This is a genomic window from Actinosynnema sp. NPDC002837 (genome assembly GCF_040295345.1).
GTDB lineage: Bacteria > Actinomycetota > Actinomycetes > Mycobacteriales > Pseudonocardiaceae > Actinosynnema.
Window position 1 is genome coordinate 1 of record NZ_JBEOVG010000032.1, and the last position, 84,850, is coordinate 84,850.

Consider the following 84,850-nt stretch of genomic DNA (forward strand, 5'->3'; position numbering starts at 1 on the left):
AAACGCTCGGCTGGGACACCCCAGCCGAGCGTTTGGCTAAGCTCCTGACCTAAGCCAGTTGATCAGTTGTGTTGCGACGACCCCTGGAATCCGCCGAACCGCCGGAGGGGGCCGGTCGCCCGGGGTCAGCCGGGCAGCGCGGGCAACTCGCCGAGCTGGTCCGGCGCGGGCGGGGTGATGTCGATCGGCTTGCCCCAGTCGCGGTAGTGCGCGACCACCTGCACCGGCTCACCGCCCTCGACCGGCGTGCGCGCCTCCGTCTTCACCGGCAGGTCCTGGTCGTCCACCCACAGCTTCAGCACCGACGCCCGCCCGTCCACCGCCACGTGCGCGGTGTAGCGGACGGTCTGCCTGCCGGACACCGACTCCTCGGCCGTCTCCACGATCCGCGCTCCCTCGGGCAGCGCCTTGCGGATGTCGGCGGTGTCGCGGATGTGCACGGCGACGTCCGCCATCGCGCGGGCCAGCGCGTTGGTCGGGTCGTCCGGGTCGATCTTGAGCCACGGCTTGTCCGGCCGCGGCGCCTGGCCCTGCGGGATCCGCACGAAGATGCCGTCCGGCACCATCACGTACGCGACCTCCTCGGCGTCCGCGATGGAGATCCGGCACGACGCGGCGAAGTCGTCGGTGCGCAACCCGCAACTGCCCTTGCCGTTGGTCGCGAGGTCCAGGTCGACGGTGACCGAACCCCTGCCCTCGGCGGCCACCCGGTTCGCCTCGGCCAGCGCCTGCGGCGTGTCGAACGTCCTCATCGTCGACGACGGGTCGTCGGCGCACGCGGTGAGCGCGGCGGAGACCAAGGCGGCGAATCCCGCCGCGGCGACACGGTTCTTGCGCATGCTCCTCCTCGGACCAGAATGGGGAAATCGACTTTCCCGACCACTCTAACCGCACTCGGAAGCACTCGAACCGATCAATTCACGGCTGTTGCGGAAAGCAGAATTCGAAATTCGACTTTTGTCAGGGAGGTGACAATCACGGCCGTCTTCGCACCGACGCGAGCAGGTTCCGGGCGACCTCGCGCAGCTTGGTGTTGTGCTGCTGTGACTCGGCCACCAGCCGGCCGAACGCCTCCTCGGCGTCCACCCCGTGCGCGGCCATCAGCACGCCCTTGGCCTGGTCGATCTCGGCACGCGACTCCAGCGCGCGCTGGAGGTGCTCGACCAGCCGGCGGGACCGCTCGTAGCGGCGGAACCCGGTGATCGTGGTGGACGCGGCGGTGACGAACAACCGCAACAACGCCTCGTCGAACGGGTCGAACGCCCGCTCCTCGGAGCTGTAGAGGTTCAGCGAGCCGAGCACGTCGTCCTCGACCATGATCGGCGCGGACAGGTAGGCCCGCACGCCCGCGCCCTCGGCGGCGACGGCGAACTCGGGCCACTTGGCCCGGCCGTCCGCCACGGTGGCCCGCACCGGCCGCTGGGTCCTGGACGCCTCCAGGCACGGTCCGTCACCGGCCGCGTACTGGTCGGCGTCGATGGCGAGGACCTTGTCGTCGGTCGCCGCCAGCGTGGACGCGCCGTCGGCGTCGATCACCGTCACGCTGGCGTTCTCCGCGTCCGGGATGACCCGCGAGGCGGATTCGGCCAGCTGCTGGAGGGCTTCCTGCAGGGTCTGGCCGTCGGCCAGCACGCCCGCAAGCTCTTCCAACGCCTCGCTGGCCTCGTCCAGCAGGACCGCGGGCACGTGCTCGTCAATGCTCACAGCCACTTGTTTACACCTCAACGGCCATAATCGCCCCAACCAAAGGGGGTGGACGGGTGCGCGTGCTGCTCGTCGAGGACGACGACGGGGTCGCGGACGCCTTGGTGGAGGCGCTGGAGGCCAACGACCACCGGCCGAGCAGGGTGGCGCGCGGCTCGGACGCGCTCCTGGTCCACCGCGACTTCGACCTGCTGCTGCTCGACCTCGGGCTGCCCGACACCGACGGGCTGGAGGTGCTGCGCAAGATCCGCAAGGTGTCGCCGGTGCCCGTGCTGGTGCTCACCGCGCGCGGCGACGAGCGGTCGATCGTGCGCGGTCTCCGGCTCGGCGCCGACGACTACCTGGTGAAACCGGTCCGCCTCGGTGAGCTGCTGGCCCGGATGGACGCGGTCGCGCGGCGCAGCGCGGCGCTCACCGGGCCGAAGGACCGCACGGTGCGGGTCGGTGACGTGGAGATCGACCTGGAGGGCAGGCGGGTGGTGGTGGGCGACGCGGAGGTGTCGTTGACCACCAAGGAGTTCGACGTGCTGGCCGCGTTGGCCAGCCGCGCGGGCACGGCGGTCAGCCGCCAGCAGCTCATGGACGAGGTGTGGGGTGACGCGTACCTGGCCGTGTCGCGGGCGTTGGACGTGCACCTGGCCGGGCTGCGGGCCAAGCTGGGTCGTCCCGGCCTGCTGACCACCATCCGCGGCTTCGGCTACCGGCTGGCCGTCGGCGGGGCCGAAGAGCAGACGGGGACGTGAATGCGCCGCCGACTGCTGCTGGTGCTGCTGTTGTTCTCCGCCGCCGCGGTGGCCGCGTTCGCCGTGCCGCTGCTGTCGTCCACGGCCGCCGAGCGCACGCAGCGGTTCGTGCTGACGCGCACCGGTGACCTGGACCGGTTCGCCGCGCTCGCCCAGCAGGCCGAGACCACCCGCGACAAGGCCGCGTTGGAGGACGAGGTCGCCGCGTACGTCGAGCTGTACGGCGATCCGGTGGTGGTCGTCGACGCACGCAGGCAGCCGGTCGCCCAGGCCGGCCTGACGTCGGACGACCCCGCGTTGGCCCGGGTGCTGGACGCCGCGCTGCGCAACCAGCCCGCGTCGTCCGTGCCGACGCTGAAGCCCTGGTCGTCGGGGCACGTGGTGTTCGCCCGGCCCGTCGGCACGGGCACCAGGGTGGCCGGGGCGGTGGTGCTGCGGGCGTCGGTGGACCGCGCGGCGGCGGACGTGACCACGCGGTGGCTGCTGGTCCTCGGTGGGGCGCTGGCAGCGGCCGTCGTCTCGGTCCTGCTGGTGCTGGCCGTCACGCGGTGGCTGCTCAAGCCGCTGGCCGAGCTGGCGACCGGCGTCCGGGCGGTGGCCGCGGGCGAGCGGCGGGCGCACGTGGCGAGCAGCAGCGGACCGCCGGAGGTGCGGGAGCTGTCGGAGTCGTTCAACCGGATGTCCGACGCCGTGACCGAGGCCGCCGACCAGCAGCGACGGCTGATCGCGGACGCCTCGCACCAGTTGCGCAACCCGATGGCGGCGTTGCGGCTGCGCATGGACACGTTGAGCGGCCAGGTCAAGCCGGAGGGCGTGCGCGCGTACACGGCTGGCGTGGCCGAGATCGAACGGCTGGAGTCGCTGCTGGACGGCCTGCTGGCGTTGGCGTCGGCGGAGAGCGCGGCGACCGAGGTCGCGGCCGGCGGGCGTGAGCCGGAGCTGGCCGACGTGGGCGCGGTGGCCGTGGACCGGGCCGGGTTCTGGCAGGTGCCGCTGCCGCGGACGCCCGCGTTGCCGGTGCTGGTGCGGTGCCCGGAGTCGGACCTGGCGCAGGTGCTGGATGTGCTGCTGGACAACGCGGTCAAGTACGGCGGCGCGGTGCGGGTGTCGCTCGGCGCGGACCGCGCGGCGGGCGTCGGCTGGGTCGAGGTGCACGACGACGGACCCGGGTTGAGCGAGGAGGAGCTGGCGTTGGCCACCTCGAGGTTCTGGCGCGGGCGGTCCGGGCGGCCGGGCACGGGGCTCGGCCTGGCGATCGCGGACCAGCTGGTCAAGGCGCGGCAGGGCGTGCTGCGGCTGTCGTCGGCGGACGGGTTCACCGCCCGGGTCGCGCTGCCGTTGGAGCCGGCGCTGTGAACCGGCGGGTGTTCCTGCTCGGGCTGCTGGCCGCCGGGTGCACGGGCGGGGCGCCGTCGGGTGAGCTGGCCATCGCCGCCGGTGAGCGCGGCGGGATGTACTTCGACTTCGCGACGCTGCTCGCGGAGCAGTTGCCGGACCTGCGGGGCCGGGCGTTGGAGACCGAGGGCAGCCTGGCGAACCTCGTGCTGCTGGCGTCGGGCGAGGCGCAGGTCGCGCTGGCCCTGGCCGACTCCGCGCTCGTGGCCGACCCGGGGCTGGAGCTGCGCGCGTTGGGCCGGGTCTACGAGAACTACCTGCAGCTGGTCGTGCGCGTGGACGATCCCGCGCGGGCGCCCGCCGACCTGGCCGGGCGGACGATCTCCCTGGGCGCGGAGGGTTCCGGCGCGTCGCTGTCCGGTGAGCGGATGCTCGTCGCGCTCGGCCTGCGCGACTCCGTGCGGGTGGAGCACCACAGGCTGGGTGACGCGGCGCAGGCGTTGGCGGACCGGCGGATCGACGCGCTGCTGTGGTCGGGCGGCGTGCCGACGCCGACGTTGGACGGCCTGCCCGGCATCCGCCTGCTGCCGTTGGCCGAGCTGGTGCCCGAGCTGCGCGCGGCGCACGGTTCGGTGTACGAGCAGGTGCCGGTGCCGGTCGGCGTGTACGGCGCGACCCGCGAGGTGCCGACGATCGGGGTGGCGAACCTGCTGGTGTGCCGGGCGTCGTTGCCGGACGACGTGGCCGCCGCCGTCACCCGCACCCTGGTCTCCCGCGCCGCCGCCCTGGTGCCGCGCCAGACGCTGGGCACCCAGTTCCTGGACGTCCGCAGCCTGATCGGCACCGCCGGCCTCCCCCTGCACCCCGGCGCCGCCGCCACCTACCGCAGCCTCCACGGCTGACCGCGCCCGCGCGAACGCAGGACCCTCGCGGGGGTCAGGAGTTGGCGGTGTAGGCGTGGCGCAGGTGGGTCAGGGTGTCGTCGTCGATGTCGTCGGCGCTGCAGATGCCGAGCCGCAGGGTGATGGTGTCGTTGCCGACCGGGCCCGCGGGCTCCAGGCGGCCGGTCGGCTCGTGGCCCGCGAGGCGCAGGCCGAGGTCGACCCGCGTCCGGGTGGTCGCCTGCACGATCGCGAACGTCCGGCGCGGCGACACCAGCGCCACGTACGTCTTGCGCGCCTGCACCCGCATCGGACCCAGCAACGCCGCCTCGGCCAGCAGCCGGTCGAGGATCGGCCGCAGCTCGGGCCGGTCGGCGTACTGGGCGTCCACCAGCTCGTCCGACGACGCGCTCAACAGCTCCGGGTAGCCGAACCGCTCCATCACCAGCAGCATCTGCGGGTACCCCGTCACGCCCTGCTCGCGCAGCCAAACCCGCAGGTCACACTCGTTGTCGAGACCGGACGACAAGACCCGCCGGTTCCACTCCGGCACGCCCTCGCCGGTGCCGCGGCGCAGCAGCGCCACGGACCAGTCGACCATCTCCCGCCAGTTCTCCGCCACCACCACGGGCGACATACTGCCCGCTCACGGCAGACGTTGCCCGAAGAGCAGCGCACCCGCCACGGCGATCATCCCCAGCACGGTGCCCAGCGCCACCCACGGCCGCGACGCGTCGGCCTGCTTCTTCTCGTAACCGATCTGCTCGCCCAGCGTGTCGTACACCCGGCGCAGCTCCTCGGCGCTCGCGGCCTTGAAGAACTCGCCGCCGGACAGCTTCGCGATCTCCTTCATCGAGTCGTCGTCCACCGGCACCTCCTGCCGCCGGCCCTCGATCTCGACCACGCCCTCCTCGGTGCCGAACGAGATCGTGGAGATCGGGACGCCCGCCGTCTTCGCGTCCTCGGCCGCGTCGAACGCGTCACGCGTGCCGACCGTCTCCTTGCCGTCCGTCATCAGCACGACCCGGGCGGGCGGTGGCCCGTCCGCGCCGCCGACGACCTTGCCGAACGAGTCGATCGCCGCCAGCGCCGCCACGATCGCGTCACCGGTCGCGGTCGACTGGGCCAGCTTCAGCCCGTCGATGCTCTGCGTGACCGCCGCGCGGTCGGTGGTCGGCGCGACCAGCACGGTGGCCGAACCGGCGAACGAGATCAGCCCCAGGTTGATGCCCGGCGTGAGCCCGTCGGCGAACGACTTGGCGGCCACCTGCGCGGCCTCCAACCGGGACGGCTGCACGTCGGTGGCCTTCATCGACAGCGACGTGTCGATCACCAGCATCACGGTCGCGCGGTTGCGCGGCACCTTCTGCTCGGCGGTGGGCCCGGCCAGCGCCACGGTCAGCGCGATGAACGCGACCATCAGCAACGCCACCGGCACGTGCTTGTACCAGCCCTGGCGCTTGGGGACGACCTTCTCCAGCATCGACAGGTTGGCGAACCGCAGCATCCGCTTGCGCAGCACGCGTTGCAGCACCACGTAGAACGCGGCGAGCGCCACCACGCCCACCAGCAGCACGAACCACCACGGCGCGGTGAAACCCGACAGGCTCATCAGGCCACCCCTCCCGACCAGCGGCGCTTGCGCGCGACGACGAACCGCACGGTGTCGGCGATCCAGTCCGAGTCGGTGCGCAGCACCAGGTGACCCGCTCCGGCGCGACGCAGGCCCGCGGCCACCTCGGCGCGGTGCTCGGCCGCCGCCGCGGCGAACTCCCGGCGCAGCAGCGGCGACGCGACGACCTCGCGCTGCCTGCCCGACTCCGGGTCGGCCAGCACGACCCGGCCCACCTCGGGCAGGTCGATGTCACGGGGGTCGATCACCTCGATGGCCACCAGGTCGTGCCGGGCGGACAACGCGCGCAGGGGGCGCTGCCACTCCGTGCCGCCGAGGAAGTCCGAGATCACCACGACCAGGCCGCGCCGCCGCGGCGGGCGGCGCAGCTGCTCCACCACGTCGGCCAGCGAGCCGCGGGTGCCCTCGGGCGCGCGGGGCGTCTCGGCGACCTTGCGGATCAGGCCGCGCGAGTGCGCCAGCCCGCCGCGCGCGGGCACCCGGACGAGGTTCTCGCCGGTGGCGACCAGGGCGCCGATCCGGTTGCCGCCGCCGCGGGTCAGGTGCGCCACCGCGGCCGTCGCGGCGACCACCAGGTCGCGCTTCTCGCACGCCGCCGTGCCGAAGTCGAGGCTCGGCGACAGGTCGACCGCGAGCCACGTCTCCAGCTCGCGGTCGGCGACGGTCTCGCGGATGTGCGGCACGGTGGTGCGGGCGGTGACCGCCCAGTCCATCCGCCGCACGTCGTCACCGGGCTGGTAGGGCCGCGCCTCGCCGGGCTCGGAGCCCGGTCCCGGCACGAGGCCGAGGTGGTTGCCCTGGAGCAGCCCGTCGAGCCGGCGGCGGACCTCCAGTTCGAGCGTGCGCAGCGCCGCTTCCATCCGACCGCCGTGCAGCACCGGCGGCGCCCAGCCGGGCCGGTCGGCGCCCTGCGGGTTCGGCTCGGTCACGGCCTGCCCGCGGGCTGCGGCGTCTGCGGACGTGCGGAGACCTGCGGCAGCGGCACGGTCTGGAGCACGCGGGTGATGATGTGGTCCAGCGGGACGCCGTCGGCCAGCGCGTCGTAGGACAGCACCAGGCGGTGCCGCAGCACGTCCGGCACCACGTCCACGACGTCCTGCGGCAGCACGTAGTCGCGCCCGCGCACCAGCGCCAGGGCGCGGGCGGCGGCGATGATGCCGAGGCTGGCGCGCGGCGAGGCGCCGTAGGCGACCCACCCGGCCACGTCGGTGAGCTGGTGCTCCTTGGGCGCGCGGGTCGCGATGACCAGCCGCACCACGTAGTCGACCAGCGCGTGGTGCACGAAGACCCGGGAGGCCACGCCCTGCAGGCGGACCAGCTCGTCCGGGCCGAGCACCTGGCTGGGCACCGGCGGCTCGACGCCCATCCGGTAGACGATCTCCCGCTCCTCCTCGGCCGTCGGGTACTCGACCTGGATCTTGAACAGGAACCGGTCGCGCTGCGCCTCGGGCAGGGGGTAGACGCCCTCGTTCTCGATCGGGTTCTGGGTGGCCAGGACCAGGAACGGGGTGGGCATCGGGAACGTCTTGCCGCCGATGGACACGTGCCGCTCGGCCATCACCTCGAGCATCGCCGACTGCACCTTGGCGGGCGCGCGGTTGATCTCGTCGGCGAGGACGAAGTTGGCGACCACGGGGCCGAGCTCGACGTCGAAGCTCTCGCTGCCCTGGCGGTAGATGCGGGTGCCGAGGATGTCGGCGGGCACCAGGTCGGGGGTGAACTGGACGCGGGAGAACGAGCCGCCGACGACGTTCGCGAACGTCTCGACGGCCAGCGTCTTGGCCACGCCGGGCACGCCTTCCAGCAGCAGGTGGCCCTTGGCCAGCAGGCCGACGAGCATCCGCTCGACCAGCCGGTCCTGACCGACGATCACCCGCTTGACCTCGAACACGGTGCGTTCGAGCAACTGGGCGTCACGAGCCGGCGTGTGGGACGCCTCGGCGGCGGGCTCGGACAAAGGTCCTCCTCGACAGGGTTGTACGACTGTGCCCCAGTCTCCCCTGCCGACGGTGTGGCTCTTGTGAAGGGGTCCGGCCCGGGAAACGGGCAGCGATGCAGCTCACGCCCATTTCACCCGATCTTGGTCACCCGTCAGGGTTCGAGATCACCAGGGGTGTCGACGTCGCGCGCCTCACCCGGCTCGGCGGCAACGGGCACCGGGTCCAGCGGCCCGAGGACCGAGCGCATCGAGACGTCGCGCGGGTCGGCGGGCACGGCTCGGCGCAACGACCCGGTGCGCCACGCCCCGGCTAGCCACTGCGACCGCCCCTCCTCGTCCACGAGGACCGCACCGGTGTCGCCGACGGCCGCGAGCAGCCGGTCCACAGTGGACCGGGTGATGCCCGGCTGGTCCACCGCGAGCACCACCACCAGGTCCGTGGCGACGTGCGCGAGCCCGGCGGCCAGCCCCGCCACCGGTCCGCCACCGGGCGGGTCCTCCCGCGCCCACGTCACGCCGGGCACGTCGTCCTTGCGCGGGCCGACGACGACCCTCCGCCGGGCGAGCGCGACCGCGTCGAGCACGTGGGCGAGCAACGTGCGCCCGTCGACCACGACCGACGCCTTGTCCACGCCGCCCAGCCTGCTGCCCCGACCACCCGCGAGAACCACCGCCGTCCAGGACGCCACGGGCCAACGGTAGCCGCTAGACGGGCTCGCCCAGCGCGTCCTCGTCGGCGGTGAAGAGCATCCACAGCAGCGCCGCCACCACGAGGGCGCTCGTCACGAACACGGGGAACACCAGGTCGAACGCGGACGTGCCCTGCGGCGCGGCCATCCCGGGGTCGACGTCGACGTTCACCGCGGCCATGCCGGTGTAGTGCATGCCGGTGACCGCCACGCCCATGGTCAGCCCGGCCGCGACGCGCGCCGACGCCGTCCGCACGACCAGGGTGAACCAGAACGCGGCGGTCGCCGCCACCACCGCGATCAGGAACGACAGCGCGACCAGCGGCCGGTCGTAGGAGATCTCGCCGCGGAACCGGATGGCGGACATGCCCAGGTAGTGCATGCCCGCCACGCCGAGCCCGGCCAGGGCGCCCGCGACGAGCAGCCGCATCCGGGTGAACCGGACCAGCGTGACCAGCGACAGCCCGGCGCCGACCACCCCGATCGCCACCACGGCGGACAACGCGGTCAGCGGCACCGAGTACTTGATCGCGGCGCCGGGCACGTCGAAGCCGAGCATGGCGATGAAGTGCATGAGCCAGATGGCGACACCCCCGATGGCGAACGCCCCGAACACGGTCCAGCGCGCCTTGGCGGCACGGCCCGGCTCCGCTTGGGCGCGCGCCATGCAGGCGAGGCCGATGAGCGAGCCGATCACGGAGACGACGTAGGCGAGGACGAGGGTGGAGAGGCCGTCGGAGAAGTGCTGCATCGAGTCGTGGTCCACGCCCATTACTAACTCACCGTGATCACGTTCACCAGAACGGCCCAGGTGAATTCATTCATTCGCAATCCAAGTAGCCCATTTCTCTACTCAGCGTAGTCACGAGCTGGGCTGAACGGCCCAGGTACAGCGCCGCGCGGGTGAGCCGGTGGTCGAGCGGGCCTCAGCCACCGGCACGACGGCCCACCACCCGGTTGCGGCCCGCGTCCTTGGCCTGCAGCACGGCCACGCTGGCCTCCTCCACCGCGTCGGTCACGGACGCGCCCGGCACGACCTCCACCGCGCCGATCGACACCGTCACCACGCCGCCGGTGTTGCCCCGGTGCTCCAGCCCCAGCCGCTGCACCGCCTGCCTGATCCGCTCGCCGGACGCCAGCGCGCCCTCCAGCCGCGTGCCCGGCAGCAGCACGGTGAACTCCTCGCCCCCGTACCGGTACGCGCGATCACCCGCGCGGGTGGTCCGGTCGATCGCCTCGGCGACCTTGCGCAGCGTCTCGTGCCCGGCCAGGTAGCGGTAGAGCGTGTTGTAGCTGTGGAAGCGGTCGATGTCGACCAGCAGCAGGCTGTACGGCTCGCCGGCGCGGTTGCGGCGGGCGTGGTCCACGTCGAACGTCGCCGGGTTCGGCAGGCCCGTGCGCTGGTCGATGGTCGCCGCCTCGGCCAGCGCCCGGTTCTCCGCGTGCAGCTCCTCCAGCCGTTCGGCGAGCCGGTCGACCTGGTGCTTGCGCGCCAGCGCCCAGTCCTCCAGGTCCTGGTCGTAGACGGCGACGCCGACCGGGCCGGTCGTCTTCGCCCGGTACATCGCCAGGTCCGCCTGGTGCAGCAGGTCCTCCGCGCCGTGACCCGGCCGCACGAACGTGATGCCCGCCGACACCGACACCCGGATCACGCCCTCGTCCAACGTCACCGGCGTGGCGATGACGGCCAGGATCTCCTGCGCCGCGGCGATCGCCTGCTGCTCGTCCAGCTCGTCGAGCAGCACGACGAACTCGTCGCCGCCGAGCCTGGCCGCCGTGCCGCGACCGGCCACCACCGCGGCCAGCCGGGACGCGACCAGCCGCAGCACGTGGTCGCCGGCCGCGTGCCCGTGGCGGTCGTTGACGTCCTTGAACTGGTCGAGGTCGAGGAACACCAGCACCGGCCCCGGCGCGCCGCGCACGGCCTGCTCCAGCCGCGGCAGGAACCCGGTGCGGTTCACCAGGCCCGTCAGCGCGTCGGTGTTGAGCCTGCTGCCCAGCTCGTCGGCCGTCTCCGCCCAGCCCGTGACGTCGAGCGCGACGACCACCAGGCCGCGCACGTCCGGGTCCTCGCTCAGGTCGCGGGCGATCAGGTCGACCCGGCGGTGCACGGACCCCTCCACCGGCACCGCGCACGTCAGCCGCGACGCGCCCGCGCGGCCCGCCGCCTGGAGGAACGTGCCGACCGCCGCCGCGTCGCCGTCGGCCACCAGGTCGGGCAGCAGGCCGGACGCGGCGCCGAACAGCCGCCGGGCGGCCGGGGACGCCCACCGGACGCCCAGGTCGCCCGGGTCCACCACCAGCACCGCGGCGTCGGCCCGGTCGAGCACCGCCTGGTGGAAGCCGCCGTTCATCGCGACGCGCTGAGGAACCGCAGCAGGGCGCGGTCGAACTCGGCCGGCCGGTCGAGGTTCACCAGGTGGGCGGCGCCCTCGACGACGACCTCCTCCGCGCGCGGCGCGGAGGCGAGCACGAGATCGGCCACCGACCGGATGTCCGACGAGTCGAGGTCGCCGACGACGACGAGCGTCCGCGCGGTGAGCTCGTCCAGCCGGTCCACGGCGTGCACCTCGTCCGGCGCGGTCGTGAACACGCCGCTCGACACGGCTCGGACGGTCAGGGCGCGGCACAGCTCCCGCACCTCCGGGTCGACCTCGTCCGGCGACCGGTGCGGACCGTCGACCCACATCCGCAGCAGGCACTCCGCGACCTCGTCGACCGTCGTGGCCGCCCGGATCCGCGCGAGCTGGTCGAGGACGAACGGGTCCTCGAACTTCATCCCGCTCACGCCCGGCCCGACCAGCACCAGGTCGGCCACCCGGTCGGGGTGGGTGACCGCGAAGTCGATCGCGGTCCGGGCGCCGAGCGACAGGCCGACCAGCGTGGGCCGGTCGAGGCCCAGCACGTCCAGCAGGTCCTTCAGGTCCTCGTGGTGCGAGTAGGGGCCGGTCACCGGCGACGACTCGCCGTGGCCCCTCGCGTCGTACCGGACCACGGTGTGGTCCCGCGCCAGCAGGTCGAACTGGCGGTCCCACGTGGCGCACCCGAGCCCGCCGGCGTGCAGCAGCACGACCGGCGGTCCTTCGCCACGTCTGTGATAGGTCAATTCGCCGTCGTCGAGAATCAAGCGGCCGGCCGTCATGGTCCCCCCTGGACTTGACTTCCTCCCTAGACCACTGACGCTACCGAATCCGGGCCGCGCATTCGGGTGATCAGGAGCATTTCTCCGCATATCGGGGGTCCCCATTCCCGGATCACCCCGAATAGGGGATCATATCCACCCGTAGTCCACAGTGGACAGGCCAACTGAGACGGATCCGGTAATCCCGTGGACAGCCGCTCGCGATCATGCCTAGCCTCACCGCCGTCCATCCTCACGTGTGCGAAGAGGTGCATTGCATGCCCGTCCGGATCACGGCCGCCCAGCGGCCGATCACGCCGACCTTTCCCCTGGACGTGAGGAAGACCGGAAGTGGACATACCCCGTGGTTTCACCATCCGTGAAAGCACCCACCGCATCCACAACCCCCTGGACGACGCCAAGTTGGCCGTCCTCGGCCGGGCGCTGCGCCCGGAACCGGGGTCGCGGGTGCTCGACCTCGCCTGCGGTTCGGGCGAGATGCTGTGCACCTGGGCCCGTGACCACGGGCTGACCGGCACGGGCGTCGACCTCAGCCCGACGTTCCTCGCCTCGGCGAAAGCCCGGGCGGTCGAGCTGGGCGTGGCCGACCGGCTGGAGTTCGTGCACGGCGACGCGTCGGGCCACGTCGCGGACGAGCCGGTGGACATCGCCGCGTGCGTCGGCGCGACGTGGATCGGCGACGGCGTGCCCGGCACGGTGGAGCTGTTGCGGCGCAGCCTGCGCCCCGGCGGCCTGCTGCTGATCGGGCACCCGTTCTGGCGGCTCGACCCGCCCGACCAGGCCGCCGTGGAAGGCAGCCACGCGAGCAGCCGGGACGACTTCCTCCCGCTGCCCGAACTGCTGGCGCAGTTCGGCGCGTTGGGCTGCGACGTGGTCGAGATGGTGCTGGCCGACCAGGACAGCTGGGACCGCTACGTCGCCGCGCAGTGGCTCAACACCCGCCGCTGGCTGGACGAGAACCCGGACGACGAGCTGGCGCCCGTGATGCGCGCCGAGCTCGCCACCGGGCCGGCCCGGTACGCGCGCTACCAGCGCGAGTACCTGGGCTGGGGCGTGTTCGCCTTGATGGACCGCTGACGCGGAGCGCGGGCCCCGGCTCACCGGGGTCCGCGCCATCATGGGCGCATGGACGATCGACGACTGCTCGTCGCAGTGGTGTCCGCGCCGGCCGTCGCGGACCGGTTGCGCGCGCTGGACGTGACCGGGCTGGTGACCGTGGCCGACTCGTTCGCGCCCGCCGCGCTGGTGGTGAGCGCGGTCCGTGATGCGCGGGCGGACGTCGTGGTGGACGGTCCCGACGGGGTGGACGCGGTGTGGTCCGAGCGGATCGCGCCGTTCGCGCGGCGGTTCGCCGGCATCGACCCGCCGCCGCGCACACCGCCCGTGCTGGAGGAGCACGACCCGCTGCTGCCCGTCACCGCGCGCCGCCTGCTCGACCGGCTGCGCGCGCACCTCGCCGAGCCGTCGTGGAGCTACGAGCACATCGGCTCGACCGCCGTGCCGGGCTTGCGCGCCAAGCGGTTCGTCGACCTCCAGCTCGGCGTGACCGCGTTGCCCGACCCCGACGGGCTCGACCGCGCGATGGCCGCGGTGGGCTTCCGCGCGGCCCGAGGCACCCGCCCCGACTCCCCCGGCGTGACCCACGACTGGCACACCGACCCGGAAGTGCCGGCGGAGCTGTACCGGAAACGGCTCTACGTCCGACCCGACCCGGCGGAGACCGCGATCCTGCACGTGCGGCAGCTGGGCAACCCGTGGCACCGGCGGACGATCGACTTCCGCGACCGGCTGCGCGCCGACCCGGCCGTGCGAAAAGCGTACGAGGTCGCGAAACTCCGTGCGGCGCAAGCGCACGCCGGAGACGACGACTACGACGACTACACCCGCGCCAAATCGGATTTCTTCCGCTCGACCAGGTGAATTCCCTCAAGCCGTACGGCCGACTCGCCGATGGGGCGGTGCTCGATCGAGCAAGATCCCCCACGCGTGCAGGAGGAGTTCGGCATGGCTCTGCGCGACCGCGTCCGCGATGTCGTGGACGGCAGGCGCTTCCAGCGGACGGTCATCGCGGTGATCGTGGTCAACGCGGTCACCCTCGGCTGCGAGACGTCGACGGCACTGGTCGCCGCCTACGGCGACGTGTTCGCCGTGCTGGACCGCACCGCCCTGGCGATCTTCGTCCTGGAACTGGCCGCGCGGCTGTACGCGCAGGGCCCCCGGTTCTTCCGCGACCCGTGGAACGTCTTCGACTTCGTGGTCGTCGGCGTCTCCCTGCTGCCCGCGGCCGGTCCGCTGTCGGTGATCCGGGCCCTGCGCATCCTGCGCGCGTTGCGCCTGGTCGCGATGGTGCCGAGCATGCGCCGCGTGGTGACCGCGCTGGTGAGGTCCGTCCCCGGCCTGCTGTCGCTGACCGGGCTGCTGGTGCTGCTGCTGTACGTCGGCAGCGTGGTCGCCGTCAACCTGTTCCGCGCCGGCGGCGATCCCCGGTTCGGCGACCTCGGCGCGACCGTCCTGACGCTGTTCCAGCTCACCACCGGCGACGGCTGGTCGGACGTGATGCGCGACCTGATGGTCACCCAGCCGCTGGCCTGGATCTTCTTCGTGGTCTACCTGCTGGTCGGCACCTTCACCATGCTGAACCTGTTCATCGCGGTCGTGTGCAGCGCGATGGAGTCCGAGGCCTCACCGCGACCGGGCGCGTCCGACGACGTGCTGCTGGCGGAGGTCAGGGCGCTGCGCGAGGAGGTCCGCGCGCTGCGACTGGAACCCGTCGGCGACCCGCGTTGACCGGGGTTCCCGGCCGACCGGCGTCGACCGGGAACCGCCGGTGACGGCTACAGCAGGCGCGTGGCGTACGGCATGATCCCGCCGTACCGGACCGGGGCGACGCGGACGTGCGAGCCGGAGTACGGCGCCTCGACCATCATGCCGTCGCCGAGGTAGAGCGCGACGTGGGTGCCGCCGCCCGGTCCCCAGAACAGCATGTCGCCGCGCCGCGCCTGGGCGAGCGGCACCTTGCGGCCTGCGTTGTACTGGTAACCGCTGTAGTGCGGCAGGTAGACGCCGACGCCCGCGAACGCGTACATCATCAGCCCGGAGCAGTCGAAGCCGACGGTGTAGTAGTCGCCGTGCGCGTCGCCGACGCCGCCGTCCCGGATGCCGACGGTCGGGCCGTCGTAGTTGCCGCCGCCCCACGAGTACCGCACGCCGAGCTGCTGCAGCGCGCGGGCGACGACGGTCTCCACACCGTGGCCGCTCGGCGCCGCCACCGTCGGCGGGCGTGGCGCCTGGGGCGCGGACGCGGCGAGGGCGGCCAGGCGTGCGGCTTCCTCGTCCTCGCGGCGCTTGTCCACCAACCACCGGTCGTACCGGTCGCGCTGGTCCTCCAGCCCTTCGACCGCGGCCAGCGCCTGGTCCAGCTCGCCCTCCACGCGGGCCTTGTCGTCCTGGATGCTCCGCGCGGCGGCGGCCTGGCCCTGCTGCGCCTGCACGGCGGTGGCCTGCGCCGCGTCGGCGTCCCGCTTGGCCTGGTCCGCGGCGGCCTGCTTCCGGTCCGCCAGGTCGAGCGCGGCACGCGCGGCGGAGTCCTTGTTCGCCTGCTCGGCGCGGGTGCGCTCGACGTCGTCCAGCGCGTCGAGGCTCGACTCGCTCACGGCCTGGAGCAGTTGCGCGCGCGACAGCAGGTCCTGCGGGCTGGTCGCGCCGAAGTAGGCCGAGACGGAGCCGACCAGGCTGCCCTGCTCGAAGCTGGCGGCGGCGAACTCGTCCAGCCGCACGCGGGCGTCCTCGACGGCCCGGGCGGCGGCGTCGGCCTCGACCCGCGCCGCGTCGGCGTCGCGGCGCGCCCGGTCCGCCTCGCCCTGGGCGGTGTCCAGGTCGACCCGCGCCTTGTTGGCCAGTTCCAACTTGAACGCGACCTCGTCGGTGAGGTCGCGCAGGCGGGCCTCGGCGTCGGTGAGCCGACCGGTCAGCTCACCGACGTGGGCCGCCTTGGCGTCGGCCTGCTGCCGGCCGGCGCTGATCTCGGCGTCGCTGGGGTTGGGGGGCGGCGCCGGCGCGCCGTGCGCCGTGCCGCCCAGCCCCAGCGCGGTGGTCAACGCGATCGCGATCGGGATCGCCCATCGAGTCACGACTGCCGCCTCCCCGCGCACTCGGCCGATCGGCATTACGCCGAACGGCGCCATGCAGGCCGACTCTGCCACTCGTGCCTCACTGCTTCCAATCGACCCGGCGTGAACTTCAGCCACACGGGTCACAGCAGACGCGGGGAACCACCCTCAGCAGGGTGACTCGATCACGGTCAGTTGACCTTGCGGTCGAGGTCGGCCCAGTACGGCTCGCGCAGCTTGAACTTCTGCACCTTGCCGGTGGCGGTGCGCGGGATGGCGTCGCGGAACTCGACCGACGTCGGCGCCTTGTAGCCGGCGAGCCGGGCCTTGCAGTGCGCGATCAGCTCCGCCTCCGTCACCTCGGCGCCCTCGGCCCGCACGACCAGCGCCTTGATCGTCTCGCCCCACTTGTCGTGCGGCACCCCGATGACCGCCGCCTCGGCCACCGCCGGGTGGGCGAACAGGGCGTCCTCCACCTCGATGGACGACACGTTCTCGCCGCCGGTGATGATCACGTCCTTCTTGCGGTCGGAGATCGTCAGGTGGCCCTCGTCGTCCAGCTCGCCGCCGTCGCCGGTGTGGAACCAGCCGTCCTCCAACGCCTGGGCGCTGGCCTCGGGGTTCTCCCAGTAGCCCGCCATGACGACGTTCCCGCGGGCCAGCACCTCGCCGGTGTCGGACACCTTCAGCCGCACGCCGAGCCCCGGCGCGCCGGCCCGGGACAGCTTGCGCGCCCGTTCCGCCGGCGGCAGCTCGTCGTCGGCAGGTCGGGTGCGGTTGAAGGTCAGCAGCGGTGACGTCTCGGTCAGGCCGTAGAGCTGCAGGAACTCCCAGCCGAGCTCCTCGCCGACGCGGGCGATGGTGCGGCTGGGCGGCGGCGCGCCGGCGCAGATGACGCGGACCCGGTCGCGGCCGGGGACCTCGCCGTCCCAGTCCTGCGCGGCGTCCAGCACGGCGTTCCACACGGCGGGCGCCCCGCACATCAGGGTGACGCCGTGGTCGCGGACCCGGTTGAGGATCTCCGTGCCGTCGACCTTGCGCAGCACGACCTGCGGCACGCCGAGCCCGGCCAGGCCGTAGGGCATGCCCCAGCCGTTGCAGTGGAACATCGGGAGGACGTGCATGTACACGTCCCGCTCCCAGACGCGGGCGTGCATGGCGAACGTGACGGCGTTGATCCAGATGTTGCGGTGGGTCATCTGGACGCCCTTGGGCCGGGCGGTCGTGCCGGAGGTGTAGTTGATCGTGGCGGTGGCGTCCTCGTCCGGCTCGCGCCAGGGTCGCGGCTCGGTGTCGAAGCGCATCAGCTCGGTCTCGGTCTGCTCGCCGAGCACGAAGCGGTGCCGCGCGGTGACGCCGTCCAGCTCCAGTTCGGGGTCGACGAGCAGCGCGGACGCGCCGCTGTGCTCGACGATGTAGGACACCTCGTCGGGCCGCAGCCGGAAGTTCACCGGCACCGCGATGCGGCCGGTGGCGGGCACCGCGTGCAGCAGTTCGAGCAGCCGGGCCGAGTTGTGGCTGACCACGGCGACCCGCTCGCCCTCGCCGAGGCCGAGCGCGTCGAACCCGGCCTGCCAGGCGCGGACGCGGGTGGCGAACTCGCCGTAGGTCGACCTCGGCACGGGTGCGGCGGGCTGGACGGGCTCGTCGACGGAGGCCGTGGTGTCGGCGAAGACCTGCTCCGCCCGGTGGAGGAAATCGGCGACAGTCAGGGGTACGCGCATACGAGGTGACCTTATTTACCCGCCACCGCCCCGGCTACCTCCACGTCACCCGGTCGTCAGCACGAACCTCCGGTTCACCGGCTGCACCGGGCGGGGGTGGTCGGCGTGCGTGCGGACGAAGGCGCGCAGGGCCGGGTCCTCCACCTGGACCGGCCGGTCCATCACGACCCAGCTGACGATCTCGTCGAACTCGCCCGTGGTCAGCGAGCCCTCGTAGCGGTGGAAGCCGCCGCCCGGGAAGAGCGCCGGCAGGTCGATGCCGCTGGGCGGCTTCCCCTCCGACGGGCCCGGCTCGCCGAGGTCGACGAACACCGCCACCACGCACGCCCGCAGCGCCTCGTCCGCCCTCAGGTGCACGGCGTGCATCTCCGCGCCGCGCGCCCGGCCGCGCACCCAGTGCTCGCTCGGCCGGTGGAAGTGGAGGTTGTCGAGCCGGAACTCCTGCCCGCCCAAGCACACCAGGTGCTCGCCCCTCGGCCGGAACCGCCAACCGTGGCCCTCTTCCCGGGCGCTGAACTGGTCGGCCCGCCAGCGCACGTCCACCTCGTCGACCAGCCCTGGCACCACCACCGCGTCACGGAGGTTGATCGGTGACTGTTGACTCCCCATGCGGTCACCCTTGCACCGCACTGCGCTCACGTACGGGTGGTTGACCGCCACGATCGGGTGCTTCACCAGGTGCTGGGGTCGCCCCACGTGCGGATCGGGCCGGTCGCCACCACGGGCACGGCGGCCAGTTCCGGCAGCGCCGACGCGGCCGGCTCGCGCACCACCGCCGCCGCCAGCGCGTCGTACGGCGTCGGGTCCAGCGCGCAGATCACCACCGACGCGCCCGCCTTCGCCGCCAGCGGCACCAACCCCGCGGCCGGCTCGACCACGAGCGACGTCCCGGCCACCAGCATCACGTCGCAGTCCAGCACGGCCATCCGCGCCGCGCGCAGCACGTCGCCGGGCACGGGCTCGCCGAACGCGACCGCCGCCGGCCGCAGGACCCCGCCGCACGCGGTGCAGCCCGGCGGGACCTCGCCGCCGCGAACCCGCGCCAGCGCGTCGCCCATCGCGCTGACCGCCCCGCATGAGACGCACACCACACGTGCCATCGAGCCGTGCAGCTCGATCACCGCGGACCCTGCCCGCTGGTGCAGGCCGTCGACGTTCTGCGTCAGCAGCGACCGCACCCGCCCGGCCCGCTGCAACCCGGCCAGCGCGCGGTGCGCGGCGTTCGGCTCGGCCGTCCACATCGGATCGTCCAGCCAGGATTCCCACGCCTCCCGCCGCACGCGCGCCGACGTCAGGAACGCCGACGCGTCGAACCGGAACCGCACGACCCCCGACTCCAGCGACACGCCCGCGCCGGTGAGCGCGGTGATGCGCCGCGCGAAGGCCATCACGTCCCGTGCACTCATGTCACCACCGTCCCACACGCCTGCGAGCATGTGGTCGTGCGCGGAACACGTCGGGGGAGCCGACCATGAGACGAGTGTCGGGGGAGCCGACGATCAGACGCTGGACGGGCGCGGTGCTCGGAGTTATCGGTTTGGTCACGGCCGTGACGGGCTTCTTCCTGCCCTGGCTGCGCTCCGGCACGGTCACGCGGACCAGTTACGAGGTGGTCGCTCTGCGTGGTTTCGCCGGGTTGAACGGTGTGCCGGGCGAGATCGTGCGCGGCGTGTGGGTGGCACTCACCCCGTTGGCGGTGTGCTGCGTGGTGCTTTGGGCGGTGCGTTTTCACCGGATCGCGGCATGGCTCGCACTAGTGTTTGGCACGATTGCGGGAACGGTGGCGGCACTTGCCGCCGTCCAAGGGGGCAACGAGGCGGCACTGGTCGGGATCAGCCTGACCGGACCGGTGGCCACCCTCGGTGGTGCTGTGCTGGGGATCGCCGGGGCGATCACCGTGCTCACCGCGAAATCCCGCACAGCGATCAGCACTCCAGGAGGAGCACCGTGACGTACCCAGGTGGCGGCGGAGGCGAATGGCCACCGCAGAACAACCCGTACGGCCAGCCGCAGCAGGGGGGCTACCAGCAGGGGCCGCAGCAGGGCGGCTACCCCCAGCAGGGTGGTTACCCGCAGCAGGGCGGCTACCCGCAGACCGGGCCTCAGCCGCAGCAGGGCTTCCCCCAGCAGGGCTTCCCGCAGACGGGCCCGCAGGGCTTCCAGCAGCCGGGTTACCAGCAGGAGTTCGGCCAGCCCTACGGCCAGGGCCCGTCCGGCTTCTCGGGTGGCGAGCCGCCGAAGAAGAAGCGCACCGGCCTGGTCGTCACCGCCGTCGTGGCCGTCCTCGCGCTGGCCGCCGGCACCGTCGCCACGGTGTGGGCGCTGCGCAGCTCCGACGACGTGGCCGCCGGCTCCGAGAGCCCGTCCACCGCGGCGAACAACCTGCTCAGCGCGCTGGGCAGCGGTGACGTCCTGGGCATCATGAACGGCCTGGCGCCCGCCGAGGCGAAGCTGAGCAAGGACTACACCGAGGCCACGATCAGCGAGGCCAAGCGGCTGGAGATCCTGAAGAAGGACGCGGACCCGAACAAGCTCAGCGGCGTCCAGATCAAGAGCGAGGGCATCAAGTTCGACGACGCCGCCGCGGAGAAGGTCAACGACCGCCTGACGATCAACAAGGTGGTCGAGGGCAAGATCACGATCACCTCGGACGTCAAGCAGATCCCGTTGACCGACAAGCTGGTCGACGCGCTCGGCGCGCAGCTGGACAAGGCCGGCACCGAGACCGACACGATCGACTTCGCCAAGGAGAAGGCCGACCGCGACGGCAAGCCGATCGGCATCGCCACCATCAAGGTCGGCGACGAGTGGTACCCGAGCCTCTTCTACACCATCGCGAACGCCGCGCTGGAGCAGGAGGACCTGAAGTGGCCCGCCCAGGGCATCGCGCCGGCCGGCGCAGGCTCGGCGAACGACGCCGCGAAGCAGATGGTCGAGAAGGCGCTCGACGGCGACGTCAAGGGCGTGATCGCGCTGCTGCCGCCGGACGAGATGGGCGTGCTGCAGGACGTCGGCCCGGTCATCCTGGACCAGATGGGCAAGACCTCCGCCTCGGGCGCGAAGCTGATCGAGCTGGAGACGGACTCGAAGGACGTCTCCGGCGGCAAGCTGCTCACGATCCGCAAGCTGGTGGTCGAGGCCGAGGGCGAGACCGTCGAGGTCAGCCGGGACGGTGACTGCTACAGCGCCACCGTCCAGGGCCAGACGCAGCGGCTGTGCGCGGACGAGATCACGCAGCTGGTCGAGCAGCAGGGCGGGCGGAACATCCCGTCGGCCGCGATCGACGTGATCGCCCGGATCGGCGCGCAGGTGCTGAAGGACGGCGTCGGCGTGGTCGCCACCGAGGTCGACGGCAAGTGGTACGTCAGCCCGTTCCGCACGTACAGCGAGCTGTTCCTGACGCTGATGCGCGGCCTGGAGCCGAAGGACATCGACGAGCTGATCAAGGCGATCAAGTAAGTCGCACCGCACCGGAACGCTCCGCAGGGGTCCCCGCCAAGGGGCCCCTGCTTTTTTATCCGGCACGGACAACCGGGCGTCGAGCAGGTGAACCAGGCCGACCGCGCCGAGCTGCGACGACACAACCCGCTCCCGACCACCCACAACGGTCGGTTGTACGCCCATAGGCTCGAGCCGTGGACACGGAAGCGCTGCGGTCGTTCGTGCGGGCGGCCGAGCTCGGGCAGTTGGGGCACGCCGCCGCGGAGCTGGGGGTCACGCAGCAGGCGGTCTCCAAGCGGGTTGCCTCGTTGGAGCGCGAGCTCGGGGTCAGCCTGTTCACCCGCACCGCCCGCGGGGTCGAGTTGACGCTCGACGGGCAGGCGTTCCTCCCCCACGCCCGGACCGTCGTCGCCGGCGTCGACCGCGCGGTCACGGCGGTCCGGCCCGGTTCCCGGGCACTCCGGGTCGACGTCCTCGGGCTGCGCAGCGCGCAGGCGGTCGTCCTGCACGACTACTGGCGCTCGCGTCCCGGCACCAACCTCGACGTGGTGACCCTCAGGGTCGACGACCCGCGCCTGGCGGTCGCCGCGGTCGAGTCGGGCGAGGTGGACGCCTCGTTCCGCGCGGTCACCGAGCGGGCCGCGCTGCCGCGCGAAGTGCGGATGGTCCACGCGTTCGACTCGCCGCTGGAACTCCTCGTCGGCCCGAGGCACCCCCTCGCCGCCGCGCGCAGCCTCACCCCGACCCGGCTGCGCGAGCACCGGATCTGGGTGCCGGGCATCGCGCCGCGCAGCGAGTGGGCGGTGTTCTACGACGAGCTCACCACCGACTTCGACCTCCGCGTCGACGCGGCGGGCCCGAACTTCGGCAACGAGGTGCTCCAGGACACCCTCGCGGACTCCGCGGAGGTGGCGACCCTCGTCGGCGCGCGCGACCGGTACACCTGGCCGACGCACTACGACCTGCGCCGCATCCCGATCGTCGAGCCGACGATCGCCTACCCGCTCTCCCTCCTGCTGCCGGCCGCGAATCCCCACCCGGGACTCCGGCCGGTCATCGACCACCTCCACCGCCTGCCCACGCCGCCCGGGCCCGTCTGGCGCCCGTCGTGGGCACTGGCGGCACCCCGCACGGCACCACGATGAGGAAGCGACCAGCCATGCGCGACGACCGCCTCGTGCGCATCCACAGCGCCGAGTTCCGGGCGATGTCCGAGCGGGTCCTGCGGGCCACCGAGCTCACCTCCCGCCTCAACGTGCTGCCGTTCGAGGACGAGGCGGGCAAGGCGGAGCTGTTCGCCGCGATCCTCGGCCGGCCGCTGCCGGACGGGGTCACCATCCACCCGCCCTTCTACACCGACCACGGCCTTCGCCTGGAGCTCGCCGGACGCGTGTTCATCAACCAGAACTGCACGTTCCTGGACTACGCCGGCATCCGGCTCGGCGAGCGCGTGATGGTCGGGCCGAAGGCCACGTTCATCACCGTCGGCCACCCGGTCGACCCCGAGGAGCGACGGGGGTGGCTCAGCGGCGGGCCCATCGACGTGGCGGAGAACGTGTGGATCGGCGCCGGCGCGACGATCCTGCCCGGCGTCACGATCGGGCGCGACGCCGTGATCGCCGCCGGCGCGGTCGTGGCCGACGACGTGCCGCCGGCGAGCCTGGTGACCGGCGCGAAGGCCGCGGTCCGCCGGCGGTGGTGACGACCGGCCGGCCACGACCGCTAGCCGCGACGGGGACCCACCGCGGAGCCGAGCCAGGTCGCGGCGGCCACGAACAGCACCGCGACCACGCCCGAGAGCGCCAGCGCGGACGGGACGCCGTCGTCGTGCGACAGCGCCCACAGCACGTTGCCGACCGGCGGGGTGCGGCCGAACAGGAACACCAGCACGACCAGCGCCGTCGCGGCGAGGACCGACCAGCCGGCCTGCGTGATCACCGGGCGGCTGCACAGCACGCCGACGCCCACGCCGACCAGCGCGCACACCGCCAACCCGGCGAAACCCTGCGCGACCGTGCCGAGCGGGTACGGGCGGGGTTGCGTCAGGACCGGGGCCACCGCGGCGACCAGGGCCACGCCCAGCGCCCCGAGCACGGCCAACGCGGTCACGGCGGCCTGCGCGCGGGCCCAGCCCCCCGCGGTCACCACGGTCATCGTCCGCCGCACGGGGTCCTCCGCGGTCGCGACGACCACGGTCAGCCACACCGACACCGGGTAGACCAGCACGCACGTGCCGGCGTACGCGGGCAGCGGCGGGCCGGCGTCGGAGGCGTAGAGCATCCCGAGCACGGCCACGAGCAGCAGCAACGGCGGCAGCCAGCGCTGCGTGCGCAGCACGTCGACCAGCAGGTACCGCACCAGCGCCGTCACGACCGCACGCTCCGCACCGAGCAGCCGAGCCGCAGCGCCTCGGCCAGCACGCCGTCGCTGAACCCGGCCCGCACCTCGACCCGCGCGCCGTCGCCGACCCCGTGCGCCGCGAACACCCCTTCCAGCGCGCTGATCTGCGCCAACGCCTCCCCCACCCGGTCGAGCTCGATCACCACGCCACCGGGTCGTACCGCGCCGAGCACCACCTCGCGGGCGCCCGGCAGGTCGTGCCCGTGGTGGTCGGTCAGCACGACGGCGGCCCGCGACGAGGTCACCAGCTCGCCGAGCACCGCGCCCGCGGCGGCGTCCAGCCCGGACCACGGCTCGTCGAGCACCAGCAGGTCGGTCGCGTGCAACGCCTGCGCGACCGCGACCTTCTGCGTGTTGCCCTTGGACAGGGTGGCCATCGGCGCGTCCGGGTCGCCGACGAACCCCAGCGCCTCCACCAGTTCCCACCGCACCGGCACGCCGCGCACGGCGGCGAGGTGGCGCAGGTAGTCGCGGGCGGACAGCTTCACCCCGGTCGGGAACCGCTCCGGGGCGTACCCGACCGACGCGCCGCGGCTCACCCGGCCGGTCGTCGGCGCGGTCACGCCCGCCGCGACGCGCAGCAGCGTCGACTTGCCGGCGCCGTTGCCGCCGCGCAGCACCACCACTTCACCCGGCCGCACGGCGAGCGTGACGTCGCGCAACACCCACGGGCCGCGGCCGTAGCGCTTGCCGATTCGATCAAGACGCACCACGGGTGTGATGATGCCCCGATCAAGGTAGGGCCGGGTTGAAGCGGAATACAGGACACGCGTACTGTTTGGGGTGAGAGGGCATCGCACCCGCGGGTGCGGGAGACTCGGCAGTAGTTCCCCTACCGACTTTGCGCGTCACCAGATGGAGTTTCACGTGACTGCACCAGCGAGCAAGGACAGCTTCGGCGCCCGCGGCACGCTCACCGTCGGCGACGCCTCGTACGAGGTGTTCCGGCTGAGCGCGGTCGACGGCGCCGAGCGCCTGCCGTACAGCTTGAAGATCCTGCTGGAGAACCTCCTGCGGACCGAGGACGGCGTGAACATCACCGCCGACCACGTGCGTGCGCTGGGCAGCTGGGATCCCTCGGCCGAGCCGGACACCGAGATCCAGTTCACGCCCGCCCGCGTGGTGATGCAGGACTTCACCGGCGTGCCGTGCGTGGTCGACCTGGCCACCATGCGCGAGGCCGTCACCCAGCTGGGCGGCGACCCGACGAAGGTCAACCCGCTGGCCCCCGCCGAGCTGGTCATCGACCACTCGGTGATCGCCGACATCTTCGGCCGGCCGGACGCGTTCGAGCTGAACGTGGACCTGGAGTACCAGCGCAACAAGGAGCGCTACCAGTTCCTGCGCTGGGGCCAGACCGCGTTCGACGAGTTCAAGGTCGTCCCGCCGGGCACCGGCATCGTGCACCAGGTCAACATCGAGCACCTGGCCCGCGTGGTGATGGTCCGCGGCGGCCAGGCCTACCCGGACACGCTGGTCGGCACCGACAGCCACACCACCATGGTCAACGGCATCGGCGTGCTCGGCTGGGGCGTCGGCGGCATCGAGGCCGAGGCGGCCATGCTCGGCCAGCCGGTCTCCATGCTGATCCCGCGCGTGGTCGGCTTCAAGCTGCACGGCGAGCTGCCCGCCGGCGCGACCGCGACCGACCTGGTGCTCACGATCACCGAGATGCTGCGCAAGCAGGGCGTGGTCGGCAAGTTCGTCGAGTTCTACGGCTCGGGCGTCGGTGCGGTGCCGCTGGCCAACCGCGCCACCATCGGCAACATGAGCCCGGAGTTCGGCTCGACCTGCGCGATCTTCCCGATCGACGGCGAGACCATCGACTACCTGAAGCTGACCGGCCGTTCCGCCGAGCAGCTGGCGCTGGTCGAGGCCTACGCCAAGGAGCAGGGCCTGTGGCACGACCCGGCCGCCGAGCCGGTGTACTCCGAGACGCTGGAGCTGGACCTGTCGACGGTCGTGCCGTCGATCGCGGGCCCGAAGCGCCCGCAGGACCGCATCGAGCTGACCGACGCCAAGGAGGCGTTCCGGCAGGCGCTCGGCTCCTACGTCGCGCACACCGACGGCGTGGAGAACTCGCCGGTCGACGAGGCGTCCGAGGAGTCGTTCCCGGCCAGCGACTCGCCCGCGCTGAGCAACGGTGACGCGGGCGGCAAGCCGCACGTGTTCCAGTCCGCCGCCGAGGGCGCGGAGGGCCGGCCGTCCAAGCCGGTCAAGGTCACGCTGGACGGCGCGGAGTTCGAGCTGGACCACGGCGCGGTGGCGATCGCCGCGATCACGTCGTGCACCAACACGTCGAACCCGTCGGTGATGCTCGGCGCGGCGCTGCTGGCGAAGAAGGCCGTGGAGAAGGGCCTGGAGCGCAAGCCGTGGGTCAAGACGACCCTCGCGCCGGGCTCCAAGGTCGTCATGGACTACTACGAGCGCGCCGGGCTGCTGCCGTACCTGGAGAAGCTGGGCTTCCACCTGGTCGGCTACGGCTGCACCACGTGCATCGGCAACTCGGGCCCGCTGCAGGACGAGATCTCGGCGGGCATCAACCAGGGCGACCTGGCCGCGGTGTCGGTGCTGTCGGGCAACCGGAACTTCGAGGGCCGGATCAACCCGGACATCAAGATGAACTACCTCGCGTCCCCGCCGCTGGTGGTGGCGTACGCGCTGGCCGGTTCGATGGACAAGGACATCACCACCGAGCCGCTCGGCAAGGACCAGGACGGCAAGCCCGTGTACCTGGCCGACATCTGGCCGTCGCCGCAGGAGATCTCGGAGGTCGTCGCGTCGGCGATCTCGCCGGAGGGCTTCACCGCGGGCTACGCCGACGTGTTCGCAGGCGACCAGCGCTGGCAGTCGCTGCCCACGCCGACCGGCAAGACGTTCGAGTGGGACCCGCAGTCGACGTACGTGCGCAAGCCCCCGTACTTCGAGGGCATGGAGATGGAGCCGTCGCCGGTCACGGAGATCAGCGGCGCGCGCGTGCTGGCGCTGCTCGGCGACTCGGTCACCACCGACCACATCTCGCCCGCCGGCGCGATCAAGGCGGACTCGCCCGCGGGCAAGTACCTGACCGAGCACGGCGTCGAGCGCAAGGACTTCAACTCCTACGGTTCCCGGCGCGGCAACCACGAGGTGATGATCCGGGGCACGTTCGCCAACATCCGGCTGCGCAACCTGCTGCTGGACGACGTGCAGGGCGGCTTCACCCGCAACTTCCTGGAGGAGGGCGCGCCGCAGACCACGATCTACGACGCGTCCGAGGCCTACGCCGCGGCGGGCGTCCCGCTGGTCGTGCTGGCGGGCAAGGAGTACGGCTCGGGCTCGTCGCGCGACTGGGCCGCGAAGGGCACCTCGCTGCTCGGCGTGCGCGCCGTGATCGCCGAGTCGTTCGAGCGCATCCACCGGTCGAACCTGATCGGCATGGGCGTGCTGCCGCTGCAGTTCCCCGAGGGTTCGACGGCGGCGTCGCTCGGCCTGGACGGCACGGAGACCTTCGACTTCACCGGCATCACCGCGCTGAACGACGGCGACACGCCGCGCACGGTGCACGTGGTGGCGGCGAAGGCGGACGGCTCGAAGGTGGAGTTCGACGCGGTGGTCCGCATCGACACGCCGGGTGAGGCCGACTACTACCGCAACGGCGGCATCATGCAGTACGTGCTGCGCAAGATGGTGCGCGGCTAGTCCGCGTCACGTGACGGGGCCGTCCACCTCCGGGTGGGCGGCCCCTTCGCGTTACACCCCTTCGCGTTCGACCCCTTGCTCTTCGGCCGCGGCGCGGAAGGCGTCGTAGGTGGCGCGGTCGAAGAGGACGAAGCGGACAGCGAGGTCCGCCGGGGCGTCGGCGACGGCGGACAGGGCGATCCGGGCGGCGGAGGCGACCGGCCAGCGGTAGACGCCGGTGGAGATGGCCGGGAACGCGATGGAGGTGGCGCCGAGGTCGGCGGCCACGCGCAGCGCGTTGCGGTGGCAGTCGGCCAGCAGGGCCGAGCGGTCCTCCGCGGCCGACCAGACCGGGCCGACGGTGTGCACGACCCACTTGGCCGGCAGGCGGCCCGCCGTCGTGGCCACCGCCTGGCCGGTCCGGAGGCCGCCGCCGTAGTGGCCCGCCCGCAGCTCGCGGCACGCGGCGAGGATCTCCGGGCCGCCCTTGCGGTGGATCGCGCCGTCCACACCGCCGCCGCCGAGCAGGGACGAGTTCGCGGCGTTCACCACGACGTCGACGTGCTGCTCCGTGATGTCCCCGAGGACGAACCCGATCCGCGCCATGCCGATCAGTGTCCCACCGCTCGGGCATGCGCTCCGGGACGCTGTGCCGCCGCATTGTCGTCACAATTCAAGTTTCGTCCGTAACGATCCGCAGATCGAAAACGACCGATGATTCTTATTACCCCGATCGGGTGAACCGATTGCTCTTTCGCAAAATTTGCGTTTAACCTCTCCATGCCGACGCTTCCGAGTCGCACGGCAGTGTCATTCGGTCGGATCTTCGCTGGTCCGCACCTGTTCGGGGACTGACTTACCCGGCTTCGCCGGAATGCGCGAACGTGACTCCAGAGGGGATTTCACGTCTCGTCGGCGCGCACGAGGAGGTGCGAATCAGAATGCACATCACCACTCGAAGACGGGCTTGCGGCGTGACCGCGATCCTGTTGGCCGCACTCGCGGCCCCACTCGCCACGACCACCGGCGCGGCAGCCGCGGGAGGCACCGTCACCGGGACCAAGGCACTGGGGGTGACGGACATCGCCTGCGGCGGTTCGGTCCCGGTCACCGTGACGCTCGACGCCGAGACCGGCATCGCGGGCAACCCGGTCGACATCGAACTGGTCCTCGACCGGTCCGGCAGCATGCAGGGGGCGATCGGCGACCTGAAGGCCGCCGCGAAGTCGTTCGTGGACATCATCGACGAGGCCACCGACGGCTCGCTGGACGGCGTGGTCGCCAACGGCAGCCGCATCGGCGTGGTCAGCTTCGCCGACGGCGCCTCCGTCGACACCCCGCTGTCGTCCGACGCGAACGCCGCCAAGTCCGCCATCGACGCCCTGGTCGCGTCCGGCGGCACGAACCACTCGGCGGCCATCACCACCGGGCAGGCGCAGCTGGCCGGCTCGGAGCCCACGAACGAGAAGATCATGGTCATCATGACCGACGGCCAGACGACCGTGGGTCCCGACGCGAGCCCCGCGGCCGCGGCGGCGCGCAACGCCGGCACCGAGATCTTCGGCATCGGCCTCGGCTCCGTCGACTCGGCCGAGATCCAGGACTGGACCACGGACCCCGACGCCACGCACTACTACGAGGCGCCGACCCCGGCCCAGTTGCAGGAGGTCTTCGAGGCGATCGGCGCGGCCATCGTGGTGCCCGCGGCGACCGGCGTGACCGTGGTCGACACGGTGTCGCCGCAGTTCTCGGTCGGCGGCGCGGCGGTGTCCAAGGGCGCGGTCGCCCAGAACGGCAACCAGCTCACCTGGACCATCGACGAGCTCGGCACCGAGACGGTGACGATGACGTTCACCGCGACCCACCTCCCGGCCACCGGTGGCGGCGTGCTGGCGGTCAACCCGACCGTCGCCTACACCGACGCCGAGGGCCACGTCGTGACGTTCGGCAACCCGACGGTGAACGTGCGCGGGTGCGCCGCGGCCATCGACGTGGAGCCCGAGCACGAGGTCAACGAGCTGGGCACGCCCGGCCAGACGCACACCGTGACCGCGACCGTCACCGACGACTTCGGCGACCCGGTGGCGAACGTCCCGGTCGACTTCTCGATCCTCAGCGGCCCGAACGCGGGCGGCGCCGGCAACGGCAGCACCTCCGCCGCGGGCGCGGTCGACTTCACCTACCCGGCCGCGCAGGGCCTCGCGGGCCTCGGCCAGGACTCGATCCGCGGCTGCTTCACCCACGCCGCCGGCCACCAGGTGTGCGACGACGTGCTGAAGGACTGGGTCGACACCACTCCCCCGGCCGTGACGTGCGAGCCGACCAACAACCCGGGCGGCGGCAACGAGCCACCGGCCGACAACGAGGACGGGTTCTTCATCCTCTCCGCGACCGACGCGGTGGACCCGGACCCGCAGGTCTTCGTGTCCGACTCGGCCAGCCCGGCGGTCTTCGGCGGGTTCCCGACCGGCACCAAGATCAAGCTGGTGCAGGCCCCTGGCGCGACGCCCAACCAGAAGCCCGGCGTCGGTGACATCGACTGGCGCATCACGCTCAAGGGCGACGCGCTCGTCTACGGCGTGGACGCCTCGGGCAACCAGTCGGCTCCCGTGAGCTGCCTGGTCCCGCCGCCGCCGAAGTAGCGGTTACCGCGAGACCGTGAGGGGCGTCCACACCCGGGGCGCCCCTCACGCCCGCTCACCCCACGATCGGCCCGAGGTAGCCGCGCAGCACCTTCTTCAGCTCCTGCACCAACGCCGGGCGCTCGCCCTCCTCGGCCGAGACGATCATCGGGATCAGCCCGCCGAACAGCCGCATGGTCACCTGCGCGGTGCGGGCGCGGTCGGCGGCGGGCAGGTCCGGGCGCCGCGCGGCCAGCACCGCGTCGATCCGCCCGAAGACCGCCGCGTGCACGGCCCTGGTCGGCGCGGCCAGCTGCTCGGGCATGTCCGACCGGCCGAACAGGGCCTTGAAGCCGGGGTTGGCCACGTTCACCGCCACCATCGGCCCCGCCATCCGGTCGATCAGCTCGTCCAGCGGCAGGTGCGCGAGCTCGGGCGTCAACGCGCCGTGCGCCGACCGCAGCTGCTCCAGGTACCGGTCGGCCAGCGCCTGCGCGATGGCCTCCTTGTTGCCGTAGAACTGGTACAGCGTGCCCGGCGACACGCCCGCCCGCGCGGCGATGGCGTTGGTCGTCGCGGCCTCGTAGCCGACCTCCGCGAAGACGGCCGCCGCCGCGTCCTGCAGTTCGGCCATCCGCCGCTCGCCCCGCGCCTGCCGGCGCACCACCTTCGGCTCCACGGGCACCACCTTCTCACTCGTTGACAAACACGAGCAATCACTCGTACTTTTGCAACACGAGCGATCGCTCGCATTTTATGCGACACCTAGTCGAGGAGAACCCCGTGCACCTGCTGGGGCGTTTCGCCGTGCGCCGGCGACGCTTGGTCCTGGTCGTCGCCGCGCTGGTCGCGGCGGCCGCCGCCGTCGTGGGCAGCGGCGCGTTGTCGGCCCTGTCGCTGTCCCGCTTCGAGGCGCCCGGCACGGAGTCGCTGCGCGCGGCCGAGGTGCTGGCCGAGGAGTTCGGCACCGGCAACCCCAACCTGACCCTGCTGGTCACGGCGCGCGGCGGCGACGTGGACGACCCGCGCACCGCCGACCGGGCCCGCGCGCTGGCCGCCGAGCTCGCGCCGGACGTGCGGCAGGTCGAGTCCTACTGGGACCGTCGCAGCCCGGCCCTGCGGTCCGAGGACGGCGGCCAGGCGTTGATCCTGGCCTGGGTGCCCGGCAGCGCCACCGACGCGCGGGCCGCCATCGCCGGCCTCTCCGAGCGGTTCACCCGCGCCGACGACGTGATCGAGGTGGGTGTCGGCGGGCAGGACGAGGTGTTCCGCCAGGTCGGCGCCCAGGCCGCGCGGGACTTCCTGCGCGCCGAGGCGATCGTGGTGCCGGTGGTGCTGCTCCTGCTGGTGCTCCTGTACCGGCGCGTGTCGCTGGCGTTGACCACGCTCGGCATCGGGCTGTTCGCGATGGTCGGCACGCTCGCCGCGTTGCGCGGCCTCACGCGCTTCACCGAGGTGTCGACGTTCGCCGCGAACATCACGCTGGTCATGGGCCTGGCTCTGGGCGTGGACTACTGCCTGTTCGTCATCGCCCGCTACCGGGAGGAGCTCGCCGGCGGCGCGACCGTGCCGGCGGCCGTCGAACGGGCGGTCGCGACGGCCGGGCGCACGGTCCTGTTCAGCGGCCTCACGGTGGCCGCGTCGCTGGCGATGCTCGTGCTGTTCCCCTTCCCGTTCCTGCGTTCCTTCGCCTACGCGGGCGTGCTGGTGGTGGCTCTGTCCGTGCTGGGCGCGCTCGTCGTCCTGCCCGCGGCCCTGGCGTGCCTGAAGCCGCACCCGGCGACCGAGCGCGCCACCGGTTTCTGGGCGCGGACGGCGAACGCGGTGATGAACCGCCCGCTGCTGGTCGGCGGCGCGGCGCTGGCGTTGCTGCTCCTGCTCGCCGCGCCGGTGCTGGGCCTGCGGGTCGGCCTGCCCGACGACCGGGTCCTGCCGGCGGACGCGTCCAGCCGGGTGGTGCAGGAGGATATCCGCGCCGGCTTCGGCCAGGAGCAGACCGACGCCATCCGCGTGATCGCGAAGGACGTCCAGGGGAACGACGACTACGCGGCACGGCTCGGCGACGTGCCCGGCATCGTGCAGGTGGACGTCACCACCAACGGCTACGGCACCACGTGGTCGGCGATCCCGTCCCAGGAAGCGCTCTCCGGCGACGTGCCGGCGCTGGTCCAGCGGGTGCGCGCGCTGGAGCCGGACTACCTCGTCGGCGGCTACCCGGCCGAGCTGGCCGACTTCCGCGACGCCCTCACCGACCGGGTGCCGCTGGTGGTGGGCCTGATCCTGGCGATCACGTTCGTGCTGCTGTTCCTGATGACGGGCAGCGTCCTGCTGCCGGTGAAGGCGACCGCGCTGAACCTGCTCAGCCTGGCCGTGATGTTCGGCGTGGTGGTGTGGGGCTTCCAGGAGGGCAACCTGGCGCACCTGCTCGGCTTCACGCCCACCGGCACGGTCGAGCCGAGCATCCCGATCCTGATGTTCTGCATCGCGTACGGCCTGTCCATGGACTACGAGGTGTTCATGGTGTCCCGCATCGCCGAAGAGCACGCCCGCACCGGTGACGACCGGGCCGCCGTCACCGCCGGGATCCAGCGCAGCGCGCCGTTGATCACGGCCGCCGCCGCGATCCTGGCCCTGTCGTTCGCCGCGTACACCACGGGCCGCGTGATGTACCTGCAGATGCTGGGCGCGGGGCTGGCGGTGGCGATCGCCGTGGACGCGACGCTCGTGCGCGCCGTGCTGGTGCCCGCGTTGATGCGGCTGGCCGGACGCGCCAACTGGTGGGCGCCGGCGTGGCTGCGCCGCGTGCACCTCCGGTTCGGCCTCTCGGAGGGCCGCTAGGGTTGCGCCCTTATGGGGGCCGTCGTGGACACGGGAACCGTGTGGTGGAAGACCTTGTGGGCGTTGCCGGTGCTGGTCGGGCTCGTCCTCCCGCTCTGGGAGGACGGCCCGCCGCTGGACGTCTCGCTCCCGCTGGTGATCGCCGGTTTGCTGGTGAAGGCGCGCGAGGCGCACGCCGAGCGGCCCGGCGCCTGGTTCCCGTTGCTGGTGACCGGGTCGACCGCGTTCGCGCTGACGTCGGCGGCCGGGTCGTGGTTCTCCGTCGGGGTGACCGCGTTCGACCTGTGGCAGTTCCTGCTCGGCGTGGTGGTGGCCGTCGGGCTGGGGATCTGGGCGTGGCGTGCGCGCGGCTACGTCGTCGCGGTCACGGCGGTGGGATACCTGGCCGCCGTCTGGCACTTCCGTCAGGAACCGGTCGAGGAGTTCGGCTGGTTCTCCTACGCGCCGCTGACCTCGCCCATCCCGGTCGTGCCCGCGTTCGACTTCCCGCCCCACCCGGAGCTGGTGGTCCTGGCCGGTGCGGTGCTCGCGCACACCAGGGTCGACCGGGTGCGGCCGTGGCACGTGGTGGCGATCGTCGGGCTGCTCGGCTCGTTGTGGCACTACAGCGCGCTCGCGCTGGTGGTCGCGGCGGTGGTGGTCGCCGCCTACGACCTGAACGCCCGCCGTCCCGGCGCGTGGTACCCGTTGCTGCTGGTTGGCATCGGGTTGGCGGTGTGGCCGGTCGTGGACCGGGTGTTCCTGACGCCGGAACTCCCCGCGATGCTCGCGAACGCGCCCGGCGGGCGGAACGAGACCGGCGGGATCGAAGGCGTCGCCATCGCCGTGGCGGTCGGTCCGTGGGTCGACTACGACGAGCTGTTCCTGGCGTTCGTCGTCGCGGTCGGGCTGGCGGTGTGGTCGTGGCGGCGCCGGAGCCCGATCGTGCTGCTCACCGCCGTCGTCTACCTGGGCCTGACCTGGCTGCGCACCACGCCCGTGCCGACGGAGCTGGTGGTCCTGGCGGGTGCGGCCGTCGCCTTCGCGACGACGGCCGCACCCGGAGCCGCTAGAACGGCTGGGCGTTCGGCTGGAACACCTGGCCGTCCGCCGGGGCCTTGAGGTTCACCAGGTAGTCGGTCACCAAGGTGTCGACACCCGCGCTGTCGCCGAGGATGCAGTGCCCGAACGCGTCCACGCTGAGCAGGCGCGCGTTGCCGAGCTGTCGGTCCATGCGCTTGCTGAACTCGTACTGCGTGGCCGGGTCGTAGTAGTTGCCCACGACGACGATCGGGTTCGGCGTGCGCTTGTTCCACGGCCCCGACCAGCGGTCCGGGAAGGGCGCCGGCCAGGTCGCGCACGTGAGCAGGTCGGACGCGGCCTGCATGCGGCCGAACGTCGGCGACTCCCGCTCCCACTTCGCGGCCACCGCCGGGAACAGCTGCGGCACCCGGAGGAACGGCTTGTCCGTGCAGTTCACGCCGTAGTACGAGTCGTCGGCCAGGTACTCGGTGTCACCCGTGAGCCCGGCGCGGACGTCGGCCAGACCGCGCTTGTTCGCCAACGGCGGCAGCAGGTCGGCCTGCTCCTGCGCGGAGAACGTGGCGGCGCCGGGGTGCAGCACGGCGTGGATGCTCTGCAACCACGCGGCCAGCGCCTTGAAGCGGGTCGGCGCGTACAGGTCACCGGCGACCCGGCCGATGTAGCCGTCGTAGGTCACGACCTGGTTGGTGGGCAGCGTGATCGAGCGGGTGCGCAGGTGGTCGCGCACCTCGTCGAACTTGGCCCGCGGGTCGCCGTCGCTGTAGGCGCACTTGTCGCCCTCGGCGTCGCAGCGCTTGAGGAACGCGTCCAGCGCGAGCTCGAAGCCCCGCGCGCGCTGGCGGTCGTACTCCGCGCCGTCGGAGGTGCGCAGCGCCGGGTCGACGTTGCCGTCCAGCACGAGGGCGCGCGACTTCGACGGGAAGATGTTGGCGTAGGTCGCGCCGAGCAGCGTGCCGTAGGAGAAGCCGACGAACGTGAGCTGCCGGTCGCCCACGCCCTGCCGCAGCAGGTCGAGGTCACGGGCGACGGCCTCGGTGGACATGTGGTTCAGCAACGGGCCCGCGTTGCGCGCGCACGCGTCGGTGTAGTCCTCGGTCGCGTCCGTGGTGTCGCGGATCTCGGTGCGGGTGACCGGGATGCCGGACATGCGGCCGAAGACCTCGTTGGCCTCTTCGAGGGTCTTGAAGCAGCGCAACGGCGAGCTGCGGCCGACGCCGCGGGGGTCGAACCCGATCAGGTCGAACCGGTTCATGACCTCCGGCTGGAAGAACGAGCTGCCGTAGGCGGAGTAGATCAGGCCGGCGCCGCCCGGGCCGCCGGGGTTGATGAACAGCGAGCCGACCTTGTTCGCCTGGTCGTCGGCCGGGCGCTTCATCAGCGCGATGGTGATCTTGGCCCCGTCGGGCTTGCGGTGGTCCAGCGGCACGGGGTGGTTCGCGCAGCTGACCTTGTCGCGCTGCGCGGCCGGGATCTCGTCCAGGACGTCCTGGGCGCAGGCCGCCCACTGGACGGGGGTGGCGCCTCGCGCTTCCTGTGCGGCGGCGGTGCCGGTTCCCACGAGACCGGACACCGCCGTGCCCACGGCCAGCGCGAGGACCAGCGCTCTGTTACGGAGTTGCATGCGGTAGCGCTCCCTCGGTTCACTCGACGTCGCCCCTCAGTGACACCGCGACGTCATCGCGCGAGGCTTTCACTCGATCGTGTCTGGCAACACCCGCAGAACGGAGGATTCGTGGCCTACGGACGGTTCATGCCGGGCTTGGTGCTGGCCGAGCGGTTCTACCGGGAGGCGGTCGAACCGCTGGTCCGGACGCACTTCGGCGAGGTGCCGCACAGCGCGGGCCGGCTCGGCTCCGGTTCGGAGGTGCTCGGCTTCGACACCGAACGGTCCGCCGACCACGAATGGGGGCCGCGCCTGCAGCTGTTCCTCGACCCGGACGACACCCGGGCCGACGACATCTCGACGGCGCTGGCCGAGCACCTGCCCAAGGTGTTCCTCGGGTATCCCACGCACTTCGTCGGCACGGACGACGACGGCGTCGGGCGGATGGCCGTGACGGACGGGCCGGTGCGCCACCGGGTGGAGGTCGTCGACGCGGCCACGTGGTTCGACCGGCGGTTGGGGTTCGACCCGCGCCGCGGCGTGACCGTGCGGGACTGGTTGGGCGCGCCGACGCAGCGGTTGGCGGAGACGACGGCCGGCGCGGTGTTCCACGACGGGCTCGGGGTGCTGACGGCGGCACGGGAGGCGTTGCGGTGGTACCCGGACGACGTGTGGCGGCACGTGCCGGCGTGCCAGTGGTCGCGCGTCGCGGAGGAGGAGGCGTTCGTCGGGCGGTGCGGCGAGGTCGGCGACGAGCTGGGGTCGGCCGTGGTCGCGGCCAGGCTGACCCGTGACCTGATGCGGTTGCGGCTGCTGCTGGACCGGCGCTACCCGCCGTACGACAAGTGGCTCGGCAGCGCGTTCGCCCGCTACGCCGACCTCGTGCCGGTGCTGCGGGCCGCGGTGGCGGCGACCGACTGGCGTGCGCGGGAGGACCACCTGGCCGTGGCGTACGAGCGGATCGCCGCGCGGTGCAACGACCTCGGCCTGGCCGAACCGGTCGACCCGACCACCCGCCCGTACCACGACCGCCCGTTCCGGGTGCTGCGCGCCGACCGCTTCACCACCGCCCTGCGCGCCGCGATCACCGACCCGGAGGTGGCCGCCCTGCCGCTGCTCGGCGCGATCGACCAGTGCGCCGACAGCACCGCCGTGCTCGAACACCCCGCCCGGAGCCGGAAGCTGGTGGGCTAGCCGGGACCCGTCCGACGACGCGGTGGTCCCGTGCCCGGCGCCGGGCACCGGGCCCCCCCCCCGCCCCCAACCCACCGCGCCGGCCCAGCCCCCGCCCCCCCCCGCCCCGCCGGCCCGCCCCCCCCCGCCGGCGGGGGGAGGGGGGGGGGCTCCGGGGCCCCGGGCGGCGCGCGGGGTGCCGCGGGGCGGGGGGCCGGGCCGGCCCCCCCCCCGCGTCCGCTAGCCGACGGCGCGGGCCAGGCTCAGGGCGAAGCGCCCCTCCGAGTCGGTCCACCAGCGTTCGAGGGCGAAGCCCGCGGCCTCCAGCTCACGGGTCACCCCCTCGCGGCGGAACTTCGCGGACACCTCGGTGCGCAGTTCCTCGCCCTCGGCGAACTCCACGTCCAAGGACAGCCCGGCGACGTGGGACTTGACCGGGCGCACGGCCCGCAGGCGCATCTCGATCCACTCCTCCTCGGCGTTCCACAGGGCCACGTGCTCGAAGTCCGACGGGTCGAAGTCGGCGTCCAACGTCCGGTTGATCACCCGCAGCACGTTGCGGTTGAACTCCGCCGTCACGCCCTGCGCGTCGTCGTACGCGCGCACCAGCACGTCCGGGTCCTTCACCAGGTCCGTGCCGAGCAGCAACCACTCCCCCGCGTCCAGCACTTCGCGCACCGAGGCGAAGAACTTGTCCCGCTCCTCCGGGATCAGGTTGCCGATCGTCCCGCCCAGGAACGCCACCACCCGCGGCGGCGCGCCGGGCAGCAGGCCGAGGTGCTCGGTGAAGTCGCCGACCACGCCGTGCACCCGCAGCCCGGGGTACGCGGCCATGATCGCCCGGGCCGCCTCCGTCAACGCCGACGGCGACACGTCCAACGGCACGAACTCCGTCAGCGTGCCGTGCGAGCGCAGCGCGCTGAGCAGCAGCCGGGTCTTCTCCGACGAGCCGGAACCCAGCTCCACCAACGAGTGCGCGCCGGTGATCGAGGCGATCTCCGCCGCCCGCGCCACCAGGATCTCCCGCTCCGCGCGGGTCGGGTAGTACTCGGGCAGCCGGGTGATCTCCTCGAACAGGTCACTGCCGACCGCGTCGTAGAACCACTTCGGCGACACCCACTTCGGCCGCGCGGTCAGCCCCGCCCGCGCCTCGGCGCGCAGCGCGATCGCCGCGTCCTCGGGGGTCAGGTGCACGTCCAGCACAGGCTCGGTCATCCTCGTCCAATCCGTTGAACGTCCACAGTAGACACATCAGCCGTGACGACGTGCCCGTCGGGCACCTCCCGCCAGCGCGGGTCGTCGTCCAACGGCTCGGAGGCCAACGTCACCGCGCCGTCGCCGGAGCGCACCCACAACGAGTGGGTCCACGTCGTGCCGACGAGCACGGTGCCGTTGGTGAGCAGCAGGTTCAGCCGCGAGCCGGGCGCGGCGGCGGCGACCTCGGACACGACCGAGGCCAGCGCGGCGCCCGGCGCGGCCCCCGAAGCGAGCCGCGACCGCGCCAACGCCCACAGCAGGGCGGCGTCGGTCGGCGCGTCCAGCGTCAGCAACGAGGCCACCGGCAGGGTCTTGGCCACGTCCACCACGGACTCCGGCCAGTCGGCGACCCGCCCGTTGTGGCTGAACAACCACTGCCCGTCGGTGAACGGCGCGCACGCGGTGTCCGCCACCGGCATGCCGACCGTCGCCGAGCGCACCGCGGCCAGCACCGCGCCGGACACCGTCACCCGGCTCAGCGCCAGCAGGTTCTCGTCCGACCAGATCGTGCCCGCCCGGCGGTAGCGCACCGCCGGGCCGCCCGGCGCGGGGTACCACCCCACGCCGTACCCGTCCACGTTGACCGTGCCGCCGCCGCGCATGTCCCGCGGCGCGTACGACTGCCGCACCAACGAGTGCGGCGGGTCGTGCACCAGCGCGGCGACGGGCACGGCGGGGCCCAGATAACCCAGATGGCGGCACACGGTCAGGTCAGCTCGTCCCGCGAGGCGTCCCTCGCGCAGCGGAAGCCGGCGAAGATCTGCCGCCGGATCGGGTAGTCCCAGTTGCGGAACGTCGAGCGCACCGCGGCCTGGTCGCTGCCGAACGACCCGCCGCGCAGCACCTTGTAGTCCGGGCCGAAGAACACCTGGGAGTACTCCGCGTACGGGAACACCTCGAACCCGGCGTAGCCGTGGAAGTCGGAGCTGGTCCACTCCCACACGTCGCCGATGAGCTGGTGCACGCCCAACGCCGACGCGCCCGCCGGGTACGCCCCGACCGGGGCGGGCGTCAGGTGCCGCTGGTTCAGGTTCGCGTGCGCCTCCGTCGGGTCCTCGTCGCCCCACGGGTAGCGGCGGGACCGGCCGGTCGCCGGGTCGAAGCGGGCCGCCTTCTCCCACTCCACCTCGGTGGGCAGCCTCTTGCCCGCCCACTTCGCGTACGCCTCGGCCTCGTAGTAGCAGACGTGCACCACCGGCTGGTCGGGCTCGATCGGCTCCGTGCGGCCGAACGCGGTGCGGTACCACTGGTCGCCGACCCGTTCCCAGAACCGGGGCGCGACCAGCGACGCCTTCCGGACGTGCGCCCACCCGGCCTCGCTCCACCACCGCGGGTCCCGGTAGCCGCCGTCGGCGATGAACGCCGCGTACGCGCCGTTCGTCACCGGCGTGGTGTCGATGAAGAACGGCTCGGTGACCACCTGGTGCGCGGGCCGCTCGTTGTCCAGCGCCCACGCCTCGGTGGACGTGCCCATGGTGAACGGCCCGCCGGGCACCAGCACCTCGGCCGGACCCACCGGGCCGCCGCGCGGCGGCCGCGGCGCGTCCAGCACCGGGTCGCCCACGCGCAGCTGGTGCGTGGCCAGCATGGTCTCGTCGTGCTGCTGCTCGTGCTGCACGATCATGCCGAACGCGAACCCGCCGTCGACCAGTCGGTGGCCTTCCAGCGGCGTGCGCTCGAGCACGTCGAACACCTTGTCCCGCACCTCGCCGACGTACCGGCGCGCCTCGGCGGGCCCGAGCAGCGGCAGTTCCGGCCGGGCCGACCGGGCGTGCTTGAACGCGTCGTACAGCTCGTCGATGTCCGCCCGGACCGGCTCGCGGCCGCCCACGTCGCGGACCAGCCACAGCTCTTCCTGGTTGCCGATGTGCGCGAGGTCCCACACCAGCGGTGACATCAGCTTGGAGTGCTGGCGGACGAGGTCGTGGTCGTCCACCGCGTCGGTGAGCAGCCTGCTGCGGTCACGTGCCCTGGTGAGCTGGGCGGCGACCCGGTCGCGAAGGTCTTCGGTGCTGGTCATGAACGGCCCCCTCCGGTCTTCTCAGCGAGCGTGCGGTGCAGTTCTTCGGCGATCGCGTCGGTCTGGCCGACCGACAGGTCGGTGTCGGACAGCGCGGCGCAGCCCAGGTCGACCACGTCGCGCGCCGCGCGGGCGAGCACCGGGTCGGCCAGGCCGTACCGCGCGGCGGCGAGCCAGCGGTTCGCGGCGCCCTCGGTCGCCGCGAGCACCCCGTCCACCGAGGCCGACGTGCTGAACAACGCCGCCATCAGCACGACCGGCGGCAGCCACCGGCCGTCCGGCGGCGAGTCCAGGTAGCGGACCTCCAAGTACCCGCGCGGTCGGACCGGCGGGAACTGGAGGGTGAGGTGGTAGTCGAGGTCGTCGGCCGTCGGCGGGCCGTCGAGCGCTCCCTCGATCCAGTCGGCGAACGTCAACGGGTACGGCGGCAGCCAGTTCGGCCCCGGTCTGCGCACCGCGATGACCGGGGTGTCGAGCACGCGCTTGGCCCACGCGTCGGCCGGGTTCGCGCACACCGCCGCCGGACGGGTGCGCACCGGGTCGGTGCCGTAGAGCGTGCGCATCCTCGCGCTGGCCCAGTCCGTCCGACGGCCGTTCACCCCCGGTGAGTTGGCGAACAGGGCGGTGAGGACGGGGCCGAGCGCGTGCACCGCGGCCCAGCGCCGCGGCAGGTCGGCGGCCAGCCCGGCGTCCAGGCAGACCTGCAGGCCCGCGGTGCTGCACATCATCGTGATGCCCTCGGGCCCGATCGGGGCGAAGGCGTGTTCCATGGCCGCGTAGCGCGGGACCTGGAGCATCCGGCGCGGCGGGCGGAACGGGTCGGCGCCGTGCTGACCGAGCCGGAGACCGGCCGGTTCGAGCAGGCTGTGGAGGTGTTCGATGTCCGCGGCGACGGTCTTGAGCAGATCCGTCAGGGAATCGCGCGGCGGTGTGGAGATCTCGACCTGGCCACCCGGTTCCACGGTCAGCGGGGTGCCGGAGGGCAGTGGCCGCTGAGGGCTGTCGGGGACGAGGGTCGGTGGCGCGTGCCGGCCGAGCGCGGCCGCGAGGGTCTTCGCGTCGAGCGGTCGGCGGGGATCTTCGACGTGGTGGACGGTCCATTCCAACTCGACTCCGAGCAGCCTCGGAGGCCCGTGCTTGAAGCAGACCGAGGCGACGTAGGCCTCGGCCTCCGCTCGATCCCGGAACACCGCCGGGGTGGGCCCCGGAGCCGGTGCGTTACGGACAGCAGTCACTGGTTGCACTCCCCGTGATCAAATCTCGTCCGTTCGACGCTACACGCAGGCACCGACACTCGCAGCTGTGGAAAACCCTTACGGATCAACGACATGTCGGGTGGCGCGAGCGCGGCTGACGGCCGGTCGGGTGGCGCGTGACCGCGTTCAGGCGGCCTCCGGGCTGCTCCGAGTGGGTCATTCCCGGTGCCCGAGCGGACAATCCGGGCACGGCGTGAACAACTCGTGGCATCCGGGTGACCGATCAGGAACCCGGGTACTCGACGTCGACGCGCAGCACGCGGTCGTTGCCGGGCTCCCAGTCCCGGTCCCACGACGTGGTCAGCCAGAGGTCGCCCTCCCGGTCGACCTCGACGGTCCGCAGCCGCCCGTACTCGCCCTGGAAGTAGGTCTGCTCCTCGACGAGCTCCGAGCCCTCGATGCGCAGCCGGTACACCCGCTGGCCGACCGTGGTGCCGATGAACAGGTGGTCGTTGACGATCGCGAGCCCGCTCGGCCCCGCCGCCGTGGTCGGCCACGTCCGCTTCGGCGGGATGCTGTCCTCGCAGTACCCCTGCGTGCCCTCGCAGCCGGGCCAGCCGTAGTTGCCGCCGCGCTGGATCAGGTTGAGCTCGTCGAGCGTGTTGTTGCCGAACTCCGTCGCCCAGAGCCTGCCCTGCGAGTCGAAGTCGAGGCCCTGCACGTTGCGGTGCCCGTAGCTCCAGATCGCCTTGCCCGGGAACGGGTTGTCCGCCGGGATCGAGCCGTCCGGGTTGATGCGCAGGATCTTGCCCGCGTTCGTCTCGAGGTTCTGCCCGTAGCTGCCGTTCTGCGCGTCGCCGGTGGAGACGAACAGGTGCCTGCCGTCCGGGCTGAACCGCAGCCGGCCGCCGTTGTGGTAGCGGTTCTTCGGGATGCCGGCCAGGATCGTGGTCCAGCCGGTGAGCGTCTCGCCGATCAGCCTGGCGCGCACGACCTGGTTGCCGTCGTCGGCCGTGTGGTAGATGAACACGAGCCCGTCGGTGGCGAAGGTGGGCGACAGCTCGATGCCCAGCACGCCGCCCTCGCCGTCGGTGCCCTGCGCGCCCGGCACCCGGCCGACGTCGGTGCGCTTGCCGTCCGGCGTGAGGCGGTAGAGCCGGAACCGCTCCCGTTCGGACACCAGCGCCGTGCCGTCGGGCAGGAACGCCAGGCCCCACGGCACGTCGGTACCCTCGCGCACCGTCGTCACCGCGCCGGGCCTCGGCTCACCCGCCGGCGCCGTCCCGCCGGGCGCGACGATCACCTCGTCGCTGAGCGCCGAGAGGTTGCCCGCCGCGTCGCGCGCCCGCACCGCGAACCGGTAGCCGGTGCCGGCGGTCAGGCCGCCCACGGTGGTGGACGGCTCGCCGGTCGTGGCCACCTGCGTGCCGTCGCGGTGCACCACGTACCCGGTGACGCCGACGTTGTCGGTGGAGGGCTCCCACGCCAACGACACGCTGGTCGAGGACTTGCCGGTGGCGCGCAGGTTGCCCGGCGCGGTCGGCGCCTCGTGGTCCGGCGGCGGCGCCTCGGTGCGCACGACGACGTTGTCGCTGGCCTGCGAGACGTTGGGCGCGGCGTCGCGGGCGAAGACCGTCCAGTCGTAGGACGTGTCGGGGCGCAGGCCCGTGACGGTGGCGGACAGGGTCGTGCCGGACACGCTCGTCATGAGCTGACCGTGCTGGTAGACGTCGTAGGCGACCACGCCGACGTCGTCGGAGGCCGCGTCCCACGCGAGCGACACGGTGGTCTGGGACCGGCCCGTGGCGCGCAGGTTGCGCGGCGGGGTCGGCGCCTCGACGTCGGTGTCGTCCACCGCGAGGCGGTCGGCGTTCGGGCCGCCGTCGGAGGTGGTGGCGGTGGCGCGGACCCGGTTCACGCCCGCCGACAACCGCACGGACGCGGTGACGTCGCGCCACGCGGTCCACGAGCCCGTGCCGGGGAACGAGACGGCGCCCGCGCGCTTGCCGTTCACGGTCAGCGCGAGCGGGAGGTCGTCGTCGGTCCCGTTGGCGTAGCGGAAGACCAGCGCGTGCGTGCCCGCCCGGGCGGCGGTCACGGCGTACTCGACGTAGGCGCCGAAGGTGTCGTCGTAGTCGACGTACCCGGTGCCGGTGAACCCGGCGTGCTCGGACTCCACCGCGCCGCGCGAGATCGTCGCGGCCTCGGACTGGTGGTCGGTGAGCCCGTGCGCGGCGCCCGAGGCGGTGAGCAGGGACAGCGCCGTCGCGGCGACCACCGCGACGAACGCGAACCGCCGTCGTCGGGGGGCGTGCGGCGTCCGTCGAGGCGCGTGCCTTATCGGTCGGGACGTGTGTGGCGTCGGTTGGGGCGCGTGCGGTGTCCGCCATGGCGCGTGCGGCGTCGGTTGGGACGTGTGCGGCGTTCGTCGGGGCGCGTGCGGTGTCGGTCGCGAGCGCCGTGAGTGCGATCCCATGGCGCCCCTCACCTGCTCCGGTAGCGCGCGGCCTGGCGGCGGAACTCCGCGCGCGAGGACGGCACGTCCAAGGCGATCCGGTCCAGCACCTCCGCCGGCCGCCGCCCCTCGGGCAGGGCGAACGACGACCGCAGCACGCCGACGTGGCCGGCCGTGAACGGCACCAGGCGGACCGGCGCGTCGGTCCGGTTCGCCAGCGCGTCCAACTGGTCGGCCATCACCGCTTCGTCGCCGACGCGGACGTGCAACGCGGCCTCGTGCACGAAGAACCGCGCGGCCGAGTGCGGCAACCGGTCGACGCCGATGCCGCCGGTGTCGTCGCCGAACGCCAGGGTGTAGGCGGGCGTGCGCAGCGGTTCCGGCACGCACAACGCCTCGAAGACCACCACGGCGCACTCGCCCGGACCGTCCGCCACGTCACCCTGCCGCCGGCCGACGAGCCTGATCAGATCGATCAAGTCGGGCCCGTGCCGACTGCGGTCCACCGTGGACGGTCGGTTCGACCAGCCCAAACCCGACACCAGCCTCAGCGGCGGACGAATGTCCTCACCTGCGGTCACGGTGCGCCACCGTAGTGACGGTGACCTGGGGTTTCGAGTCGAGACGTCGAAGTACACCCCAAAGTGGACAGGGCAAGCCGTACGTACTGATTGGATTTCGTCAGGCGGCCCTGGCAACATCGACAGGTGCCCAGGGTGAGCCAGGACCACCTCGATGCCCGTCGCCGTCAGATCCTCGACGGCGCTCGTGCGTGTTTCGCGCGTTTCGGCTACGAAGGCGCGACCGTGCGCCGCCTGGAAGAGGCTACCGGCCTGTCCAGGGGCGCGATCTTCCACCACTTCCGGGACAAGGAGTCGCTGTTCCTCGCCCTCGCCGAGGACGACGCGCTGCGCATGGCGGAGGTCGTCGCCCAGCAGGGGCTCGTGCAGGTGATGCGCGACCTGCTGTACCCGCCGGACCCCAACGACGTCGAGCACCCGGCGGACTGGCTGGGCACGCGGCTGGAGGTGTCGCGGCGGCTGCGCACCGACCAGGAGTTCCGGGCCAGGTGGGCGGAGCGCTCGCGCCAGCTGACCGACGCGACCCGGCAGCGGCTGGAGCGCCAGCGCGAGGCCGGGAACCTGCGCGACGACGTGGACGTGGACGTGCTGACGTCGTTCCTGGAGCTGGTGCTGGAGGGCCTGGTGTCGCACCTGGCCATGGGCCTGCCCGCCGACGACCTGGAACCCGTGCTGGACCTGGTGGAGGAGAGCGTCCGACGGCACCGCCGCAAGGCCTGATGGGGCGGTACCTCTGGGCCGCGGGCCTCGCCCGGCTGGCCGACGAGATGGTGGCCGTGGCCGTGGTGCTGCTCGCCCTCTCGCGCAGCGGGTCGACCGTGCTGTCCGGTGCGGTGATCGCCGCGTACACCGTGCCGTCGGTCCTGTCCGGGCCGCTGCTCGGCGCGTGGCTCGACCGGACCCGGCGGCCGGTGGCGGCGTTGGCGGCCAACCAGTTCGCGCTCTGCGCGATGGCGGTGGCCATGGTGTTCGCGCCGGCGCCCTGGCTCGTGGCGGCGGCGTTCGTCGCGGGCATCACGCTGCCGATGACCAGCGGTGGGTTCACCAGCCTGGTCCCGCGCCTGGCCGGCGACCTGCACCGGGCCACCTCGCAGGACGCGTTGCTGTTCAACGCGGCGGCGGTCGCCGGGCCGGGGCTGGCGGGTGTGCTGAGCACGGCCGCGTCACCCGCCGCGGCGGTGGCCGTGGTGGCCGCGCTGGCGTTGGCGGGCGGGCTGTGCACGCTGACCTTGCGCGTGCCGCCGCACCCGCCCGGCGAGCACCCGTCGCTGCGCGCGGCGGTCGAGCGGGGTCTGCGGCACCTCGTCACCACGCCGCCGTTGCGTGGCGCGACGATCGCGTCCGTGGTCGGGTACGGGTCGGTCGGCATGCTCGCCACGGCATTGCCGCTGCACGTCGCCGGGCTCGGCGTGGACGGCGACCAGGCCGGGGTGGTGTGGGCGGTGTTCGAGGTCGGCGCCATCGGCTGCATCCTGGCGGTCCGCCGCTGGCTGCCGCGGTGGCGTCCGGAGCGGGTCGTGTTCACGACGGTCTCCCTGTACGGGGTGACGCTCGCGCTGTGGCCGCTCGCCTCGCACTTCCCGGCGTTGCTGGTCCTGGCGCTGGTCAGCGGTCTGGCGCAAGGGCCCGTGCTGACCGCGACGATCACCGCGCGCCGGCGGTACACGCCGGGTCCGCTGCTCGGCCAGGTGTCGACCACGGGCGCGAGCCTGAAGATCGGGGCGTACGCGGTGGGCGCGGCGGGCGGCGGCGCGCTGCTCACCGCGTGGTCGCCGACGTCGGTGATCTTGCTGGTCGCGGCGGGCCAGCTGGTCGGGGCATCACTCGGAGCAGTCACCGCTAGGCCGACGCGCACCGTCCAGGTGACCCCATAGGATCGCCGACATGGCTGACGCCCGACCTGCCCACGTGCACCGGGTGCGGGTGCGCCCGGTCGACTGCGACCGCCAGGGGATCGTGCACGCGTCGCGCTACGCGGTCTTCTTCGAGGCCGCCATGGTGGAGACGCTGCGATCGCTGCTGGGCTCCTACAAGGAGTTGGAGAAGCACGGCGTCGACTTCGTGATGGCCGAGACCTCCATCCGGTACCTCAACCCGGCCAGGTTCGACGACCTGCTGCGCATCGCGGTCCGGGTGCGGACGCTGGGCACGACCACGTTGACCATGGGGTTCGACGCGGACGTCGACGGCACGCCGGTGGCCACCGGCTGGAACCGGTACGTCTCCTTCGGCACGCCGGAACTGCGCAGCACCCCGATCCCGGCCGACTTCCGCAAGGTCCTGGAACGCCGTCCGGCCGCCGCCAGGCCCGTGACGCGGACCGTGACTAGGTCCGCACCCGCGCCCCGGAGCTGACCGCGTGACCCGCGCCTGAGCCCTCGGCCCGCGCCACCACCCGGCCGCCCTCGACGCGGATCGCGGTCTCGGTCTCGTCGCTGACCGACGGCACGCCCGCCGCGCCCGCCAGCGCCCCGGTCTCGTCGCACACCACCCGCAGCCGGGGCCACGCCGCGACCGGGAACGCCTGCCGCAGGCCGACGCACAACCGCGCCAGTACCAGCCGCGCCAACGGCGCCAGCTCCCCCGGCGTGCCGGTCACCATCGCGAGGGTCACGCGGCCGGCGGCGGTCCGCACCGCCTCCTCCACGGCGGCCAGCCGGTTGAGCCCCAGCACGACCACCACGCCGTCCTCGTCCGGCGTCACCTCGTCGCCGCGCACGAGGTCGACCACGGCGGGCGGAGCCCACGGCCGGTCCTCCGGGAGCACCGCCGCGCCGGGAGGCGCCGCCCACCAGTCGTTCAGCTCCAGGTCCGCGAGCCGCTCGCACGCGCTGATCACGTCGAACGGCTCCAGGAAACCGGGCGCGGCGGTGGCGAGGCCGCTCGCGCCGTGCAGGGTGGCGAGCACGACCTCGGCGAGGCGGACCACCCGGAGGGGCGGCGAGCCGGGCGGCGGCACGACCGGGTCGAGCGCTTCCAGGGCAAGGCTGAGCAGCACCGCGTCCAGCTTCATCAACTGCGTGAACGGCCGGCGCGTCACCTCCTCGGCGGCCACCTCGGACAGGAAGTCCCGCGCCAGCGCGTCGTGGCTGAGCGAGGTGACCCACGCGCGGGCCAGTGCGCCGAGCGCGGTCCGCCGGTCCGGTCCGCGCTGCGGGTCGGCCGGCGGGGTCTCGCGCTCCGCCAGGTCGGCCAGCACCGCGAAGTAGAGGGCGCGCTTGCCGGGGAAGTTCGAGTACACCGCGCCCCTGGTCAGCTCGGCGCGCCGCGCGATCGTGTCGATCTTGGCGTCCCGGAAGCCGCGTTCGACGAACTCCGCGCGGGCCGCGTCCAGCACCCGCGCCCGGTTGCGCTCCTGCGCCTCCGCCCTGCTCAGCCGCACCATCACGCTCCCCGTTTGCCAGGCGTCGCACGGTCAAGATACCGTGACCATTCAGATGATGAGAACATCTGATCTGAACATCCGGAGGTTCGAGTTGACCGTGCCCGAGATCGACCCCGCCAACCCCGAGGTGCTGCTGGACCCGTTCACCGCCTACGGGCAGGCGCGCGAACGCTGCCCCGTGGCGCGGATGCCCCTGCCCGGCATGGGCGACATGTGGGTCCTGACCCGGCACGAGGACGCCAAGGCGATGCTCGCCGACCCGCGCTTCGAGCTGAGCCCGAACAGCTTCATGGGCCTGCCTGGCATCCCGGAGCACTGCAAGCCCTACCTGCGCACGATGTCCGAGATGAACGGCCCCGAGCACCTGCGGCTGCGCAAGCTGGCCGCGCCCGCGTTCACCGCGCGTCGGGCGGAGGGCTTCCGGCCGCGGATCGAGGCGATCGTGGCCGCGCTGCTCGACGCCCTGCCGGACGGCGACGCGGTGGACCTCATGGAGCACTTCGCCCGGCCGCTGCCGATGGACGTGATCTGCGAGCTGGTCGGCATCCCCGCCGAGAACCGGCCGCGGTGGCGCGAGTACGGCGCGGCCGTGGTGAGCGGCTACGGGCCGGGGTTCGTCGCCGCGATCCCGGGGATCGTCGAGGGGGCGCTGGAGGCCGTCGAGCTGCGCCGGACGTCACCGGGTGACGACCTGATCTCCCAGCTGCTGCGGGTGCGGGACGAGGACGGCGACCGCTTCACCGACGCGGAGCTGGTCACCCTGGTGTGGCAGCTGGTGATCGCCGGGCAGACGCCGAGCAACCTCATCGTCAACGGCCTCGAAGCGCTGCTCGCCCACCCCGACCAGCTGGCCGCCCTGCGGGCGGACCCGGGCCTGATGCCGCGCGCGGTGGAGGAGCTGACGCGGTGGGTCGGCCCGCAGCTGCTCACCGTGCCGCGGTTCACCAAGGAGGAGGTGGCGTTCGGCGACGTGGTGATCGACAAGGGTCAGCCCGTGATGACGGCGATCGTGTCGGCCAACCGCGACCCGCGGGTGTACGACGCGCCGGACGAGCTGGACATCACGCACGTGCCGTCGGTCGGGCACCTCGGTTACTCGCACGGCGCGCACTTCTGCCTCGGGGCGGCGTTCGCCCGCGTGCAGACGCAGGTGGCGATTTCAGCCGTGCTGCGACGGTTCCCCGACCTGGCGTTGGCGCGGACGCCGCAGCGGACGCCGGACGGCGGCACGTGGCGGCTGGCGGAGCTGGTGGTCAGCACCAGGAACGGTTGAGGCACAGGAACGGTTGAGGCACAGGAACGGTTCAGGCGTAGGAACGGTCAAGCGGGGAAGAACCGGTCCATGATCTCGTCCGCGACGTCGGCGGGCGCGCGGCCGTCGGTGTCGACCACGAGGTCGGCGGCCGGCGCGACGGTCGGGACGGCCAGGCGGCGCAGGTCGGCCTCGGTCAGCCCGCGCAGCTCGTCGCCGGGGATCGCCGGACCCCGGCCCGCGCCGCGCAGGAGCAGGCGGGCCACGAGCTGGTCGTGGCTCGCGTGCAGCCAGCACAGCTGCGCCTCCGGCACCTGGTCCTCCACCTCGCCCGTGACGACGAGGTGCCGGGCGCCCGCGTCCCGGTAGGCGCGCCGGACCGCGTCGAACCGCCGCGCCTTCGCCGCCGCGGGAAGCGGCGGTGTGGCGAACGTGAGCTGGGCCAGGTCGACGTACCCGGCCTTGGTGCGGGCGAAGAGCCGGGTGAACACCTCCCAGCCCACCGTCGACTTGCCGACGGCACGCGGCCCGGCGATCCACAGGACGGTCACGCGGCCCACCTCGTCCGGATCTCGGCCGCGATGTCGGCGGGCGCGCGGCCGTCGGTGTCCACGGTGAAGTCGGCGAAGTCGGCGCGCTCCAACGCGTCGGCGTCGTCGAGCGCCTGGTCCGCCTGCTCGACGAGCCACCCGCGGCCGACGAACCGGGCGCGCAGCTCCGCCCGGTTCACCCGCAGCCGGCACAACGTGACGTCCGCGCCGGACAGGCGATCGGTGTAGAGGCGGGCTTCCCCGACGGTGTTGAGGAAGCCGGAGACGACGAGCGGGGAACCCTGGAACTCCGGCCACAACGCGCCCAGCGCACTCGACTTGACCACGTGGTTCTCGGGGTCGTCGGCGGACGACGGGAAGCAGAGGCCGAGCTGGTCGGCGTCGACGTAGGACGCGCGGTCGAGGGAGCGGTAGACGTGCCAGCCGACCGTCGACTTGCCGACGCCGGAGGGGCCGAGGAGCCAGAGGACGGTGGTCATCGGGCGGGAGCGTAGTTGCGGCGGGTCCGGTGCGGCGATCGGATTTCCGGGCCGCGCCTGAGCTTGAACCTTTCTCGCGTTCAGGCCACCGTGGTGGCATGCCGTCCACGGTGAAGAACGCGACGCTGCTGTTCCTGGGGCGCACCATCGTCCGGGCGCAAGCCCTCCTCGGCGATCCCGCCGCCCGGCTGCTCGGGGAGAACCCGACCAGCGACCCCTACCCGGTGTACGAGTCGGTGCGCCGGCAGGGCGTGCTGGTGAAGACGAGGATGGGGCTGTACCTCACCGCCTCGCACGAGCTGTGCTCCCGGTTGCTGCGCGATCACGGTTTCGGGCCCCTGTCGGCGGGCGCGCTGTCGCCGGTGGACTCGTCGGTCCAGCTCGACGGGCGGCGACTGGTGAACCCCGTCGAGGAGTCGTTCCTGGTGCGCAACCCGCCCGACCACACGCGGTTGCGGCGGCTGGTCGCGCCCTGGTTCACGCCGCGCGGCCTGCGCGCGCAGGCGGAGACCGTGGAGCGGGTGGTCGAGGAGTACCTGGACGAGGTGGCCGACCGGCGCACGTTCGACCTCGTCGGGGACTTCGCGGCCAGGGTGCCGATCCAGGTGATCGCCGACCTGCTCGGCGTGCCGGGCGCGGACCACGCGACGTTCGCCCGGTGGGGCAGCGCGTTGGTCGGCGCGCTCGACGGCGTGCGGGACCTGCGCGGGCTCAAGGCGTTGCAGCAGGCGTTGCGGGAGTTCGAGGCGTTCCTGGACGACCTGATCGCGCACCGGCGGCGGCACCCGGCCGGTGACGACGTCGTGTCCGCGTTGGTGGCGCACGACGACCTGACCCGCGAAGACCTGATCGCCACGACGGAACTGCTGCTGGTGGCCGGTTTCGAGACCACGGTCAACCTGATCGGCAACTCGGTGCTGGAGGTGTTGGGGCACCCCGAGGTCCGGGAGCGGTTGCTCGCCGACCCCGGCTACGCCGACGCCGTCGTGGAGGAGACGCTGCGCCACGACCCGCCGGTGCAGTACACGGTGCGGGTGCCGTTCGAGACGACCGAGGTCGCCGGCACGCGGCTGCCCAAGGGAACGCCGATCATGCTGATGCTGGCGGCGGCGAACCGCGACCCGGCGGTGTTCGGCGATCCGCACCGGTTCGACCCCGGTCGCGCGGACGTGCGGGAGCACCTGGCGTTCTCGTCGGGCATCCACTACTGCCTCGGCGCGGGGCTGGCGCGGATGGAGGGCGCGGCGGCCCTGCGCGGCCTGTTCCGCCGGTTCCCGGACCTGAAAGCGGCGGGCCGCGTGCACCGCCGCCCGTCGCGCGTCATCAGGGGTGCGGCGAGGCTTCCGGTCACCACGGGCGTGAAGAAACACCACCCGATCGTGGAAATCATCAGCTGAGGCTCAGGAATGTGGTGCATGCTGTACTCGCGCGTCGACCCGCCGCACCGCCGCCGCGGCGGGTCGTTGCGTCCTTTCCGCACTAATGCGGATTCCTGCGGCCACCCACATGTTCTTTCGCGTCGTGGTCCTGCCTGGCCCGCTCGACCTTCTCCAGGTTCACCGCGGACCACTCGGCCAGGTGTGCGAACAACGGCGCCAGGCTCCGCCCGAGCTCGCTGATCTCGTACTCCACGCGGGGCGGAACCTCGGCGTGATAGGTGCGCTCGACGAGCCCGTCGCGCTCCAGTTGCCGCAGCCGCTGCGTGAGCACCTTGGGCGTGATCGTGGTGATGCGGCGCGACAGCTCCACGAACCGCTGGCGGCCGAACTCGTTGAGCGCCCACAGGATCGGGGTCGTCCAGCGGCTGAACACGAGGTCCACCACCGGCGCGATCGGACAGGCCTGCTCCGGGTCGAGCGCCGCCCGGCGTGTGCCACTGGTCACAACAGACCCCTTCCGCCGATACTTTCCTCTAGGTACCTACTATACCGAGGACAGTAGCTTTCCCGGGGCAAGCAGGAGTCAGCCAACGGGGAGTGATCATGATCGTGGTGACCGGTGCGACCGGGAACGTCGGGCGGACGCTGGTGCGGGCGCTGGTCGAGGCGGGCGAGCGGGTGACCGCCGTGTCACGCGGGGTCTCGGCGGGGGACATGCCCGAGGGCGTGCGCCACCTGCGGGCGGACCTCATGCGGCCGGCGGAGCTGGAGCCCGCGTTCGAGGGCGCCGAGTCGCTGTTCCTGCTGACGTCCGGGGACTGGATGTCGGCCGGCGGCAACGGGAGCGTGGTGGCCGAGGTGCTCGACCGCGCGCAAGCCGGTGGCGTCCGGCGGGTGGTGCTGCTGTCCTCGCAGGGGGTCGAGACGCTGCGCCACTCCCCCGACCTGGAGGACGCCGTCAGGCGGTCGGCGCTGGAGTGGACCGTGCTGCGGCCCGGCGCGTTCGACTCGAACGCCTTCGCCTGGGCCGCGACGATCCGCGAGCAGCGGGTGGCCGCAGCGCCGTTCGCCGACGTCGCGCTGCCCGCCGTGGACCCGGACGACATCGCCGCCGTCGCGGCCGTGACGTTGCGGGAGGCGGGTCACGGCGGCCGCACGTACGTGTTGACCGGGCCGGAGGCCGTCTCGCCGCGGCAGCAGGTCGCGGCGATCGCGGACGCGCTGGGCGAGCCGGTGCGGTTCGTCGAGCAGACCCGCGAGGAGGCACGGGCGCAGATGCTGCGGTTCATGCCGGAGCGGGTCGCGGACGCCACCCTCGACGTCCTCGGCACGCCGACCGCCGACGAGCAGCGGGTGCGCCCGGACGTGGAACAGGTCCTCGGCCGCCCGGCCGGATCCTTCGCCGACTGGGCCGCGCGCAACGCGGCGGCGTTCAAGTAGCCGGGGCGTTCAAGCAGCGGGATCCGACCCGGCCCGAGGCCGGATGACCGTTCGGTGAGGGGCGTACGCCGCGCCCCTCACCGAACGGGGTCAGATCAGTCCACGCCCCGCATCAAGCGGTGGATGGACTTCGTGCCGACGACCAGCGCAACGCCGAGGCCGATCGCCACCGCGCCGAGCACGCCGAAGTACGCCACGGCGTTCTCGTCGCTGTAGAACCGCACCACGATCGCGCCCACACCCGAGCCGGCCGCCGTGGCCAGGAACCACAGGCCCATGGTCTGCGACGCGAACGCGCGCGGCGCCAGCTTCGTCGTCACCGACAGGCCCACCGGCGACAGCAGCAACTCGCCGCACGTCATGACCAGGTACATCAGCACCAGCCACAGGAAGCTCACCCGCACCGACGGGTCACCCTGGCTGGCGATCATCATCAGCAGGAACGACAGCCCGACCAGCAGCAACGAGTAGGCGAACTTGCGCGGCGTCGAGGGCTGGCGGTTGGCCAGCTTCACCCACAGCAGCGCGAACAGCGGCGCGACCGCGATGATCATCACCGGGTTGATCGACTGGATGAACGACGGCGGGAACACCCACCCGAGGAACGAGTTGTCGACCCTGGTGTCGGCGAACGCGGCGATCACGGTGGCGCTCTGCTCGAACAGCAGCCAGAACATCGCCGCCGCGATGAACAGCGGGATGTAGGCGATCACCCGCGACCGCTCCACCGGCGTGGTGCGCGGGCTGCGGATCATCACGGTGAAGTAGCCGATCGGCAGCAGCACCGACAGCAGGCTGATCAGGTTGATCACGCCCTCCGCGCCGAGCACCCCGAGCACGACCAGCAACGCGACCACGGCCACCGAGCCGAGGGCCACGCCCACGATCCGACCGATGACCCGGCCGCGCTCCTCGGCGGGCAGCGGGAACGGGGGCGTGGAGGCCGAGTCGCCGAGACCCCGTTGGCCGAGCCGGTAGACGACCAGGCCCAGCGCCATGCCGACCGCCGCCGCGCCGAAGCCGAGGTGCCAGTCGTAGGTCTCGCCGAGGAACCCGCACACCAGCGGCGCGAGGAAGCCGCCGAGGTTGATGCCCATGTAGAAGATCGTGAAGCCGGAGTCGCGGCGCGGGTCCTGTCGGTCGTACAGGCCGCCGACGACCGTGGAGATGTTCGGCTTGAGCAGACCGGTGCCGAGCACGATCAGGATCAGCCCGGTGTAGACGCCCGCCAGGCCGATCGGCAGCGCCAGCGCGATGTGCCCGAACATGATCAGCACACCGCCGTAGAACACGGCCCGCTGCCCGCCAAGCACCCGATCGGCCAGCCAACCGCCCGCGACGCCGGACATGTAGACCGACGCACCGTAGATGGCGACCAGGGACAGCGCGAAGCTCTGGTCGAGCCCGAGGCCGCCTTCGGCGGTGGACCGGTACAGGTAGTAGGCGAGGATCGCCTTCATCCCGTAGTAGGAGAAGCGCTCCCACAGCTCGGTGAAGAACAGCGTCGACAGTCCTCGGGGATGACCGAAGAAGCCCCGCTGCGGGGTGGAGACGGCGCTCGTGGCGCTCACTGGTTCCTCCTGTGTCAACGATGTCACCGTCGGCAGACCCGGCCACATTACGCCGTACGGGTGTACGGAATGAAACCGCGATACGTCCGAGTGGCCTATCGCACAGGCTCGGGGTGCGCTCCGGTTCAACGTTTGGTGCACTCGTGGGGTGGATCTGATCGAGGCTCACGGACGCGCGATGACGGAGTTCGACTCGCGGGTGCGCCTGGTGCGCCCCGAGCAGTGGGACTGGGCCACACCCTGCAAGGAGTGGTCGGTCCACGACCTGGTCAACCACCTGGTCCACGAGCAGCTGTGGGCGCCGGAACTGCTGGCCGGCTGCACGATCGAGCAGGTCGGCGACCGGTTCGACGGCGACCAGCTCGGCCACGACCCGCTGCACTCGTGGGTGCTGGCGGCGGCCGCGGCGCGCGAGGCGTGGATCGCGCCGAAAGCGCTGCTCAAGCCCGTGCACCTGAGCTACGGCAAGGCGACGGCGGTCGAGTACGGCTGGCAGATGACCTCCGACCTGGCCGTGCACGCCTGGGACCTGGCGCGGGCGATCGGGGCGGACGAGCGGATCGACCCGGACTTGGCCGAGGCGGTGCTGGAGTACATGGAGCCGAACGTGGAGGCGTGGGCGGCGGGCGGGCTGTTCGACCCGCCGGTGCCGGTGCCCGACAACGCGGACCCGCAGACCAGGCTCGTCGCGATGCTCGGCCGGACGCCGTAGCGGACGCGGTGGGCGATGCGCGGCGGACTCGGTGCGGTGCCGTTGGGGACGCGGTGGGCGGTGCCGCCGGGGACGCGGCGGGCGGTGACGTAGGGGACGCGGGAAGCGGCTGTTTCGGGGATGACTCGATGACGGCCCGGTGGCGGTTGGGCGCGCAATAGCGCGGGCACCGAGGGGAGAGCCCATCGGAGGCTCTCCCCCACGGCCTATTCCTTGGCACGGGCGGGGCCCCCGTGGCCAAGCCTCGTCGCGCACGTCCCGCCCCGCGCAGCTCCCCGACTACGCGGGACGGGGCGTACCTCCCCCTCGCGTGTGCGTAGCCCCCGACATATCGACGCACAGGCCATTGATAGCCCTCGGACGTTGTCAGCGGTCGGTGGGCGATGCCCTGACAACATTTCCCGGACAACGACGTCGGGCCCCGCCGCGTGGTGCGGCGGGGCCCGAACGGTGCCGAACAGTGCTGATGGGGTGCTGGTGGAGTCGCTCAGCGACGGGTCAGGGACCGGTGACGCCCGGCTCCCAGCTCTCCGGCCGGCCGCTCTCGGTCAGCAGCAGCTGCCAGTCGCCGAAGCCCATCGGCGCGTCGTGGTGCCACGGGAACTTGCCGTCCGCGGTCGGCAGGATGATCTGGAGGGCGGCGAAGTCGCCCTTGCCGTAGAGCAGGAACGCGCTGCCGAAGAACTCCGGGTAGAAGCCCTTGAAGACGCGCTCGAACGTGACCGGCACGCCGTCCAGGAAGTCGTAGTAGAGCCGACCGGGCACGAACCGCTCGCCACGCCTGGCGCGGTCGACGTACGCGCGGATGAGCACCTGCGCGTGCTCGGGTGGCAGGCCCAGGACCACGGCCTCGGCGACGCCGAACCGCCGCCACGCGCCGACGGAGAACGAGTAGCCGGCGCCTTCGTCGTCCTCGGGCACGGTGACGACGGCGTGACCGTGCTGCTCGGCCTGCGTCAACAGCCAGTTGCGCAGGTTGATGTCCTGGACGGAGGGGGCGGAGGGGTTCGACACCCGGCCATTGTGCCCGTTGCCGGCGTCAACCCCGCATAAGCACGGCCACGACGTGCCTCGGACGGACGACAGGTCACCACGGCGACGGCCCCGCGGCGGCAGCTTGCCGACACGGGGCCGTCGGGGTTCGGGTCCGGGACGAGCCCAGAGGTCCGGTCCACAGGTCCGGTCCAGGGGTCCGGTCCAGGGTTCCGATCAATCCGGTCAGGAGGTCTGGTCCAGAGCCGGGGCTCAGTCGACCTCGGCCATCACCTCGTCGGAGACGTCGAAGTTCGCGAACACGTTCTGCACGTCGTCGCAGTCCTCGAGCGCGTCGATCAGCTTGAAGATCTTCCGCGCGCCCTCGGCCTCCAGCTGCACGGTGACCGACGGCAGGAAGTTCGCCTCCGCCGACTCGTAGTCGTACCCGGCGTCCTGGAGGGACTTGCGCACCGCGACCAGGTCACCGGCCTCGGAGACGACCTCGTAGCTCTCGCCGAGGTCGTTGACCTCCTCCGCGCCCGCGTCGAGCACCGCCATCAGGACGTCGTCCTCGGACAGGTCGCCCTTCGGCACGATGACCACGCCCTTGCGGGTGAACATGTAGGCCACCGAGCCCGGGTCGGCCATCGAGCCGCCGTTGCGGGTCATCGCGGTGCGGACCTCGGACGCGGCCCGGTTGCGGTTGTCGGTCAGGCACTCGACCAGCACCGCCACGCCGTTGGGCCCGTAGCCCTCGTACATGATGGTCTGCCAGTCCGCGCCGCCGGCCTCCTCGCCACCGCCGCGCTTGCGGGCGCGCTCGATGTTGTCCAGCGGCACGGAGTTCTTCCGCGCCTTCTGGATGGCGTCGTACAGGGTGGGGTTGCCGTCGGGGTCGCTACCGCCGGTGCGGGCCGCCACCTCGATGTTCTTGATCAGCCGCGCGAAGAGCTTGCCGCGCTTGGCGTCGATTGCGGCCTTCTTGTGCTTGGTGGTCGCCCACTTTGAGTGGCCGCTCATCTTTCCTCCGTCGAATACTCAGCCCGCGGCACGGACCATGTCCACGAAAAGGCGGTGCACCCGCCCGTCGCCGGTCAGTTCCGGGTGGAACGAGGTGGCGAGCACGTGCCCCTGCCGAACCGCGACGATCCTACCGGCGGCCTCTCCGGCGTCTTCCGTTTCGGGCACCCGGGCGAGTACTTCCACGTCCGATCCCGCCGATTCCACCCACGGGGCGCGGATGAACACCGCGTGCACCTCGCCCACGTCGGTGAAGTCGAGTTCGGCCTCGAAGGAATCGACCTGCCTGCCGAACGCGTTGCGCCGCACCACGATGTCGAGCCCGCCGAGCTGGTGCTGGTCGGGCCGCCCGTCCAGGACGCGGTCGGCCAGCAGGATCATCCCGGCGCACGAACCGTACGCGGGCATGCCCTCCTTGATCCGGGCGCGCAGGGGTTCGAGCAGGTCGAACGTGGCGAGCAGCCGGCTGATGGTCGTCGACTCGCCGCCCGGCAGCACCACGCCGTCGACCTCGGCCAACTCCTCGGGCCGGCGGATCGGACGGGCGAGCACGTCGGCCTCGGCCAACGCGACGAGGTGCTCACGGACGTCGCCCTGGAGGGCGAGGACACCGACGACGGACACGGCTGGGTTTCCTCCTAGGTGAACTGCCACCAGCCTAGGTGACCGGGCCGGACGGGTGCTCGTGGCACCCGCCCGGCCGTTCGGTCCTCCCGCGGCGCGCCAGTCGCGCACCGCGACCCGTTCGGCGGCCTGGTGGGCCGTCGAACGACGGGCTCAGGCGGCTCGCCCGCACCGCGGAGCGTGAGGACGGCGCGGCGAGCACGGGGGAAGCGGGAACGCGATCCGACCGCCGGGCCGGGCCTGTCCAGACGAGTCCGGTCCGGGTCCGGGTCCGGGTTTGGTCCGGTCCGGCCGGCTCCGGGTTGGTCCGGTCGGGTCCGGGTTGGTCCGGTCGGGGTGGGTGCGGGTTCGCGCGACGGAATTCGGAAAGCCGAATAGCCACGCCACTTCGGCATTCACCACCGGCTTCGCGACATGGCGCGAACCGGGACGCGCGGTGGCCTGTTGTAGCAGGTCCGGCTGCCGATCGGCCCGATTGGGGCACTCGACGGCGGCCGACTGCGCGCGCCCGGTCCACACCATGACGGCAAAACGTTAGTGGCTGGCGGCCGGTTCTCGGAAATCGCTTGAGGAAGACTTGATGTAACCCTCTTCACAATGTCCGGAAAGGGACCGGTCAGGCGAGGAGAGGGAGCGGTCCGGTCCCGACAGGGCGCGGTCGAGGTCGTCCCAGATGTCCTCGACGTCCTCCAGGCCGACGCTGAGTCGCAGGAGGTTGGCGGGCACGCCGGACGCCTCGCGCGCGGTGTCGGGCACGAGTCGGTGGGTCAGCGCGGCGGGATGCTCGATGAGCGTGTCGACCGAACCGAGGCTCACGGCGGGCGTGATCAGCTCGAGCCTGCGCACGACCGCGGTCGGGTCTTCACGGGTGGTGAACGCCAGCACCGCGCCCGGACCGCGCAGCTGCGTGCCGATCAGGCCGGCCGGGTCGGCGCCGGGCAGGCTCGGGTGCCGGACCAGGCCGGTGCCGGGGTGCGAGTCCAGCCGTGCGGCCAGCTCGATCGCGCTGCGCTGGGCCGCTTCGACGCGGAGCGGCAGCGTGGCCAGGCCGCGGTGCATGAGGTAGCCGCCCAGCGGGTGCAGCACCGCGCCGGTGATGATCCGGATCTGGCGCAGCGCCGCGGCCCGCTCCTCGGCGCACGCCACCACGCCGCCGAGCACGTCGCCGTGCCCGCCGAGGTACTTGGTGCCGGAGTGCAGCACGTAGGTGGCGCCGAGGGCGGCCGGGTTCTGGAGCACGGGCGTGGCGAACGTGTTGTCCACCATCACCGGGACGTCGCCCGCCTGCGCGACGATCGCGGCGATGTCGAGCAGGTCCAGGTTGGGGTTGGCCGGTGTCTCGATGACCACCAGGCCGGTGTCGGGGGTGATCGCGCCGGCGACGCGGTCGGCTGTCGCGTAGGTGGTGCGCACGCCGAGCAGACCGGACGACAGCAGGTGGTCGGTGCCGCCGTAGATCGGGCGCACGGCGACCACGTGCGGCTTGCCGGTCAGCACGCACGCGGCCTGCACCACGGCGGTCACCGCGGCCATGCCGCTGCCGAACGCCACGGCGGCAGACGTCCCTTCCAGCGTCGCCAGGGCCCGCTCGAACCGGGCGACAGTCGGGTTGTGCAGCCGGGAGTAGACCGGCGAGGCGGCGTGCGCCGCGCCCTCGGCGAGGTGTTGCAGCGCGTGGCCGCCCTCGGCCTGGTCCGGGATCGGGTAGGTGGTGGACAGGTCGATCGGCAGGGCGTGCACGCCCAGGTCGGCGAGATCGTCGCGCCCACCGTGCACCGCCGTCGTTCGCAACCGGGTCATGCGCGAATCTTGGACTTATCGTCGGCAGATAGGGGTAGGTTCCGCAGGCTGTTCGGCGACAGGAGGGATTTGCGGTGCTTGATTCGGTGGACGCGGCGATCGTGCAGGAGCTGCAGAAGGACGCTCGGCTGCCCAACAAGGACCTGGCGGACCGGGTCAACGTGGCCGCGTCGACGTGCGTGGTCCGGCACCGGTCGCTGCGCGAGCGGGGCGTGATCACCGGCTACCACGCGGAGGTGGACCTGGCCGCCGTGGGACGACCGGTGCAGGCGATCATCGCGGTGCGGGTCCGGCCGCACACGAGGGCGATCGTGGAGCCGTTCATGGACTACGTGCTGACGTTGCCGGAGGTGCTGGCGATGTCGCACGTGGCGGGGCCGGAGGACTTCCTGGTGCACGTCGCGGTGTCGGACACGGCCCACCTGCAACGCCTGGTGCTCGACCGCTTCACCACCCGCCGGGAGGTCAGCGAGGTGCAGACGAACCTGCTGTTCCAGCACGTTCGCAAGCACACCGTGCCGCCGGCGGGCGGTGATCGGTGATCGGTGATCGGTGAGGTCAAGCCGGTGATCGGTGATCGTGTTCGGTGTTCGGTGTTCGGTGAGGTCAAGAAGTGATGCGCACCGAAGAAGAGCCGTGGGACTTGCCCGGTGAGCGCACGCTGTTCACGGTCGAGGTGTCGAAGGCGAAGGTGATGACGGCGGTGGCGACGGCGTCGGAGTTGACGTCGAGAGCCACGGCGTTGACGTTGCCGCGCAGGTCGTAGGCGGCGTCCAGCTGCGCGTACAGCGCGGGGTCGGCGCCGTCGTCCACCGGGGTGAGGCTGTCGCACGGCTGGTGGTAGCACGGGTCGAACGCGGCGCCCGGGACGCCGCCGTAGCGGGCCGCCTGGGCGGCGGTCTTGGTGCCTTCGGCGCCGGTGAACAGGCCGCCGGCCGGGATGCCGACCTGGATGAACGGGCCGTAGTCGGACCGGCCGGAGAACTCGGTGTCCTCCGACGGCACGCCGCGGTCGGCGTAGAACTTCTCGAACACGTCCTCGATCTCCGCCGAGCCCGGCGGGATGAAGCCGGGCGGGGCGGTGCCGCTGGAGTTGTCACCGTCGTAGACGCCGTTGAAGTAGTTCGGCGAGCCGACCATGTCGAAGTTCAGGTACAGCGCGATCCGGTCCAGCTCGGCCTGCGGCAGGGTGGCGACGTAGTGCTCGGAGCCGAGCAGACCTTCCTCCTCGGCGCCCCACCACGCGAACCGGACCAGGTTGTTGGTCTTGACCTTGGCCATCTGGACGGCGGTCTCCAGCAGCGCGGCGGAACCCGTGCCGTTGTCGTTGATCCCGGCGCCGTCCTGCACGCTGTCGAGGTGGGCGCCGGCCATCACCGTGTTGTCGGCCAACCCCTCGCGCGACTCGGCGAACACGTTCCACGCCGTGCGCGTGTCGGACAAGAAGTCGACCTTCACCCGGACGATCCGGGGAGCGTTGGTGGCGAGCGCCTCGCCGACCGCGTAGGTGGCGAAGACGACCGGGATCGCGAGGCCGGGCGTGTCGCCGATCGGCGTGGACAGGCCGGTGCGGCCCGGCTGGCCCTCGTTGAACAGGACGACGCCGGAGGCGCCCGCGGCCTGGGCGTTCAGGACCTTCTGGGCGAAGCCGCACGTGCCGCGTTGCAGCAGCGCGATGCCGCCGATCGGGAAGCCGAAGAAGTCGGCGGCCTCGCAGCCGCTGCTGTTGGAGTTCGGTGTCGGGCCGGGCGGGATGACGACGTCGACCGGGTAGGCCGGTGCGGTGGCCTCGCCGATGAAGGTCGGGGTGAAGTTGTTGCGGGTGAAGTCGCGGCCGGCGACGTAGGTCGTGGGGGTGGGTGCGACTTGTTCGAGTTCGGACCTCTCCTCGGTGTAGGGGAAGTCGAACTGCTGCACGGTCGGCTCGTACCCGGCGGTGGTGAGCGTGTCGACGACGTAGTCGACCGACGCCTGGTAGCCGAGCCTGCCGGCGGCCCGGTCGCCGTGGGTGTCGGCGATGGCTTGGAACGCGTCGAGGTGGCGCAGCACGCCGTCGAGCGTGACGGCCTTGGTGAGCTTGGCCGGTGAGTTGTTGTTGGGATCGGCGACGGCGGGACCGGTCAGGAGCAGTGGTGCCAGCAGTGGGGTGGTCAGTGCGAGCGCGGCGGTGATGGCGATCCGCCTGCGGCGATTACGGAAAGTCATGGGTTGCCTCCAGAGTGGTGCCACTGATGAGGTCGCCTGGAGGTGGAGGGGTGTTACTCCGATCGGGGTAAGGGCGTTGAAGAGCGAAAGAGTCCTCGCCGGACGGGCAGATCAGCAGGATGACGGCGGGGTGGGCGGTTCGGCGGCGGGTCCGTTGTTGGTCGGGTTTCGTGTCATCCCACCGACCTCCCTACGGGCTACCACACGTATCAAGGGGGCGGTTCCAGCCCATCGTTCCTGTTGGGGTGGAGGTGCCCCCTTGACACGCGCGGTAGGGCGGAGCCAGGTCGGCGGGATGACACGAAGCCCTTCTGTTGGAGGAAGGGCGTGGCGGTGGACGGTGGGGCGGGTCGGGTGAGAGGTGGGGCGAGGTTGTCGGCGGGCCGGTGGGGTGGAGGTGTGTTAGCAAAGGGGTATGGGGATTGCGGCGGGTGGGGTTGAGGCGTTGCGGGAGTTGCTGGATGGGCGTTGGGGGGTGTTGCGGCGGAGGTCGTTGGAGTTGCTCGGCGGGTTGAAGCCGGCTGGTGAGCTGGGGCGCGAGGAGTACCGGGCCTGGGTGTTGGAGCAGATGCACGTGTTGGCCGGCGGTGGGCACCCGTTGATCGGGTTCCCGGCCGAGTACGGCGGGCAGGACGATGTCGGTGGGTCGGTGGTGGCGTTCGAGGTCCTGGGGTTCGGGGATCTGTCGTTGATGGTGAAGGCCGGTGTGCAGTGGGGGTTGTTCGGTGGTGCGGTGCAGGCGTTGGGGACGGAGGAGCACCACGAGCGGTACTTGCGGGCGATCATGGCGTTGGAGTTGCCCGGTTGCTTCGCGATGACCGAGACGGGGCACGGGTCGGATGTGCAGCACTTGCGCACCACGGCGACGTACGACCCGGACACCGAGGAGTTCGTCGTCGACACGCCGGACCCGTCGGCGCGCAAGGACTACATCGGCAACGCGGCGCGTGACGGGCGGATGGCGGTGGTGTTCGCGCAGTTGGTGACGGGTGGTGTGACGCACGGCGTGCACGCGGTGCTCGTGCCGATCCGGGACGAGCACGGCGCGCCGATGCCGGGCGTGCGGATCGAGGACTGCGGGCCGAAGGCCGGGCTGAACGGCGTGGACAACGGGCGGTTGTGGTTCGAGCGGGTGCGGGTGCCCCGGGAGAACCTGCTCAACCGGTACGGGGACGTCGCGCCGGACGGCACGTACTCCAGCCCCGTCGAGGGTGAGGGCAGGCGGTTCTTCACCATGCTCGGGACGTTGGTCCGGGGGCGGATCAGCGTGGCCGGTGGTGCGGGCAGCGCGACGAAGAAGGCGTTGGCGTTGGCCGTCCGGTACGGCGAGGCGCGGCGGCAGTTCACGCGGCCCGACACGGGTGAGGAAGTCGTGGTGCTCGACTACCTCGCGCACCAGCGGCGGTTGCTGCCCGCGTTGGCGACGTCGTACGCGTTGCACTTCGCGCAGGAGGAGCTGGTGTCGGCGCTGCACGACGTGGCCGACGACCGGCAGCAGCGGGAGTTGGAGTCGCGGGCGGCGGGGTTGAAGGCGGTGGCCACCTGGCACGCCACGGAGACGATCCAGACGTGTCGGGAGGCGTGCGGCGGGGCCGGGTACCTGTCGGAGAACCTGATCGCCGGGTTGAAGGCGGACACCGACGTGTTCACGACGTTCGAGGGCGACAACACGGTGCTGCTGCAGTTGGTCGCGAAGGGGTTGCTGACCAGCTATCGCGATCACGTCGGCGACCTGGACCCGTGGGGCATGGCGCGGTTCGTGGCGGACCAGGCGGTCGGTGTGGTGATCGAGCGGACGGCGGCGCGGGCGATCATCGACCGGTTGGTGTCGGGCAGCTCGGACGCGTTGCTGGACCGGGGGTGGCAGGTGCGGCAGTTCGAGGACCGCGAGAAGCACGTGCTGGAGGGGTTGGCGCGGAGGTTGCGGCGCGCGTCGCGGGACGACGCGTTCGACGTGTTCAACGCCGCGCAGGACCACGTGCTGCACGCCGCGCGCGCCCACGTGGACCGGGTGGTGCTGGAGGCGTTCGTGGCGGCGGTGGACCGGTGCCGCGATCCGGAGGCCACGGCGTTGCTGGACCAGGTGTGCGACCTGTACGCGTTGAGCACGATCGAGGCGGACCGGGCGTGGTTCCTGGAGCACGGCAGGCTCACGCCGCAGCGGGCGAAGGCGGTGTCCCAGGCGGTGAACGAGTTGTGCGGCCGGTTGCGGCCGCACGCGCGCGGCCTGGTGGACGCGTTCGGCATCCCGGAGACGTGGCTCACGGCCCCGATCGCCGGGTGAGCGGCCGGGAGCGCGCGGAGAGGTCCAGAATGAGGACATGGACGACAGTGCGCTGATCAGCCTCGGACTGGCCCGGTACGTGCAAGCGGTGGCCGAGGAGATCGGCGTGCCACCCGAGGGCACCGAGTTCGAGGTCAGTGACACCGCCACCGCGTACCTCGGCCTGGAGGGGCCGGGACCCGACCTGATGCTGCTGTGGAACGAGCAGCGCGGCTGGTCGATCGCGGTGGAGACCGATCCGACCGAGAAGCCGGTGGTCGTGGCGCACCTCGGCCTGCCGCTCGTGCCGCCGCCGGACGAGGTGGCGCAGTTCGTCGACGACGTGCTGGCCGGCCGGACGGGCGGCGCGGAGCCGGACTTCGGCGCGACCCAGGACCGCCACCGGCTCGCCGGGCGGTTGCGCGAATACCTCTAGGACACGCCGACGAAGCGCAGGCCGGCGGTCGTCACGGCGGCCAGCACGACCACGACGACGAACGGCGCTTTGCGCCACGCCGCGACACCGGCGACCAGGACGCCGATCGGCAGGGCGAGGCCCGCGAAGCCCTGGCCCTTGGTGAGCGTGGCCGTGGCGACCAGGGCGAACAGCAGCACGGTGGCCGAGGTGGACATCAGCAGCTTGACCCGGTCGGACAGCGTGAGGCGGTCGCGCAGCAGCGGCCCGGCCAGGCGGAACGCGTAGGTGCCCACGGCGAGCACGAGGACCGCGGTCAGCGTCACGGCTTGACCTCCTGTCGGGCGGTGATCAGCAGGCCGCCCAGGGCGAACAGCACCGGGACGCCTGCGGGCAGGAACGGCGTGGTGGCCAGGGCGATGGCAGCGCCGAGCAGAGCGGCGTGCCGGGTGGCCTTGTCCTTGAGCGCGGGCAGCAGGAGCGCGAGCAGGGCGGCGGGGAACGCGGCGTCAAGCCCGAACGCGGCCGGGTCGCCGATGTTCCGGCCGACCAGCGCGCCCGCGACCACGGCGACGTTCCAGGCGATGAACAGCGCGACGCCGCACGACCAGTAAGCGGCCTTGGCCTTGCGCGGGTCGCTCTGGGCCAGTGCGAACGCGGTCGTCTCGTCGATCAGCAGGTGGCTGCCGACGAGCCGTGGCAGCAGGCCCTTGCCCAGCACGTCGCCGACCGCCAGACCGAACGGCAGGTGGCGGATGTTGAGCAGGAGGCCCGCGAGCACGGCGGCGGCCGGGCTGCCACCGGCGGCGACCACCCCGACCGCCATGAACTGCGAGCCGCCCGCGAAGACGAGCAGCGACATCACCACGGGCAGCCACCAGGGCAGGCCCGCGCCGGTGGAGATCGCGCCGAACGAGGCGCCGCTGACCGCGGCGCCGGCGGCTACCGCGGCGACGTCACGCAGCAGCTCGGCATCAAGGGTTCGCCATGTCGAACGCATCGTCTTTTACGATGAACAGTGACAAGGCGTTCGTCAAGCCGAACGATTGGACTGTCATGTCGAACACAGGGGCTCCGCTCGACGTCATCGCCGCCTCGCTGCGCCGTGAGCGCGAGCGCGTCGGGCTGTCGTTGAGCGAGCTGGCCAAGCGGGCGGGCATCGCGAAGTCCACGTTGTCCCAGCTGGAGTCGGCGAGCGGGAATCCCAGCGTGGAGACCCTGTGGGCGCTCGGCGTCGCGCTCGGCGTACCGTTCTCGCGCCTGGTCGACCCGCCGACGCCGCGCATCCGGGTGATCCGCGCGGGCGAGGGTCCGGCGATCTACTCGGAACGCGCCCACTACACCGCGACGCTGCTGGCGTCGTGCCCGCCGGGCGCCCGGCGTGACATCTACATGCTCCAACTGGAACCGGGCCCGGCCCGCGAGTCCGAGCCGCACATGCCGGGAACCGTGGAACACGTGATCGTCAGCACCGGCCGCATGCTCGCCGGCCCGCGGGAGGAGCCGGTCGAACTGGGTCCCGGCGACTACCTGCTGTACCCCGGCGACGTCCCGCACACGGCCCAAGCACTCGAAAGGGGCACGACCGCCCTCCTGGTCTCGGAGCACGTCTAGAACGCACGTTCGAGCGATCAGGCCGGGCGGTCGACCAGCCGATAGACCTCGCATGACACCACGGGAGGTGCACGCGAATGTCGATGCCCAGGACTAACCTGGATCAGGTGTCCGACAACCACGCCTTCGGCCTACGCGCGCAGGTCGCGCACCGCCAGGCCGAGTTCACCGGGGGCCCCACCATGTCGGACGTCATGGCGGACCTCGACCTGTTCCCCGGCGAGCCCACGAACGCCGTCGCCGTCCTGGCCGCTTGCCGGGCCGAGCAGGACGCCCACCACGACGAACTGTTCAAGCACCTGTGGCGACGATCGTGATCGACGCCTCGGCCCTGATCGAAGCACTGATCGGCGCCGAGCCCGTCCAACCGCTCCGCCACCGCGTCCTGACCAGCGAACTCGCCGCCCCCGAACTGATCACCGGAGAGGTGCTCAATCTCCTGACGCAGAAGCGGCCCGCCGGGAAGTCCGGCGGGCCGCTCGTCACGTCCTGGATTACCAGCCGCGCTCGGCCAGGCGGTGGGGTTCCGGGATCTCGTCCACGTTGATGCCGACCATCGCCTCGCCGAGGCCGCGCGAGACCTTCGCGATCACGTCCGGGTCGTCGTGGAACGTCGTCGCCTTCACGATCGCCTCCGCGCGCTGCGCCGGGTTGCCGGACTTGAAGATGCCCGAACCGACGAACACGCCCTCCGCGCCGAGCTGCATCATCATCGCCGCGTCGGCCGGCGTGGCGATGCCGCCCGCGGTGAACAGGACGACCGGCAGCTTGCCCGCCTCGGCGACCTCGCGGACCAGCTCGTACGGTGCCTGGAGCTCCTTCGCCGCGACGTACAGCTCGTCCGCGGGCAGGTTCTGCAACCGCAGGATCTCCGCGCGGATCTTGCGCATGTGCGTGGTGGCGTTGGAGACGTCACCGGTGCCGGCCTCGCCCTTGGAGCGGATCATCGCCGCGCCCTCGGTGATGCGGCGCAGCGCCTCGCCCAGGTTCGTCGCACCGCACACGAACGGCACGGTGAACTGCCACTTGTCGATGTGGTTGGCGTAGTCGGCCGGGGTCAGCACCTCGGACTCGTCGATGTAGTCCACGCCGAGGGACTGCAGCACCTGCGCCTCGACGAAGTGACCGATGCGGGCCTTGGCCATGACCGGGATCGACACCGCGGCGATGATGCCGTCGATCATGTCCGGGTCGCTCATCCGGGACACGCCGCCCTGCGCGCGGATGTCGGCTGGCACCCGCTCCAACGCCATGACGGCGACGGCGCCGGCGTCCTCGGCGATCTTGGCCTGCTCGGCGTTGACCACGTCCATGATCACGCCGCCCTTGAGCATCTCCGCCATGCCCCGCTTGACGCGGGAAGTGCCGGTGACCTGGGTGCCGGCGTCGGGTGAAGTGGTCACGACCAGCCTTTCTCGAAGTAGGGGGCGAACACCACCATGGTACGGCCGACGTGGACCGCCGAAGCATGCCAATCAGGCACGTTCTCGGCAGGCCACTTCCACTTCCTTCGCAGGTAGTGGTGCACGCCACCCGCCGGCTTGGCGGCGGGCCGGTCGACGACGCGGCGACGTGCGGCTGAGGTGGGCGCGGCCTCCGTCCGGATTCCTCCTGCCGGGTTGGGTGTGGCCGCTTGGGGTTGTCCCCCGCGCCCCACGGGTGTGAGATCGAACACTAAATACTTGTGGAGGGTGGTCCCAATGGGCAGCAAACACTCCGACAACGGCCACTCGGCAGGCGCGGTCGCTGTGGACGACCCGGCCAAGGTCCGCAACGTCGTGCTGGTCGGCCCGTCCGGTTCCGGCAAGACGACGCTCGCCGAGGCCCTGCTCGCCAGCACCGGCGTGCTGACCCGACCAGGATCGGTCACCGAGGGCAACACGGTGTGCGACCACGACCCCGCCGCGGTGCGCCAGCAGCGGTCGGTCGGTCTCGCGGTCGCCCCGGTCCAGCACGGCGACATCAAGATCAACCTCATCGACACGCCCGGCTACGCGGACTTCGTCGGCGAGTTGCGCGCCGGCCTGCGCGCGGCCGACGCGGCGCTGTTCGTGGTCAGCGCGGCGGAAGGCGTCGACCCGGCCACGGTCGCGCTCTGGGAGGAGTGCGCGATGGTCGGCATGCCGCGGGCGGTCGTGGTCGCCCGCACCGACCACCAGCGCGCCGACGTGCCGGGCGAGATCGCCGCGTGCCAGGCGGCGTTCGGCGCGGGCGTCGTGCCGCTGTACCTGCCCGACGGCGACGGGCTGGTCAACCTGCTCACCACCGACGACCCCCGCTTCGAGGAGGAGCGCAACGCGCTCATCGAGGGGATCATCGCGGAGAGCGAGGACGAGACCCTGATGGACCGCTACCTCGGCGGCGAGGAGATCGACCAGGCGACGCTCGTCGCGGACCTGGAGACGGCGGTCGCGCGCGGCTCGTTCCACCCCGTGATGCCGGTGTGCGCGTTGACCGGTCTCGGCCTGCCGGAAATGCTCGACGGCATCGCCCGCGCGTTCCCCTCTCCCCTGGAGCACCCGCTGCCCCAGGTCACCGGCGTGGACGGCATCCCGCAGCCGCGCCTGGCCGCCGACCCGAACGGCCCGCTGGTGGCCGAGGTCGTGCGCACGGCGGTCGACTCGTACGTGGGCCGGGTGTCGCTGGTGCGCGTGTTCTCCGGAACGCTGCGCCCCGAACGCCCGGTGCACGTGTCGGGTCACGGCATGGCCGACCGCGGTCACGAGGACCACGACGTCGACGAACGCGTGGCGCACGTCTACTCGCCGCTGGGCGCGAACCTGCGCGAGGTGCCGTACTGCGTGGCGGGCGACCTGTGCGCGTTGACCAAGCTCGGCTCCGCCGAGACCGGCGACACGGTGTCGGCTCCGGAGAAGCCGCTGCTGGTGGCGCCGTGGGAGATGCCGGAACCGCTGCTGCCGGTGGCCGTCGTCCCGCGCAGCCGCAGCGACGAGGACAACCTGGCGCGCAACCTGGGCAAGCTGGTCGCGGGCGACCCCACGCTGCGGCTGGAGCGCAACGCCGAGACCCACCAGCTGGTGCTGTGGTGCATGGGCGAGGCGCACGCGGACGTCGTGCTGGCGCGGTTGCGCGCAGGCGGCGCGGAGGTCGACACCGAGCCGGTGCGGGTGGCGTTGCGGGAGACGTTCGCGAGCCAGGCCAAGGGCCACGGGCGGCACGTGAAGCAGTCCGGTGGGCACGGCCAGTACGCGGTGTGCGACATCGTGGTCGACCCCCTGCCGCGCGGGTCCGGCTTCGAGTTCGTGGACAAGATCGTCGGCGGCGCGGTGCCCAACCAGTTCATCCCGAGCGTCGAGAAGGGCGTGCGGGCCCAGCTCGAACGCGGCCTGTCGGGCGGCCACCCCGTGGTGGACGTCCGCGTCACGCTGGTGGACGGCAAGGCGCACTCGGTCGACTCGTCGGACGCCGCGTTCCAGACCGCCGGCGCGCTGGCGTTGAAGGAGGCCGCCGCGAACGGCAAGACGTGCCTGCTCGAACCCGTCGACGAGGTGACCGTGCGACTGCCCGACGACCACCTCGGCACCGTGCTGGGAGACCTGTCGAGCCGACGCGGCCGGGTGCTCGGCACGGAGGCGGAGAGCCCGGGGTACACGGTGATCCGCGCCGAGGTGCCCGCCACCGAACTGCTCCGGTACGCGGTGGAACTGCGCTCGCTGACCTCGGGCACCGGCACCTACACCCGCCGGTTCAGCCAGTACGACCCGCTCCCCCAGGCGTTGGCGGCGCAGAGGTGAGCTGGGCGCGCAACGCGTCGAGGTCGCCCAGCACCCAGGCGTCCGCCAGCAACCCGCCGCGCGCGGTGAAGAAGGCGGCGCCGCTGTAGTCGACGAGCGCGCCGGTCCCGGGCACGCCGAGCAGCACCCCGCGGTGGTGCCCGGTGTAGCGCAGGCGTGCCGCTGCGGCGTCGCCCTCGACCACGAGCGCGGTGACCTCGTTGTGGAAGTCCGGCACGGCGGCGCGCACCCGGTCGCGGTACGCCCGCCAGCCGGACCGCCCGCGCACGGTGTCGCCGAGCGAGCCCCGGAACGTGAAGTCCGGGGCCAGCAGCCCGTCGACCACCGAGTCGTCCCAGCGGTTCCACGCGTCGGCGTAGAACCGCTCCACCAGCGCCCTCACGTGTTCTGGGGGAAGCCGAGGTTCACCCCGCCGTGCGACGGGTCGAGCCACCGGCCGGTGACGACCTTGGTGCGGGTGAAGAAGTGCACGCCCTCGGGCCCGTACGCGTGCGAGTCGCCGAACAGCGAGTCCTTCCACCCGCCGAACGAGTAGTACGCGACCGGCACCGGGATGGGCACGTTCACGCCCACCATGCCGACCTCGACCTCGTTCTGGAACCGCCGCGCCGCGCCGCCGTCGTTGGTGAAGATCGCCGTGCCGTTGCCGTACGGGTTGGCGTTGACCACGTCCAGCGCGTCGTCGTACGTCGCCACCCGCAGCACCGACAGCACCGGCCCGAAGATCTCGTCCCGGTAGAGCGCCGTGTCCGTGCCGACGTGGTCGAACAGCGTCGGCCCGAGCCAGAACCCCTCGGCGGCGCCGTCGATCGCGTGCTGCCGGCCGTCCACCACCAACGACGCCCCTTCGGCCTGTCCGTTGTCTACATAGGACAGCACGCGATCGCGGTGCGCGCCCGTGACCAGCGGTCCCATCTCGCAGCCGGGCCGGCGGCCGTCGCCGACGTGCAGCTTCTCCATCCGGTCCACGACCTTGGCCACCAGCTCGTCGCCGACCGGGTCCACCGCGACCACGACCGAGATCGCCATGCACCGCTCGCCCGCCGAGCCGAAGCCCGCCGACACCGCCGCGTCCGCTGCCAGGTCCAGGTCCGCGTCCGGCAGCACGACCATGTGGTTCTTCGCGCCGCCCAGCGCCTGCACGCGCTTGCCGTGCCGCGTGCCGGTCTCGTAGACGTAGCGCGCGATCGGTGTCGACCCCACGAACGACACCGCCTTCACGTCCGGGTGCTCCAGGAGCCGGTCCACGGCGACCTTGTCACCGTGCACGACGTTCAGCACGCCGTCGGGCAATCCGGCCTCGGCGAACAGCTCCGCGATGAAGTTCGCCGCCGAGGGGTCCTTCTCCGACGGCTTGAGCACCACGGCGTTGCCGCACGCGATGGCGTTGGGCACGAACCACAGCGGCACCATGGCCGGGAAGTTGAACGGCGAGATCACGCCGACCACGCCCAGCGGCTGCTGGATCGAGTACACGTCGACCCGGGTGGACGCGTTCTCGCTGAACCCGCCCTTGAGCAGGTGCGGGATGCCGCACGCGAACTCCACGGCCTCCAGCGCGCGCTGCACCTCCCCCGCCGCGTCGGACAGCACCTTGCCGTGCTCGGCGGTGACGATCGCGGCCAGCTCGCCCTTGCGCGCGTTCAGCAGCTCGCGGAACGCGAACATCACGTTCGACCGCTGCGTCAGCGACGCGCTGCGCCACGACCCGAACGCCTCGCGCGCCGCAGCCACCGCCGCGTCCACGGTGGACTCGTCGGCGAAGTCGACCCGGCTCGCCACCTGCCCGGTCGCGGGGTCGAACACGTCACCGGAGCGCGCGCTCTCGCCGTTCCAAGGCTTGCCGCCGATCCAGTGCGAGACCCTGCTCGTGTTCACAGCACGTCCTCCAGGATGCCGAGCGCTTCCTCGACCTCGTCCTCGGTCAAGCTCATCGGCGGCGCGAGGCGGATGACGTTGCCGTACAGGCCGCCCTTGCCCACCAGCAGGCCGCGTTCCCGCGTGCCCTCCAGCACGGCGACCGCCCGCGCCGCGTCCGGCGCGCCGTCCGGGCCCACCAGCTCGATGCCGATCATCAAACCCTTGCCGCGCACGTCGCCGACCGAGGGCCGGTCCGCCGCGATGTCGCGCAACCCGTCGATCAGCCGTTCGCCGAGCTTGGCGGCGTTGGCCTGCAGGTCGTGGTCGAGCAGGTAGTTCAGCGTGGCCAGGGCCCCCGTCGTGGCGATCGGGTTGCCGCCGAACGTGGACAGCGAGTTGGCCGTCAGGCAGTCCATCAGGTCGCCGCGCGCGACCACGCCGCCGATCGCGAGGCCGTTGCCGAGGCCCTTGGCGAACGTCATCGCGTCGGGCGTCACGCCGTGCGACCGGATGCCCCAGAAGTGCTCCCCGGTGCGGCCCCAGCCGGTCTGCACCTCGTCGGAGACGAAGAGGATGCCGTACTCGTCCAGCACCTCCTTGAACGCGCCGAACAACCCGTCCGGCGGCGAGGAGAACCCGCCGACGCCCTGGATCGGCTCGGCGATCATGCACGCCACGTCGCCCGCGGTGGTCGTCTCGATCACCTCGCGCAGGTCCGCGACGCACGCCTTGACGTAGTCGGCGTCGGAGAGGTCCTTGAACGGGCTGCGGAACCGGTAGCCGCCGTGCACCCAGCTGACCTTCACCGGGCTGAGCGAGGACGCCGACCAGCCCCGGTTGCCGGTGATCGCGACCGTGGCGAACGCGCGGCCGTGGTAGGAGTTGCGCAGCGCGAGGACCTGGTCGCTGCGGCGGAACTGGGTGGCCAGCATGAGCGCCGTCTCGTTGGCCTCGGTGCCGGAGTTGGTGAAGAACACCTTGGCGTCCGGGATGCCGGACAGCTCGGCGATCTTCTCGGCCAGCTCGACCTGCGAGCGGATCAGGTAGAGCGTGGAGCTGTGCAGCACGCCGGTCGCGAGCTGGGACCGGATCGCGTCGGAGATCTCGGCGACGTCGTAGCCGACCGCGTTGGTCAGGATGCCGGCGAAGAAGTCCAGGTAGGTGCGGCCTTCGCGGTCGGTGACGCGGCGTCCGCTCGCGCTCGCCAGCTCGATCGGGCGCTCGTAGTAGAGGGCCATCCAGTCGGGCATCACCGCGCGGTGCCGGGCGAGCAGCTCCTCGTGTCCCATCGCGTCCTCCGGTCGTAGGTCCCTCCCGTGGAGTGTGGTCGGCGGCGCGGAGGGCCGCCATGGACAACCTGTACCGCTTTCCGGCCCGGCGGATTACGTTGTGTCCATGTACCCCACGGTTGCCGAAGCGCTGGCCCTGCCCGTGGTCCGGCGCGGCGAGCCCGCCGTGGTCGCGGGCGCGGCCGGGATGGGCCGCCGGGTGCGGTGGGTGCACGTCGCCGAGGTGGCCGACATCGCGCACCTGCTGCGCGGCGGCGAACTGGTGCTGACCACCGGCATCGCGTTGCCCGACGACCCGGACGGGCTGCGCCGCTACGTCGCCGACCTCGCGTCGGTCGGCGCGTCCGGGCTGGTCGTCGAGCTGGTGCGGCGGTGGAGCGACGCGGTGCCGGGCGCGCTGGTCGCCGCCGCCGAGCAGCACGAGCTGCCGCTGGTCACGTTGGCGCGGGAGACCCGGTTCGTGTCGGTGACCGAGGCCGTGGTGTCGCTGATCGTGGACGCGCAGCTGACCGAGCTGCGGGCGGCCGAGCAGGTGCACGAGGCGTTCACCGCGTTGACCGTGGCAGGCGCCGAGCCCGCCGAGGTGCTGCGGGAGGTGGCCCGGACGGCCGGGCTGCCGGTGGTGCTGGAGACGTTGGGGCACGAGGTGCTGGCCTACGACGCGGCCGGTCAGGACCCGACCGCGCTGCTGGCCGACTGGGGCCAGCGCTCACGCGCGGTGGCCGTGTCCGAGCGGACCGCGTACCACGAGCAGGCCGGGTGGTTGGTGACCGTGGTCGGCGCGCGTGGCGCGGACTGGGGCCGGCTGGTGCTGCTGACGCCCGAGCAGCCGCCGCACCGGCACGTCGTGGTGGCCGAACGGGCCGCGTCGGCGTTGGCCGTGCACCGGCTGGTGGCGCGGGACCGGGAGTCGTTGGAACGGCAGACGCACCGGACGCTGCTCACGCAGCTGCTCGGGCAGCCGCCGCACGACCTGCCGACGCGGGCGGCGGCGCTCGGCGTGCCGCTGGAACGGCGGCAGCTCGTCGGCGTGGCGATCCGGCCGGGGACGGCGAGCGCGCCCGCGCAGGCGTTGGCGTCGCAGGAGGTGCTGCGGGACCTGGCCGAGGCGACGGCGTTGGCGGCGCGGCGGGTGACCGTGCCCGCGCTGGTCGGCGTCGTGGACGACACGAGCGTGCGGGCGTTGCTGTCGTTGCCGCCGCAGGCGGGGTTGGACGGCGTGCTGCGGCGGTTGGCGCGGGAGGTGCACCGGCGGGCGGCGGCGACGCAGCACGCGTTGCCGGTGGTGGTGGCCGTCGGCACGACCGTGACCGCGGTGCCGGACGTGCGGCGGTCGTTGGGCGAGGCGGCGCACGTGGCGGGTGCGGCGCTGCGGTCGCCGGGGACCAGGCTCTACCACCGGCTGGACGACGTGCGGCTGCGCGGGTTGCTGCACCTGCTGCGGGAGGACGAGCGGGTGGTCGCGTTCGCGGACCGTGAGCTGGGGACGCTGCTGTCGCGCGACGCCAACCAGGGCACCCGGTTGGTGGAGCTGCTGCGGTGCTTCTGCGAGCACGGCGGCAACAAGTCCGCCGCGGCGGCGGCCGCGCACCTGTCGCGCACGGCGTACTACCAGCAGCTGAGCCGGATCGAGCAGGTGCTCGGGGTGTCCCTGGAGGACCCGGAGTCCGTGCTCTCGCTGTACGTGGCGCTGTTGGTGCAGGAGATGGGCGAGCGGGATCCTCAGCTACCCCGCCCGCCCACCTGAAGCGACTCAGCCCAGCGGGACCGGCAGCTTGCCGAGCTCGCCGGCCAGGTCGGGCGTCTCGGCCGGGCCGGAGATCGCCGGCTTCAAGGGCAGTTCCGGCAGTTCGGGCAGGGCGCGGGCCTGCGGCGCGAGGACGTCGCCCACGAACGGCAGCCCGGGCGCCTCGGGTGCCTTCAGCGCGGCCGGTGCGGCCACCTTGGGCGCCGTGACGTCCGACGTGCCGCCGGGCAGCGGCACGGGCAGCTTCACGGCCTGACCGCTGAGCAGGTCGGTGACGGGCCTGGTCGCGTCGAGGCCGATCTCGGGGGCGTTGCCGATCTTGCCGATCGTGCCGTCGACGATCTCGGTGGGCCCCTCCGCCGCGGAGGCGGCGGAGGCGAGGAGCGGGGACGTACCAACGGCGAGCAGGGCGGCGGCACGCAGGAGTCCGCGCGTGCGGTATCCGGACACGGTTTTCCTAACCTGGTTGGGGACCTGCAAGTTGACCTACTCCGCATCGACCGGAACCACCCCCACCCTTGACCGCTCGATCAGGTGACTGACGCTCCGTGTCCACACCCCACCCGATCGAGGCACACTGGCTGCGTGGACGAGTTACACAACGGGGTGGTCGGACCGGTGCACGGTCCGGTCCTGCAAGCCGGCGCCATCCACGGCGGCGTGCACGTCCACCCCGCACCACCCGCCCCTATCAACCAACTGCCGCCGGCCGTGCCGCACTTCGTCGGACGTGCGGACGCCCTCGACTTCCTGTCCGCGCAGGTCGATCGCCAGTCCACCCTGCTGATCACGTCGATCGGCGGCACCGCCGGCATCGGGAAGACGACGTTGGCGGTGCACTGGGCGCACCGGGAACGCGACCGGTTCCCCGATGGTCAGCTGTACGTGGACCTGCGGGGCTTCGACCCGCGCGGCCCGATCGACCCGGCCACCGCGGTGCGCGGCTTCCTCGACGCGTTCCAGGTGCCCGAAGAGCGCATCCCGGTGGACCTGGCGGCGCAGGTCGCGCTCTACCGGAGCCACGTCGAGGGCAGGCGCATGCTGATCCTGCTCGACAACGCGCGCGACCCCGACCAGGTCCGGCCGCTCCTGCCGGGCAGCCCCACCTGCGTCGTGCTGGTGACCAGTCGCAATCGCCTCGCCGGTCTGGTGGCACGTGAGCAGGCCAAGCCGCTGGTGCTCGACTTCCTGTCCGGGGTGGAGGCCCGTGAGCTGCTCTCGACCTACCTGGGCGCGGACCGGGCGCGGGCGGAACGCCGGGCGGTCGACGAGCTGGTCGAGCGCTGCGCGCGGCTGCCGATCGCGTTGGCCATCGCGGGCAGCCGGGCGACGACCGAGCCGCACCTGGGCGTCGGCGAGTTGGTGACCGAGATCGCCGAGTTGTCCACCGGGGACGGTTTGGACATCCGGGCGGTCTTCGACTGGTCCTACCGCACGTTGTCCGAGGACGCGGCGAGGTTGTTCCGCCTCTTGGGCCTGCACCCCGGCGCGGACGTCGGGGTGCCCGCGGCGGCGAGCCTGGTGGGCCTGCCCGCGCCGCGGACGCGACGCCTGCTGGGCGAGCTGACCGGTGCGGCCCTGCTGGAGGTGCGCTCAGCCGGCCGGTACCGCCACCACGACCTGCTGCGCGAGTACGCCGCGGAGCGGGCGGCGGAAGAGGAGACGACGGAGGAGACGCACGCGGCGGTGACCCGGATGCTCGACTGCTACCTGCACGCCGGTTTCGCCGGTGAACGGCAGCTCTACCCCCACCGCGACCCCATCCCCCTCGAACCCGCCCGGCCCGGCGTCGTCCTGCCCGAGGTGCCGGACCTCGGCTCGGCGTGGGACTGGTTCACCGCCGAGCACGGAAACCTCCTGGCGGCGGTGGACCTCGCCGTCCGCGAGGGCTTCACCGGTCACACGTGGCGGCTGCCGTGGGCCTTGTCGTCGTACTTCGGGCGCAGCGGCAGGTGGCGCGACTGGGAGGCCACCCAGCTCGACGCGTTGGCGGCGGCCCGGGCCTTGGGCGACCGCGGGATCGAGGCGCTGGTGCTGTGCGTGCTCGGCCGGGTGTACACGCTCAGCGGGCGGTACCTGGAGGCGGTCGAGGTCCTGAACCGGGCGTTGGCGATCCCCGCCGGGGACACCAGTCGAGCACATGCCCACGAGGCGATCAGCCTGGCGCACGAGCGCCGCGGCGCGGTCGAGGACGCGCACTCCCACGCCCAGCGGGCGGTCGCCATCGCCGATGCCACCGGTCACCGCGCGCGCCGGGTCAACGCCCGCATCCAGCTCGGCCGCGCGCTCGTCGGCGTGGGCGACCTCGACGAAGCGCGCGACCGCTTCCACCAGGTGATCGACATGATGGCCGGCTCCGGCGACCGGATCAGCTACGCGGACGCCACCGAAGGGCTGGGGCGCATCCACCACCGCATCGGCGACTTCGAGGGTGCCGTGGCGCGGTTCGAGGAGGCTCTCGAGTGCCACCGCGACTTCGGTGACCGCTGGTCGCGGGCGTACACGCTGTGCCGTCTCGGCGACTCGCACGCCGCGCTCGGGCGGCACGACGACGCCCGTCGCGCCTGGCGGGAGTCGTGGGAGCTGTTCACCGGGATCGGCCACCCCGAGGCCGATGCGGTGCGCGGGCGGTGGTGAGAGCCCCGCGGGTCCGGGGTCGGGGTACCGGAACCGCGGGGCCGCCCGCCCCCGTTGGCGGATCGTGGCCGCGCGGGACCGTGTCGGGGAGACGTAAGGGCGACACGGTCCCGCGGCGGCTTCTTCCCCCCGGGCTAGGGGTTCGTGACCCCGAGCGTGTAGCTGCCCGAGCCGCTGTACGCGTGCACGCGGTAGCGGTAGTAGCCGGGTGTGCCGTTGTAGTTGACCGTCTCGCTCGCGGCGGGGCTGTCGCCCTTGGCCACGACCGCCCAGGAACTGCCGTTCCACTTCTCCAGGTAGAGGTCGAAGTCGGCGCCGCCCGGGCCAGCCAGGCAGCCGACGTGCGCCCCCGACACCGTGGACTGGTAGTAGCTGTTGTTCGGCTGGTACGCCTGACCGCCCGCGCCGAGGGAGCCGTTGTAGGTGGTCTCCGAGTTCTGGCAGCCCGTCGGCGGGTCGGGGTCGCCGCCGCCACTGGTCACCAGGGTGAGGCCGTAGACCTGGAGGATCTCGTTGACCGGCTGGAAGTAGGTGGTGCCGCCGGTGCGGCAGTTGCCCGAGCCGCCGGACGTGACGCCCTGCGCCTGGGTGCCGGCCAGCAGCGAGCCGCCCGAGTCACCCGGCTCCGCGCACACCGTGGTCTGGATCAGGCCGGTCACCGTGCCCTGCGGGTAGGTCACCGACGAGTTGCGGGCCTGGATGGTGCCGCAGTGCCAGCCCGTGGTCGACCCGGAGCGGCACACGGTCGAGCCGACCGGCGCGTCCTGGGAGCCCGCGACCGACACCGTGCCGCCGGAGTAGTTGTTGACCAGGCCGCGCGGGGTGTTGCCCGCGGCGACCTGCACCCAGGCGTAGTCGTTGCCGGGGAAGCTCGACCCGCGGAACGTGCCGCTCGGGTTGGACGTCGACGCGCCCGTGGAGCCGCAGTGCCCGGCGGTGACGAACCCGCCGTTCACGGAGAAGCCGACCGAGCAGCGGGTGCCGCTGCCGATGTTGTAGGCGTTGCCGCCGATCACGTCGATCAGCGGGCGCGGGGCCTCGGTGGTGGCGGCGTACCGGACGGCCGACGCCGCGACACCGGACGACGCGACGAACGCGCGTGCCGCGGCGAGGCCGCCGGGGTGCGACTTGACCACGACGGTGTTGGTGGGCAGGTCGACGTACCAGCCGGGCACGGACTTCGGCGCGCGCGCCACGTTCGCGTCCAGTGCGGACTTCACCGCGTCCAGGTCGGCCTCGCTGCGCTGGACGAGCTTCGTCCGCACGCCGCCCTGGTCCACGTCGGACGCGCGGGTCACGCCGACGGTGAGCGTGCCGGACGAGTCGACCCACGCGCCGCCGAACCGGCCGTCCAGCCGCTTGCGCAGGCCGCGCGCGGTGTCGGCGGAGCGCTCGTCGGCGGCCAGCCGGGCACGCGCCTGGTCGGCGTCCAGGCCGAGGTCGCGCTGGATGGCGGCCAGGACCTCGGCCTCTTGGCCCGCGGGCGCCGCCTGCGCGGCGGCGGGGGTCAGGATCCCCGCCGCGACGAGCGCCGCGGCGAGCGCGATCGGTCTCAACAGTGCTGACATGGGGAATTCTCCTCGAAGGAGGGCAGGGATTCCCCGTGAAAGTAGGTCCGCCGATCCGTTCGCGGTAATACCACTTAGGTCATAAGACGCGGTGATGGCCGCCTTGCCCGAGCACGAAGTCCCGGTCCGATGTCCAGGGCGAGCGCCCCGAACCCGGGCCGGGCGAGGTCAGACCAACGCCTGAGGCGGCACCGCGCCGTACTCCGGGTGCGCCGGCAACCAGCCCGCGTAGCGCGGGTTGCGCTCGGCGGTCTCCCGGTAGGCCTCGGCGGCGTAGCGGAGCACCTGCGGGCCGAACGCGGCGGCCGGCCCTTCCGGGTCCCAGCCGATCAGGTGCCGCCACCGCAGCGGCGCGCCCGCCAGCGGCATCGCGACCAGGCCCGGCGTGCGGCGGAACGTGGGCTGGCACAGCGCGACCGCGTCGCCGGAGGAGGCCAGGTCGATGCAGCTGTTGATGTCGACCTCGTACATGGTGCGCGGGGTGAAGCCGGCCCGGCTGCACGCGGCCACGAAGCAGTCGCCGAAGCAGCCGTCACCCGGCGTCACGGCCCACTGCGTGTCCTTCAGCGCACCCAGCTCCACCTCGCCCAGCACGGTGAACGGGTGGTCCTCGGGCATCAGCACGAACACCGGGTCGACCGCGATCACGTGCCACGTCAGCCCGTGCTCCGACGGCGGCGGCGCGTCCCCGCACACGCCGACCAGCACGTAGTCCAGCCGGCCCGCGGCGACCATGGCGGAGAGCTCCCGCCCGGACCACGACACCTGCGTGGAGACGTGCGCGCCGGGGTGCGCCTCGGTGAGCCGGTGCACCAGCCCGCCGAGCATCGGGCCGTTCACCGCGCCGACCCGGTACCGGTCGCCGGGCGCGGTGTCGTCCAGCAGGCGCGTCGCGTCCTCCTGCAACCGGGAGAACGCGGGCAGCAGCACGCGCGCCCGCTCCAGCACGAGTTCGCCGAGCACGGTCGGCCGGGCGCCCTTGTGGTCGCGCTCGAACAGCTTGCCGCCGAGCAGACCTTCGATCCGGTGCAGTTGGGCCGTGAGGGCGGGTTGCGCCAGGCCTAAGAGGGAGGACGCCTTCGACAGGCTGCCCGCGTCCGCGATCGCGCAGACGACCCGCAGGTGCCGCAGTTCGAGCTTCATCCAACGGACGTTAGGACACCGCTCACCCGCCAGTCGAGGGCCGGCCGGGACCACGCGCACCGGCCCGGACCAGCGGCTTGAGTGGCAATGGACAGAGTGTGCCCTGATCATGGCAAGCGTGGACACTTTGCCACTGCCCACGCGCGCGGGCCGACCGGAGGATGCCGGGATGGAAATCGCGCCGAACCGCCCGCACGAAGGGTGTTTCACGAGCGTAACAGGGAAGTGACCGATGGCCCTTGACTCCGCAACCCAGGTCACAGCCGATCCCGACGGCCGCGTCGAGCTGCGTGATCATTCCGCGATCGCGGACAGCCCGCACTACAACTCCGACCTGGCGCCGGTGCCGCTGGAGCGGCGCACCTGGTCCACCTACAACTTCTTCGCGCTGTGGATGGGCATGGCGCACAACATCCCCAGCTACACGCTGGCCGCGTCGCTGGTGGCGCTGGGGATGGACTGGGTGCAGGCGTTCCTGACCATCACCCTGGGCAACCTGATCGTGCTGGTCCCGATGCTGCTCAACAGCCACGCGGGCACGAAGTACGGCATCCCGTTCCCGGTGTTCGCCCGCGCGTTCTACGGCATCCGCGGCGCGAACCTGGTGGCGTTGCTGCGCGCGTTCATCGCGTGCGCGTGGTTCGGCATCCAGACCTGGGTCGGCGGCAAGGCGCTGCACGTCATCGTGGGCCGGTTGGCGGGCGAGGGGTGGGTGCACGCGCCGGTCGTGCTGGGCCAGGTGTGGACGCTGTGGCTGTGCTTCCTGGCGTTCTGGGTGCTGCAGATGCTGATCATCTGGCGCGGCATGGAGGCGATCCGCCGGTTCGAGAACTGGACCGCGCCGCTGGTCAGCGTGGGTTTCCTGATCCTGCTCGGCTACGTGGCGGTGAAGGCGGGCGGGTTCGGCCCGATCCTGTCGGAGCCGTCCAAGCTCGGCTGGGGCGTCGACTTCTGGAAGGTGTTCTTCCCGTCGCTGATGGCCATGATCGCGTTCTGGTCGACGCTGTCGCTGAACATGCCGGACTTCACCCGGTTCGGCGGCAGCCAGCGCAAGCAGGTGCTCGGCCAGGTCCTCGGCCTGCCGACCACGATGTCGTTCATCGCGATCGTGGCCATCCTGACCACCTCGGGCGCGATGGCGCTGTACGACGAGGCGATCTGGGACCCGGCGGAGCTGGCGAGCCGGTTCGACAGCACCGCGGTGGTGCTGGTGGCGTTGGTGGCACTGGTGCTGGCGACGGTCTCGGCGAACCTCGCGGCAAACGTGGTGAGCCCGTCCTACGACTTCTCCAACGCGTTCCCGAAGAAGATCACCTTCGCGGTCGGCGGCCTGATCACCGGCGTGATCGGCATCGCGATCCAGCCGTGGCGGCTGATCTCCGACCCGAGCATCTACATCTTCACCTGGCTCGGCTTCTACGGCGGCCTGCTGGCGTCGGTGGCGGGCGTGTTCGTGGCCGGCTACTGGGTGCTGGCGAAGACGCGGCTGGAGCTGCCGGACCTGTACCTGGCCGGGCGGGGCGCGTACTGGTTCAAGGCGGGCTGGAACTGGCGCGCGGTGGTGGCCACGGCGATCGGCTCGGTGCTGGCGGTCGGCGGCGCGCACGGCGGGCCGTTCCCGGTCGACGGCCTGATCCCGTTCCTCAAACCGCTCTACGACTACAACTGGGTCGTCGGCCTGGTCGGCGGCATGCTCGCCTACCTGGTGCTGGCGCCACGGAGGGAGAACGCGTGAGCAACATCATCCGTGCTGGTCTGGTGCAGCAGAAGTGGACCGGCGACAAGGAGTCGATGATCGCGAACGCGGTCGAGGCGGTGCGCTCCGCCGCGTCGCAGGGCGCGCAGGTGGTGTGCCTGCAGGAATTGTTCTACGGGCCGTACTTCTGCCAGGTGCAGGACGCGGACTACTACTCCTACACCGAGGGCATCCCCGACGGCCCGACCACCGACCTGATGTGCGAGCTGGCGGGGCAGCTCGGCGTCGTGCTCGTCGTGCCGATGTACGAGGAGGAGCAGCCGGGGATCTACTACAACACCGCCGCGGTGATCGACGCGGACGGCACGTACCTCGGCAAGCACCGCAAGAACCACATCCCGCAGGTCAAGGGGTTCTGGGAGAAGTTCTACTTCAAGCCGGGCAACCTCGGCTACCCGGTGTTCGACACCGCGGTGGGCAAGGTCGGCGTCTACATCTGCTACGAGCGGCACTTCCCGGAGGGCTGGCGGGAGCTCGGGCTGAACGGCGCCCGGATCGTGTTCAACCCGTCGGCGACCAGCCGCGGCCTGTCCGAGTACCTGTGGCGGCTGGAGCAGCCCGCGGCGGCCGTGGCCAACGAGTACTACGTCGGCACGATCAACCGCGTCGGCGTGGAACCGCTGGGCGACAACGACTTCTACGGCCAGTCGTACTTCGCCGACCCACGGGGGCAGCTCGTGGGCGAGGCGGCCTCCGACACCGAGGAGGAGGTCGTGGTGCGCGACCTGGACATGGACCTGCTGGCCGAGGTCCGGAACCTGTGGGCGTTCTACCGCGACCGCCGCCCCGACACCTACGAAGGGCTGGTGCGGCCGTGAGCATCCTCATCAAGGGCGGCACGGTGGTGAACGCCACCGGCGCGTTCGAGGCCGACGTGCTGGTGGACGGCGAGAAGATCGCCGCGCTGCTCGCGCCCGGCTTCCCCGCGCGGGCGGACGAGACCGTCGACGCCACGGGCAAGTACGTGATCCCCGGCGGCATCGACGGGCACACCCACATGGAGATGCCGTTCGGCGGCACGTTCTCCGCCGACACGTTCGAGACCGGCACGATCGCGGCGGCGTGGGGCGGCACCACCACGATCATCGACTTCGCCGTGCAGCCCAAGGGCTCCTCGCTGCTGTCCACCCTGGACAAGTGGCACGCCAAGGCGGACGGCCGGTGCGCGGTCGACTACGGGTTCCACATGATCGTCTCCGACGTCACCGACACGTCGTTGAAGGAGATGGAGTCCTGCATCGACGCGGGCGTGAACACGTTCAAGATGTTCATGGCCTACCCCGGCGTCTTCTACGCCACCGACGGCGAGATCCTGCGCGCCATGCAGAAGGCCCGCGAGACCGGCGCGACGATCATGATGCACGCGGAGAACGGCATCGCGATCGACCAGCTGGTCGCGCAAGCGCTCGCGCAGGGCCGCACGGACCCGGTCGAGCACGGCCTGACCAGGCCCGCCGAGCTGGAGGGCGAGGCCACCTCGCGCGCCATCACGCTGGCCAAGGTCACCGGCTCGCCGCTCTACATCGTGCACCTGTCCGCCGCGCAGGCGCTGGACGCGGTGACGAAGGCGCGCGACACCGGGCAGAACGTGTTCGCCGAGACGTGCCCGCAGTACCTGTACCTGTCGCTGGAGGACCTGGCCAAACCGGACTTCGAGGGCTCGAAGTACGTCGCCTCTCCCCCGCTGCGGCCCAAGGAGCACCAGTCGGAGCTGTGGCGCGGCCTGCGCACCAACGACCTGTCGGTGGTGTCGACCGACCACTGCCCGTTCTGCTTCAAGGACCAGAAGGAGCTCGGGCGCGGCGACTTCTCCAAGATCCCCAACGGGATGCCGGGCGTCGAGCACCGGATGGACCTGCTGCACCAGGGCGTGGTCAAGGGCGAGATCAGCCTCGAGCGGTGGGTGGAGATCTGCTCCGCCACGCCGGCGCGGATGTTCGGCCTGCACCCCCGCAAGGGCGTCATCGCGCCCGGAGCGGACGCCGACGTCGTGGTGTACGACCCGTCGGCGCAGCAGGTCATTTCGGCGGCCACGCACCACATGAACGTCGACTACTCGGCGTACGAGGGCATGGAGATCACCGGCAAGGTCGACACGGTGCTCTCCCGCGGCCGGGTGGTCGTGGACGCCGGCGGTTTCCACGGCGCGGCCGGGCACGGGAAGTTCCTGTCCCGCGAGCTGAACCAGTACCTGGTGTAGGGGGGCACGTGGACTTCGGGGTGGTGCTCCAGACCGACCCGCCCGCGCGGGACGTGGTGGCCGGGCTCAAGGCCGCCGAGGACAACGGCTTCCGCTACGGCTGGACGTTCGACTCGGTCGTGCTGTGGCAGGAGCCGTTCGTCATCTACTCGCAGGTGCTGGCGGCGACGAAGGAGCTGGTCGTCGGCCCGATGGTGACCAACCCGAGCACGCGGGACTGGTCGGTGACGGCGTCGCTGTTCGCGACGTTGAACGACATGTTCGGCAACCGCACGGTGTGCGGCATCGGGCGCGGCGACTCGGCGCGCCGGGTGATCGGGCAGCGGCCCGCGTCGCTGGCCACGCTCGGCCGGGCCATGACCGTGATCAAGGACCTGGCCGAGGGCCGGGAGGCCGAGCACCACGGCACGCCGGTGCGCATCCCGTGGGTGCGCGACGGCAGGCTGGAGATGTGGATGGCCGCCTACGGGCCGCGCGCGTTGCGGATGGTCGGCGAGCAGGCCGACGGGTTCATCCTCCAGACCGCGGACGTGGACATCGCGCGGTGGACGATCGGGACGGTGCGCGAAGCGGCCGTGGCGGCGGGCCGCGACCCGTCGGCGATCACGATGTGCGTGGCCGCGCCCGCGTACGTCGGGACGGACCTGCCGCACCAGCGCGACCAGCTGCGCTGGTTCGGCGGGATGGTCGGCAACCACGTGGCCGACCTGGTCGCGCGGTACGGCGACTCGGGCGCGGTGCCCGCGGCGTTGACCGACTACATCAAGGACCGCGAGGGCTACGACTACGCCCACCACGGCAAGGCGGGCAACCGGTCGGCGGACTTCGTGCCGGACTCGATCGTGGACCGGTTCTGCCTGCTCGGGCCGGCGTCGGCGCACGTGGACCGGTTGCAGGAGCTGAAGGAGGTCGGCGTGGACAACTTCGCGCTGTACCTGATGCACGACGACAAGGACAAGACGCTCGCGTCCTACGGGGACGGGGTGATCGGCCGGGTGTGACCGCGTCCGGGGCGCGCGGCCTCCCGCGCGCCCCGGGGGCGA

78 protein-coding genes are annotated in these 84,850 nt (G+C 72.3%); 34 read left to right on the forward strand and 44 right to left on the reverse strand.

Annotated elements, in window-relative coordinates:
- Positions 1 to 125: 125 nt before the first annotated feature.
- Complete coding sequence (locus ABTZ99_RS22050; protein ID WP_499613456.1) at positions 126 to 839, reverse strand: hypothetical protein; 714 nt, start codon at positions 837 to 839, stop codon at positions 126 to 128.
- A 136-nt stretch (positions 840 to 975) separates the two neighbouring features.
- On the reverse strand, positions 976 to 1,710 hold the full coding sequence (locus ABTZ99_RS22055) for an ANTAR domain-containing response regulator (protein ID WP_499613459.1): 735 nt from the start codon (positions 1,708 to 1,710) through the stop codon (positions 976 to 978).
- 50 nt (positions 1,711 to 1,760) lie between these two features.
- Between ABTZ99_RS22055 and ABTZ99_RS22060 the strand changes: the two genes are divergently transcribed.
- Genes ABTZ99_RS22060 through ABTZ99_RS22070 form a run of 3 tightly spaced genes read left to right on the forward strand, consistent with a single transcriptional unit; the run spans position 1,761 to position 4,684 of the window.
- Entirely contained in the window at positions 1,761 to 2,447 is a 687-nt protein-coding gene (locus ABTZ99_RS22060) for a response regulator transcription factor (protein WP_499613462.1), read from the forward strand.
- Positions 2,448 to 3,803 (forward strand): sensor histidine kinase, encoded by a 1,356-nt coding sequence (locus ABTZ99_RS22065; protein ID WP_498785288.1) that lies wholly within the window; start codon positions 2,448 to 2,450, stop codon positions 3,801 to 3,803. It abuts the gene before it with no gap.
- Entirely contained in the window at positions 3,800 to 4,684 is an 885-nt protein-coding gene (locus ABTZ99_RS22070; RefSeq protein ID WP_499613466.1) for a TAXI family TRAP transporter solute-binding subunit, read from the forward strand. Before ABTZ99_RS22065 ends, ABTZ99_RS22070 begins: the two co-directional genes overlap by 4 nt.
- Positions 4,685 to 4,718: 34 nt before the next feature.
- Here the strand turns inward: ABTZ99_RS22070 and ABTZ99_RS22075 are convergent, their stop codons facing one another.
- The 8 genes from ABTZ99_RS22075 to ABTZ99_RS22110 all read right to left on the reverse strand — a co-directional run bounded on the left by ABTZ99_RS22075 (position 4,719) and on the right by ABTZ99_RS22110 (position 11,994).
- On the reverse strand, positions 4,719 to 5,300 hold the full coding sequence (locus ABTZ99_RS22075; protein ID WP_498785292.1) for a DUF5655 domain-containing protein: 582 nt from the start codon (positions 5,298 to 5,300) through the stop codon (positions 4,719 to 4,721).
- Between the two features lie 9 nt (positions 5,301 to 5,309).
- Positions 5,310 to 6,275 (reverse strand): VWA domain-containing protein, encoded by a 966-nt coding sequence (locus tag ABTZ99_RS22080; protein WP_499613469.1) that lies wholly within the window; start codon positions 6,273 to 6,275, stop codon positions 5,310 to 5,312.
- Complete coding sequence (locus tag ABTZ99_RS22085; protein ID WP_498785346.1) at positions 6,275 to 7,156, reverse strand: DUF58 domain-containing protein; 882 nt, start codon at positions 7,154 to 7,156, stop codon at positions 6,275 to 6,277. The genes ABTZ99_RS22080 and ABTZ99_RS22085 overlap by 1 nt, the downstream gene beginning before the upstream one ends.
- Positions 7,157 to 7,221: 65 nt before the next feature.
- The gene (locus ABTZ99_RS22090) at positions 7,222 to 8,253 is read right to left on the reverse strand and encodes an AAA family ATPase (RefSeq protein ID WP_230565679.1); all 1,032 of its coding nucleotides are present in this window, start codon (positions 8,251 to 8,253) and stop codon (positions 7,222 to 7,224) included.
- Between the two features lie 134 nt (positions 8,254 to 8,387).
- Positions 8,388 to 8,924 (reverse strand): molybdenum cofactor guanylyltransferase, encoded by a 537-nt coding sequence (gene mobA, locus ABTZ99_RS22095; protein WP_498785295.1) that lies wholly within the window; start codon positions 8,922 to 8,924, stop codon positions 8,388 to 8,390.
- Between the two features lie 16 nt (positions 8,925 to 8,940).
- A complete protein-coding gene (locus tag ABTZ99_RS22100; protein ID WP_499613473.1) occupies positions 8,941 to 9,696 on the reverse strand; it encodes an MHYT domain-containing protein in 756 nt (251 codons plus the stop codon).
- Positions 9,697 to 9,850: 154 nt separating this feature from the next.
- The gene (locus tag ABTZ99_RS22105; RefSeq protein WP_498785299.1) at positions 9,851 to 11,278 is read right to left on the reverse strand and encodes a sensor domain-containing diguanylate cyclase; all 1,428 of its coding nucleotides are present in this window, start codon (positions 11,276 to 11,278) and stop codon (positions 9,851 to 9,853) included.
- Positions 11,275 to 11,994, reverse strand: coding sequence for an alpha/beta fold hydrolase (locus ABTZ99_RS22110; protein ID WP_499613475.1), 720 nt, complete (start codon positions 11,992 to 11,994; stop codon positions 11,275 to 11,277). The genes ABTZ99_RS22105 and ABTZ99_RS22110 overlap by 4 nt, the downstream gene beginning before the upstream one ends.
- Before the next feature lie 402 nt (positions 11,995 to 12,396).
- Between ABTZ99_RS22110 and ABTZ99_RS22115 the strand changes: the two genes are divergently transcribed.
- The 3 genes from ABTZ99_RS22115 (at position 12,397) to ABTZ99_RS22125 (ending at position 14,853) form a co-directional block, all read left to right on the forward strand.
- Entirely contained in the window at positions 12,397 to 13,143 is a 747-nt protein-coding gene (locus ABTZ99_RS22115; protein ID WP_498785303.1) for an SAM-dependent methyltransferase, read from the forward strand.
- Positions 13,144 to 13,191: 48 nt separating this feature from the next.
- A complete protein-coding gene (locus ABTZ99_RS22120) occupies positions 13,192 to 13,986 on the forward strand; it encodes a GrpB family protein (RefSeq protein ID WP_498785305.1) in 795 nt (264 codons plus the stop codon).
- Between the two features lie 84 nt (positions 13,987 to 14,070).
- Positions 14,071 to 14,853 carry an ion transporter gene (locus ABTZ99_RS22125; protein WP_499613477.1) on the forward strand — a complete coding sequence of 261 codons (783 nt, stop codon included), beginning with the start codon at positions 14,071 to 14,073 and terminating at the stop codon, positions 14,851 to 14,853.
- Between the two features lie 47 nt (positions 14,854 to 14,900).
- Here the strand turns inward: ABTZ99_RS22125 and ABTZ99_RS22130 are convergent, their stop codons facing one another.
- From ABTZ99_RS22130 to ABTZ99_RS22145, 4 genes are all read right to left on the reverse strand, one after another.
- The gene (locus ABTZ99_RS22130) at positions 14,901 to 16,196 is read right to left on the reverse strand and encodes an NlpC/P60 family protein (protein WP_498785309.1); all 1,296 of its coding nucleotides are present in this window, start codon (positions 16,194 to 16,196) and stop codon (positions 14,901 to 14,903) included.
- A gap of 170 nt (positions 16,197 to 16,366) precedes the next feature.
- Complete coding sequence (locus ABTZ99_RS22135; RefSeq protein ID WP_499613479.1) at positions 16,367 to 17,899, reverse strand: AMP-binding protein; 1,533 nt, start codon at positions 17,897 to 17,899, stop codon at positions 16,367 to 16,369.
- A 45-nt stretch (positions 17,900 to 17,944) separates the two neighbouring features.
- A complete protein-coding gene (locus ABTZ99_RS22140; RefSeq protein WP_498785314.1) occupies positions 17,945 to 18,508 on the reverse strand; it encodes a carbonic anhydrase family protein in 564 nt (187 codons plus the stop codon).
- 62 nt (positions 18,509 to 18,570) lie between these two features.
- Complete coding sequence (locus ABTZ99_RS22145) at positions 18,571 to 19,305, reverse strand: SIR2 family NAD-dependent protein deacylase (RefSeq protein ID WP_499613481.1); 735 nt, start codon at positions 19,303 to 19,305, stop codon at positions 18,571 to 18,573.
- Between the two features lie 74 nt (positions 19,306 to 19,379).
- Here ABTZ99_RS22145 and ABTZ99_RS22150 point away from each other — a divergent pair, with 74 nt between their 5' ends.
- The 4 genes from ABTZ99_RS22150 (at position 19,380) to ABTZ99_RS22165 (ending at position 23,042) form a co-directional block, all read left to right on the forward strand.
- On the forward strand, positions 19,380 to 19,850 hold the full coding sequence (locus ABTZ99_RS22150; protein WP_499613483.1) for a hypothetical protein: 471 nt from the start codon (positions 19,380 to 19,382) through the stop codon (positions 19,848 to 19,850).
- Entirely contained in the window at positions 19,847 to 21,358 is a 1,512-nt protein-coding gene (locus ABTZ99_RS22155; RefSeq protein ID WP_499613486.1) for a flagellar basal body protein FliL, read from the forward strand. Before ABTZ99_RS22150 ends, ABTZ99_RS22155 begins: the two co-directional genes overlap by 4 nt.
- Before the next feature lie 176 nt (positions 21,359 to 21,534).
- Positions 21,535 to 22,485 carry a LysR family transcriptional regulator gene (locus ABTZ99_RS22160; RefSeq protein ID WP_498785321.1) on the forward strand — a complete coding sequence of 317 codons (951 nt, stop codon included), beginning with the start codon at positions 21,535 to 21,537 and terminating at the stop codon, positions 22,483 to 22,485.
- Positions 22,482 to 23,042 carry a DapH/DapD/GlmU-related protein gene (locus ABTZ99_RS22165; protein ID WP_499613489.1) on the forward strand — a complete coding sequence of 187 codons (561 nt, stop codon included), beginning with the start codon at positions 22,482 to 22,484 and terminating at the stop codon, positions 23,040 to 23,042. Before ABTZ99_RS22160 ends, ABTZ99_RS22165 begins: the two co-directional genes overlap by 4 nt.
- A 20-nt stretch (positions 23,043 to 23,062) precedes the next feature.
- Here ABTZ99_RS22165 and ABTZ99_RS22170 read toward each other — a convergent pair whose 3' ends face one another.
- Both ABTZ99_RS22170 and ABTZ99_RS22175 read right to left on the reverse strand, forming a co-directional pair.
- Positions 23,063 to 23,710 (reverse strand): hypothetical protein, encoded by a 648-nt coding sequence (locus ABTZ99_RS22170; RefSeq protein ID WP_498785325.1) that lies wholly within the window; start codon positions 23,708 to 23,710, stop codon positions 23,063 to 23,065.
- On the reverse strand, positions 23,707 to 24,450 hold the full coding sequence (locus ABTZ99_RS22175) for an ABC transporter ATP-binding protein (protein ID WP_498785327.1): 744 nt from the start codon (positions 24,448 to 24,450) through the stop codon (positions 23,707 to 23,709). The genes ABTZ99_RS22170 and ABTZ99_RS22175 overlap by 4 nt, the downstream gene beginning before the upstream one ends.
- A gap of 145 nt (positions 24,451 to 24,595) precedes the next feature.
- Here ABTZ99_RS22175 and ABTZ99_RS22180 point away from each other — a divergent pair, with 145 nt between their 5' ends.
- Positions 24,596 to 27,421: an aconitate hydratase gene (locus ABTZ99_RS22180; RefSeq protein WP_498785329.1), complete on the forward strand. Its 2,826-nt coding sequence runs from the start codon at positions 24,596 to 24,598 to the stop codon at positions 27,419 to 27,421.
- A gap of 51 nt (positions 27,422 to 27,472) precedes the next feature.
- Here the strand turns inward: ABTZ99_RS22180 and ABTZ99_RS22185 are convergent, their stop codons facing one another.
- Entirely contained in the window at positions 27,473 to 28,006 is a 534-nt protein-coding gene (locus tag ABTZ99_RS22185) for an O-acetyl-ADP-ribose deacetylase (RefSeq protein ID WP_498785331.1), read from the reverse strand.
- A gap of 368 nt (positions 28,007 to 28,374) precedes the next feature.
- On the opposite strand from ABTZ99_RS22185, the gene ABTZ99_RS22190 reads away from it, so the two are divergent.
- Complete coding sequence (locus tag ABTZ99_RS22190; protein ID WP_499613494.1) at positions 28,375 to 30,042, forward strand: vWA domain-containing protein; 1,668 nt, start codon at positions 28,375 to 28,377, stop codon at positions 30,040 to 30,042.
- 55 nt (positions 30,043 to 30,097) lie between these two features.
- Here ABTZ99_RS22190 and ABTZ99_RS22195 read toward each other — a convergent pair whose 3' ends face one another.
- On the reverse strand, positions 30,098 to 30,700 hold the full coding sequence (locus ABTZ99_RS22195) for a TetR/AcrR family transcriptional regulator (RefSeq protein ID WP_498785335.1): 603 nt from the start codon (positions 30,698 to 30,700) through the stop codon (positions 30,098 to 30,100).
- Between the two features lie 77 nt (positions 30,701 to 30,777).
- Between ABTZ99_RS22195 and ABTZ99_RS22200 the strand changes: the two genes are divergently transcribed.
- Together ABTZ99_RS22200 and ABTZ99_RS22205 are read left to right on the forward strand one after the other, a co-directional pair.
- On the forward strand, positions 30,778 to 32,859 hold the full coding sequence (locus ABTZ99_RS22200) for an MMPL family transporter (RefSeq protein WP_499613497.1): 2,082 nt from the start codon (positions 30,778 to 30,780) through the stop codon (positions 32,857 to 32,859).
- 24 nt (positions 32,860 to 32,883) lie between these two features.
- Entirely contained in the window at positions 32,884 to 33,960 is a 1,077-nt protein-coding gene (locus ABTZ99_RS22205; RefSeq protein WP_499613499.1) for a hypothetical protein, read from the forward strand.
- Here the strand turns inward: ABTZ99_RS22205 and ABTZ99_RS22210 are convergent.
- Positions 33,908 to 35,503, reverse strand: a complete 1,596-nt coding sequence (locus tag ABTZ99_RS22210) for an alpha/beta hydrolase (RefSeq protein WP_498785342.1) — start codon at positions 35,501 to 35,503, stop codon at positions 33,908 to 33,910. The genes ABTZ99_RS22205 and ABTZ99_RS22210 overlap by 53 nt on opposite strands.
- A 111-nt stretch (positions 35,504 to 35,614) precedes the next feature.
- On the opposite strand from ABTZ99_RS22210, the gene ABTZ99_RS22215 reads away from it, so the two are divergent.
- Positions 35,615 to 36,679 (forward strand): DUF4037 domain-containing protein, encoded by a 1,065-nt coding sequence (locus ABTZ99_RS22215; RefSeq protein ID WP_498785344.1) that lies wholly within the window; start codon positions 35,615 to 35,617, stop codon positions 36,677 to 36,679.
- Positions 36,680 to 36,898: 219 nt separating this feature from the next.
- Here the strand turns inward: ABTZ99_RS22215 and egtD are convergent, their stop codons facing one another.
- The 6 genes from egtD to ABTZ99_RS22245 all read right to left on the reverse strand — a co-directional run bounded on the left by egtD (position 36,899) and on the right by ABTZ99_RS22245 (position 44,065).
- Entirely contained in the window at positions 36,899 to 37,873 is a 975-nt protein-coding gene (gene egtD, locus ABTZ99_RS22220; RefSeq protein ID WP_499613502.1) for an L-histidine N(alpha)-methyltransferase, read from the reverse strand.
- Positions 37,870 to 38,619: an ergothioneine biosynthesis protein EgtC gene (gene egtC, locus ABTZ99_RS22225; RefSeq protein WP_498778728.1), complete on the reverse strand. Its 750-nt coding sequence runs from the start codon at positions 38,617 to 38,619 to the stop codon at positions 37,870 to 37,872. The genes egtD and egtC overlap by 4 nt, the downstream gene beginning before the upstream one ends.
- 2 nt (positions 38,620 to 38,621) lie before the next feature.
- Positions 38,622 to 39,935: an ergothioneine biosynthesis protein EgtB gene (gene egtB, locus ABTZ99_RS22230; RefSeq protein ID WP_498778729.1), complete on the reverse strand. Its 1,314-nt coding sequence runs from the start codon at positions 39,933 to 39,935 to the stop codon at positions 38,622 to 38,624.
- On the reverse strand, positions 39,932 to 41,170 hold the full coding sequence (locus tag ABTZ99_RS22235; RefSeq protein ID WP_498778730.1) for a glutamate-cysteine ligase family protein: 1,239 nt from the start codon (positions 41,168 to 41,170) through the stop codon (positions 39,932 to 39,934). The genes egtB and ABTZ99_RS22235 overlap by 4 nt, the downstream gene beginning before the upstream one ends.
- Before the next feature lie 244 nt (positions 41,171 to 41,414).
- Positions 41,415 to 43,409, reverse strand: a complete 1,995-nt coding sequence (locus tag ABTZ99_RS22240) for a PQQ-dependent sugar dehydrogenase (protein ID WP_498778731.1) — start codon at positions 43,407 to 43,409, stop codon at positions 41,415 to 41,417.
- Positions 43,410 to 43,615: 206 nt separating this feature from the next.
- The gene (locus ABTZ99_RS22245) at positions 43,616 to 44,065 is read right to left on the reverse strand and encodes a Scr1 family TA system antitoxin-like transcriptional regulator (protein ID WP_498778732.1); all 450 of its coding nucleotides are present in this window, start codon (positions 44,063 to 44,065) and stop codon (positions 43,616 to 43,618) included.
- Positions 44,066 to 44,293: 228 nt separating this feature from the next.
- Here ABTZ99_RS22245 and ABTZ99_RS22250 point away from each other — a divergent pair, with 228 nt between their 5' ends.
- Genes ABTZ99_RS22250 through ABTZ99_RS22260 form a run of 3 tightly spaced genes read left to right on the forward strand, consistent with a single transcriptional unit; the run spans position 44,294 to position 46,522 of the window.
- Positions 44,294 to 44,887: a TetR/AcrR family transcriptional regulator gene (locus tag ABTZ99_RS22250; RefSeq protein ID WP_498778733.1), complete on the forward strand. Its 594-nt coding sequence runs from the start codon at positions 44,294 to 44,296 to the stop codon at positions 44,885 to 44,887.
- Positions 44,887 to 46,041 (forward strand): MFS transporter, encoded by a 1,155-nt coding sequence (locus ABTZ99_RS22255; RefSeq protein WP_498778734.1) that lies wholly within the window; start codon positions 44,887 to 44,889, stop codon positions 46,039 to 46,041. Before ABTZ99_RS22250 ends, ABTZ99_RS22255 begins: the two co-directional genes overlap by 1 nt.
- Before the next feature lie 10 nt (positions 46,042 to 46,051).
- Complete coding sequence (locus ABTZ99_RS22260) at positions 46,052 to 46,522, forward strand: acyl-CoA thioesterase (RefSeq protein ID WP_498778735.1); 471 nt, start codon at positions 46,052 to 46,054, stop codon at positions 46,520 to 46,522.
- Here the strand turns inward: ABTZ99_RS22260 and ABTZ99_RS22265 are convergent.
- Entirely contained in the window at positions 46,494 to 47,552 is a 1,059-nt protein-coding gene (locus ABTZ99_RS22265; protein ID WP_499613507.1) for a TetR/AcrR family transcriptional regulator, read from the reverse strand. The two genes, ABTZ99_RS22260 and ABTZ99_RS22265, sit on opposite strands and share 29 nt — an antisense overlap.
- 55 nt (positions 47,553 to 47,607) lie before the next feature.
- On the opposite strand from ABTZ99_RS22265, the gene ABTZ99_RS22270 reads away from it, so the two are divergent.
- Entirely contained in the window at positions 47,608 to 48,825 is a 1,218-nt protein-coding gene (locus tag ABTZ99_RS22270; RefSeq protein ID WP_499613510.1) for a cytochrome P450 family protein, read from the forward strand.
- 47 nt (positions 48,826 to 48,872) lie between these two features.
- On the opposite strand, the gene ABTZ99_RS22275 is transcribed toward ABTZ99_RS22270, so the two are convergent.
- Positions 48,873 to 49,355, reverse strand: coding sequence for a hypothetical protein (locus ABTZ99_RS22275; protein ID WP_498778738.1), 483 nt, complete (start codon positions 49,353 to 49,355; stop codon positions 48,873 to 48,875).
- The gene (locus ABTZ99_RS22280; protein ID WP_498778739.1) at positions 49,352 to 49,834 is read right to left on the reverse strand and encodes a hypothetical protein; all 483 of its coding nucleotides are present in this window, start codon (positions 49,832 to 49,834) and stop codon (positions 49,352 to 49,354) included. Before ABTZ99_RS22280 ends, ABTZ99_RS22275 begins: the two co-directional genes overlap by 4 nt.
- Before the next feature lie 98 nt (positions 49,835 to 49,932).
- Here ABTZ99_RS22280 and ABTZ99_RS22285 point away from each other — a divergent pair, with 98 nt between their 5' ends.
- Positions 49,933 to 51,231 carry a cytochrome P450 gene (locus tag ABTZ99_RS22285; protein WP_499613514.1) on the forward strand — a complete coding sequence of 433 codons (1,299 nt, stop codon included), beginning with the start codon at positions 49,933 to 49,935 and terminating at the stop codon, positions 51,229 to 51,231.
- Positions 51,232 to 51,313: 82 nt separating this feature from the next.
- Here the strand turns inward: ABTZ99_RS22285 and ABTZ99_RS22290 are convergent, their stop codons facing one another.
- Positions 51,314 to 51,718 (reverse strand): winged helix-turn-helix transcriptional regulator, encoded by a 405-nt coding sequence (locus ABTZ99_RS22290; protein WP_499613516.1) that lies wholly within the window; start codon positions 51,716 to 51,718, stop codon positions 51,314 to 51,316.
- A gap of 98 nt (positions 51,719 to 51,816) precedes the next feature.
- Between ABTZ99_RS22290 and ABTZ99_RS22295 the strand changes: the two genes are divergently transcribed.
- Complete coding sequence (locus tag ABTZ99_RS22295; RefSeq protein WP_499613519.1) at positions 51,817 to 52,653, forward strand: NAD(P)H-binding protein; 837 nt, start codon at positions 51,817 to 51,819, stop codon at positions 52,651 to 52,653.
- Between the two features lie 95 nt (positions 52,654 to 52,748).
- On the opposite strand, the gene ABTZ99_RS22300 is transcribed toward ABTZ99_RS22295, so the two are convergent.
- Positions 52,749 to 54,224, reverse strand: coding sequence for a peptide MFS transporter (locus ABTZ99_RS22300; RefSeq protein ID WP_498778744.1), 1,476 nt, complete (start codon positions 54,222 to 54,224; stop codon positions 52,749 to 52,751).
- 178 nt (positions 54,225 to 54,402) lie between these two features.
- On the opposite strand from ABTZ99_RS22300, the gene ABTZ99_RS22305 reads away from it, so the two are divergent.
- Positions 54,403 to 54,936, forward strand: coding sequence for a TIGR03086 family metal-binding protein (locus tag ABTZ99_RS22305; RefSeq protein ID WP_498778746.1), 534 nt, complete (start codon positions 54,403 to 54,405; stop codon positions 54,934 to 54,936).
- Positions 54,937 to 55,434: 498 nt separating this feature from the next.
- Here ABTZ99_RS22305 and ABTZ99_RS22310 read toward each other — a convergent pair whose 3' ends face one another.
- The 4 genes from ABTZ99_RS22310 to ABTZ99_RS22325 form a co-directional block, all read right to left on the reverse strand.
- Positions 55,435 to 55,950 (reverse strand): DUF4262 domain-containing protein, encoded by a 516-nt coding sequence (locus ABTZ99_RS22310; RefSeq protein ID WP_498778748.1) that lies wholly within the window; start codon positions 55,948 to 55,950, stop codon positions 55,435 to 55,437.
- Positions 55,951 to 56,181: 231 nt separating this feature from the next.
- Complete coding sequence (locus ABTZ99_RS22315) at positions 56,182 to 56,931, reverse strand: YebC/PmpR family DNA-binding transcriptional regulator (RefSeq protein WP_230565635.1); 750 nt, start codon at positions 56,929 to 56,931, stop codon at positions 56,182 to 56,184.
- Between the two features lie 18 nt (positions 56,932 to 56,949).
- Positions 56,950 to 57,555: a pyridoxal 5'-phosphate synthase glutaminase subunit PdxT gene (gene pdxT / locus ABTZ99_RS22320; RefSeq protein ID WP_143192976.1), complete on the reverse strand. Its 606-nt coding sequence runs from the start codon at positions 57,553 to 57,555 to the stop codon at positions 56,950 to 56,952.
- Between the two features lie 534 nt (positions 57,556 to 58,089).
- A complete protein-coding gene (locus ABTZ99_RS22325; protein ID WP_499613524.1) occupies positions 58,090 to 59,355 on the reverse strand; it encodes a trans-sulfuration enzyme family protein in 1,266 nt (421 codons plus the stop codon).
- A 74-nt stretch (positions 59,356 to 59,429) separates the two neighbouring features.
- On the opposite strand from ABTZ99_RS22325, the gene ABTZ99_RS22330 reads away from it, so the two are divergent.
- Positions 59,430 to 59,897 carry an Lrp/AsnC family transcriptional regulator gene (locus tag ABTZ99_RS22330; protein ID WP_498778751.1) on the forward strand — a complete coding sequence of 156 codons (468 nt, stop codon included), beginning with the start codon at positions 59,430 to 59,432 and terminating at the stop codon, positions 59,895 to 59,897.
- Positions 59,898 to 59,961: 64 nt separating this feature from the next.
- On the opposite strand, the gene ABTZ99_RS22335 is transcribed toward ABTZ99_RS22330, so the two are convergent.
- The gene (locus ABTZ99_RS22335; protein ID WP_499613526.1) at positions 59,962 to 61,560 is read right to left on the reverse strand and encodes a M28 family metallopeptidase; all 1,599 of its coding nucleotides are present in this window, start codon (positions 61,558 to 61,560) and stop codon (positions 59,962 to 59,964) included.
- A 415-nt stretch (positions 61,561 to 61,975) separates the two neighbouring features.
- Between ABTZ99_RS22335 and ABTZ99_RS22340 the strand changes: the two genes are divergently transcribed.
- Together ABTZ99_RS22340 and ABTZ99_RS22345 are read left to right on the forward strand one after the other, a co-directional pair.
- Complete coding sequence (locus tag ABTZ99_RS22340; protein ID WP_499613527.1) at positions 61,976 to 63,844, forward strand: acyl-CoA dehydrogenase family protein; 1,869 nt, start codon at positions 61,976 to 61,978, stop codon at positions 63,842 to 63,844.
- Between the two features lie 37 nt (positions 63,845 to 63,881).
- On the forward strand, positions 63,882 to 64,259 hold the full coding sequence (locus ABTZ99_RS22345; RefSeq protein WP_499613529.1) for a DUF6292 family protein: 378 nt from the start codon (positions 63,882 to 63,884) through the stop codon (positions 64,257 to 64,259).
- On the opposite strand, the gene ABTZ99_RS22350 is transcribed toward ABTZ99_RS22345, so the two are convergent.
- Both ABTZ99_RS22350 and ABTZ99_RS22355 read right to left on the reverse strand, forming a co-directional pair.
- Entirely contained in the window at positions 64,256 to 64,564 is a 309-nt protein-coding gene (locus ABTZ99_RS22350; protein ID WP_498778756.1) for an AzlD domain-containing protein, read from the reverse strand. The two genes, ABTZ99_RS22345 and ABTZ99_RS22350, sit on opposite strands and share 4 nt — an antisense overlap.
- Positions 64,561 to 65,238, reverse strand: a complete 678-nt coding sequence (locus tag ABTZ99_RS22355) for an AzlC family ABC transporter permease (protein WP_498778758.1) — start codon at positions 65,236 to 65,238, stop codon at positions 64,561 to 64,563. The genes ABTZ99_RS22350 and ABTZ99_RS22355 overlap by 4 nt, the downstream gene beginning before the upstream one ends.
- Before the next feature lie 56 nt (positions 65,239 to 65,294).
- Between ABTZ99_RS22355 and ABTZ99_RS22360 the strand changes: the two genes are divergently transcribed.
- On the forward strand, positions 65,295 to 65,852 hold the full coding sequence (locus ABTZ99_RS22360; protein ID WP_499613531.1) for a helix-turn-helix domain-containing protein: 558 nt from the start codon (positions 65,295 to 65,297) through the stop codon (positions 65,850 to 65,852).
- A 107-nt stretch (positions 65,853 to 65,959) separates the two neighbouring features.
- Complete coding sequence (locus ABTZ99_RS22365) at positions 65,960 to 66,169, forward strand: hypothetical protein (protein ID WP_499613534.1); 210 nt, start codon at positions 65,960 to 65,962, stop codon at positions 66,167 to 66,169.
- A gap of 177 nt (positions 66,170 to 66,346) precedes the next feature.
- On the opposite strand, the gene pdxS is transcribed toward ABTZ99_RS22365, so the two are convergent.
- A complete protein-coding gene (gene pdxS / locus ABTZ99_RS22370) occupies positions 66,347 to 67,255 on the reverse strand; it encodes a pyridoxal 5'-phosphate synthase lyase subunit PdxS (RefSeq protein ID WP_498778764.1) in 909 nt (302 codons plus the stop codon).
- Positions 67,256 to 67,552: 297 nt separating this feature from the next.
- Between pdxS and ABTZ99_RS22375 the strand changes: the two genes are divergently transcribed.
- On the forward strand, positions 67,553 to 69,607 hold the full coding sequence (locus ABTZ99_RS22375) for an elongation factor G-like protein EF-G2 (protein WP_499613536.1): 2,055 nt from the start codon (positions 67,553 to 67,555) through the stop codon (positions 69,605 to 69,607).
- On the opposite strand, the gene ABTZ99_RS22380 is transcribed toward ABTZ99_RS22375, so the two are convergent.
- The 3 genes from ABTZ99_RS22380 to ABTZ99_RS22390 are packed head-to-tail and all read right to left on the reverse strand — an operon-like array spanning position 69,561 to position 72,756.
- Positions 69,561 to 69,989 (reverse strand): ester cyclase, encoded by a 429-nt coding sequence (locus tag ABTZ99_RS22380; protein WP_498778768.1) that lies wholly within the window; start codon positions 69,987 to 69,989, stop codon positions 69,561 to 69,563. The two genes, ABTZ99_RS22375 and ABTZ99_RS22380, sit on opposite strands and share 47 nt — an antisense overlap.
- Positions 69,986 to 71,485: a CoA-acylating methylmalonate-semialdehyde dehydrogenase gene (locus tag ABTZ99_RS22385; protein WP_499613538.1), complete on the reverse strand. Its 1,500-nt coding sequence runs from the start codon at positions 71,483 to 71,485 to the stop codon at positions 69,986 to 69,988. Before ABTZ99_RS22385 ends, ABTZ99_RS22380 begins: the two co-directional genes overlap by 4 nt.
- Positions 71,482 to 72,756 carry an aspartate aminotransferase family protein gene (locus tag ABTZ99_RS22390; RefSeq protein WP_498778772.1) on the reverse strand — a complete coding sequence of 425 codons (1,275 nt, stop codon included), beginning with the start codon at positions 72,754 to 72,756 and terminating at the stop codon, positions 71,482 to 71,484. The genes ABTZ99_RS22385 and ABTZ99_RS22390 overlap by 4 nt, the downstream gene beginning before the upstream one ends.
- 106 nt (positions 72,757 to 72,862) lie before the next feature.
- Here ABTZ99_RS22390 and ABTZ99_RS22395 point away from each other — a divergent pair, with 106 nt between their 5' ends.
- Entirely contained in the window at positions 72,863 to 74,503 is a 1,641-nt protein-coding gene (locus tag ABTZ99_RS22395) for a PucR family transcriptional regulator (protein ID WP_498778773.1), read from the forward strand.
- A 6-nt stretch (positions 74,504 to 74,509) separates the two neighbouring features.
- Here ABTZ99_RS22395 and ABTZ99_RS22400 read toward each other — a convergent pair whose 3' ends face one another.
- A complete protein-coding gene (locus tag ABTZ99_RS22400) occupies positions 74,510 to 74,953 on the reverse strand; it encodes a hypothetical protein (RefSeq protein ID WP_498778776.1) in 444 nt (147 codons plus the stop codon).
- A 135-nt stretch (positions 74,954 to 75,088) separates the two neighbouring features.
- Here ABTZ99_RS22400 and ABTZ99_RS22405 point away from each other — a divergent pair, with 135 nt between their 5' ends.
- A complete protein-coding gene (locus tag ABTZ99_RS22405; protein ID WP_499613541.1) occupies positions 75,089 to 77,140 on the forward strand; it encodes an ATP-binding protein in 2,052 nt (683 codons plus the stop codon).
- A 134-nt stretch (positions 77,141 to 77,274) separates the two neighbouring features.
- Here the strand turns inward: ABTZ99_RS22405 and ABTZ99_RS22410 are convergent, their stop codons facing one another.
- Both ABTZ99_RS22410 and ABTZ99_RS22415 read right to left on the reverse strand, forming a co-directional pair.
- Positions 77,275 to 78,708 carry a S1 family peptidase gene (locus ABTZ99_RS22410; RefSeq protein ID WP_499613544.1) on the reverse strand — a complete coding sequence of 478 codons (1,434 nt, stop codon included), beginning with the start codon at positions 78,706 to 78,708 and terminating at the stop codon, positions 77,275 to 77,277.
- A 168-nt stretch (positions 78,709 to 78,876) separates the two neighbouring features.
- Positions 78,877 to 79,851: a LysR family transcriptional regulator gene (locus ABTZ99_RS22415; protein ID WP_498778781.1), complete on the reverse strand. Its 975-nt coding sequence runs from the start codon at positions 79,849 to 79,851 to the stop codon at positions 78,877 to 78,879.
- Between the two features lie 232 nt (positions 79,852 to 80,083).
- On the opposite strand from ABTZ99_RS22415, the gene ABTZ99_RS22420 reads away from it, so the two are divergent.
- The 4 genes from ABTZ99_RS22420 to ABTZ99_RS22435 are packed head-to-tail and all read left to right on the forward strand — an operon-like array spanning position 80,084 to position 84,808.
- Positions 80,084 to 81,586, forward strand: coding sequence for an NCS1 family nucleobase:cation symporter-1 (locus ABTZ99_RS22420; protein ID WP_499613546.1), 1,503 nt, complete (start codon positions 80,084 to 80,086; stop codon positions 81,584 to 81,586).
- Positions 81,583 to 82,425 (forward strand): nitrilase-related carbon-nitrogen hydrolase, encoded by an 843-nt coding sequence (locus ABTZ99_RS22425; protein WP_498778785.1) that lies wholly within the window; start codon positions 81,583 to 81,585, stop codon positions 82,423 to 82,425. The genes ABTZ99_RS22420 and ABTZ99_RS22425 overlap by 4 nt, the downstream gene beginning before the upstream one ends.
- A complete protein-coding gene (gene hydA, locus ABTZ99_RS22430) occupies positions 82,422 to 83,807 on the forward strand; it encodes a dihydropyrimidinase (protein ID WP_499613548.1) in 1,386 nt (461 codons plus the stop codon). Before ABTZ99_RS22425 ends, hydA begins: the two co-directional genes overlap by 4 nt.
- Positions 83,808 to 83,815: 8 nt before the next feature.
- The gene (locus tag ABTZ99_RS22435; RefSeq protein WP_499613551.1) at positions 83,816 to 84,808 is read left to right on the forward strand and encodes a TIGR03842 family LLM class F420-dependent oxidoreductase; all 993 of its coding nucleotides are present in this window, start codon (positions 83,816 to 83,818) and stop codon (positions 84,806 to 84,808) included.
- Positions 84,809 to 84,850 lie beyond the last annotated feature (42 nt).

Coding starts and splice junctions, on each gene's coding strand:
- ABTZ99_RS22050 (WP_499613456.1), bottom strand. CDS start 839: ATGCGCAAGAACCGTGTCGCCGCGGCGGGATTCGCCGCCTTGGTCTCC.
- ABTZ99_RS22065 (WP_498785288.1), top strand. CDS start 2,448: ATGCGCCGCCGACTGCTGCTGGTGCTGCTGTTGTTCTCCGCCGCCGCG.
- ABTZ99_RS22075 (WP_498785292.1), bottom strand. CDS start 5,300: ATGTCGCCCGTGGTGGTGGCGGAGAACTGGCGGGAGATGGTCGACTGG.
- ABTZ99_RS22080 (WP_499613469.1), bottom strand. CDS start 6,275: ATGAGCCTGTCGGGTTTCACCGCGCCGTGGTGGTTCGTGCTGCTGGTG.
- ABTZ99_RS22085 (WP_498785346.1), bottom strand. CDS start 7,156: ATGGAAGCGGCGCTGCGCACGCTCGAACTGGAGGTCCGCCGCCGGCTC.
- ABTZ99_RS22100 (WP_499613473.1), bottom strand. CDS start 9,696: ATGGGCGTGGACCACGACTCGATGCAGCACTTCTCCGACGGCCTCTCC.
- ABTZ99_RS22105 (WP_498785299.1), bottom strand. CDS start 11,278: ATGAACGGCGGCTTCCACCAGGCGGTGCTCGACCGGGCCGACGCCGCG.
- ABTZ99_RS22120 (WP_498785305.1), top strand. CDS start 13,192: ATGGACGATCGACGACTGCTCGTCGCAGTGGTGTCCGCGCCGGCCGTC.
- ABTZ99_RS22125 (WP_499613477.1), top strand. CDS start 14,071: ATGGCTCTGCGCGACCGCGTCCGCGATGTCGTGGACGGCAGGCGCTTC.
- ABTZ99_RS22135 (WP_499613479.1), bottom strand. CDS start 17,899: ATGCGCGTACCCCTGACTGTCGCCGATTTCCTCCACCGGGCGGAGCAG.
- ABTZ99_RS22140 (WP_498785314.1), bottom strand. CDS start 18,508: ATGGGGAGTCAACAGTCACCGATCAACCTCCGTGACGCGGTGGTGGTG.
- ABTZ99_RS22145 (WP_499613481.1), bottom strand. CDS start 19,305: ATGAGTGCACGGGACGTGATGGCCTTCGCGCGGCGCATCACCGCGCTC.
- ABTZ99_RS22165 (WP_499613489.1), top strand. CDS start 22,482: ATGAGGAAGCGACCAGCCATGCGCGACGACCGCCTCGTGCGCATCCAC.
- ABTZ99_RS22180 (WP_498785329.1), top strand. CDS start 24,596: ATGGAGTTTCACGTGACTGCACCAGCGAGCAAGGACAGCTTCGGCGCC.
- ABTZ99_RS22185 (WP_498785331.1), bottom strand. CDS start 28,006: ATGGCGCGGATCGGGTTCGTCCTCGGGGACATCACGGAGCAGCACGTC.
- ABTZ99_RS22200 (WP_499613497.1), top strand. CDS start 30,778: ATGCGACACCTAGTCGAGGAGAACCCCGTGCACCTGCTGGGGCGTTTC.
- ABTZ99_RS22210 (WP_498785342.1), bottom strand. CDS start 35,503: ATGCAACTCCGTAACAGAGCGCTGGTCCTCGCGCTGGCCGTGGGCACG.
- egtD (WP_499613502.1), bottom strand. CDS start 37,873: ATGACCGAGCCTGTGCTGGACGTGCACCTGACCCCCGAGGACGCGGCG.
- egtB (WP_498778729.1), bottom strand. CDS start 39,935: ATGACCAGCACCGAAGACCTTCGCGACCGGGTCGCCGCCCAGCTCACC.
- ABTZ99_RS22255 (WP_498778734.1), top strand. CDS start 44,887: ATGGGGCGGTACCTCTGGGCCGCGGGCCTCGCCCGGCTGGCCGACGAG.
- ABTZ99_RS22260 (WP_498778735.1), top strand. CDS start 46,052: ATGGCTGACGCCCGACCTGCCCACGTGCACCGGGTGCGGGTGCGCCCG.
- ABTZ99_RS22265 (WP_499613507.1), bottom strand. CDS start 47,552: ATGGTGCGGCTGAGCAGGGCGGAGGCGCAGGAGCGCAACCGGGCGCGG.
- ABTZ99_RS22270 (WP_499613510.1), top strand. CDS start 47,608: ATGAGAACATCTGATCTGAACATCCGGAGGTTCGAGTTGACCGTGCCC.
- ABTZ99_RS22280 (WP_498778739.1), bottom strand. CDS start 49,834: ATGACCACCGTCCTCTGGCTCCTCGGCCCCTCCGGCGTCGGCAAGTCG.
- ABTZ99_RS22285 (WP_499613514.1), top strand. CDS start 49,933: ATGCCGTCCACGGTGAAGAACGCGACGCTGCTGTTCCTGGGGCGCACC.
- ABTZ99_RS22295 (WP_499613519.1), top strand. CDS start 51,817: ATGATCGTGGTGACCGGTGCGACCGGGAACGTCGGGCGGACGCTGGTG.
- ABTZ99_RS22305 (WP_498778746.1), top strand. CDS start 54,403: ATGACGGAGTTCGACTCGCGGGTGCGCCTGGTGCGCCCCGAGCAGTGG.
- ABTZ99_RS22315 (WP_230565635.1), bottom strand. CDS start 56,931: ATGAGCGGCCACTCAAAGTGGGCGACCACCAAGCACAAGAAGGCCGCA.
- ABTZ99_RS22325 (WP_499613524.1), bottom strand. CDS start 59,355: ATGACCCGGTTGCGAACGACGGCGGTGCACGGTGGGCGCGACGATCTC.
- ABTZ99_RS22335 (WP_499613526.1), bottom strand. CDS start 61,560: ATGACTTTCCGTAATCGCCGCAGGCGGATCGCCATCACCGCCGCGCTC.
- ABTZ99_RS22340 (WP_499613527.1), top strand. CDS start 61,976: ATGGGGATTGCGGCGGGTGGGGTTGAGGCGTTGCGGGAGTTGCTGGAT.
- ABTZ99_RS22345 (WP_499613529.1), top strand. CDS start 63,882: ATGGACGACAGTGCGCTGATCAGCCTCGGACTGGCCCGGTACGTGCAA.
- ABTZ99_RS22355 (WP_498778758.1), bottom strand. CDS start 65,238: ATGCGTTCGACATGGCGAACCCTTGATGCCGAGCTGCTGCGTGACGTC.
- ABTZ99_RS22360 (WP_499613531.1), top strand. CDS start 65,295: ATGTCGAACACAGGGGCTCCGCTCGACGTCATCGCCGCCTCGCTGCGC.
- ABTZ99_RS22375 (WP_499613536.1), top strand. CDS start 67,553: ATGGGCAGCAAACACTCCGACAACGGCCACTCGGCAGGCGCGGTCGCT.
- ABTZ99_RS22390 (WP_498778772.1), bottom strand. CDS start 72,756: ATGGGACACGAGGAGCTGCTCGCCCGGCACCGCGCGGTGATGCCCGAC.
- ABTZ99_RS22395 (WP_498778773.1), top strand. CDS start 72,863: ATGTACCCCACGGTTGCCGAAGCGCTGGCCCTGCCCGTGGTCCGGCGC.
- ABTZ99_RS22410 (WP_499613544.1), bottom strand. CDS start 78,708: ATGTCAGCACTGTTGAGACCGATCGCGCTCGCCGCGGCGCTCGTCGCG.
- ABTZ99_RS22415 (WP_498778781.1), bottom strand. CDS start 79,851: ATGAAGCTCGAACTGCGGCACCTGCGGGTCGTCTGCGCGATCGCGGAC.
- ABTZ99_RS22420 (WP_499613546.1), top strand. CDS start 80,084: ATGGCCCTTGACTCCGCAACCCAGGTCACAGCCGATCCCGACGGCCGC.